Here is a 115,343-nt window from a genome sequence, read left to right as displayed (position 1 = left end):
GATTCGCGCTCCCAGCATTTCGTGCCCTTCGAGCGACGTTACTTTCGGAACGGGACCAGCCGGATCCACCGGTATTACTGCGGTTATGATTTTAGCCTCACGTGCAGGCCGGGTTGTTTCGAACGAGAAATACGTCACCTTCGTATCCGGATCGTGGTCGGCCAAGCCGATCTTCTCTTTCCGTTCCAGCTCGCGCGGAAATAACGTTCGAACGATCGCCTGCGCCCCGCCGTTCCGAATATGAAGCGTATCCCGCGCTTCTACAGCCGCCTCGCCCTCACAGTGAAGCAGCCATTGGAACGTGCCTTCCCGATGCGCGCGAACGTCGTCGATGATCAAAATGACGCCTTCCACCCATAAGAAATGGCGGAAATTGCGGGAAAAATGGTGCGCCATCGGACCGGCGGCATCCGCGTATACATAACGCAGCCCGGCGTGGTCCACCAGGTGGTACACCTGCCCGGGTTCTTTGACGCCGCGCGGCAAATCTTCCCCGGACTGCCCCTGACCGTTAAACAACACGACGTTATGGGCCTCGCTCTGCAAGTAATAATCATGGTATTCCGGGCGCCCGTACGAGCAGTTGCCCGAATCGATCAACAGGGGTTTTCCGCCATGGAACAATACGAACGATGCGGCATCGGCATGGGCGTGGTTCCAGGTAAACCCGGACTTCACCGCCAGAAGGGTCTGGTCCTTCTCCCAGCCGCTGCGCATAACGGCCCAGCCGATTTCCGAATAAAGCGCTGACTTCTCCTCGCGGGAAGGCGATTTCGCCTCCGCACCCCAAATCCGCTCATGATAAATAAAATCGTAAAACCCGTAGTCCGCGTTCCACTCCTGCAAATACCAGCGCAGCCGCGGATCGCCATAGCCCCCGGCCAGCAGCAGCTTGACGGCCTGAACGGCGCCGCTGAGAATATGTCCGTCGCCGAAATTGACCGTCAGCGGCCTTTCCGAAGCAGGGTATACGGTGTGCAAAAAGAAATCGCCGGCTTTGCCCAGCATCGGGATGTCCGAAAAATCAGTGAAACCGTACCTTTCCCGATACGCAAGGCGAAAAACCAAATATTCGTAAAGTCCGTAATTGGCATAATTGACGCTCTCATAAAACGCTCCGGCCTCATCGTAATTCGGGCTTTTGCTGCCGAGAACGCTTCCTTTATACAGAAAATACTCCGGGAAAATCCGCACAATCTCATCCAGCCACCCCTCTGCCTCCGGCTCCTCATCCATGACCGCAAGAACGCCGACACCGGCGAGCGCGATCATAACGGCCCACCAGTTGTGCCCCATGGAGTCCAGCGCATGAATGCGGGTTTCGGGCAGTACCCAGTCCCGCAGCGTAGGGCGGATGCCCAGCTCCACGAGCGCCCGCCGAATTTGACGGCGCTCCCCGGCGTCAAGCAGGTCGTAAATACAGTCGTAGCCGACGGCAAAGCCGTGACAAAACCGCGACGTGTTCAGCTCGGAATGCCATGGCGGGTCGTTTTTCAGCAGTCCGCTGCCGTACCACTTCCGGTAACCGCTGTAATGCAGCAGCGCGCTCTTCAGCTTGTCTCCGTACGCTTTCTCTCCCGTCACCTGATAGACTAGCCCCAGCACCGTCCCCATCCTGGCAACCTGCTCGCTGGGCGGTCCATATCGTCCGTGCTGCGAATCCTCCGCGTCGGCCCAGGCTTCGTCCGTAAACGACTGCTCCAGAAGCTGATCGGCAAGCTTCAGATAGCCGCTCCATTCCCGGCGAATCCGTTCGTTTTTTTCAAGCTCCGCCCTAAATTGCGCTGCCCAAGCACGGTTAAAATATAAATACGGGTGCGCGAAGCCCTCTTGCCCATTGTTTTGCTCCATTCGTCAAAACCTCCGTCCGTCGGAACTGAATGCGCATCGTGATGTATGAAGATTGCTCAGTTCATTTGCCGCCCTTGTCAAGGTAGGCCTGAACCTGCTTCCGGATCTCCTCGCGGATCTTATCGAGGCCCAGCGCCTTCAACTCCCCGTTCATCTTGGCCGCCTCGAGGGGCCAATCCTTATATTGGCCGAGCTTCAGCAATTGCAGGAACGGCTCGTATTTCGAGTTCATGTTGGCGAACTCCGCCTTCACATTCGTATTGTCGAACGTAAAACCGGCCAGCGGCGGCGAATAATACGTATCCGCTTTGGCCGAGTATTCGATGTACTTTTTGGCGGTTTCGTCGAGATCGTTATTGACGCGAATCATATTCGGATTCCAGGTCAGCTCATAGCCGGGAAAACTGTAGTTTTTCGACTCGTCGAGCAGCTTGAATTTGTTGTCGCCGACCGGCTCCCAATGCTTGCCTTGTATGCCGAATTCGAACAGATCGTGATTTTCCCGGCTGCTGAACAGCCAATCGAAAAATTTCATCGTCCGGTCCGCGTTTTTGGAGGTGGCCGGGATCGCCAGGCTGTTGTTCGTTTTATAGTTCGTGCTGATCGCCTTCGGCTTCATGTCTCTGACATTCGCATTGTATACGAACATTTCCAGATCCGCGGAAGCGTTCGTTTCCTTCAGCTTTTTGCGGTCGGCCGCGAAGGAGGACAAGTTCCCTTCATAGGAAGCGGCTTTGCCGGACATGAAGAACGCTTTGCCGTCCTTTTGGCTCAGGACGTCCTTCTCCAGGTACTTCGTCCATTCCACGTACTTGTCATACTCCGGGTATGCGCTTCTCAGTGTGTTGTACGGCACCGGCAGTTTCGCATGCTCGGATGCCGGATCGCCGAATGCGACCACATCCGTCACTTTCTTCAAATCGTCCGACAGATGCACGAAAAAGTTAACGCCGGCCACACCGACGGAACGGACCGTGTTATTTTCCGGATTGAGCCCGCCGAATATTTTGTAGAAGCCGCGTCTTCCTGCGAGGGCAAGCGGCGTCATGCCTTTTTCTTTTTCCAGGATCACGTCGTAAAATTTTTGCAAATCTTCGTAGCTGCCTATCGGCGGAAGCCCGTATTTTTCCCTGAGGTCCTTGCGAATGTAAATCACGTCGATATCGTAAAAGTACTGGGTGAACGGAATCGTGTACAAATGGCCGTCATAACGTTTGTTCGCTTCGACGTATTCCGGCGGGAACGCTTTTTTCAATCCCGGGTAAGCGTCGTTGTTGAAATATTTGTCGAGCTGCATGTACGCTCCCTGCGGCACGAGCTCCTTCAGGTTCATGAAATCGGCGTCGAACACGAAATCCGCTTCCTCGCCGGCGGCCATCATCAGCTTCACCTTCTGCTTATGGTCGCTGGCCGGGTTCCATTGGATATTGAGCTTCGTGTTCAGCGTGCCTTGCGTACGCTTCTCGAATTCGTCCAGCACAAGCTGCATGTCCTTCGGCTGCTCTCCGAACAACATGCCTTTCAGCGTGACCGGAGCCGGAGCGGCCGAGCCCGCAGAACCGCCCGTTCCGGCTTGATCCTTCGGTTCGCTGCAAGCCGCCGCCGTTCCCAGCATCGCTACGCTCAAGGCCGCCGCCGTCATACGTTTTACATTCATTTGGTTTTCCTCCCCTGGATTGCTGCACTTGAATATATACTAAACCGCACTTTGGCGGATTTAGCCTTTGACGGCCCCTACCATCAAACCTTTCATAAAATACTTCTGCAAAAACGGATACAGGAAAACGATCGGTCCTATCGTCACAATCGTCGTCGCCAGCCGTACCGTGATGGCCGGCGGTATGTAGTTCGGAATGCTCACGTCGGCCGACAGCTGATTGACATAGTCCAGATTGTTCATGATCCGTTGGATCAAATACTGCAGCGGAAACTTATGCGGATCGTTGATGTAAAGCAGCGCGTTAAACCAGTTGTTCCAGTATCCCAGCGCATAAAACAAGCCGATCGTTGCCAGTGCGGGCAGCGATACCGGCAGGATGATGCGAAGCAAAATATAGGCGTCGTTGGCGCCGTCGATTTTGGCCGACTCCGCCAATGATTCGTCGATTGTGGCAAAAAAATTGCGCAGCAGGAACATGTTCCACGCGCTGATCATGCTCGGGATAATGAGCACCCAGATGGAATCTTTCATGCCCAAATATTTGGAAATGAGCAAATAAGAAGCGACGAGCCCGCCGTGAAACAGCATCGTGAAATACACATAAAAAGCGATCGCGTTCCGGTATTTGACCGTTTTGGCGGAAATCGCGTAAGCCAGAGCGCATGTGAAAATCATCGACAGCGCCGTACCGACGAACGTCACGAACATCGTCACTCCGTACGCCCGGTAAATCGTCTGATCCGCGAAGATCAGCTTGTAAGCCTCAAGGCTGAACTGTTTGGGAAAAAACGTGTACCCGCCCTTCAATATTTCCGCTTCCGGCGCGAAAGAGCTGGCGACGACCGCGGCGAAAGGAAGCAGGCAATACAGCGAAAACAAAGCGATGATGAGGTAAAACAGCGATTTGAGCACTTTATCCGTCAAGCTTTCCCGAATCATACGAGGCTCCTTTCTCTAGAAAATGGCCGAATCCGGCGCGGTTTTCTTGGCGATATAATTGACGGTAACGACAAGCGCGAATCCGACAATCGATTGCAAAAAAGATACGGCGGCGGACATCCCCATGTCTCCGAGATCCATCAGAGAGCGGTACACGTAAGTATCGATCACGTCCGTCGTCGGATACAAAGCCGGATTTCGGCCGACGATCGCGTAGATCAATCCGAAATCGCCGTTAAAAATGCCCCCGACGGCCAAAATCGTCAGCAATATGACCGTCGGCTTAAGCAGCGGCAGCGTGATGTGGAAAATTTTTTGCCAGCGGCTGGCTCCGTCCATTGAAGCGGATTCATATACTTCCGGATTGATCCCTGCGATAGCCGCCATATATACGATGGAGCCGAAGCCGGCGCCGTGCCATATTTTGAGCAGCACGAGAATGGCCGGCCAATATTCGGGCGACGACAGGAACGGAATCGGCTCGATGCGCAGCTTGCCGAGCAGCTGGTTCAAAAACCCTCCCTCCGTCGCCACAAACGCCGTGACGAACATCGCGACAACGGTCCAGGAGAGAAAATGCGGGAAGATCATGATCGATTGCGATATTTTTTTGAACCATTTGCTCCCGAGCTCCGTAACCATAATCGCAATGCCCACGGCGGCGACCGTTCCGAAAGCGATAAACAATACATTAAGGAAAACCGTATTGGTCACGATCTTGATCCAGTCGTCCGAACGAAAGAAAAACTCGAAGTTTTTCAGCCCTACGAACTTGCTGCCGGTAATCCCTTTGACCGCTTTAAAATCCTGAAAGGCGATCACGATCCCACCCATCGGAAGATAAGCGAAAACGAAAAACCACAAAATGCCGGGGAGAGCAAGCATGTACATGAATGGATTCGCTTTCAGCTCATGGAAAAAAGCCGCGAAGGCTCCGCGTTTTTTCCTCAGAGCCCCGTTCGCGCGTCCGGAGTGCGCGCCAATCAAGGTATCGTTCATTTTTGTCTTCCTCCATCTCTAAGCGATGCCTTAACAATAAGGCCGTCCGGCTTTCCGAAAAAGTTTAAAATCGGTGAAAAACGTTTGTTTCCCACCGATTTCCGTGTTTAAAATATGACCACTTTCATTAATTTTCGCTTGCCCGCCCCTCAAACGGGCTGAATGTCAGGCTGCTTCCGGTAATGGTCCGGCGTTTTGCCGAAATGCTTTTTAAACGACACGTAGAAATAATTCGTATTGTCAAAGCCGACCATCTCCCCGATCTTGTTCGCCGGAAGGTCGGTTGTGACGAGCAGCTCCCTTGCCCGCTCGAACCGGTACTCGTTCAAATAAACCGAAATCGATTGCCCGGCAATTTCCTTAAACACCTTGCGCGTATAATTCGTTGATAGACCGCCGATCAGAACCAGCGCTTCCATCGTCAAATTCGGGTCGGAATAATGATCGTGAATATGCCGGATGATTTTATCGACGACCCATTTGTTTTTATGCTGCGCCTCCCGGTCCCTCAGCTCCGCGATTTCCCCGCATAATCCCAAATACCAGCGTTCGATCTCCTCAATCGTTTCCCAGCGGCTCAGCTGCTCGGTGAGCGGGCCGATATCGATTCGCGAATCGGCCTGATCCGCCGCTGTCATCGCCTTGGCCGTTCGCGCGGTCGCCATCAGCAGCTGGGTAAAGCTTGCCATGATCTCGCCTATGGGCGCTTTACGAACGTAAGCGATAAACTCGGAGACCGCTTCCTTTATTTTCCCGGCGTCTCCCTGCTTCAGCCGGTCCATGACCGTCTTTTCCAGGGTGGAAACGCGGCTGATCTGCAGGGAAGCCCTTGCCGTTTCCTCATCCGGACCGATTAAAGCACCCGTTCCCAGCACCAGCCGGTATTTGGAAGCGCCGCAAGCCGCCTCCCATGACGAAGGGATGGCCGGCATATGCCGCACGGGCGGACCGACCGCCGCGGTTACGGATAATCTCAGAAACCGGCGCACATGGCTTTGCATTTCCTCCAGCAGACCGAACACCGCGCCGGTCTCCGTCATGCCGCCGGGAACATTGACAATGAGGCCGATACCGTCGTCCCCGCAGTCGAAGCAAACGGCGGGAAACTTTCCGGAGACCACTTCGACCGCAATGTTCGATACCGCATATTTGAACAAGGCGATGTCGGCCGGCCTGTAGGCCGCCAGCAGCTCCCGATACGAATCGAGACGGAGCACGCCTGTAACGAACCCTTCATGCTCAAAACGGATACCGACGGCGGCGAGCGTTCGGGACATCTCCGCCTCGTTCGACCAGCCTCCCGCCGTGAGCAGCCGGAGCACCTCCTGCCTCTTGGCCGACTGGAAATCGGCGACGCTCGTCTGCAAATCCTGAATTTTCGTTTCCAAATAAGAGAACGTCCCGTCTAGCAGATCCAGCTCGGAGGCGGCATCCCTCCCCTTCGCTCCCCAGGACGAGCTGCGTACGTTTTGGATCAGACGGTGAATCGGACCGTAAATCCAACGGGTCATAAAGCCCCCCAGGATGAGAATGACCAGCAGCATAACCCCGGTAACGGATAAAATAAAACGCTTCATTCCCTGTACTTTTCCGAGAAGGTGCTCATAATCGATGATCCCGATGAAGGTCCATCCGAGGCTGTCCGACTTGATGTAGGAAATCCGGTAATCTCTGCCGTCCATCGTCAGCTCCAGGCTTCCTCTGGGCGCACGGGAGGCGTTGATCTGCTTGACAAAGGAACGGTCCGCCAAGCTCGCATTGATCATCGCGCTGTCGGTATGGGAAACGACGATTCCCTGCTTATTCAGGATCATGGATTGAAAGCTGCCCTTCTCCGCTCCGTTCATCACCATGCTCTGCAGCATTTGCTGGTTCAAATTCAGCACCATCGCCCCGTTCGTATTCTGTCCGATCGAGCTGACGTAGACCAGGGAAATCAGGTTGCCCGCATACCGCTTTCCATAAATGTCATAGTCGATATGCCGCGGATAAAAAATGCCGGAAACATAAGGCTGAACCTGCCCGAGCAGCCGGAGCGCCCCCGGATCGTAAAAATCGTCAAAGCTTCTTACCGTGGTCAGGGAAGAAAACGCCAGCTTCTTCTGAACGTTCAGCAAATAGATCGAATGAATGAGCGGATTCGTGGAGGTAAGCTCATACAGCTTGCTGCCGATTCGTCCGAGCTGGCTAGTATTAAAGTCCTCATTATAAAATCCGGCCTGAATGTCGGCGCTGTTGAAAACGGTTCCAAAGTTTTCAAACGTAAAGGTCAGCAAAATGTTGGCGGTATTGTAGGACTGTTCGATCGCCCGGTCCGTCGACAGACTGATCTCCCGGGTCAAATCCGCGGAAACTTTGGCGGTAATGACGAAGGTCAGCACGGCGATCGTCAGCAGTCCTATAAACACGTAAGATAAAATGAACCGCAGCAGCAGCTTTTTATTTTTAACAAAAGTCCGAATGCGTCTCACGGCGCCATCCCCTCTCTAAAAAAAATCCCCTGCAATAGAAAGAGACGTCTGCGGCAGCATGCAGGTCGTCTCTTTTTAATGTAGCAGAGGACAAGCTCCTCTCGGATGCGGTTTTTTAACAGTTTACTGCGTATTTTTAAGAAAATGGGAAACTTTTCCCGTTTACGGCTTCGGACCGGTCTTCGATTTGTATTCCTGAGGCAGCTTGCCGTAATGTTTTTTGAACATGTCGCTGAATTGGCGGGCGTTGTTGTAGCCTACCCGATCGGCGATCTGGTAAATCATCAGATCCGTGCCGAGCAGCAGCTTCACGGCTTGCTTCATGCGGACCTCGGTCAAATATTGCTTGAAGTTCATCCGGGTATGCTTTTTGAAAAAGCTGCTGAAATAATAAGGATTCATGTAAACTTTGGAAGCGACCCCTTCCAGGGTGAGATTCTCCATGTAATGGTTTTCGATAAACTCCTTGGCAATGAGCAGCTGCTGCGCCTCCTTGCCGCCTCCGTTCATGAGCCGCTCGAGCAGCCCGAACATCATCTCCCGAACGTAGCCGGACATTGCTTCAAAGCGGTCAAACGCCTGCATCACGGTGAGATGCTCCTGCAGATCGGCCCCCGTTTCTCCCGGATGGATTCCGATCTCCTCCAAGCCTTCCCGGCATTCGGCCACCGCCGCGTAACAAGCCATCACCGCTTTCTCCCTGCTGCCTCCCGAGTACCCGGCAATCCGTGCGAACAGCATTTCCAGCTCTTCGCTTAATCGGGTGCGGTCCTTGGTCAACAGCGCCTGGAGCACGCCGTGTCTGGCTTCGCCCAGCTCTTTTTCATGAACGCGGCTCTCTCTCATTTCCTCCGTCCACATGATCGCCTGCCCGGTGCCGGCGAAATAAGCTTGCCCGAGAGCGTCGGCCGCCGTGCGGTAGGAGACCTTGATTTCGTCCAGCCCGGATGCTGGTCTGCCGATGCCGACGGACAAATGGATTTTCAGATAAGCCTCTGCGCCTGCGACCATCTCCTGCGCCAGCTTCCGCATCGATACATCTTCCCCGTGGTTGACCACGGCGCAGAGCAGATCCCCTTTGCGGAGCAGGATGCCCGCCGAGCTTCGGCGCATGAGCTCTTCCGCCATATTCCCTATCGCGAACAGCAGCAGCCGCTTCTCGTGCTCTCCCCACCGGTCGTCTTCCTCCGGGCGCACCGGCTCCAGCAGCATGACGGTGTAGCGGCTGTAATCGCAGCCCGCATCCAATCTCCGCAGCCTATCCGCCGCCTCCTCCTGGCGGATGTCGCCGTCGAGAAGGCGGTCAAACACTTCCTCCAGCTGGGTCTTTTTGTCCTTGTGCTCGTATTGGGCCAGCTTGCTCTTGAACTGCCGCTCTTCGGATTCTTCCTTCAGCTCGGAGATGGCGCGCTGCACGGCCGCAAGCAAGTTCCCCTTTTCAATGGGCTTGACCAGGTAATCTACAGCTCCAAGAGCCAAAGCGTCCTTGGCGTAGGAAAACTCCTGGTAAGCGCTGATAAAAATCACCTTCGTCTTCAGCCCGCGGCGTTCGATCTCTTTCATCACGTCGATGCCGGTGCCGTCCGGCATGCTGATATCGGTAATCACGAGGGCGGGACGCTCCCGCTCGATCAGCTCCATCAGCCCCCGCCCGGTCCATGCTTCCCCGGCGATGCGGACGCCCAGCTCCTCCCAGGAAATCAGCTTTTTCAGACCTTTGATAATAATCGGTTCATCGTCAGCCAGGATCGCATTGATCATGTTTCTTTCACCTCTTTCAGATAAGGCAAAATCATGCGGACGGAAGTGCCGATATGCTGCGTACTGTTAAGTTCGATCCCATATGCGGATCCGTATAATCCCGTGATGCGGTCGTGTACGTTTTTGATTCCGATACCTCCGGTTCCATGTTCAGGCATGCTGTGCCCCGCCAATTTCTCTCTCAAGGCCCCGAGCTTCGTCTCGTCCATGCCGACTCCGTCGTCGTCAACAGTAATGATAAGCCGGTTGTCCGCCTTCTCCGCGGTGATCCGGATGGTTCCCTTGCCCGATTTGGGGAAAATCCCGTGGTAAATCGCATTTTCGACCAAGGGCTGGATGGACAGCTTCGGCAGCATGCAGCCGAGCAGGCCGCCGTCGATGCGCAGATCCATCGCGAGCCGGTGCTCCCCGTACCGGAGTTCCATCAAACGGTAGTACTGCTCGATGTTCGTTTTTTCCTCCAGAAGGGAGACGCTCTCATTCCCGTAATCGAGCACGTATTTCAATTGATGGGACAACGAAAGAATCATATCGGCCACTTCCTCATCGTCGTTGGTGACCGCGCTCATCCGGATAACCTCGAGCGTATTGTATAAATAATGGGGGCGAATCTGGCTTTTGAGCGCCGTCAGCTCGGCTTGCTTCTGCTTGATTTGGGCTACGTACACCTCATCGATATAACTTTTCAGCCGATAGGTCATCTTGTTAAAGCCGTTTGCCAGCATGCCGATTTCATCCGTCGAACGGACGGCAACCTGCATATCGAAGTTGCCGGATTCCACGCGGGACATATGTTTAATGATGCTTCGGATCGGATTCGAAAGGTTTTTCGAAAACCAGACGGCCACCACGATAAGAGAGACGATGCAAAGCCCGATCACAACGGCAATCGTGCTCTTGATCCGGTTGATTTTGCCGAACAGCTCGTTTTTATTGACCTCTAGGGCCACGCTCCACCCCGAGCCCGGCATCGTCTGCTTGACATAGTGATATTCCTCCGACTCCGAGAGCTTCAGAAGCTTTCCGATTTCATCCCTTTTGTTGCTGTATAATATAATGCCATCCGCATTCGTCACATACATGCCGTCCTTCGGGCTAATGGTCAGCTGCCGGAAAATTTCGTCGAAAGCGCTGAGCGAAATATCCATGTACAAGCAGCCGACGATCTTGCCGTCGAGTCCCGGACCGCCCACGATATCGATCAAATTGCGGGCGAACGTCAGCACAAGCTCATCGGATGACGCGTAATAGATCTGCTTGTGGGTCGGAAACAAAATGAGCTGCTTCGGGTTTTCGGAAACCGCCTTTCTCCACTCCGGAGGCGGATAGACCGAACGGAAATCGATCCGGCTGCCGTCCCGGCTCAGATCCTGATAGCGTCCCGAGGAAAAAACAAAAGCTGCGCTGCGGATATGGACGTCGGTGGCCACGACGGTTTGGAGGAAATCGTCCACCGCTGCGGAAAGCCGTATATTTTCCTCAGCCGGAGCGTTCGATATAACTTCCCCGAGCTGACCGTACCGGCCCTGCTGCCCGTAGGAGTACATCAGCTTGGAAATGTTGTTGTACTTCGTATACAGATCATCGACGTTTTTGCCCGCATACATGACCATTTGCTCGAAGTTGTTAATGGTATACCGTTCCATGTAATTGCCGAATGTATTTAAGGAGAAATAACTCAAAATCAGGAGAGGAATCAGACCGACAATGATAAATGAAAAAGCGAACTTGGCGAAAATGCTTTGGCGCAGCCGGAATAGCCGAATCATGACGAACCGCATGCCCCTTTCCTCTGTATGAAGTCAGGCCCTGCTTGTATCATATCAGGTTTTCAGCCCCAGCCCCAGAGCAAAGCGTTCGGGAAAATAAGGGATCCCGCTTCGATTTACCAATACAATCTCCAGCTCGTCAGGACACGAACCAAACCTTCAAAGTAGTAATAATCTCCCCATATATTGCACTCATCGATCCCCATGCCCCGCGGCTTGTTGTAAACCGCGTGTTTCAGGACGCCATTCGATTCGGGAATATCCTTCGTCGTGTAGTTTTGCGCAAGCCCGCTCAGGATGGAAAGTGCCTGATCTTCAAACAGCCGCTTGTCCGGATCCGTAAGCGGCAGCTGTTTGGCCAGCTCCAGCATGCCGCAGGCGGCGATCGCCGACGCGGACGAATCCTTTTCCTGCTCTTTTCCCGAGGTAAAAACCAAGTCCCAATACACAACGCCGTCTTCCGGAGTCCGGCTCAGGAAGTAATGGCTGAGCCTCTTCGCCAGCCGGATCAACTCCGCATCGCCGGTATACTTGTAGCTGAGCAGGAAACCGTAAATACCCCACGCCTGCCCGCGGGCCCAGCACGAATCGTCGGCATAACCTTGATGGGTGTTGCCGTATTTCGGCTCGCCGGTCTCCACATCCATGTAATACGTATGGTAGGTCGTATCATCCGGCCGGACGAGGTATTTCGCCGCCTGCCGCACATGCGTCCGTGCATATTCGGCATAACGCGGCTCACCCGACGCCTCGCTCGCCCAATACAGCAGCGGCAGGTTGAGCAGGCAGTCGATAATCATCCGGCCGCACTGCTCGGGGTCGTTCAGATCGCCCCACGCCTGGATGATGCCGGCTTTGGGGAAATAACGTTTGGCCAGCAGATCCGCCGCCTTGAGCGCCGTATCTTTGGCCGCCGGATTTCCCGTAATCTTGTATTCCGCAATTGCGGATAACGAATAAAGAAAACCGAGATCGTGCGTATCGGTGGCGATCTCTTCCTCCGCTCGCCGCCTATAGCTCGCGAGCTGGTATTCCGCCGCTTTCCGGTATTTGCCGGCGCCGGTCAGCTCGTAGGCGAGCCAGAGCATGCCGGTCCAGAAGCTGGACGTCCACTCGACATTCGCAATCCCCGGATAAATGTGGTTTTGGCTTGCCGGCGCCGGGAACGTATCCTTGAACACGTCCAGACTCCGGTCGATTTGCCTCAGCACATACCGGGCCGCTTCTTCAAAGAATGCTCGTTGCATAGGAAATCTCTCCTTCCGATTTTCTCGATGCTGCACTCAGCCCCTCAGCGCGGAGCCCGATCAGCCGCTGAACGAAATATCGCGAGCAAACCCGCCCACCTCGATTTTCCCCTGCTCCGGGTTTAAAATCAGTTCCCCGTTAATCCTCAGCTGCCGGAAGCAAACCCCGGATACGGGGCGGTCCGCGTCGAATCCGCCAATGCGGCTTGGCACCGCGTTCGCGCCGTTGTACGTAATGTTCTCGAACCGAACGTCTTCGATCCGGCTTCCGGGAACCGGGTTGTATTTCTTATTCCATACGACGCGGATATCGATCAACCGGCCGAGCTCGAAGTCCTCCACCCGGATATTCCGGTAGGTCACCTTCCTGACGGCGTTTTGATCGCCTGCATTGATGGCCATCGCTCCCATGTAGTCCGGCTGCGGCTCGTGATGCTCCAAAATATCGATATTTTCGAATAAAATATCCTCGATCGTATCGCCGTCCCCGTGATGGTTGCCATGGGTTCCGATCATCAGCGGATGCGCCACGTCCGCCCATAACACCGCATCGCGAACCGCAATATGGCGGGAATCGCCGAAGAAATCCCAACGCGAGCCGTACACCGCGATGCAGTCGTCGGAAGTGCGCAGAAATACGTCCTCGATGTCGATATGCGAGCAGGCCATCATATCGATCCCGTCCGACCATCCCCGCGTGCTGAACGTTTTAAAATTACGGATGCTCACATGCCGGGATCTACCTAGATAGATGCTGTAATGCGGGGGATCCACCGTGATGATCCCCTCGACCGCAATGTTTTCCGAGAAGACGATCCGGATTCCGCGGAAAGCCGAAAACCGGTGAAAATCGGATAAGACCAGCATCCCCCTTCCCCGAATGGAAACATCCTTGACACCCTCGCAGACCAGGGAGCCGATCACAATCGCTCCTCCCGCGACGTACACTGTCGTTCCGGACGGAATGCGCAGCAGCGTTTCCTCCAAATAGTGCATCCCCGGGGCAAAATAAATCGTATCCGGCGCTTTGCCGCCCGCCGCCTTCGGCGTTTGCGCCAAGCGGTAAATGTCCTCCGTACGGTGAATCGCCGGCTCCAAATAAAGCACATTGTCCGCCCCCGGCACCGGAGCGCCCTGCTCCATCGGGTTCGCGAACAAATGCAGATTGGAGAACCGTTCCCCGTTAACCTCGACGGACAGCTTCCTCGGCCGGTCCAATGTAAACAAGACGGCCTCCCCGTCATGGCGGTAAGGAACCATGGCGGAAAGCGGCCGGATCGCAACGCTCCGAATCGGCTGCCTTCGGCTTTCCACGCGCACCTCTACGGTACCTTCCATATCAAAATAGGCCATCGATGCGTGCCGTACCCGGTGCATATCCACCTTCACTTCATAAACGGGCAGCTTCTGCCACTCGCCGCCGGCCGCCCGTACGCTGACCGTAAAATCATCGCGCAAGGCGGCTCCCTGCGGGGCGTCGTAAACCGTCACCCGGTTCATACTCAGCACCTGCTTTCCTTCAATTGAAATACGGGAACAAATGCGGGAGCAAATCTCCCGACAAACAGCCATCCTGGCGGTCCAAAAAAGCCGCCCCTGTCATAACCAGAAGCGGCCTTAAGGGGATCACCCTTTGGTTGCACCGGCAGCGATGCCTTTCACAAAATACTTTTGCAGTGCGATAAAGGCAATAAGAACCGGGACGATGGACATCGTCGTACCGGCAAACACCATATCCCACTGGGAAGCCAGCTCTCCCACAAATTTAAAAATTTCCACGATCATCGTTCGCTTGGACGATTGAAGCGCCAAACTCGGCATCAAAAAGTCGTTCCATATGCCGAGGCCCTGCAGCACGATCATACTGGCGGTGCACGGTCCGAGCAGCGGGAAAACGATCTGCCAGAAAATCCGGACTTTGGAGCAGCCGTCGATGGCCGCCGCCTCTTCGATTTCAGCCGGAATCCCGCGGATGAAGCTGGTGAACAGCAGAACGCCCATCCCTACCGAACCGGAAATATAGATCAGTATCGGCGCGGTGAGCGTGCCGTACAGTCCGAAGGCTTTCATCTCCTTGAACAAAGGAATCATATACACCTGAAAAGGAATCATCATTCCCGCCAAATAATAAATGTATACGGCATGGGTCCATTTTTTCCCGGTTCGCTCAATCGCGTATGCCGCCATCGGAATGAGCAAAATCATGAACGCCACCGAAGTTACCGTCAAGATCAGGCTGTTCAGCATGGCGGCCGGGAAGTGGGTCTTGGTGAGCAAATATTTGAAGCTGTCCAGATACAAGCTGCTCGGCAGCGCAACGGCATCCCGCAATATTTCCCCATTGGATTTGAATGCCGAAATGAGGCTGAAATAAACCGGGAAAAAGAACAGGATGGCGAGCACGGCCGTAACGGCAAACAAGACGATTTCCACGGACTTCCTGGACTTATGCATTACATTTGCACCTCCCGTTTCCGCAGCAGCTTGATTTGAATCAGGGATACGATGAGAATCAGCACGAACAGGACGAGCGAAAGCGCCGTTCCGTACCCTTGGCGAAGCTCGCCGAAGCCGACTTTATAAACGATGTAGGTTAGCGTCTCCGTTGCGAAGCCCGGACCGCCGTCGGTCATCACCGCAATTTGGTCGAAAATTTTCAGCGCGCCGATCATGGACAGCATCACGCTGACCGTCATCGCGCCCGCGAGCAGCGGGAACGTAATGTGACGGAACTGCTGCCATCGGCCCGCACCGTCGATAGCCGCCGCTTCGTGCAGCTCCGCCGGAATGCCCTGCAGCCCCGCCAGGTAAATGATCATGTAATATCCCGACCCTTTCCAGACGGTCGTGATGACAATCGCAATCAGCGCAAAGTCGGGGTTGCCGAGCCAGTCGATTTTCAGCGCCCCCAGCCCGATCTTGTCCAGCAACTGGGAGATCACGCCGAAGTTGTAGTTGAAAATAATCGCCCAGACGAAACCCATGACGATCCCGCTCAGCAAAACGGGAAAATAAAAAATGCTGCGAAAAAAGTTTTTGAACCAGCGCACCTGATCCACCAGCATGGCCAAAATAAGAGCAACTGCATTTTCAAGAACGACGAGGGACACCGACAAGATCAACGTATTTTTGAGCGCATTGTAGAAACGGTCGCTGCGGAACATTTCCTTGAAGTTGTCGAAACCGATGTAATGAATTTCGCTGCTGACGCCGTCCCAGTTCGTAAAGCTCAGGTTAAAGCTGTTCAAGGTAGGATATATGACAAACAACGTGTACAGTATAAAAGAAGGCAGGATAAACAGAACGGAATAGGATAACCATTTTTTCTTTTTGGGTACCGTCTCGGCACCGGCCGTCGCCCGTATCGTCTCCGAATTCGCCATACTCTCTCACTCCCCCCAAAAATGCCCCCGGAAAATATCTTCCATAAATAATACGAACCTCAGCCGCGGCAGAGGTTCGTCTTTCGTCTCATAAGCAGCCGTTATTTGCCGGCCGCATTCGCTTTTACGTTAGCGTCCCACTCGGCATCGGCTTTTTTCATGTATTCTGCGCTGAAATCGCCTTTGGTCAGCCATTCCTGAGCCAGCTTGTAAAACCAGTTGCGCCATTGCGGCGGCATTTGGTTTTCACCCCAGAAGCTGTTGATCTGCAGCGACTTGATCGTCTTCGGATCGTTCATCACTTCGAGCACCCGCTTCATTTGCGGCCCGGCGTCATACGTAACGTTTTCTTTGGTCGTCGGCAGGCCGTTAACCGCTTTGAGGAATTTCGTATACTGGTCCTTCGAGAAGAAAAACTTGATAAACTCGGTGATCGCCGCTTTTTTATCCGCATCCTGGTTGGCTTTGGTCGAAATGGACCAGCCCTGCAGCGTATTGAGGCCGTTGACGACAATTCGGCCTTTCCGGTCCGGTACCGGGTACCAACCGAATTCGAATTTCGGATCGGCTTGCGAAATTTGCGCGAACATCCACGGTCCGGAGAACAGCTGCGCCGCTTTACCCGTTACGAGCATCGATGCGGTTTGATTGTCGGCCGTGCTCAAGAAGCCTTTATCCACATACCCTTTGGTGAACAGCTCGTTGAAATCCTTCATCGCCTGCATCGGACCGGCATCGGTAAAGCTGGCCTGCCCTTTGGTCCGCTTGGAGTTCCAGTTCGGGTCGTCCGCGAACACGTCGTCCATCAGAAACTTGTTCACCCAGAAGCCCCAGTGGAAAATATCTTTGCCGCCGAACGTCAGCGGTGTAATGCCTTTGGCTTTAAGTTTCTCCTGAATCGCCAGAAACTCGTCGTATGTTTTTGGCTCGCCGGTGATCCCTGCATCCGCATAAGCTTTTTTGCTGTAAATGATGCCTTGCGGATACGTTCCGACAATCGGCGCCGTCCAAATTTTGCCGTTCAGCTTCGGCGCGTCCGCAAACAATCCGACCCATTCCGCAGGCAGCTCGGCGATCTTGCCGGCTTCGGAGAACAGCTGGGTGTCTCTCATCTCGACGAGATCCGGAAATTCGCCGACGGCATCTTTCGTCTTGAGCCAGTCCAGGTAAGAGGCCATGCCCCCTTCGGACAGATCGTTGATCTTGATGTTCGGGTTGGCTTTGGTGAAAGCCGCGATGGAATCGGCCATCGCTTGTTTGGTTGCCGGGTCGCCGGTCGCATATCCGATCGTAAACGTGACGGTTTTCTTGGGCGCCGCGTTGGTACCTGCGCCGGTACCTGCGGATGCGCCCGTATTCGCCGCGGACTCGGAGCCGCCGCCGCAGGCGGACAAAGCGAGCGATAAGACGATTGCGCTTGTTAATGAAACTGCGGTCGTTTTTTTGGTCATTGCCATTTCTGATTTAACCTCCCCTTGATGAAAAAGCGGATTCGTGGAATCGGCGCGGCTTGCCGCACCGTTTTTTTTCCGTGACCTAAGACTATCACACGCCCGAAACGGTTAGTATGCTGTTTTTTAAGTTCGATATGAGGAATTTTAAGTTGTTTGGCGGTGTACTCTGGAATAGCGGTATTTTAACGGCGTCGTTCCGACGACTCTCTTGAAAAGCTGAATAAAATATGAATAATTGGCAAAACCTGCTTCGAGGCCGACCTGTTCAACCGGGTTGTCCGTCGTTTCCAGCAGCCGGCAGGCTTGTTTGATGCGCCTTGCGGTCAAATAATCCGTCACCCCGCTGCCCGTCTCCTGCCGAAACACTCTGGAAATATAGTTCGGCGACAGATGAAGCTCCTCGGCCAAACGCTCCAAACTGACCTCTTCGTGAAAATGCTCCTCGATCCAGCGCATGATCGCCTCCGAATAACGGCCTGTCCCCCTTTTCCCAAGCTCCGGCTTCCGCCTGTCGCCCGTAACCTCGGACAACGGAAGCGTATTCAGCATCTGCAGAAACAAAAGTGCGATTTCCTCCGGATCCTCTCCCCGGCCTTTTTTAAGAGCTTGGTCGTATTGCTCAAAAATCCATTCCATCCCTTGAACTTTATCTCCCAAATCGAAACCGAGCGACAGAGTCGGGTTTTGCCGCAAATCCTCAAACCGCGAATACCGGCTTGGGAAAAGCTTGAGCTGATTTTCAATCAATAAAGGATCCGCATAAAAGATCGAGCGCTCATACGGACGATCCGGCGAGACATCCGCGTACACCTGATGGAGCCGAAACGGCGGGAAAAAGAAAAACATCCCCCGCCGGATATGAAACGTCATCTGGTTGACCACAACCGTCCCTTGCCCTTCATGGACGAGCATAAATTCGCAGGCCTGGTGCCAATGATAATATCCTTTGAAGCCATGATCGATGCGGATGCGGTAATCCCAATGAATAGAAGCCTGATCAAAATAAACGGGTTCGAACAGCCGGTTCATGCTTCCTCCCCAAAAGGATAATATTTTAACATTTTTCCGTAGTTTATCATAACTTTTCACGAAATCGAAGCGGTATAATCGGGTAAATATCGTTTCTTTTACATCATTCGAAAAAGGGGAAGTTTTTATGGAAAAAATTGCAAACGGCGTTTGGCGGCTTTGTTTCGGGCAGCCGGAAAATCATACGCCCGTGCGGCTCCGCAAGACGGAAATCCGGACGGAGCAGCTCGGCAAGCTGGAATGCCCGGGAACGCCCCCTTTCGCAAGTCAGGAGATCGTTGTCAGACAGACGGCCCGAGGCGTGCATATCGAGCTGCCGCTCGCGGCGGAAGAGCATATTTACGGCTTCGGACTGCAGCTGCACCGGCTTGATCATACCGGCCGCAAAAAAATGATCCGCGTGAACAGCGATCCTGTGGCGGATACCGGAGACAGCCACGCGCCGGTGCCTTTCTACGTCTCCACCGCAGGTTACGGCGTCTACGTGGATACTGCGCGTTACGCGACGTTTTACTGCGGAACGAATCTGCGCAAGGGAGCCTCCGAGCATAAGAAATTTGCGGCGAAGGCGGTCGGCACCTCGGAGATCGAATTGTACGGCTACCAGGTGTCGGAAGGGAATCGCGCGGTCGTCGTCGACGTTCCGTCCGCCGAAGGGATCGACGTGTATTTGTTCGAAGGGCCGGACATCGCTGCTGCGGTGCAGCGTTACAATTTATTTTCCGGAGGCGGCTGCCTGCCGCCGGCATGGGGGCTTGGCATGTGGTACCGCGCTTACAGTGCGGCGAAGAAGGAGGATGTGATGCGGCTCGCCCATACGTTCCGGGAAGACCGGATGCCGGTGGACGTATTCGGCTTCGAGCCCGGCTGGCAGACGAAGGCGTATTCCTGCTCGTTCGTTTGGGACGAGGGGCGTTTTCCCGGGCATGAAGAAATGCTTGAGGAGCTTCATGAGATGAACTACCGGGTCAATTTGTGGGAGCATCTTTTCGTGCATCCCACATCGCCTATATATTCCGTGCTTAAGCCGTATTCCGGCGATTATGAGGTTTGGGAAGGGCTGGTGCCGGATTTATCGCTCCCCGAGGCCCGGAAAATTTTTTCGGAGCATCATGAGAAGGAGTTTGTAGACAAAGGCATTGCCGGCTTCAAGCTGGACGAATGCGACAGCTCCGACTTCGTGCATTCCAACTGGTCGTTCCCGGACATCGCCGAGTTCCCTTCCGGTATGGACGGCGAGCAGATGCACAATATGCTGGGAGCGTTTTATCAAGAAACGATTCAAGCCCCTTTCGAAAAAGCGGGCAAGCGGACGTTATCCCAGGTGCGCGCCTCCGGCGCTCTCGCCTCGCCGTATCCGTTCGTGTTGTACAGCGATTTGTACAACCATAAAGTGTTTATCCGCGGGGTCGCCGGCTGCGGCTTCTCCGGTCTGCTTTGGTCGCCGGAGGTGCGCCAGGCGGAGTCGCCCGAGGATCTGATCCGCCGAATCCAGACGACCGTGTTTTCGCCGATGGCGCTGCTCAACTGCTGGAGAATCCCGAACCCGCCCTGGATGCAGGTGGACCGGGACAAAAACATTCGCGGCGAGTTTTTGGACAATTATGAGCAAATCCGCGATATTTGCCGTACACTGTTCGAAATCCGCATGGCACTGATCCCTTATTTGTACACCGCATATGCGAGGTACAGCATGGAAGGACGACCGCCGTTTCGCGCCCTCGTCATGGATTACCCGGACGATCCGAATACGTACGGCATCGACGATGCCTATATGATGGGGGAAGCGGTGCTGGTGGCGCCGCTCGTCGCCGGAGCGGCGGAGCGCACCGTCTACCTGCCGCATGGAACATGGCGCTGCTTTTGGACCAACAAATCATACGAGGGTGGACAAACCTATACCTTCGCACCGGGGCTCGAACGGATTCCCGTGCTCGTGAAGGAGGGCACGCTTCTGCCCCTCGCCAAACCTATGCCGTTTGTGGCTGACGAGGCGGTTTTCGACGTCACCTTGCACGCCTACGGGGATAACGCACGGGAATGCCGCCTCTATGAGGACGACGGCAGGTCCTTCGCTTACCGGAACGGCGAGTACAATTGGGTTACGGTCTCGGTAAACCCTGACGGTACCATCCGGACCGAAAGAACGGGCGCCTACGAAGGCCGGCGCTACCGCTTTTCAGGCATCGCTACTTTCCTAAACATCTAAAAAGGACGCTCGCGCAGAGCGTCCTTCCCTTTATAATGATTACCCCAAAGTACCGTTGATGTTGGCCGGTACAGGGCTGCGGTTTTCAAATATAACAAAGTACGTACCGGGCTCGAGATAAACCGGAACGGTCCGCGAGGTTTGACCGGTAAGAGTAAACGCAGGCCCGTTCCAGGTGTTGTTGTTTTCTTTAATTACAGTATAGAAAATAGTCGGGCTCCCGGCTCCATCGACCGCCGTTTGATTTACCGTAAAATTCACATAAAGGCCGCTATAGGCAGTATATTTTGCATAGTTAATTGTGGTCTGCGCCCCTGATTGGCTCGTCAGATTGTTGTAATAGAACCACATTTGACCTTGTGCGGCTTGCGAAGATATTTGACCTTCTGACTGAATCTGGGCAGATGCTGCCGGCACCGCCGGTTTGGTTTCTGCAAATGCGGATTGAGCCATTGCCGTCATACTTGCACCGATCAGTAGAGCAGACAGAACTTTTTTAATTTTCATATATGATTCCTCCGAAAGTGGTTTGAGGCCGGCCGACGCTCATCCATAATATACCATATATTATTTTAACTGGGAATAGCTTACTTCTCATTTTATGGGAAAATTACTATTTTTGTAACATTTATAAATATATAACACACCTTCTTCAACAGTCGAGTCAAATTATAGGCTTCTTCTACGTTTACAGTGCGGCCGGCGAACATAGGACAAATTTTCCGGGAATATCATTTAAGATAACATGAATGCGAGGTGAGTGAGCATGAGCAAAGATACGATGACGATCGGTCAGTTTTTGGATAGGCCGGTAAACAGGAAACATCCGCGCCGGTTCGTTCTGCTGATGAGAATCCCGGGGAAAGCGACGGCGCGCATCATTCACTATATATTTTCTTAAGCTTTTTTGCTTTTAACCACCCCCCGGGTCTTACAACACGAGACGAGGCTGCCGAATCGGCAGCCCCAAGTTGTTTTTTATGAATATGTTACCTTCAACCTCATATCCTTTGGCGCGACAGGCGATCGACTGATGTAACGTACTCGTTCTCCAATCCAAAACGGGTTTGCTCCGTACAAACCAAATCTGCGATTTTCCCTAACAATCGAGAACGTTTCGCAGAGCCGGCATCGGCATAGAACTGGATGATCTTCGTTTCGGGCGCATTCTCCTGCAAGTAATTTCGGAGCCAGATCATGCCGCGATAGAATAAACGTGTGCATCGATATTCCGAAAGGATATGCACCATCTCCAATCTAACCGCTTCCTTGTCCGCAAACCCATTCTCCGGAGTCCCGTTGACAAACCCTAATACTCCTATGATTCGTCCGAATTCATCTTTGGCCAGTACGGCGCAGCCAAAGAAGATCTGCTCTTTTATAAAGTGGATCACCCGTTTTGCCAAAAAGGAGCTATGGATTTCCAACTTATGCTCTAAAATATACAAGGTGTATTCTTCCCAGTCCTCGTCCGTTTTGCAAATCATAAACCGATAAGACATTGGTTCCCTCTCTCCAACTATTTTTTCCGTCGAAATGGCCGAAAGAATGCATCAACAGCCTCAAAAGTAGTGGAGTAAACATCAAGTACCCCCAAATGTCCTTCCTTCTTGGCTGCGGTTTTCGCAAATTTCGAGTACAGTCTGCGCAAATACGCGGACTCCGTATCCGCATAGAAGTGAATATGGGTTACATCGTGGCCGGATCTCTTTACTTCATTGATTAAATATTGAAACCCTTGCAAAAAAGCAAAGGACTTTCGATATTCCGGCTTAATAATCAAAATCTCCACATGAAGACCGGTACGATCCGCGAAGTGATCCTCCGGATTTCCGTAATAATAGGTAAGGATTCCGACCGGATCCCCCTGTTCGTCCAACCCCATAATAATGTGTCCTTGGGATATTTGCGTCGATATGAGATGAAGCGTATAGTCGAGCGGGTATGGCGGCGTCAATTCATGCCTGTATTTGATAAAAAAGCGGATAAATTGTTCGTAGTCGCGATCCTCTTTACAAGAAATAACGGTTATAGCCACTTCGTATGCCCCTGTCTCATTTATTAAGCAATACACCGTGGGATATCGGTGCAAAATTCTCATATTTTGTTATAAAATTCACAACGCAGCGAAATTTAATTATGGTAAGATGGGGTTAAGTTACTTTATTTTTGATAGGAGGTTTTCCCGCATGTCTTCCGGAATGAAAATCAATGGGAACAGTAAAAGTTTTGATCCGAGAACTTCCGCGTCCGCCAAGAATCCCTCGGAGACCTCTCGCAAGGCTTAATTTCATGCAAAAAAACACAATATCGCGATTCGGCAGTGAAACTCATGTTCATTCTGACATTGAGTTTCATTTTTTTTGACCATGTTCCCCGCCAATCTATAACATAGCTTTGTACGGCCTCGCGACAAGTCCGGAGAACGCATTGGTTCCCCGCACCTTAATGCAAATCCTGTTCTTATCCGTGAGTCTTGCAATATGGATCTTTTACCTCCGTCATCGATCTGTGCGGAGTCGTGGCGGAGATTTTAATCGCGAAATTTAACCTCGGTCCTCTTCAACACGACTGCTAAAGTTTTGGATTAGATCCCGAGCCTGCTGTACGGTCATCTTCACTATTTCCGCAGCTGCACGGTCTGTCGCCAATCTGAGACCTTGGCCCGCCCAAAGCGACATGAACTCCGGGTTACTCGCTTTGGCCGCCGCCTGGCGAATGTCTCTCGTCATTGCATTTTGAATCGGGTAATCCGGAATGGTTCCCGGATAAGAACGCATGTCGCACATAAAATCGGTGCGAATGCCGCGCGCGGCTTTGCCCGAATATGCGTACGTGATTTCGGTGCAATCCTCATTTGATGCCGCGATCTTCCGTTTGTGCTCTGCGTGGGCTCCGCTCTCGGCACTTGCCAGGAAGGCGGTGCCCATCTGAACGGCGGAAGCTCCCAATGCCAGGCTGGCCACAAGCCCGCGTCCATCCATGATGCCGCCCGAAGCGATAACCGGCACCGATACATGATCGACAAGTTGTGGGACAAGTGCCATGGTGCCGATAAGCGCATCAAGAGCGTTTGTCAAGAATGTGCCGCGATGTCCTCCGGCTTCGCTGCCCTGAGCCACGATCACGTCTACCCCGGCCGCTTCCAGCCGGATGCCTTCCTCCACCGTCGTTGCCGTGCCGATGACGACGGTTCCGCGCCGTTTCATAGCTTCGATAACGTCCGTAGACGGTATGCCGAAGGTGAAGCTGAACACCGGCACATTCTCTTCCAGCAATACTTGCACCTGCTCCTCGAACGACTCTGCAAACTTCGGAATCGGCGAGCCGGGAGCGATACCCAGCTCTGCGCGATATTTATTAAGGTGCTCATTCATTTCCGCGATGATGTGTTCCGGCGTATTCGGCTGCTCCGGCACGAATAAATTGACGCCGAAGGGCCGGGATGTTTTTTGTTTGATTTCCTTGATCGCGCTGCGGATTTGTTCGGGCGTTAAGTAACCTGCACCCAGGCTGCCCAGCCCCCCGGCGTTTGAAACGGCAGCCACTAAATCGGGAGTCGTTGGCCCGCCGGCCATGGGCGCTTGAATAATCGGATATGGAATGCCGAGTTTACGCGTTAATTCGGTATTCAGCATCTTTGAACCTCCTGTAATGCGGTCTCCTCCTCATTTTATCATATTACTAACCTCGTGCGGCACCGCTTTGTAGAAGATCGTGAAACTAATGCAGTCATCCGACTAACCATTCGTTATTTTGTATGATTTTTCAGATACAATAGTTGGGACTGATGCAAAAATCCTTACCCAGAACCGTCGTTAAATCAAATCCGGCAAACCCACCCTCGATCATCGGCTTCTCATGAGGAAGCTGCGGACAGCACTTCATCGTGCCTTTCCCTCGCGAAGGAACGTACGGCCGTAAGAATAGCGAGCAATACGGCGATCCCTCCGATCCAACCCAAGTGAGCGGCGCCGGTACGCTCGATGACGATTCCTCCCGCAGCCGCGCCAAGCGCAATGCCAAACTGGAATACGGAAGTGTTGATGCTGACGGCAACATTCGCGGCGCCCGGTGCAAGGGAAATCAAATAACATTGAATGGCGGGTACAGTCGCCCATGCGGAAAGTCCCCAAACGACGATCATCAAAATCGCTCCGGCCGGCGAGGACGACAGCAGCGGAGAGAGCAGCAGAATCAAGGCGTGCACGGTCATTACGGCAATCAAAGTTTTGCCTATCCCCCATTTATCCGTTGCGTACCCGCCGAAACGAGTTCCGGCCGTGCCGCAAACGCCCATCAGCAGCATCATCCAACTGATCGATGCCAAACCCATGTGAGCGCGCTCCTGCAAATACGGGGCGAGATACGTGTAGCAAATCGAATAACCGAACACACAGAGGAAAGAGATGGCCAATGCTCCGATAATTTTGGATTGCTTGACGATCCCCGCTTGACTGCGTAAGGTCGCGTCCGCCCTGCCGGGCATCCGCGGAAGAAGCTTTGCCATCAAGACGAAAATAAGCGCGTTGAAAATCGCCAGCATGCCGAAGATCGATTCCCATCCCCAATGCCGCGCCATGAAGATGCCGAGGGGAACGCCAAGGACCAGCGATCCGCTGAACCCGACATGTACGTTGCCGATGGCGCTGCCCTGTCTTTCCGGTGCGGACAGTCCGGCCGCCGTTGTAAAGGCGGTTACGGCGAATACGCCCGTCGTTATCCCAAGCACGATGCGGGAGACCATCAATAATGCGCTGCTGTGACCGACCAGTGCGATGACGTTGCCCAAGACGGAAAAGGCCAAGGTTGCCAGCAGAAGTTTCTTGCGATCCGTTCTCGCCGTTAAAGCGATGACTACCGGCGATCCTACAGCGAAGGCGATGGAGAACACAGTCACAAGCTGGCCCGCCAATCCAACCGAAATTTGAAAATCGGACGCGATCAGATCGACGATTCCGACGATAACCAGTTCCGCCGTGCCCGCGAAAAATGCTCCCAACGCCAACAAGATGACGATGAACCGGGTATTCATATGTGCTCGCTTCCTTCCTTCATCCGGCTCGAAATGATGCCGAGGTGGATGGCTTCGTGCATCAAAGCGAAGTTGAACAACTCGCCGGAGGTCGTGAATTGGAACGGGCCCATAATAAACGGCGATTGCAGATTCATGTCCAGCATTTCCGGCGTCAGCTCGGATAGACGGGAGAGCTGTGCCATTAACATTTCGGTCAGCTCATCCTTCGAAGGCGGGGCAACCGTCCAATCCGCAGGTTTCGTTCCGGAGCCAAACAGCGCTTCATATTGAGGCGGAACTGCGGACGAAAATCCGAAACATAAACTGAAGTATTTATCCATCCAATAGACCATGTGACCGACGTTCCAACGAATCGTGTTATTGAAGCCTTTCGGTTGAATGTCGAATCGGTCCTCCGAAACGCCTTGAAGCTGCCCGATCACGATTTGACGCAGAACTTTCCCAGTACTAATAATCGATTTTGCCATGGTAAAACGCCTCCCGTTTAAGTTGTAATAAGTGTTTCGCTTTCATATCCAAAGTGTACCTTTCTCTCCGCGTAGCAACAATCACGAGATTCCGATACAATTGATCGGTTTTAGTAATGATTGATTGGTGGGCTTGGGATAAAACGGATCATCCTTTATAATGATGAACGGGGTTCGCTTATTGAGAGGGGTAGTGGGGAATGGAACTTAGACAACTCGAGTATTTTGCCGCCGTTTGTAAGGAAATGCATTTCTCGAGGGCGGCTGAGAATCTATGCACGACGCAGTCGAATCTGAGTCAGCAGATCAAGTTTTTGGAGAACGAACTCGGGATGCCGCTGTTCGATCGCATCGGCAAACGGATCGCGTTAACGGAGGCGGGTCACATTTTGCTGGAGCAATGTCAGATCATCTTCGAACGCATCGACTATATTAAGGGAGCGATTACGGATCTGAAGCAAATGGAAGGCGGCAGGCTGGACATCGGGATTCTTCCCGGAGACGGGGATTTGCTGTTTGATACGCTGTTGATCGATTTCCACCGGGCATATCCCAAGCTTTCCATTCGCGTTACGGAAACCGTGGATGTGTATGAGCAGGTTGTCGACGGCACAAGGGATCTTGGGGTTACCACTGTGCCTGCAAATCCGGACGATCGCATCTCCATCATCCCTTTGTTCCATGAGGAGTTTGCTTTGGCCATCCGCTCGGATCACCCCTTTGCGAAGTCAAAGGCGATCCCCTTCGAACAATTACAGCAGCTTAAGATGGTCATGTTCGGTCCCGAGCATCAGATTACGAAGGTCATCCATTGCTGCTGCCAGGAAAAAGGGATTTCATTGGACAACTCCATTGTAACCTCCACGTTATCGACGCTTCTGTCCTTAGTCGAACAAGGGATTGGAGCGGCAATTCTTCCGCGACTGCTGCTGGATTACTTGAAACGCGATAACATTTCGGCGGTAACGCTGCTGAGTCCTACCCCAAGTCAGGATATTTGCGTCATATATCGAACGGACAAATTTATGGGGCAAGCAGCCAAGTTGTTTATAGGCGAATTGCAGTCTTTCGTTCAAAGTATCATGGAGCAAACCAATCGGTCGTTGGGGTAATAAATGTTTAGACCGCCAAGCCGACTTGGCGGTCTAAGAAAAACCTCCGGACGGGAAATCTCCCGCCCCTTAACGAATTTGAATGCTGCCGCTGAATTTTTGCCCCCATACTTCTGCGACCGGGGTTCCTTCAGCAGCGCCTCCTTTCCAAATGACGACGGAAAGAACGGACGATTTCCCTGCTTTCCCCTTCGCGGTATCCATCGCCAAACGCACCGTATATTCAATGCCCTGCTCATTCCAAGCGCTGCCCTGCACAAAAGCGCTTGTACCTGCCGTTACGATCCAGTCGGGCTGCTTCATGAACAGGCGAAGCCCTTGCGGCTCGGCATGAATAGCTGCCAGCCCCAGCGGTTTTCCATTCAGCATATACCACTGGCCTTCGATATGGATCTTCTTCGCCTTGGCGCCGAAAATACCGGGCGGCACAGGAGCGTCGATGTTCCCGGCCACCTGAAGCGAACCGGTTTTGTCCGCATTAACGGCAAGCGTCGACTTCACCGCAGTCTCCTTATAATAAGGATTGGCGTCCAGGCCGGCGCTAACTTCGTACAATCCCGCAGGCAGGCTCGCAACGAGGCTCGCCCCGCCGTAAACGTCCGTCGTGACCGACTCGGAGCGGTAAGGTACCGCTGCTCCGTCCGTCTGCAGCTTCTTCACGTCGAACGTTATCGGCAATCCGCCGAGCTTACCCGGCCCGCCGGAAGTTTGCTCGCGGATGACCGCGGTGAGAGTCGTTTTCGCGCCGACCGAAGACGATGGCCCCGTATAGACGATGCTTGCGTCCGCTTTAGGAGATTCGGTAACCGTCACATTCGCGAGCGCTTTATACGTTGTGCCGGTTACGGTACCCTGCACCGAGAAGCTTCCGGGGGAAGCGTACTTGGCCGGATCTATCGCATCCCAAAGCACAGGCACCTGATTTGTCGTATTGTCGCTGTAAACCGCCGTTACGACCGAAGGCAGCACCGGCGCCGTTCCGGCCTTGGTCGTTACGCTGACCGGCGTTAGGCTTACGATGGCCGGGATCGGTGCAACCGCGGGCAAAGCTGGAGCCGAGAGCATGAATTTGCGGGAATACGGGTCCGTTCCTTTCGTTCTGACGGCAATTTGCGACACATCGGTTATATCGGCAGGAAGAACGCAGCTTGTTGCCGTCTCCGGCAGTTCCGCGAGCACTGCTGTGCCGTTATTTACGATGTAGCCCTCGCCGGAACCGCCCGCATCCCATTTCAGGACAGCGGCGGAACCTGCGGTTTCCACCCGAAGATGCTGCGGCGGGCTCGGCGCATTAAACACCTGAACCTGCGTCAGGCGCGGAGGGCCGGTAAGATCGGTTCCCGCATTGCCGCCCGATGCGTTTTCCACCGTTACTTTGATATATCTCGAATGATACGTTTTGCCAAGGTCGATCGGGTACGAACTATCCTCCGAATCCGTTCCTCCGTCGTTATTGCCTGTCGCAAACGTATATCCTTCGGACGTTCGTTTATCCACCTGCTTGAATGCCATCGCGTCAAATTCGGCAGCCGAAGAATGGTTCCCGAAATCTTCGGATACATAAACGGTTACGCCCTTTAACCGGGTCGATTTGGCGAAAAGCCGGATTTGGCTGAAATCCATATCCCGGCCCAGATCGACGACGAAGCTGCCTTTTCTCGCCCCATCCGTGCCGAGCCATGAATAATGACCGATTTGCTCCAGGCCGGTGACGTTCGTTACGTTCCATTTCGTCGGATCCTGCAGCACGCCGGTCGTCAGTTTGTCGGCGTTGCCGTATACGTTCGCGGTGGCGGACTGCAGCTGGATCGGGTTCGCGCCTTCCGTCGGCCCTACGTTATACGCCTTTTTGTTCAGGGCAAGATTGACGGCGGGTATACCGGATGCCAGCTTGCTTATCGTGATGTCCGCGAGCTTCAGCCGAACGTCGTAAGCCGAGTTGGTGCTGCCGTTGGAGCTGCGGTATATGCCCCATTTCGGACGCAAATATTGATCGAATGCGGCCGGATACTCCGTCTCGAAGCCGCCGCTTCGTTCCGGTCTTCTCCACAAGTCCTTCACTCCGTCGCCGGCCCCTTGATTAGGAAACACTTTATATACATCGGGACTGTCGAAGGTGTACACCTTGCCGGTTACCGTATCCGTGATCTTCACGGTAAGCCAGCCGGTATCGGAAATGAGCGCTTTCAGCTCGACCTTAATCCAGTGGCCGTCGATGTCTTTCAGCGGAATGGTCATCAGGTTCTTGTCGCCGTCATACCGGTTATGATTCACAACCAGATTGCGGGCGGTCGTTCCGGAAATCGACATGGCGAGAATGTACGCGCCGTTCTCTCCGCCGCTGTTGCCGCCGGGCAGCGTATCGGCAGCCTGGGCGTTCACCGCCTTGAGCTGGAATATATGCCGGAAATTAGGCTGGTTCCACTGGCTGCCGTCCGGAATGTTCCAAAGCCATTCATACGAGACCAGATCGCCTTCATGAGCGACAAAATCGCCGGTCGAATCCTCGCTTGGCCGGATTTCAATGCGCTGCCGGTCGTTGTATGCCGCACCGCCCGTTATATATCCTACGCTCGGGTCAAAATTGCCTTTATGCCCGTATTCGCCGTCGCGCACTTTGTCCAGGTATTCGTTATTCACGCCTCGGCCGTACTCCATGACCTCGAACACATATTTTTGCAGCGCGCTGTCCCAAACGCCTTTGATATGGTCGTCGGCAGCGGTTGCCCGGGGTTGGTCGCCGTAAAATTCGTGATAAGCGTTCCGTATCCGCTTGGTCACGCCTTCCACAGGTTCATCGGTGCCCATCGCCCCCCCTAAAATGTTGTAAGGAGATACGCCTTCTATGGCGTTCATCTTGATGGTTTTGCCGTTTTCTCCATAGCCGCGGGCCGTTACGTCCAACGCAAAAACGGACGGAGCGCCGTTGTTGAAATAAAACGTGAATTCATTCGTACCAAGCGGCAGCTTTGCCAGATATGCGGGCGAAAACGTAACGGTGTTGCCGGCCAGCGAGTAATCCGCATCCGGGCGAAGCGCCGTATCGCCCTTGGATATGCCCGTCAGCAACTGCCCTGCGGCAAGGTTTATGCTCGCCGTAACCGGCGCGGTTTGATCCCACGTGCTGTAGGTGCTTTTAGCCGGAGTGAGCGCAGTTTCGTTCGATACGGGATCTTTGCCGTAAATGGCCAAACCCGATAGGCCCATCACCGCATTCGCATCGTCGGCGCGCCTGTCGCGGGGACCGACCAGCACCGTATTGATCATGATATACCGGGCGGTAAACGGGAACAGGAACGTTTTCGTATCATACCCCCAGCTTTGCCCGTTGTACGTGACATAAGACCATAAGCCTTCCGTCTCCGTGCCGCCGGCCAGCGTCCAGCCGTTCGCCCTCCAGTCGTAATCGGTTGCCGTATCGGAAGCCGTAGGCGCACTCGCCCACGAATCGGGACTGTTCGAGTAATAGACCTCAAATCTGGTTGCGTTTTCTTGAATGTTGGAAATCGTGTTCGGTATTTCCAGATACAGCTTATCGATCGTTTTGGACGCGCCGAGATCAAGACTAAACGCCAGAGAGGATGGAGAATAGTCCGTTTTATAAACGTTCGAGCTTGAATTCCGCCAATACCCGCTTCCCTTCGTTTTCAGCGCGTCCGCTCCCGGATGATCGCCGGTTTCCGAGCTTACCTTCAGATTCACGCCCGCTTGCGGCGTAAAACGGGACGGATCCAGCAAATTGACCGATGGCGGACGAACATCCTGCAGGGTTACTTCGATGTAAGGCCGGATGTTTTTCGTATTTGTGATGCCGGAGCCGGCAAAATCGCCGTAAATCTTAAAAGTGCCCGTTTGATTGGAATCATAATCGGCCGAACTCCACATTACGTTCACCTTCTCCGTATTGCCCGTGCTCAAGGTGACGTCGAGCTGCGCCGGCAGGGGCAAGCTGCCAAACGGCGCGCCTTTGTACGCCGTAATCGCAGCCGGTCTTGCCCACGCCGCAACATTTTTCGGTTGAGCCTTCGGGTCCCAGCCGTCCGGAAAAACATAGCTGTTTTTATCCCTCTTGATCAGATAAACGTCGGACAAATACATCGTCGCGTTCTGGAATTCGTCGGCATATTCGGCATCTCCCGGGCCATTGTACATCCCCCGGTACAGCCCCCACTTGGAACGGTTTTGCTGGCCGTTCGCCGCGGGCAGGTCCGATCTTTCGAGCCGGCCCGTATCCGGGTTCGCCGCTTCGGGGCGCCGGTACGTCTCGGCCGTCATTCCGCCTTCGAACAGCACCTCCCCGCTTTCCAGGTCAACCAGCTTGCCGTAAATATAACCGCTGTCGGCCGTCAAAATCGTCACGTCAAAATCAAGCCAGCGGTCGACGATTTTTTCAAACGGAATCGTAAACAGCGGCTTTATCCGATCGGCATAGCTGCCGTCCGGATTGTTCCTGAATTCGAGCTGGCCCTTGCCTTCGCTTGAAACGAGCGACAGCGTCGCCACCGGCTGGCCGGCAGCGTTTCCGGCAATCTCTTTCATCTGGAAAATATGCCAGAACCGGTGCGGGACGATAAAATCGCCGGCATGCTTGTCGCCGACATCCTTTTGATACCGCAGCGTTTCGGACGGGAGCATAAGCCTCCAATGATTCGTCATAATGTCGCCGCCTACGCTGTTGGCATCGATATTGGATGTGCCGGTGTTGCTCTTGATCTCCAGCCTCTGGCGGTCGCTGCCTACCGCTCCGCGGTCGCCGTCGTCCCGGCTCACGCCGTCCGGTGTAACAAACGGATCAAACTCGTGAAACCGCAAAATGTCCGAGTTCAGCTTATCCGTGCCCGGCACGCCTGCAACGCCGTATTTCGCCAGCGCCGGCAAATCGTTTTTGCCGATCGTCTGCAGGTACATGTTGTCTCCGAGCCACGATGCATTCACCGTCGAAGCGAGCGGGTAATCGCCGTTCCGGTCATAGACGGATTCGTACCAGGCTTTGCCGCTGTAAGACGAAGGAACACCCGGGCCTTCCACAGACCCCGTCGTGCTGCCGCGCCCGATTTTCGACGCCCCCATCACGTCCCAGGCGTGTTCGCCCGCGTGAATATTCAGCGGCGAATACTTGTCATTCGCTCCGACTGTACCGGCCGGAGGGGAAGGTACGGGATCCACGCTTACTTTGATCGTATAGGTTTTGCTGTTCGTGCCGTTACTTTTATCGGTCACCTTCAAATAATATAACGTGGTGCCGTCCGGCGAAAACTGATCGAGCTTGGCGTCGCCTTTGTTAATGCCGCTTGCGGCAAAAGATATTGCCGTCGTTCCGTTGCTCCGGTAAAGTGCCGCAGCTGCGCCGGGGTTCGTCGTGACATTCAGCATTTGATACAAGGTGCCGTAAGGCAATGCGATATCGATAGTGGCAAGATCCGGATTCACGACGGCATGGGCGGGCTTATTTACGACGATACCGAGTAAATCGGAATGGTCCCCCTCGGCCGCATGAGCCGTCGATGCCGGAATTGCCGGCAGATTAAACAATGTAGATACGATGACCAAAGTAAGAAAGGAGTTGATCATTTTTTTTAACGGTCGCTTAAATAACATGAAGAATCTTCCTTTGCTGATAACGCTTACAGTAACGCGAATTGCTTTTTCCGGCCGCTCCTTCCGCCTCCCCCCGTTTGTTCGCATTCCGTCGTTCGCCTTCATCGCCTTCGCCTCGGCCCGTCCGAATCTTATCATACCGATTAATCCAAGATCTGGATATAAGGGAAGTTAACGCATTTTTGTCTGATTCTCATATTAAGCCGCAGAAGAACAAATCCCCCAAAAGTGGGGGACCCCCCGGTTATCCACAAAAATTAGCCATGCATAATTTCCTAAGCAAAAACAAAACGACTTCCCGGCCGCGCCTGGCGCATAGCCGAAAAGCCGTTTCCTTCTCATTCATTCAAAAGCTTGCTTGCGATTGTTGTCGCGTACTTCAACCCGTCCGGATTGGTCTTGGCGTTGCTCATGTCGGACAATATTTGGGCCCGGGCGTTCGAGTCCAACGCCTTCATAATGCCGATCGCCTTGGATTGGTTCGTGTTCATCAAATCCATGATCAGCAGAGCGGCGCTGTGTGTGGGCATCTGGCCGTATGTCTTGACAAGATCGTCAACCGATTTTTGCGAGGCGGGCAGCTTGTTCAGCCGCTCTTGAACATCCGTCGCGCTCGCCGTACTGTCCGGCGGAAAATCTTTCAGCGCCTGTGCCAGAGCCGCCGCCTGCTTCGGATCCATTTTGGCCAAAATATTGGAGCGCTGCTGCGTTTTCATCCCGATCATCGTAAATACCGCGTCTTTGGTGGACATCTCCGCGACGATGGCCGCGGCCTGCGACGGCTGCATTTTGGAAAATTCGCCGGCGATTTCATCCGTCTTTTGCTTGAATTGAGCCGCGCCGTCCGCCGCGTTCCCCGCTCCCTGGGCAGCGGTCGCGCCGGAGGCGGTCACGGAAGGCGCCGCAGAGCCGCCACCGCCCGGTGCGGAGGATGCGGTCCCCGCCGCAGTTGCCGCAGGCTGCGCCGCTCCATTGCCGGCCGCGGCTGTACCCGCAGCCGCTTTGCCTGCGGCGCCCTCTCCCGGCTGTCCCGCCGTATTCGCCGGAGGATCCGGCTTTTTGACCGCCCAATCGTAGCCGCTTTTGATCAATTCCCCCGCCGACTTGACCGCGCCTACGGCCGCGGTGGAGAAATCCTTGCTTTCGCCCTGCTTGACCAACAAAGCCCCGAAGCTTACTAATGCCAAGGTGAACACGAGAGGAATCAGTCCGAAATACACCATGCGTTCTCTGGTCGTCAGCTGTTGATGTTCGTTGTTTTCGTTCTCCATCACTATTCTCCTAAACATGTTGATTGTTCATGTTATTAATAGAATAAGTGATTTTCGCAGGCAAATCTACTTTTTTCCACATTATTTTACATCAATCGACACGTACCCGCTTGGACAACGGAAACCTCGATGGCATGTGTGACATGGATGCGGACCGGTAACGGTTGCTGCCGAGCTTAGTTGACTCAAAAACGGCAATTTTAAATCGTAACGGTTGTGGCAGAGCTTATTTCTCATCTTTTACACTCAAAACGATGAAAATTCACAAATAACCGCTCCGGCAACCGTTACCGTTATGAAATCACCATTTTTGGCCGCGATAAGCTCACCTGCAACCGTTACGCTTTGACCGCATGTACCGCTTGCACCGCATCAGCCGCAACCGTTACGCCTCGACCGAAAGTATCGCTTGTACCGCATGAGCCGCAACCGACCGCTGCACCGCCGCACCATGTAACGCCTGGTTCAACTTATATGGCCGGATGCCTTGTACTTCTCGCGGGCAATTCGCGCCGCTTCGACCATATTGCGCAAAGAAGCCGCCGTCTCTTCAATGCCGCGCGTTTTAAGTCCACAGTCCGGATTGATCCAGAACAGCTTCGGATCCAGCACGCGCAGGGCGCGATCGATCATGCCGTTCATTTCTTCAACCGGCGGGATGCGCGGACTGTGGATGTCGTATACCCCCAAGCCGATCCCCTGCCGATAGGTGTTCAATTCGAAGCTGTGAATCAGCTCGCCGTGACTGCGGGATGTCTCCAGCGATATCACATCCGCATCCATTTCCTTGATCGAGTCGATCATGTCATGGAAATCGCAATAACACATGTGGGTATGGATTTGCGTTGTTTCCTTCACCGTACAGGTAGCGATGCGGAACGCTTTGACGGCCCACTCCAAATACTTCGCCCGATCGCTCCTCTTGAGCGGCAATCCTTCACGCACGGCGGGCTCGTCAACCTGGATCATGCCGATACCCGCCCGCTCCAGAGCTTCGACTTCCTGCCTAAGCGCATAAGCCAATTGATACGCGATTTGCTCCCGCGTAATGTCTTCACGAACGAACGACCAATTCATCATCGTAACCGGTCCGGTCAGCATCCCTTTCACCGGGCGGTCGGTTCGGGACTGGGCATACGCGGTCTCTTCGACGGTCATCGCCCCTGTGTATGCTACGTCGCCATAAATGATCGGCGGTTTGACACATCGGGATCCGTACGATTGGACCCATCCGTTCTGCGTAAACGCAAAACCCGCAAGCTTCTCGCCGAAAAACTCCACCATGTCGGTTCGCTCGAATTCGCCGTGTACGAGCACATCCAGTCCGAGCTCCTCCTGAAGCCTGATCCAGATATCGATTTGCTCCCGGATAAATTCCCCGTACCGGCCGTCGCTCAGCTCGCCTTTGCGCCACATCTGACGGGCTTTGCGCACCTCTGCGGATTGCGGAAAACTGCCGATCGTCGTTGTCGGCAAAAGCGGCAGTTGCCATTTTTGCCGCTGAATGAGCTGCCGCTCTTCGAAAGGACGGCTGCGCTGGGCTTTTTGAGCGGCAATGGCCGATACGCGTTGATGAATGTCCGTGCGGTTTCGCCCGCCGGAACGCTCAAGCGTCCGATAGACGCGGTCGTTCTCGGCAAGTTTATCCGCTATGGCCGCTTCGCCTTGGGAAAGTGCTGTTGTCAGGACGACAAGCTCATCCAGCTTTTCGTCGGCGAAGGCAAGAGCATCCTTCAGCTCGGCCGGAAGCTTCGTCTCACGTTTTGCCGTGACCGGCACATGAAGCAGGCTGCATGAAGTTTGCAGAACGATCCGCTCCACCGCCACAACTTGAGACAGCTCCTGCAGCAGTTCCCATTTTTTGCGAAGCGGCGCTTTCCATACCCCTCGCCCGTCGATGATGCCCGCACCTAATAGCTTATCCTCCGGAAAACCCCATTGTTTAATCGACGACAGGTTGCCGCCGAGGCCGTGCACCAAATCGAGCCCGATACCTTTAACGGGCAGCCCCACGATATCGCGGTAGTACTCAACCGACTCAAAATACGTTTGCAGCATGATGTTCAAGTTCGGCGCACTCGCGGCAAACGTTTCATAAACGGTATAGAGCCGCCTGACGTCGGCCTCGGTCGGATTCGTTGCAAGAATGGGCTCGTCGATTTGAATCCACTGCACCCCTTCCTCCTCCAGCTCCCGAAGAACCTGCACATAGAGCGGAAGAATCCTGCTGAGCCAGCTGTCTATTTCCGATGCTTCATACCCTTTGCACAGCTTCAAAAAGGTGAGCGGGCCGACGAGAACAGGCCTGCCTTCCAGCCCCAGGTTCGCCTTCGCTTCCCGATATGCGATAAGGGGTTTGTTTTCGGTTAGCACCGGACGGACCCCTTCCAGTTCGGGAACGATGTAATGATAGTTCGTATTAAACCACTTCGTCATTTCGCTTGCTGCGGCATGCTCCGTTCCCCGGGCGATACCGTAATATACCGATAACGGCACTTTTTCCCCTTCAAAGGAAAAACGCTTCGGAATCACCCCGAACATGACCGCCGTATCCAGCATGTGATCGTAATAGCTAAAATCGTTGACCGGGATAAAATCGATGCCCTTCTCCCGCTGCTTTTGCAGGTGGCTCAGCCGAATTTCCCGAAGCTGTAAATGAAGCTCCGGTTCGCCCAGCTTGCCTGACCAAAACGCCTCCAGCGCCTTTTTCCATTCACGGTCCGCGCCGATTCGCGGATACCCCAATACGCCGCTTTTCGCCATCTTTTGTAAACCCCTTTGCTTTAATTGGATTACAATTAAGATAACACGGCGAAAAGGACACCCTGTAACTCCTATAAACTATACGCAGATATATTCAAAAGCTATAACCGGGTTACCGCCTGCCGAAGCGCCTCCACGTAAGCCTCGCCGAGCTTCGACAGCGCGGCATTCCGGTGAGCTATCCATCCCACATGGATCGTTTCCTCACAGTCCAAGGGCACGGGAATAATTTCGTTTCCGTTCAGATCGGCGCTCAGCACCCCCGTCGATATCGTGTAGCCGTTCAGACCGATCAGCAAATTAAACAGCGTCGCCCGGTCGTTGACACGAATGCTTTTTTTATGCGACAACGTGCTGAGAATCTCTTCGGAAAAATGAAAGGAGTTGTACTCTTCTCCCTGCTCAAAATACAGGTACGGATATTGCTGCAGCTCCTCCAGAGTCACGATCGATTGCTTGGCCAGAGGATTTTTGATGCTTATAAAAATATGCGGTTTGGCGGCGAATAAGCTGTGGAACTGCAGATTGGCGGCTTTGAGCAGCTTGTTGATGACTTTCTCGTTAAACTCGTTAAGGTAGAGGATGCCGATCTCGCTGCGCAGGCTTCTCACATCCTCGATAATCTCGTACGTTTTCGTCTCGCGTAAAGCCAGATCGTATTCCTCTTGACCATACTCCCGCACCAGATTCACAAACGCATTGACCGCGAAGGCATAGTGCTGCGTGGACACGGAAAAATGCTGCGGAGACGGCTTGGCGCTAAGGTAACGCATCTCCAGCAATTCCGCCTGCTCGACGACCTGCCTGGCGTATCTTAGAAATTCAACACCCTCTTTAGAGAGCGAGATCCCTTTATTGGATCTTTCAAAAATCGTAATCTGCAGTTCATCTTCCAAATCCCTGATCGCATTGGAAAGACTGGGCTGGGATATGAACAATCTTTTGGCGGCTTCGTTAATCGAGCCCCGGTTCACGACCTCGATCACGTACTTTAACTGCTGCAATGTCAAAAAAACTCACCTCTACGATAGCGGAAAGGTTGGGCTCACTTCCAAACTCAATTGTATCCCATAAAGCATTGAATGGATATAGATGCTGCAATTTCAGGTGAAGAGCAGCGGTGAGTTCCGTTAGTAGCAAGATACTTGAACAGAACATTACAGGTGCGGCGGACGGTTTCGGCTATTGCGTAAACGAGGCACAGTGGTGTAACGGTTGCAGGTGAGCTTAAAGGGGCCGAATGGGTGATTTCGGAGCGGTAACGGTTGCCACAGTCGTTATTTGTGAACTTTCATCGAATGGAGAGATACAAGATGAGAAATAAGCTCTGCCACAACCGTTACAATGTAAAAATGACGTTTTTGAGCTAAATAAGCTCAGCGGCAACCGTTAGCCTGCTTGTATACATAGAGCGGAAATGTCAGGAAACGGTTCCCGTTGAAAAGGATGTTATAGATTCGACAAAAAAGCGATCGCCAGCTCGGCGATCCGCCGATGACCCGCTTCGTTCGGGTGAAGCCGGTCGGAGGTAAAATAATCCAGCGTCAGCTTGGAGAAGCCGCTGGTCGCGTATAAATCCAGCACGGGAAGCGCGTATACCCGAGCGATCTGGTGCACCGCCTCCACATAATCCGCAAGCCGGTGACCGGCCCCGTTGGCGGAGTAAATGTCGTACCCGTCCTTGTCGCGCTGCAGCGGAGTCCACAGGTTAAGGCGGCATGCCGGATTCAGCGTCAGCAAATGCTCGATCAAAGCCTGATAAGCCCCGATAAAGGTGAACACGTCGAACGGGCCTCCGACCGGTCTTAGCTGACCGATCGGCTTGTTCAGCCGATAGTCGTTCGTGCCGGCAAAAACGGTCGCACAGTCAGCCGCTTCCGTAATGGACATGCCGACGCGCACGGTGGAACCTTCGTCCCGTTCGCCGCCGGCGGTCATGGAGCAGCCGCCCCGGGCCAGATTTCGCAAGCTCGCGAAGCCGAGCGTTTCCAAAACCAGCGGCTGATATCCGTTCGCAGCCGTGATGCTGTCTCCCAGCGTACACCAACTTCTTCCCTTCCATTTATCCGTCAATGTACCGTCCCCTCCTTTTCCGGCATGCGGGTTCGCTAAAAGCGGGTGCCGCATGCGCCGAATCAGGATCAGAATACATTCCGCGCCGGGACATGTTCAAGTTTAACTTTGCCTTCACTCAAACTGCAGCCGCAGCTACTCTTCCTCGAACAATTTTTCGCCGCGGGACAAACGCCATGCAATCTTGGCCGTATGCGGCAGCTCCCGTGCGCTTGGAGCGTGAGCCGCCAAATACCGGGCGCAGGCAATCAGGCAAGTCTCCTTGGCCTGATCTGCAAATGCATCGGAACGATCCGCCCAATGGTCATACTCGGAAACTACAGCCTCGTAGAGCTGAAACGTGTGAAACTCGGCGTCCTCGCGAAGCAGAGCAAGGCCCAATGTGCCGAGCAGAGCCTGAGGGTCCTGCCGCCGGCCGAGGTAACCCGCTACCCAGCTCGCGGCCTCGTCAATCTGCTGCCTGCGGTCCATAAGCTCCAGCAGTTCCTCCGGGGCGAAGCTGAAGCCGCTTGCGGGTTTCGGCTTCGGCGCCCGCGGCACATTAAGAAAACGGTCATGGTATATGGCCATCGCCCCGTAATAGAGCGCCCGATTCAGAAGCGGCTCCTTGGAGCGGCGCAGCCGTTCGTGCACCGCGTGAGCGTAGGTGAAGGTATGAAGGACGGCCACCCAGTCGCCGAACTCGTTTTGCGTATGGAATCGAACGATCCGCTCGGCCGCCGCCAGGCAGATCAGCTGCGCCAAACGTTCCGGCGCCGCTCCGCCCAGCAAAAGCCGGGTTAACCGATCGACCGTCTCGATCGGCCTGTCGCTGAGCAGCTGGTCTACAAAAGCCTGCTCGTCAAGCTGAACGGAATGCTCCGGGTCTGCAGGCTCCCGCAGCCTCTCAAAAGCTTGCCGCAGCGGAGTTACCAAATCGACCGGCGCCTGCCAGTGATGAAGCTCCTCGCTGCGGGTCGGCGAACCGACGAGCGGGACAAGCGACGCGAGAATCGGCTCGGTGAGCGCAGCACCCAAGCTTTCCAGCGCCTCGAAAGCTTTATTATGAAAATCGAACGTATGGCCGCCGTCCAAATAAAAATGATCCGTCACCGAAATCAGCATCATGTCCGCCAGTTGTTCGGGAGAAGCGCCGTTTGCAATTGCCGTCAGGAGCACCTTCTCCGCGCCTTGGGTATCGCGCACCTCGACACAGCTGCGGTACCACTCCATCAGTCTTTCCATAGGAGCCGGCGAAGGAGGCAATGCGCCGAGCAGGTGACGTGGAGCCCGGCCGGAGCTGGCTCTGGCCACGTGAACCAAACCGTGATACAAGGCAAGAATTCGTCCCGACGTATCGAGTTTGGGCAGCACGTTTCTCATCGCCGTCAAGATCGTCAGGCCGGCTCCCCAGCCGCTTCCTTGCGACGTACCGAACGCAACGCCGATACGGACGATTTCATCCGCAGGTACTCCGGATTCGACCAAACCGACGACCGCCTTGGCGATCACGATGCCGATGTTCTGCTCGAGACCTTCCTGCAAACGGCGTTTAAGCTTTTCGGCGTTGCCGGCGTTCCGCGGTTTCGAGCTGACCCAGACTTCCTCATCCTCAACTTTGACGTCGTAAGCCGGCACGTCGTCCGCCCATGGATCAAGCGTCCCGCCGCTGCAAATGTCAAAGCGCGCATGATGCCAGTGGCATGTCAAAATGCCGTCGCAAACGCTTCCCAAATGAAGCGGAAAGCCGAGATGGGGACATCGATTGTCTACCGCCCTGACCTCATCCTCGTGGTAAAAAACGGCGATGCCTCCTTTGATGACTTTGGAGCGCACCTGCTTCAGCTCCTCCAAAGCACCCGCGTTAATCCATTCCTGCGTGCTCATTTGTATCGCCTCCTCCTCCATGTTTTTCCATCCCCTTCATTATACAATATTTAGGCGAACTTAAGACAAAAAAACCAATGCGCGCCTGCACAAGCAAGCTGCATTGGTTTGATTGGGGGATGTCAGCCGACAATCAGCGCATACACGATGCCGGGGCCGTGCACCCCGATCGTCAGGTCGTTTTCGATATCCGCCGAGCGGCTCGGGCCGGAGATGAAGTGAATTCCCGCCGGGAGATTTTCCCGGCCCATCCGGTCGAACTCCGGCAAAATTTCGCCGAGCCGCGTTTTAAGCCGCTCCACCGGGATAATCGCAAACAGTACGGTGGGTAGCAGGCTGACGGAACGCCCTTTCGTCTTGGCCGACAGAACCGTGATGGAGCCGGTATACGCCGCGGCGTAATCGGCCAGCACGACGCCGAAGTCGGATTCCGCGGCGCGCGCTTTCCAATCCTCGCCCGGGTCCTCGTTCCATACCGAGATGCGGGCCGACGGAATGGCCGCTTCCAGCCCCAGATCGGCCAGCTCCTGCTGGTCCTGGCGAAGCACGTACTTCGCCCCCATCTCCTCCGCTTTGCCTGCGATGAAATCCTTCACTTCTTCCATCGAAGCGAGCCGGTGTGCGTGTCCGCCGACGGCTTTGAAATTTTCGATAAACTTCGAGATCCGTTCCTCTACAGGCCATTCAAACGAGTTCCAAAAATCCGGCGCACCCCGAAACGGGCGTTTAGGCGGCTCCGTTACGCGCGGACGGTTCAGCTTGCCTGCGATAAAGTTCATGAACTCCTGCTGCTTCGCGCGGGATTCGCGCTCCAGCCGTTCCAGCAGTTCCTTATGCGTCTCAGCCATGATGTCCGCCGCCTCCTTTGCCGCGCTGCTTCAAAATTTCTTCCATGCGCGCCTTGATCTCGGGAGCCATCTGTTGGCCGGCTCCCGCGGTCTCGCTTTTCAGCTCGTCCCACTTCTCGCGGAACGACTTGCTCGCAAGCGTCGGCGCCACGCGATAGCTGTTCCAGCCCTTCAGCGGGCCGAGCTTCAGCCGGATGCCGCCGTTTTGCGCCACCAGCTTCTGGCCGATTTGCCCGAGCTTGACCGCCGCTTTCATTACGCCGGCTTTGCCGGCCGCCGCCGAGAAGCCCTTCATGCCGATCGTCTCCAGCGTGTTGCCGTAACCGGCCTCCACCTTGCGGCGCCGCAAATAAACGAGCATTTCATGCAGCGGGATTTTGACCGGGCAAGCCTCGTAGCAGGCGCCGCACAAACTCGAGGCGTTGGCGATATCGTCCCATTCCGCCACGTTTTTCTGCAGGGCCGGCGTCAGTACCGCCCCGATCGGTCCGCTGTACGTGCCGCCGTAGGCGTGTCCGCCGATATGCCGGTACACCGGGCAAGCATTGAGGCAAGCGCCGCAGCGGATGCAGTTGAGCAGCTCCTGGAACTCCGGATCGCCGAGCTGGTTGGAGCGCCCGTTGTCGACGATGATGATGTGCATTTCCTCCGGACCGTCCGCATCTTCCTCACGCCCCGGTCCGGTGATGCCGGACATGTACACGGTCAGCTTCTGCCCGGTCGCCGAGCGCGGCAGAAGTGTGGCCATGACCTCAAGATCGGTCCAGGAAGGAATGATCCGCTCCATGCCCATCAGCGTAATTTGCGTCTTCGGTACGGTCGTGACCATACGCGCGTTGCCTTCGTTTTCGAACAGCACCATCGAGCCGGTCTCGGCAATCGCAAAGTTGCAGCCGGTCATGCCGATGTCGGCCTCGAGGAACTTTTCGCGCAGCTTTTTGCGGACGAAACCGGCGAGGATGGTCGTATCGGCTTCCAGCTTCTCGCCCGCTTCCTTCGACAGCAGCTCCGCGATCTGGTAGCGGTTCTTGTGGATCGCCGGGATGATGATATGCGACGGCGTTTCCCCGGCGAGCTGGATAATATATTCGCCCAGATCGGTCTCGATCGCTTCGACGCCGATCCCCTCCAGCGCATGGTTCAGGTGAAGCTCCTCGGACACCATCGATTTGGACTTGACGACGGACTTCGCCGCCTTGCTTTGCGCGATGGACAGCGCGATTTTGACCGCATCCGCCCCGGTGGCCGCAAAATGCACATGAACCCCGTTCGCCCGCGCGTTGTCCACGAACAGATTCAAATAATAATCGAGATGCGCGATCGTATGCAGGCGGATTTGCCGGCCGCGCTCGCGCCACTCGTCCCAATTGCCGTGCTGCTCCGCCGCGGCGATTTTGCCGGTGCGCAGCCGCTCGGTCGTAAATTTCACCGCTTTGCGCAGAAAATCGTCGTTGAGCGCCAGATTCGCCCTTTCCTTGACGCTGCCTTTCGCTTTTGCCGCACTCATGCCTGCTTCACTCCTTCGTATAAAAGCTCAGCCAAATGCATGACGCGGACCGGTTCGTTCCGGTACCGCAGGTTGCCGGCGATATTCATCAGGCAGGCCATGTCCAGGCCGACGAGCACTTCCGCTTCCGTTTCCTTGATATGATCGACCTTCTCGGTCACCATCGCGCCGGAAATATCGGCCATCTTCACCGCAAACGTGCCGCCGAAGCCGCAGCAGTCCTGGGCGTAAGGCAGCGGAATGAATTCCAGCCCTTCCACGTGCTGAAGCAGCTCCATCGGCTCGTCTTTGACGCCGAGCAGCCGGCTGCCGTGGCAGGAAGGATGGTAGGTCACCTTATGCGGAAATTTCGCGCCAAGGTCCTTCACGCCGAGAACGTGGATGAGAAACTGCGTGAACTCATACGTTTTCTCCTGCAGGCGGACCGCCTTGTCCAAATAAGCCGGCTCGTCCTTAAACAGCTCGGGATAGTGATGAATCATATAAGTGCACGAGCCGGAAGGAGAGACGACAAAGTCGCTGTCCTCGAACGCGTCCAGGATCGTACGCGCCGTCGTGCGCGCCTCGTCCCAATACCCGCTGTTGTAGGCGGGCTGCCCGCAGCACGTTTGCACGCGCGGAAATTCGAGCTCCACCCCGTAGCGAGCCAGAAGCCGAACCATCGCTTCGCCTACGCGAGGATAGACGGCATCGCTTAAGCAAGTGATAAACAAGGAGACTTTCATGTTGCTGTACCTCGCTTTCTATACAAGCGTTAATGACAAACGACGCCCTTCCAGCCGGCCGCGCATGTCCGAAGACAGATTGCGGTCGGTGACGACGGCGTCGATTTGATCCCACTCGGCGACGTGCGTAAACGCCTGAACGCCGAACTTGCTGGAGTCGGCCAAGAGGATCGTCCTGTCGGCCCGCTCTATCATTTTCTGCTTAACCCGGGCCTGCAGTTCGCTCGATTCGCTGACGCCCCTCTCCGGATGCACGCCCTTGCAGGAAAAAAACAATTTGTCTACGTAATAGTCGTCCAAAACCCGTTCCGCGAGCGGTCCGACAAACGAGAGCGATCGCTGCGCGAGCAGGCCGCCGATGGAGATAACGTCGATCTTCTCCTTGGCGGCCAGCTCCATCGCGACCTTGATCGAGTTGGTGAGCACGGTCAGCGGAATATCCGGCAAGCTTCTCGCCATGTACCAGGCGGTTGTGCTCGCATCCAGCAGGATGCGATCGTTCGGCTCGATGCGAACAATCGCTTCCTCGGCGATTCTCCGCTTCTCTTCCGAATTTTGGATTTCCCGCTTCGCATAAGGAACCTCGGCTTGCACCGGCGGCTGTTCCTTGATGGAAACCGCCCCGCCGTGGGAACGGCGCAGCCGTCCGGCCGCTTCCAGCCGGTCCAGATCGCGCCGTATCGTTTCCTCCGCCACGCGGCACAGCTCGCTGAGTTCGGTGACCCGGATGCTGCCGCGCTCGTTCACCAGCTGCACAATTTTTTCGTAACGTTCCGCTGCCAGCATACGGGATCCCCTTTCCGCAAAAATGTCAAGTTTACTTGAGTCCGGCGATCTCCAGAAAACGGCCGTAAGCGGCATTCCATTCGTCCGATGGCGCCGGTTCATACACCGTCACGGGGAACGATTCGCGGATCGCGCGGCGCGCTTCCCAAATATCTTTGAACTCGCCGCGAGCGATCCATTGGACGGCCAAGTTGCCGATCGCGCTGCCCTCCGCCGGGCCGGCCCATACCGGCTTGCCGATCGCATTCGCCGTCCACTGGCACAGGAGCGTGTTGTGAATGCCGCCGCCGACCATGTGCAGACCGCCGAACGTCTTGCCGGACAGCTTCTCCGTCAGCTCAAGCACATAGCGGTATTTGAACGCCAGGCTTTCCATGATGCTGCGGACGAAGCCCCCTGCATCCTCCGGAGCCTTCTGCCCCGTCCGCTGCGCATACTCGCGGATTCTTGCCGGCATGTCTCCGGGGTGCAGGAAAATCGGATCGTCCGGGTCAAACAGCAGGCTGAACGGCTTCGCGCCTTCCGCGAGCTTTACGAGCTCGGGGAACGAATACGATACGCCGGCCCGCTCCCACTCGCGGCGGCTTTCCTGCAAAATCCACAGGCCCATGATGTTTTTCAGCAGCCGGTACGTTCCGGCGACTCCACCTTCATTGGTGAAGTTGAACTTCAGGGCATCTTCACCCATGACCGGATTGTCGACCTCGGTGCCGAGCAGCGACCAGGTGCCGCAGCTTAAATACGCGAACGAGCGGTCCAGCGCCGGCACGGCGGCGACGGCCGAGCCGGTATCGTGCTCCGCTACGGCGTAAACCGGAATCGCGCCGATGCCGAGCTCCTCGCTCACCGATGCCCGAATGTGCCCCGCGGCCGAACCGGGCTGCAGCACTTGGCCGAACCAGGACGGTGACAGTCCGAGTTTTCCGATCAGCTCGGCGTCCCATCCGCCGGTAAGCGGATTGAACAGCTGGGTCGTCGTCGCGTTGGAAAATTCGTTGAACACTTCTCCGGTCAGGAAATACCGAAGCAGATCCGGTATCATCAGAAACTTTGCGTCCGGCCGAAGCAGCGGCGAATCGGCGCGCTTCAGCGCATACAGCTGATAAATCGTATTAAAAGGAAGGAACTGAATGCCCGTGCGGGCGAACACCTCGGACTCCGGCACTTCCGCAAACAGCTTTTCCATCATCCCGTCCGTATGCCGGTCGCGGTAATGATACGGGTTCGCGAGCAGCTCGCCGTTCGCCCCGATCATGCCGAAATCGACCGCCCACGAGTCGATCCCGATGCTGTCCGGCTCAAAGCCGGCGTGCTTCGCCTTCAGCAGTCCCTGCTTGATTTCATGATATAGCCGCAAAATATCCCAGTGCAGGCGGTCCCCCACCTGCACCGGATCGTTCGGAAACCGATGGAGCTCTTCCGTCTCCATGCGGCTTCCGTTTAATTTGCCTAAAATCGCTCGGCCGCTGCTCGCGCCGAGATCAAATGCGATGATTCCGGGCAAAATAACCCCTCCTCCTTCGGAAGCTGCGCATTAGCCGCGCTTCGTCAGTACTTCCCGCTCATACTGCTTGACTTCGGCGATCCATTCCTCGCGAACCGGCACGCCGTGCTTTTCGCAGTAGTAATCCCATACCGCTCCGAACGGATACGTCTTGAACTCCTCCGTCAAAGCGAGGCGCGTCGTGTAGTCGCCCTCCAGCTCCGCTTGCTTCAAAGCTTCGACCGGCTCGAGCATCGCCCGAAGCAGCGCTTTGATCGTGTTCCGGGTGCCGATGACCCAAGCGGCTACACGGTTGATGCTGGCGTCGAAGAAGTCCAACCCGATGTGCGTTTTGCCGAGCAGGTTATGACGGACGAGCTCGCGGCCGATGTCGATCAGCTCGTCGTCCAGCACGACGACGTGGTCGCTGTCCCATCTCATCGGACGGCTGACGTGAAGCAAAATGCCGCTGGTGAACAGCGCCAGTGACGACAGCTTGTTCGAGATGACCTCGGTCGGATGAAAGTGGCCTGCGTCGAGGCAGATCAGCTTGTCGTTTTGGATGCCGTAGCCCATATAAAACTCGTGAGAGCCGACGACATAAGCCTCTGAGCCGAGACCGAACAGCTTGCTTTCCACCGCGTCGAGGTTAAACTGCGGATTCAAAGGCTCCGCAAACACTTCGTCGAGCGCGTCCTTCAGCCGCTGACGCGGCGCCATGCGGTCGACCGGCGTATCCTTGAAGCCGTCAGGGATCCAGACGTTCGTGACGCAAGTTTGGCCGAGCTGCTCGCCGAAATAAGCGCCGATTTTACGGGACGCCTTGCAGTGGTCGATCCAGAAACGGCGGATCTCCGGGTCCGGATGGCTCAGCGTGAAGCCGTCCTTGGATTTCTCATGCGAGAAGCAGGTCGGGTTGAAGTCCAGCCCGAGGCCTTGCTCCTTCGCCCAGTCGACCCAGTTCTGAAAATGCTTCGGCTCAAGCTCATCGAGCTCCACTCTTTCGTCCGTGTCGGCATAGATCGCGTGCAGGTTCACTTTATGCTTGCCCGGAATGAGCGAGAACGCCTTCTCCAAATCGGAGCGAAGTTCCTGCGGCGTGCGGGCCGCCCCGGGGTAGTTCCCCGTGACGGAAATGCCGCCGGTCAGCTCCTGCCCGCGGTTCAGGAAGCCGCGCACATCGTCTCCCTGCCAGCAGTGCATGGAAATTTTGATCTGCGCCAGCTTCTCGAGCGCTTTGTCCACGTCGATGCCGTGCTTCGCGTACAGCTTTTTCGCTTCCTCGTAATTGCGTTCGATATCAGGCTTGGTCATAGCTGATGCCCTTCTTTCGCTTATATGATTTATGATCCGAATGAGACCGATTTAGCGGGTGAACGCCGCCGGTACGCCGCCGTCGATCGTCAGCATGCAGCCTGTCGTTTTATCCGATTTCGAGGAGGCGAAGAAAGCGACGCCTTCCGCGATATCCTGCGGGTAAATGTTAACGAGCAGCGTCGTGCGCTTGCGGTAGTACTCTTCCAATTGGTCCGGTTCGATGCCGTAAGCGGCGGCACGTTCGTTGCGCCAGTTGGAGTTCCAGATGGCCGAGCCCTGCAGGATGGCGTCCGGAAGAATCGTATTCACGCGGATGCCGAACTCTCCGCCTTCCGCCGCGATGCAGCGCGCCAGATGAGCTTCCAGCGCTTTCGCCGCGCTGTATGCGGTGGCGTTTTTGCCGGCGTATACCGAGTTTTTCGAGCCGATGAACACCATGTTGCCGCCGATGCCCTGCTGCTTCATCAGCTTGAACGCTTCGCGCGCAACGAGGAAGTAGCCGGTGCCGAGCACATTCATGTTCAGATTCCATTCCTTGAGGGACGTTTCATCGAACGGGCTGGAAGTTGCGAGACCCGCGTTGTTGACGATGATGTCCACACCGCCGTAAGTCAGAGCCGTTTCGGCGTAAGCCGCTTGGATAGCCGTTTCGTCGGTTACGTCCATTTTCACGGCAAGCGCGCGGTTTTCGCCGTATTTCTCGTTGATTTCGGCGGCAACTTTTTGCGCGCCTTCCAGGTTCAGGTCGGCGAGCACGACGTGCGCGCCTTCCGATACGAGACGGCGGGCGGTTGCGCTGCCGATGCCGCCGGCTCCGCCCGTGATGAGCGCAACCTTGCGGGAGAACTCGGCTTCGGCCGGTGCGAGCGACAGCTTGTACAGCTCCAGCGGCCAGTACTCGACGTTGTAGGACTCGTTTTCGCTGAGCGATACGAATTTGCCGAGCGACGTTGCGCCGCGCATAACGGCGATTGCCCGGTGGTACAGCGCGCCGCTGACCTGCGAAAGCGCCCAGCTCTTGCCGGTATTGATCATGCCGACGCCCGGAATAAGGATGACGCGCGGCGCAGCTTCGAACATGACGTCGCCTTCGTTTTTGTTGCGCTCAAAGTAAGCTTTGTACTGCTCCTTGTAAGCGGCGACACCTTCCTTCAGCTTCGCCTTAAGGCCTTCCACATCGTCCGCATTCGGCGTCCAGTCGATGAACAGCGGAACGACCTTCGTATGCACGAGATGGTCCGGGCACGCTGCGCCGACCTGCGACAGCTGCGGGGAATCCTGACCGCCGACAAATGCGAGCACGTCGTCCTGATCGTCGAAGGAAAGAATCATCTTCTTCGCATCGGATACGGCGCCGCGGATCGTCGGCATCACCTGCGCAGCGATGCTGCGGCGAACGTCCGCCGGCAGCGGAGCGTGCTTTTGCCCGCCGAACAGCTTCGCTTCGTTCACGCGAGCTTCGATGAACGCTTCCGCTTCGTTGATGATTTTGATCGTTTGCGCGTAGCAAGCTTCGCTCGTTTCGCCCCAAGTGACGAGACCGTGCTTCTCCATCAGCACGAGCTCCGCTTTCGGGTTAGCAAGCACACCTTCGGCGATCATCTTGGACAGCGTGAAGCCGGGACGCACGTAAGGAACCCATACGAAGCGGTCGCCGTAAATTTCCTTCGCCAGCTCTTTTCCGTTATCCGCGCAGCAAAGGCTGATGATGGCGTCCGGATGGGTATGGTCCACATGCTTGAACGGCAGGAATGCGTGCAGCAGCGTTTCGATGGAAGCGCGCGGATGCTTCGCGTCGATCATCGTATGGGCGAGGTAAGCGACCATCTCCTCGTCCGTCATGGCGTCGCGCTCGAACAGCGGACGAATGTCGTCCATGCGCAGGCCGGTGAAGTTGCCGGCTTTCATCGAAGCGAGGTCGGAGCCGCTGCCTTTGACATACATCACTTCGACATCGCGGCCGCGAAAATCTTTAACGATCGTTTTAGCCGACGTGTTGCCGCCGAAAATGTTGCAGACGCGGCGATCCGCGCCGATGATGTTGGAACGATAGACAAGCTCGTCCAGCCCGCCTTGCAGCTGAGCCGCCTTTGAAGAATCCCACAAGCTTTGTACCATGATTTTGTTTACCTCCGATTTGTTTTGTTTTTGTCTGTTTTATAATGTTATCACATTCATTTCAATTTGGATACAGGTAAAAACAAAATAATTCAAACGGGATCAGGCAATCTTATTTTCTTTGAACGGGCACCGCCGCTTTGGAGAAATTGTTGCCTTCGAGCCGGCACTCGGAATCCTCCACATCCTCCAGCGACAAGCAGACGCCGGTCCCCGGCAGAGCTCTCGTTCTCTCGACGATCAGTCCGTGTACGGATTTCAGCTCCATCACGCTCAGGCTGCTGTCCGCCGCCGCTCCCTTAAATCCGTCAATCCGCAAATCCTGCACACGCTCGCCGTACAACGCGTTCGTCCAATTGCGGTTTTTCTCGTCTCCCCAGCTTACCTCCACGTCGCTGAAGGACACATCTTTCGCGTGATGCACGAAAATAGCCGGGATGTGATGCGGAAACACGCCGCGAGGCGACGGCTGCGTATCGAATACGCCCCCCGGATAGCCGCTTTTGACCCGCATATGATGCTTTACGCCGCGCAGCGAAATGCCTTCAAGCACGCTTTCCTCCGAGCCTTCCAAATAGATGCAGCCTTCCGCTTCGATGAGAATTTGATCGAACCGGATATTGCGGATTTTGCCCGGCGCGGGAGCGTTCGGGTTGTTTCTGCGCTCCGCCGTCATGAAGATCGGCTCCGATTTGCCCCACCAGCGGAGAGTCCGCTTGATTTCTTCCTCGTTGCTGAACAGCCTGGTCTCTATAAAAAGGTTGGAGAACAGCATATTTTCCATCGTCGCCCCGTCGCGCACCCAAATGCCGACGCCGCGGTTGGAGTTACGGATGACGCAGTTCGTCACGACGATGTTGCGGATATCCGCGTGCGTTTCCGTGCCGATTTTAATCGCCGAATCGTGCGACTGCAGCGTGCAGTTCGTCACGGTGATGTTCTCGCAGGCGCCGTACCGCTCCGCGCCGTATTTGGTCGTTTTGATAACGATGCAGTCGTCGCCCGTCTCGATGTGGCAGTTGGAGATGTGCACGTCCTTGCAGCAGTCCGGATCGATCCCATCGTTATTCGGCCCGCGGACTTGTCCGAGAATTTTCACTCCGTCCACGGTAACCTGGTTGCAGCCGGTCATATGCAGTCCCCACGACGAAGCCCGGTACAGGGTGACGTCGCGGAACACGACGTTCGTGCAGCCTTCAAAATCGATCAGCTTCGGCCGGAAGGCGCCGAGCGGCTCCAGCACGTAGTCGCTCACGCCGTCCTCCGGCTCGAGAAAATGCTCGCCTCGGCCGTCGATCGTGCCGAGCCCCGTTACGGCGATATTCTTCGCATGTCTTGCGCAGACGAGCGCGCGGCTCCCTTGGCCTTCGCTGAGCTGAAGCGCCTCCGCTTCGCCCGGAGCCGTGAAGTCCGCCTCCTCCATGCTGCTGACGATGCGGGCCGCCGGCTGAAGGTGCAGCTCGACGTAAGAGCGAAGCAAAATCGTGCCGGATAGAAAGTCTCCCTTCGGCACGACGACCGTGCCTCCGCCTGCTTCCGCACAATGGTCGATCGCCTTCTGGATGAAGGCCGTATTTTTCGTGACGCCGTCGCCGACTGCGCCGAAATCAACAATATTAACGATCATATGGATCCGCTCTCCTTTTGGCTGTCCGTTTTCCCAGGCATCTCCTGCACGTCGCCGATATAATAAGCGAAAATTTGGTCGATCTGTTTAAAATACAAATACCCGTCGTCGTCCCACGGCTGAAAATGGAGATCCATCCGCGAATCGGCCCAGTTTTCCGGCGTTCCCTTCGTCTGCAAGCGTCCCGGCACGACCGGTTCCTCGATCACCTTCGGAAACTCCTGATAGCCGAACAGCAAATTTTCGTGCATGGCGATGATCTCGTATTTGTCCCCGTGAAAAGCCCGCTCTTCCTGAAGCTGATAATGATAATAAATGTAGCTGGCCATCATGTCCGGCTTCAGATGGGCGACCCTTCCCGCCCGCCTCTCGACCGGCGCCTTGCGCAGCCAATGCTCGGCGCTCGCCGGCTCGTTGAAATGGAACACGTCGATCATCAATATCCACTTCCTCGGCTCGGCTTGTCCGGGCCAATCGGCCAAATACGGAACCGCCGCACCGGCGACCTCATCCGGAGCGACCTCGCGATCCATGCACTCGTAATAGAGAAACAGATTGCCGCGCCATGTAAAAGCCGCCGCCGTCATCAGCTCTCCACGCTCGACCAGCCGCACCGCCTGCCCGCTCTCCCGCAGCGCGCGGATGCCGGCTTCTTCCCGCCCCTTCTCCCACGCTGCGCGGTAAATCATTCGTTTGATCATGTCCTTACACCTCGTCCCAATGGCCCACGATTCATTCGGCACTCTTTTCCTTCAAATACTCACTTACATATTTTACCTCCACGCCCGCCAGCATGACAATGCCGATTCCGTGCGTATCGTTGAGCAGCCAAGGCAGCTCTTCCTTGTAATATCTGCCGGAGAACGAATAACCGGAGCCGCGGCAAACGCCGAATATATTGCCGTACTTGTCGATGCTGATGCGAGTCAGCCCTTCCCAGCCTTTGAACACGGCCTGCACATATGGCGCCGGCTCGGTCAGCCAGCCATTCCGGATCCCCTTGGCAAACGCATAGATAAACATCGAAGTGCACGACGTCTCCTCATACGATTCCGGGTCGGTAAGCACCTGATGCCACAGCCCGCTTGCGCCCTGCAGGCGCAAGTAGCCTTCGCACAGCTCGCGGTAGAAGGCAAGCAGCGCTTCGCGGTGCTCATGCTCCTCCGGCAGTGCGCCCAGCAGCTCTGCCAGCGAGAACAGCACCCAGCCGTTTCCGCGGCCCCAAGGCATTTCGGTCGGACGGTCCGTTTTGAAATCGTACACGTGGGACATGATCTGTTTGTCCGGCATATATAAATACTGCTTATACAAAACAATTTGGCGCGCCGCATCGTTGATATAAGCTGGGTCGCCCGTCAAAGCCGAATACCGGCACAGGAACGGCACGCTCATATACAAATCGTCGCACCACAGCGTGTCCTTCATGAAATCGACGCTGCCCCGCACACGGTACAGCGCCCCGCTCTCCAGCCTGTCCTGGACGCGGGTAATGTAATCGGCGATGCGTGCCGCCACCTTCTCCGCTCCTTCGATGCTGCCGTACGCCATCGCAGCGAGCATCGTGGCGCCGAAGGAGCCGCAATCATCCAAGCTGTCGATCAGCGCGAGCTGGTTGTTCACCCCGGCGGCGCCGTGCATCTTCCCGTCCCACAGCGAATACTCGTCGAAGGAGGCGCTTTGCCGGGCGTGACGAAGCACGTAATCGATGTAATCGCGGCGTCCGATGGCCGCGCCGGTCTGCATAAGCCCGTACAACGTAACGCCGAGCGGGTAGTTCCACTTGGCGAACAGCGTATTTTCCAAATAAGGGCGAACCCATGCGTTCGGCAGATCGGCCCGCCAGTAGGTGCCCTCCCGGCCGTCGTCATAAACCCGGTTCAAGCGGGACAGCTCCTCCAGCCCGGGTACGTTCCCTTCCTCAAACGATCCCAGATAAAGCCAGTGGTCCGGCAGCCCTTCAACCGGGATCGGCGCCGCAAACGAAACGGCGTCGTCCGGCATATCCTCCGCCTTCTCCAGGACAAATCCCCATTTGCCGCCCGTGCACGCGGAGCGAACGACGATGTCGTTGTCTCCGAATACAAGCGGGAGCTCCGCTTGAAATTCGCCGCTCTCCTGCGACGAATATACTTCCCGGCCGTTCACGTACAGCGTAAAGGTACCGTCATGACGGCCCGACCAGCGTAAAGCCTGTCCGCCAAGCGCCATGCTTCGCACCTTCGTCCGGGCGATCGCCGCCCGGCCCGCTTCCGCACCGAAGAGCCTTGCGAATACGCCGCCCGCAAGCGCTTCTTCGCTCCAGCGCAAATCCGGCAGCCATTTGACAAGGCTGTTCTTTTCCTGGAGTCCTTCGGCCAGCAGCCGTTCTGCGGAAATCGTCGTCGGCTCGGAATATACCCAGCCCTCCTGACCGTCCCGCTCGGGCGTCGGGCAGATGAAATGCAGCGGGAAATTTTTATACGATCCGGTACCGAAAATGCCGCCGCAGCCGTTCGCCGTATTTTCGAACTGAAGCACAAATTCGTTCCAGCCTTTGTTCATCTGCGCGCGGAAAATGTTTTTGCGCTCCGGCGCCATTTCGTCGGAAATGTTCGAGGCGAACACCTTCGTGCCATTGACGTAAACATGCACCGGACTGAGGCAGCCGATGCCGAAATTAAGCTCCGCCGGCTGGTCGCTCCACAGCTTGGCCCATGCATAAACGAAGCTGCCGTTCGGCATTTGGGCTAATTTTTCGCGAAAATCCATCACGTACCGGTAGTCGTGCTGCCTCCTGAAGCCGCCTTGGTTAAACAGCCGGTAAGCGAAAGGATGCGGCGGATTTGCTCCGATATAACGCTGCGCGATCGTTTCCAGCGTCGCCTCTACATTGTCGCGGCATTTTTTAAATACGGATTCGTTCGGATCAAAATATCCCATAACCCCTCGTTCCTCTCCTTCGGAAGATAAAGACTCCCGCACCTTAAGCGCGGGAGTCTGCCTCTAAGCTCTCATTATTTTGCGGCGGCAATACGCTTTTTGTAGGCGTCCGTCATTTCCTGCGTCATTTTCACAACGTTCGGGTCTGCTTTCATCTTGGCGACGAACTCGTCCCATTGGGCGAGCGTTTCTTTGCCGAGAATGACTTTAACCTTCTCGTCCAGCACTTTCTTCTGCATTTCCGGCAAGTACTGCAGCGCCGTCGGGGAATAGAGGCCGATGCTCATATCCGCCACGCTTGTCTTGGCGCGCTCGTCCTGAATTTTCTTGAACAGCTCCTGCGTATCCTTCTGGAAGTAATTTTTCACCGTGCTCGCATATGGATCGGCAACGTACACGATTTGGTTGAAGTCCGGACCGCCGTCGTCGGACAACTTCTTCGAGTCGACCACTTTGACGCCGTCTTTCACCGTATGGTCCACACCTTCGATGCCGTACGTCTGGATGGCGAAAACATCGTCATTCATCCAGGTGTCGATCATCTTCAGGATGCGCTTCATCTTGTCTTCCTTGACGGTTTTCGGAATCGCCAGAACGCCTGCGAAGCCGGGGCCTTTCGGGTTGTAGCCGTTGATGCTGGTCGCCGGGTAGAAGTCGGTTTCCTTGACGTTAGGAGCAATTTTCTTGAGATCGTTCAAATACTCGGAAACGGTACCCGTTTTATCGACCAAAACGCCAGCCTTGTTCGTTTTCACCAAATCTTTCACCTGGCTTGTTTTCAAGGCGGCGAAGTCTTCCGGAATCAGCTTTTCGTTATACAGCTTGATCATAAATTCGAGCGCCTTGCGCTCCTCCGGGAGGAACGACTTGTACACCATCTGGTCGCCCGTCCATTTCCAGTCGCCGTTGGCACCGACAAACGTGTTTTCCAGTTGGCCGAACGGATCGGACGCCTTTTCTCCGTTCGTCGCATTCACGGCAAAACCGATGGTGTCCTTCTGTCCGTTTTTGTCCGGATCGTTTTCGGCCATCGCTTTGATCACCTGGTACAATTCATCGGTGGTCGTCGGCACTTTCAGACCCAGGTTGTCCATCCAATCTTTGCGGAAAATAAAATACGTGTCGCCTTCCGTCGGACGCGGACGCGGGATCGAGTAATTTTTGCCGTCGTCCATCTTGGTCAAATCCCATGCGGTTTTCGCAATTTTGCTGTTCAGGTTCGGGTAGTCTTTAATGTAGTCGGTCAAATCCCAAAATGCGCCCTGCTGCACCATGCTGCGGAACACGGACGTAAACGGATCCGGAATGTAGATCAGATCGGGAATATCGCCGGAAGCCAGCGTCACGTTCAATTTGTCCGGATAGCTGTTCGCGGATACCCATTGAATGTTCATCTTCGCATTGACCGCTTGTTCAATTTTCTGCTTGATCGCATTGTCGTTCGCCGGCGGATTGGCGCTCAGCAAAATCGTCATAATGCTTACATCCAGAGGCGCATTGCTGCCGGCCGCCTGCGACGATCCGCCGTCCGTTTTACCGGAGCCGCACGCCGTCAGCGCGGAGGTCGCAATCAGCGTCGCCGCCAAACCGAGCAGCGCTTTCTTTTTGACGTTGGAAGTCATCTCATGTACATCCCCTTATACTGTTTTGATGGTCGGTTGCTACCGTGATTCACATCGTACGGGATAGCGTTCTTCCCGGCAACCAAACTTTTTTGCAGCCCCGATAAATCGGCGTCTTATCCTTTGTTGCACAGTAATCAATCCTTGCAGAGGATGAAAAAAAGCCGCTGCGGCGGCTTAAATTCGCATCTATAGCAAAATTAATCCTTCTGGTACCTCTCCCTGTATTGACTTGGAGAAACCCCTTCGGCTTTCTTGAAAATCCGGTTGAAATACGTTTGCTGGTAACCTACCTGATCGGCGATTTCGTTGATTTTCATCGTCGTCGTACGAAGCAATTCCTTTGCCTGTCCGAGGCGCAAGTTTGTCAAATAATCGATAAAATTAATGCCCGTTACCTGTTTGATCGCCCGGCTGAGCGTATAAGGACTCAATCCGAATTGATCGGCACACGATTCCAGAGACAAGTTGGTCCGGTAATTTTCCTGAATGTACAGCAGGACGTTCTCGACATGCTGTTTGATGGAGAAATCCTGCTTGCTTGCCATCTCCTGCAAGTAGGAAGCGACAACGCGCGTCTCCAGCCAGCGCAGCATCTCGTCCGGTTCATGCAGCTGGCTCAGCTCTTGAAACAAATTCGCTCCTTCAAACAGGTTGATCGGGTTGACGCCCGACTGCAGCATCGCGTGCTGGATACTGCCGAGAAGCTGGTTTATTCCCTGTTGGATAACTAACTTCTTCAGCCCTACGGCGGTAAGCTCCTCCATAAACTGGCGAACCAGCCGAACGGACTCCTCCTCCGATCCGATGCGGATCGCATGAATAATTTCTTTCTCCAGCAGGAAATTATAAGGAAACTCGAGCTGCGTCGCCGTCCGATTAAGCTGGGAAACGTCGATCAGCGTATTTTCGTTTTTCAGATCGCTGTAACTCAGAAGCTGACGGGTTTCTTCGAACAAATAAGGCACCCGGCTGAGCTGCGATGTCGTATTGCCCATGACGACCACGGCATGCAGCTTCAAGATATTTTCGACGATCATTATCATTTCGTCCCCGAACGCCCGCATCATTTCCTTGCACTGGTTCGGACTCCATTCCTCGGGCAAAGTCAGGAACAAGCCGAGCGACAAGTCGTGAAAATTCAGCGTTTCGCAGCGCACGCTCATATTCTCGCTGAGCTCCTTGGCGATGTTGCCCGCCGCAAATGCGACCAGCTCCTCGTCCCCTTGAGTAAAGCGCGCATCCTCTCCGCTGAGCCCGCGAACCTGCACGAACATCGCGCCTATTTGCTTGCCTTCGATATCCAGGCCGAATTGCTTCAGCCGGGCTTTCACCTCCAGCTCGCTCAAGGAGAATAAATACCCCTGCACGAGCTGCATGAGAAAGCCTTCCCGAACCAAGGGCAGCTGCAGGTCCAATTGGCTCTTGAGATTTTCGCTTTCCTTGGACAACGTATCCCATTTCATCTCGATCCATTCAAACTCGTCCCGGTGTTGTTCCCTGACCGAATCGCCGCTCAGCTTGCGGTATAAACGCTCCAGAGGCGAATATATGCGCCTCGAGCCGAACCAGGAGAGCACAAAAGCCAGCACCAGGCCGCCCAGGCTGACGAAAAGAATGACTTTGGAAATGAGCAGCACGGGCGATGTTATGCTGGAAAGCGGGGCGGCGGAAAGAAATACCCAGGACATGCCCAGCCGGGTAAACTCGCTGACCGATACGGCATAAACCGCATTCTTGTACGTAAACAAAAAGGAATCGCTTTGCGTGCCGCGTTGGCGGAATTCCGATTCCAGCGCCAGATCGAGCTCCGTCTTGGCCCCGCTCGCCGATATTTCCCATTGTCCGTCCGTGCTGAACAGCAAATTGGAGCCCTCGTCCAGCGGGTTGAGGCTTTTTAACTGCTGCTGAAGCTTATCCTTATTCAGCGTGGCGACGAGCAGTCCGTAAGGCTGATCCGTCGGGCCTCCCGGCAGCTTGTTGACGAGCGACAGCGTCGTACCTTGAGCCCCGCCTTTGTAGCTGGGCACCTTCGAAGCGTCCGTCCAGAATATCGACTTGCTTCGCTTCATCATATCTCCAAATTGCCGAACGCTGTCCGGATCGTCCTGGTACTTGTATCCTTCCTTATTGATGACGACCGGCCGGGGAGACGATAAATAAACCTCCGCTTTCTCGATCAGCGAGCTGGATCCTTCAATGACCATCAAGGTTTTGTACAGCTCGGAGATTTCGTCGTAATCCTTGGCGAAATTCAAATTTTTGATTTTTACGCCCAGCGCGGGATCAAACGCCCAATGCGAGAACGTCATCTCCAAATTGGCAAATTGATCCTCCAGATTTTTTTCCTGCTGAACCACTTTGTTGTGCTGCACGCGCTGCAGCTCCGCTTCGATTTTTCCGGTCACGGTCCAATAAGTAACAAGTCCCATAATGATCCCGGGAATGGATGCGATCAGCATCATAATAACCAGACTGTTCCGATAAAAACTCCCTCTCCGTATGCGCATCCCGGCTCACCTTCCATGCCAAACGATCTATAGTCCCGTCTATTATATACCAACAGCAAAACGATTTCGATGGAATTATCCGCCGAAATCGTTTGCAAGGGGTATCTATGAGGCAAAACGTCAGCCTTTTACGGAGCCGACCATAGAACCTTTGGCAAAATGCTTTTGCAGGAACGGGTATACGAACAAAATCGGAAGCGTCGCTACGACAACCGCAGCCATCTTGAGCGTTTCCGCCGGCGGCGCCGCCACGAACGCATCCTGCCCGAGGTCGCTGTTCTGCGCGTTTTGCAGCATGTTGTTGAGCAGCACCTGGATCGGCCATTTCTGCGGATCGTTCAAGTAAATCAAGGCGGAGAAGTACGAGTTCCAATAGCCTACCGCGTAGAACAGGCCGAATGCGGCCAAGGACGGCAGCGAAAGCGGCAGGATGATGCGGATAAACGTCGTGATGTCGTTGCAGCCGTCGATGGATGCCGCCTCTTCCAGTTCCGTCGGGATGCTGGAGAAGAAACTCCGCATGAGGATGACGTTCCAGCCGCTGGCCAGTGCCGGCAAAATCAGCGACCACATGTTGTTGATCAGATTCATGTCGCGGATAAGCAGGTAGTTCGGGATAATGCCCGGGCTGAACAAAATCGTCAGCAAAATCAGCAGCGAAAACATGTTTCTGCCGGGCAGTCGTCTGCGCGAAACCGCGTAAGCCAATGCGGCGGTGACGATAAGGCTGAGCGCCGTACCGACAATGGCCAAATACGCGCTGTTACCGATGGAGCGCAAAAACGTTTTCGTTCCGAGCAGGTAGTCGTAAGATGCAAGGGACCAATGCTGCGGGAACAGGATGAATTTCTTCTGCATATATTCTATCGGATCGGTGAACGAAACGACGAATACGTAATAAATCGGGAAAAACGTCAGCAGGGCCACGAGCCCGAGTATCGTTATATTGACGGCGTCAAAGACGCGGTCGCTGGCACTCTTTTTCATACCGGATCCTCCTTTAATAGACGCCTTCTTCGCCCATTTTTTTCGCCAATTTGTTCGACACGACGACCAGGATCAGACCGACCACCGATTTGAACAGCCCGGCTGCCGTACTGTAGCTGAACTGCCCTTGCTTGATGCCGACCGTATACACGTACGTATCGAACACCTCCGCCACTTGCGATACCGCACCGTTGTACATCAGGAAAATTTGCTCGAAGCCGACGTCCATCATATGGCCGAGACGGAGAATCAGCATAACGACGATGACGCTGCGGATCGCCGGAAGCGTAACGTGCCATATTTGCCGCAGTCTGCCCGCCCCGTCCATGCGCGCCGCTTCGTACAACCCGGGGTCGACGCTCGCGATGGCTGCGAGGAAGATGATCGTGCCCCAGCCGGCTTCTTTCCAGATCGATTGAACGACAATCATCATCCAGAACGAGTTCGGATCCGTCAGGACGTCGATTTTTTCGCCGCCGAACGATTCGATCACTTTATTGACGAGCCCGTCTCCTTTGGAGAACAGCAGGAAGGTCAAGCCCGCAATGATAACCCACGACAAGAAGTGGGGCATATAGATGACCGTTTGAATGAACTTCTTGTACAGCTCGCTTCTCAGCTCGTTCAGAAAAACCGCAATAAAAATCGGGAGCGGAAAAAACAAAATCAGATTCAGCACGTTGATCCCCATCGTATTGCGGAACAGCATCAGGAAGTCGGGATTCGAGAAAAACCGCTCGAAATGATCGAGGCCGACCCATGGACTGTGAAGAACGCCTTTAAACGGCGAATAGTTTTGAAATGCGATAATAATGCCCGCCATCGGAATATATTTAAAAATCAGGAAGAATAATAATCCTGGCAATGCGAGAAGATACAGGTAACGGTTCTTGACGATTTCCTTCCGCAACCGGCCCTGCTTTCGTTTCTCCGATCTGGAAGCGGGTCTTTCCGGAATGAGCGCAACCGGGGACTTTTCTGCTTGCTCCATAGCGATTCTCCTTTCTTGTTCACACTTGTTCGACGCGGTGCTGCGCATAGTCGAAATATTTACCTTCCAGCAGCCCGATGAGCGTTCCGGTCACGCGCACTTCAAGCTCGTTCGCGCCTTCCTTCAGCCAGGCCGCATCGCCTTCCCATACGTAGGGGGACCATGGCCGTATTCCCAAGGACCGACCGTTCACGAGCACTTCAACCAGGTCGTGAACGTCCCAATCTCCGATGATCAGCTCAAACCGGCCCGCCGCCGGCAGCTCCGCCCGATCGATCGTGCGGGTAAAAGACCATGTACCCGCGAAGTACGGGTAGCCGGGGTAATAGCTGCCTGTGGCGAGAGACTCCGCCGATGCCGGCGGCTCGGTCAGCATCGGGCTTGCATCCTGGCCGAACCGGACGCCGAAGCTGCCGTACAAATATATCGCGTCGACAACGCCTTCCCAATCTTCGCGGACGAGAACGTCGATCACTAGCTCGTTCCAGCCCGGAATCAGGCTTTCCTTCACGTTGCACACCACGTTCGAATTATCGTAAACGATCCGTTTCGTCAAATCGGATTTCATGTAAATCTTGCCGTTGATCGCCAGCTTCCAGTCGCCGGAGATCGCCGATTGATCCATCAGCAGCTCACATTGAGCCGGAACCGTCTCTACGTAAAAGCGCGCCTTATACTTGCAAGGAATCGGATACGCGAGCTTCATTTTCTTCGGCGTACCGAAGATTTGCGTGAACGACACCGGCAGCTTCCGGCTTTCCGCGAGGTCCGCGCACTGATCGATGAACGTTTTGGCCTGCACCCATTCGCCTTCGCCGTCCGTTTCTCCCATGGACAAACGGAAATTTTCGAAGCGCAGCGCGTTCGGGTTCAGCGCCTTCATCCGCCACGGCCCTTCCGCGCTTACACTCACACGCGGTTCAGCCGGTGCTGCCGCCTTTATCGTCTCGGCCGAAGCTTGTCCCGGCGCCTTCCTGCGCAGCAGCAGCATTCGCGAAGCGTAAGGGGCGAATTCCAGGGAGACGGACACGCTGCCGTCTTCGCGTCCAAGCAGCAGCGGAGAGGTTTCCCCGCTTTCCAGATCGAGCAGCTCCGCCTCCAGCTCTTCGCCCGGCTCAGCCTCCGGCCAAATCGCCGCAGGACTCAGCGTGATGCCGGCATTCCACGTTTCCCCCTCCTGGTTGCTGGCGAAAACCATGTACTCGCTGTCCGACATATAGCGGCTTTGCAGCAGGAACGAGCGGCATTCCTTGCCGAAATCCAGCACAACCGCCTGGACCAGCGTATCGTCCAGAACAGCGTTCACGCTCTCAAGCGCTTGTGCTGCATCCGATCCGCCCTTGCGCGGGATAAAGTAAGCGGACTGCGTGCCTTTGAACAACCGCCGCCCTTCGAAGGCTTGCGGCTGCTCGCCTCTCCAGTAATAGGCGTCCGGCGCCTGCTCCAGCCCGAACACGGCCGGCGCTTCATCCGGCGCCGTGCTGCCGATCTCGATGCGCTCGCTCGGCAGGAGACCGAAGCTGATCACCGTGCCGCCTGCGTCAAGAAACCGTTTGACCGATTCCCAAGCTTTTTGCTCCAAATTTGTCATCGGAGGAAGCACGATCACCGAATACGCTGCGCTGCCGATGACCAGCTTGCCGTCTTTCAGGGCGGCTTCGGCCAGAAGCTCCGGATCCAGGTGATCGTAATCCCTGCGCGATTTCAGGAAATGGACGCCGAGGGAGCGCCAGTCGTCCTTGAGCTGCTCCAGCTTCGCTTTTTCCGCCGGATCCGAGCCGCCATAGTCGAAATGGTGCAGCGGATTGCTCATATGCGTCCAGAACGTCGTTGTCGGGTCGATCATCGCGATGCGTATATCCGCCGTGCCTTGGGTCATCATATAGCTGATCCGGCCGGTATAATCGCCGAGCCGGCGGAAATGCGGCCAGTACGGGTTTTGATAAAACTGCGACGGCGGCGCATCGTGCTGGGTGAGCCCGTCCACCGTATAAAAGAAAGCGTGGAACGTGTAGAAGTTCGTACCCAGCGCCGCCATCCGGTCGATCATCCATTTGGCGTCCTGCATATTCATCGACCAGCCCACGCTGTGAAAGCATTCGTCCACATTGCGTTTGCGCCCGAGCTGGCGGGCGATGGAGCTGGTCATCTTCGGGTTGTCGCGGAAGCTGCAGGCATACCTGCGCAAAATCCAGTCCAGCGAGCGTCCCAGCTTTTCGTGCGCGCTGTCTCCTCCCGGGATGTGGCTGAACCGCTGGGTCGTCATGCGGATCGACGGCACTTCCGCCAAATACTTCAGGCCGTGCTTCTCGCACCAGTCGTACACCTGCTTATGATAGGACTGCGTCAGCAGCTCGTGCAGCGCCTGGTAGTAGTCATAGCGGATGCGCGCCGCATCCTTGTAGTCGGGATTCGACAGCGCGGGCAGGTTGTCGATCATGGAGTAGCCGTAGCGCTCCTGAAAATACGGCTCCAGCCTCGGCGTCCATGGCATCGAGCCGAGCAGCCCGATTTCGTCGGTAAACATGCCCTTGACCGTTTTCCCGAACTCGCTGCCGATATGCCGCGCATAACGTTCATGCGTCAGCTCGATGAACGTTTTCATCGCTTCCTTATGGCAAGGATCGACGAACGTTCCGTAATATTTGAAATCGTCCACTTCTTTTTCCTGATAAACGACTATATCCCACTCCGGCGCGTCGCCGGGCGCTTCCCAGTCCAGTTGGAATACCGTGCGGTACGTAAAAAACCGCTTCTGGTTATATGTCGTGAGGCCCGTCTTCTGAAAAACGGGATCGGCCTGCAGATTGCCGATAGCGTCCTTCAGGTCGACAGCCTCGTCCCACTTCCGCTCCCCGGTCTCCGTTAGCGGCACCGCCTTGGCATAAAGCACCTTTGCCCAAGCAAATTCCTGCCATACTTTCTCTCCGCCTTTGACCCGGGATTCGGTCTTGACGAGCGTCTGATGTTTGGCGTCGGGATGCAGCAAGGTCACCTCTCCGCCGGCGATGCCGCTCGGATACGGATATTCGTCGTAGAGCCAAACCTCCATGCCTCTTCGTTTCGCCGCCTCTATCGCGACCTTTACCCGATCGAACCAGGATTCGGACAAATAAGGAACCTGCAGTCCCTGCCGGGGGCAGATGAAAAAACCTCCGACCCCCTTCTGATGTATTTCCTCGATTTGCCGTTCGATCTCCCCCGGGTTCATATCTCCGTTCCAAAACCAGAACGGCTGAATTCTATATTCCGCATCCGGATGATGAAATTGCTTCGTTTCCAAGACGGTCCCTCCCCGCTCTCTTATGTCTATTCACACTTTATGAGCGCGCGGGTTTCCCGGCAAGAATCATTTCTTGCACATCGCTTCGGATGGCGAATAATACTTTCTTGCGGGCTTGCATATCATTGCAAACCCCTTGTGTATCAAGGGTTTGAGAGATGCCTAGGAAAACAAGAAACCCTCACCTTGACAACAAGATGAGGGCTGTTTGACGCTTAGATGAACTTTCGTGAATTGTATTTTATCGATGTCCGATTAATCCAAATAAAAGCAGCCGGTTTAGTTCTGCTATTTTATCTTTATATTTCCCGCTTCTTGCCCAGGACAATTGTATCTTCCCAATCGCATTTAATAATTCCAATATGGTTTCCAGTGAAACCGAGGGATCGATTGCCCCCTCCCTTTTCCCCAACTCAATAAACTCTCGTATGATTTTCACTCTGATCTGATTGGTACTTTCGCTATATAGGTTTTGCAGCACATGATCCTCTACTGCACCTACGGAAGAAAGCAATTGATAATCTTGATCGGCGCAAATTTCAAGAGCCTGAAGAAGCTTGTCTTTAAAATCAATATGTTGGGTCAAAAGCTCCTTGGCCATACGAACGGTCTCCAGCATCAGAAAGTTCGCGCATTCTTTGACTACCCCCTCTTTGCTGCCGAAATAGTTATAAAGTGAAACGGACGATACGCCGGATTTGGCGGCAATGTCTTTTATGCTAACCTGAATAAAACCTTTTTCTTTAAAAAGCTCCAGGGCAGCATGAACGATTGCATCCTTCTTTTTCTGCGTTCTAATTTCAAATTTGTTCATAACGTTCTTTCACATCCCATGTCCCATAAACTAAATTCACTATATCACGATTTGAAAAATATTTAAATTAAACGACTCAAATTTAAAAACTTATTGACAAACGTAGGGAATTGAGCATAAAATCATGCTAATCTAATTTTTAAATTTGAACATTATTATTTAAAAATTTTTTGGCAAAATCTAAGTCGGGAGGGCTATCGTATGAGAATTTTAGTTTACGGTGCCGGAGTGTTGGGAAGTTATTTAGCCCATGTGCTGGTGCGCGGCGGTAACGATGTTACGATGTTGGCCAGAGGACAACGGTTACATGAGCTCCAGAATGACGGGAATGTTATTCGTCATTATTTACAATTACATACTACGGTCGACCAAGTTAATGTGATCGGAGAACTTCAGCCGGACGATGTTTATGATCTTATTTTTGTAGTAATGAAATACCCGGATTTTCAGGCGGTTCTGCCTGTACTGGCAGCAAATCTCAGCAGCCATGTGATTATCGTAGGCAATAATGCCAGTCCCCATGAAATGCGTGATTATATAATGACCGAAAGTCCTGTTAAGAAAGAGGTTGCCTTCGCTTTTCAAGCGAGTGGCGGCTGGAGGGAGAAAGGCCGAATGGTCTGCGTTCGCGGACCAAAGGGACATATGACCATTGGTGGATTGGGTGAGGATCTTTCCTGGCGCTCGGTGATCGACCAAGCTTTTAGCAATACCAACTATAAATTAACATATTCCATGGACATGTATGAATGGTTTATAAGTCACATGGTCTTGATCTTACCTTTGAATTCCATAGCTCCTTCTTACAACGGCAACTTTACCAAAGCCTCAAGAGATAAAAAGCTGCTTTATCATGTCATCAGCGCAATCGATGAGGGTCATCAAGTTTTGGAGCGACTAGGGTATACGGTTATACCTGCAAGTCAAAAACAGGTAGCCCGGGAAAAAAAGAGAATGCTTTACTTGGGTCTGAAGATTTTTCTGGCAACCCCCGTCGGCAGAATCCTTTTGAGTGATAAAGCTGTTTCCGCTAACGAGATGCTTGCACTAAACCAAGCCTTTAATAACTTGAAGCTAAGCGCGAATATTCCTACTCCAAATTGGGATATTATTAAAAATTACTCTGTATCGCTGCAAATAAATAACAGATGAACGTTATTGATTGGCTGCCGGCAGCCATTTGTCCGCAATTCAGGCAACCGGGCACTGGCAGCATCACGGAGGAAAGCTTTAAAAGCCTGCTCTGCATCGCATGTCTCGGAATGACGTTAAAAAAGCTCTGTGCACAGTCTTATCCATGCACGGGGCTCCCTTTCCATAGATGAGAGCTCTCCCGGCCTCCGATTTTGAATATGAAGCATCGTTCCTTTATTGCAGCAGGGCAAGTATCGTCGCTGCCGAATTTTCTGCAAATGCCCGATCGGGGCGGGATTTCATCAACACGGTAAGTCCGATCATGGAAACGACAAGCGTCTGGGCTAACTTTTTGGCATTCCCATCGTTCCGAAGTTCGCCGGATCGCATCCCCCGTTCGATAGTCTCCTGAAAAATCGCCGCCAAATACATCTGGTGCTCCCTGGTCAGCACTTCAAATTTGGCATCATGCGGCGCCAATTCGACCATCACATTAAGGCAGAAGCACCCTCGGTTCGGTCCTTCCTCGTATCCTTCCGCCACAATGCCTTCAAACAAAGAACGAAACGCCTCTTTGACGGATGTGCCGCTTTGAAGCTTGGCGCGTATATAGGAAGAATGGAACTGATTGTATTTGCGAAGCGCAGCTTCAAAAAGCTCCTTCTTGTCTCCGTAGGCGGAGTAAAGACTGGGCCGCTGAATGCCCATTTTCGACGTTAAATCGCTCAATGAAGTCGCTTCGTAACCTTTCTCCCAGAACAGTTCCATCGCTGCTTGAAGCGCTTTTTCTTCATCGAATGCCCGAGGCCGCACCATAAATAACCCTCTTTTCATATCGGTCAGTATAATTCAATCTTATATGATGCCGCGGAAACAGTCAAATTTATTTTCAACTTTTCGCTTGACATAAACCAAAATCTTGCTATATATTTATCTCGTCATTTACTTACCGAACGGTATATTATACTCAACAGTACATAAATGAACGATGCCGCACATGCAACAAGAAGAACATTCAAACTTGGAAAGGTGTGTGATAAAGGAGATTCTCGAAGGAAAACCGGAGTCAAGAATCGTATTAACAACGTTCGCGTAAATAAAATCGGATTTGAATAAAACCATCTTTCAGGAGGACTTCCCATGGCTTATCCTCATAAACCCGACCATGATCGTCTCGGGAATTTTGGCGGCACATTCCCGTTCGCACCGCACTTTACAGACGCCGCCGGCTTCGCCATGCACTACGTCGACGAAGGGCCACGCGCTGATGAGACCGTTCTTTGCCTTCATGGCGAGCCGACCTGGGGTTATTTGTTTCGCCATCTGATTCCGGTATTGAGCGAAGATTTCCGGGTTGTCGTCCCCGATCATATGGGCTTCGGCAAAAGTGCGACGCCGCAGGACCGCAGCTACTGGCTGCAGGACCATATCGACAATCTCGAACGGTTCGTGCTTGCACTCGACCTGAAACAGATCACTCTTATCATGCACGATTTTGGCGGACCTGTGGGAATGGGGCTTGCCGCTCGCCATCCGAACCGGATTCGCAGAATAATTTCCACCAACGGACCGACACCGTTCGGCCAATCTGACCTCGTCGACCGGTTGAACGCCAATGGCGGCGTCTCCCCCTGGTTCCAATGGATCTTGAAGGCGGAGAAGGAAGGTAGCCTTGAAGCCGTTCTGGGACAACTCGGTTACAATATCCTCAGCACACTCAAGCTGAACGGCTTCGAGAACCATGAATTGATTACCGATACCTGGCTCGCGGCTTACGGATCGCCGTTTGCCAGTCCGGCCGACTGTCTCGGCGCGATCGGCTGGGCGAAAGGGTGCGCAGCAGGCGCGCATCGCTTCGAGACGCCCGATGCCGAAGCCGTGAGCGCCATCCGTATCAAGCCCGCGCTTGCGATTTGGGGAGAAGCCGACCGCACACTGCATGCCGAGCATTTTCTCCCGCTTTTCACGGAGCTGTTTCCGGACGCTCCCGTTCACCGGCTTGCAGGTGTAGGCCATTACTGCCTGGAGGATGCGCCGGGCGAAATCGGACGTCTTATCGTGGATTTCATCAGGCAAAATTGAGGCATTTGGGTTGTAGGTAACTCGCCCAAGGGCACGATAAATAACAGGCCGATCAAATAAAAAATCGGTACACATTCAAGACAAATGTGTACCGTTATATTTTATCCATGCGACCGGAGCCGGATTAATCAAACGTAAGTGAAGTTTACGAAATCCCTCGGTACATAAATTGTTTGAACAACGCTTTTCCGTGCTGTTCGTAGAGCACCCCGCGGGCAAAGAGGCCGATGCGCGGAGCCGTGAAGCAGTTGAATCGGGCGTAATTTTCCGGGTACAGAAAATCCGCCGGCACGTTCAAGCCCAATTCCGCAAACTGTGCACCGTCCGACGATACGGCGAATGTAAACTCCCTGCTTTCGGCATCAAGCCGGACTCTCAGCCATACATCTTCTCCCGGCTCCACGTTAAGCTTCTTCTGATAAAGCGATTGTCGAAGACATTTCTCCGAGCGGTCGATCTCCACAAAAAGTCCGTCATCCTCCTGCTTCTCGTGCAGCCGGCCGGCGTCGAACTTTTGTCCGGAAGTTTGGCCGATCCCATTACGAATACTGAACAGGAGCATTGCATCCATATCCCGGTATAACACAAGTCCTGCTTCGTCTCCCAATGCATGCGGCATAAATGAAAGACGGGTGAGCGCCTCGAAGCCGAAATGCTCCCATCGACGGGTAAGGATCAGAGTCGAACCGGGGGTATACAGCGGGTAAGAGGCGCACTCGAGCTCAAGTCCGTTTGCCGTAAGCGCATAACTTCCTTCCAGCGGATGGCGCACCCATTCCCAGACCGGACTCAACTCCGGCTTATCGAATCGATCCGTTTCGTACTCGGCCTGAGCGGGTTCATATTCTTTTTCCAACTGCACCTCCACCCGCTCCTGCGGGCTCCCGCCTTCTCCGACCTCAAACCACCCGTCCTCGGTCCAATGCACCGCCTCCAGGAAAGTCTCTCTGCCCAATGGCGTGCTGCCGTTCGGAGTTAACGGGCGTCCTCCCAGATGCACCATCCACCAGCCGCCTTTCGTGTCCTCCACGAGTTTCCCGTGCCCTGCCTTTTGAAAAGGCTTGTAAGGATCCGTCTGGGCAAGGACCGGATTGTGCGGACACGGTTCGTAAGGGCCCCATATTGATCGGCTGCGTGCCAATGTTTCCCTGTGTCCGAAACGCGTCCCCCCTTCGGCCAGCATCAGGTAGTAGTAGCCGGAACGTTTGACGATATGCGGACCTTCCGGAGTTTGGCCGCCGGTCCCGGGCCATACCTGCCTCGCTTCGCCTATCAAACCGGACCCGTCCGGCCGCAGCTCCTGCAGCCAGCCGCCGCCAAACGCCAGATAACACCGTCCGTCGTCATCATGGAAAATGGACGGATCTATAAAATGATGGTTTAATACGATCCCGTCGGAATACGGACCTTCGGGACGCTCGGCGGTAAACAGCAGATTCGTGCATCGCGGCTGGCTGTGAAAGAAAGGCACGACCACCCAAAACTTTCCGGCCGCATACGAAATATCCGGAGCAAATACCCCGTGGGAATCCGGCACTCCGGTCAAATCCAATTGGCTCCGCCGGGTAATGACGTGACCTATAGGCCGCCAATGGACCAGATCGCGGGAATGATGCACCAGAACGCCGGGGAAATATTGGAAGGTGGAGGTGACCAAATAATAATCTTCCCCTACCCTCACCACGGAGGGATCGGGGTGGTCTCCCGGAAGCACCGGATTGGGAAAGGAATGAACGAAGCGTTCTGCCATCTTTTATTTGACACCGCCTTCTGTGATTTTGCAATTCGCGTTTTACGTCTCTTTATTTTCTGGACGAAGCCCATTCGTCGAGCTGCTTCTGCTTCTCGGCAATGATCTTATCGATGCCGGCGGCTTTCAGCCTGGAAATAAAATCGGGCAGAGCGGTTTTGGGATCGATAGCTCCAAACTCAATCGCCGTTTTGTAAGAGCTTAACACATTGGATACGGCAGCCAATTCGGTTTTTACCGGTTCACCGTCAAAAGAAAACCCTAATGCCTTGGACTTGAGCGCAGTTTTATTGAATTCGTCAATATTTTTCCAGGTGTTGGGGTCCTGCACTTTAAAGGTGTACGAATTAAAGCTGTTTCCGATCTTCCAGTTTTCAAGATAATACCCTACGTTGGAAGCATTCACATCCTGAGGATAATCGATGATATTATCGCCGGCTTTTACATAATGCTTGCCTTCAATCCCATAATCCAATAAATTGATCAACGTTTTATCCGAATAAAGCATGTTCAGAAACATCATCGCTCTTTCCGGATTTTGCGAGTTTTTCGGAATCACCATCAAGGCGTTGGTAATTTTGCTGGTCGTTGCCAGGGCGCCGGTCAGCGGAACGCTTACCATTTTCACGCCGCCCGTTCTGGGGAGCACGTCCTCATCGAAGCCCGGCTTCAACGAACCGTAAAACGAAAATGCTTTATTGGCTTTTACCAGATTATATCCCGTCTCCGTGTTGGTAGCGGCATCCTTGGAAATGTAGCCTTCCAGGTACCATTTCCTCATCCGTTCGGCCAAATCGGCATATGGCTTGCTTTCATACAAATTGGATACCTTCAAATTGGTTACGTCCATCAAAACACCCAAATAATTATCCAATCTGTCAATGTCGCCGTTGTAAATCAGTTCCATTAAGGTGCCGGTCGTTCCGGTCACCGGAATCATGCCGGGTTCGTTATCCTTAATGGTTTTGAAAATCGGCTCCAGATCGTCCAGCGTTTTAATTTTGGTCGTGTCGATTTTATATTTATCCACCATATCTTTCCGCATCACAATTCCCGCCGACGCCGCCCAGTCTTTAATGCTCGGTACGGAATAAATTTTACCTTTGATCTTCAAGCTATCCATAATGCCCTTATCCAAGCTCGCCTTAATATCCGGCCCATGTTTGTCCAACAATTCATCGATCGGAATAAGCTGGCCCTTGGCGACCTGATTGATGTAACCGAGGGAGCTGGCTGTCCAGAGTAGATCCATCTTCTCGTTTGCCGTCAGCATAAGATTGATTTGCTGCTGCCAGGTTCCGTTGCTGATGGGCAGCAGCTTTACCGTTGCGTTGATTTTTTCCTTTGTGATTTTGCTGATCGCCGCTTCCACCTCTTTTAAATCTTTGGGCTCCGCAGCTTGATAGACCATCGTAATCTCATACGGAGGCAGCGAATCTTTGGAATTGCCGCCTGCTCCCGCCGTATTGTTAGCCGCCGGTGCGGGCGATGACGAACAACCGGCAAATAAAGCTCCTGCAAGCAGGATCGATGTTAAAGTGCCAAAACTTTTCTTCCTCATACGATAACCCCCTCGAATTTATATCCAACCGGTTAAAATAATGCATTGTCTTTGTTGAATTTCTTGACGATGTAATTCGAAAAAAATACGAGCACAAAGCCGACCAACGATTGATATAATCCGGCCGCCGACGACATCCCGATATCCCCTAATGTAATTAAAGCGCGGTATACATAAGTATCGATGACATTGGTTGTCGATTGGATCGCTCCGGAGTTTAGCGGCACCTGGTAAAACAGCCCGAAATCGGAATAAAACACCCGGCCGATCTGCAGCAAGGTCATGACGGTGATAACGGGGACGATCAAAGGAATCGTAATCGAGCGAATTTGCTGCCATTTGCTTGCCCCGTCAATGGTGGCCGCCTCGTAGTATTCATGATCGATCCCAACGATCGCCGCCAGATAAATAACGCATAGATAACCGGCCTTCGCCCAAGTGTTGACAAACGTCAGTATGAACGGCCAATACTTGGATTCGTTGTACCAGGAAATGGAGTCCAGCCCGAGCAGCGGCAAAATGGTCTTATTCATAAACCCGTTCTCGATGCTCAAACAAGCATAAACCAGATAACCGATGATGACCATGGAGATCAGGTGCGGCAGCAGCACGATGCTTTGGTAAAATCTCGATACGATGATATTTTTCACTTCGTTCAAAAGAATAGCCAGTCCGACGGCGAAAATGAGATTAATGACAATGAAAATAATTCCATACAATAAGGTGTTTCGGGTGATGATAAAAGCATCCGTCGTTTTAAACAAATATTCGAAATTTTTAAACCCTACCCAGTCGCTTCCCCAGATTCCTTTAATAAAATCGATATCCTTAAAAACAATAACGACCCCGAACATCGGGATATAATTATTCATGAGCAGGTACAGGAATCCGGGCAACGTCATCAAGTAAAGAGCACGGTATTTCGATGCTTCCTTGAGCCAATTTTTTACCGTTAAACCGTTCATCTGTGTCTCCCCCCGTTAACCTTTCACCGCTCCGATAGTTAATCCTTTGACAAAAAACTTTTGAAAAAACGGGTACGTCAGGATAATCGGGATAATCCCCAGCACCGCCATGGCCATCCGGGCCGTTTCCGTAGGAATCGACGTTGTATCCTGAGCTCCGTAGGAGCTGTCCGCCCTTTTCAAAAACTCGATGTCCATCAATATCCGGTTGAGCAAATTTTGCAGACTGTACAGCTTGCTGTCGGTTAAATAAATTAATCCGTTATACCAGTCGTTCCAATAATGAATCGTTTGAAACAAACCGACGGTAGCGAGAACCGGAAGCGAGAGAGGCAGAACCATCTGACAGAAAATGCGAAATTCGCTTGCGCCGTCTATTTTGGCCGATTCGATGATCGCGCCCGGAATCGAATTGGAGAAAAAGGTGCGCATCAGCATCACGTAAAAAGCGTTGAGCAGAAGCCCCGGGACGATCAAAGCCCAAATCGTATTTTTCATATGCAGAAATTGAGTGTACACCAGGTAGGTGGGGACAAGACCGCCGTTAAACAGCATCGTAATAAACACGAGAAACGATAACGGATTGGACAGCGGCATGTCTTTGCGGGATAGCGGGTAGGCCAGCAGCGCCGTAATTAACAGGCTCACGGCCGTTCCAACCACGGTGACGACCACCGTGATTCCCAATGCTCTCAGCATCTTGGCGGAATCCTTTACCAAATACTGATAAGCGGAAAAACTGATTTCTCTGGGAAAAAACGAATATCCGTAGTGAATAATCGATTTCTCATCGGTAATCGAAGAAATAATGAGCAGCAAAAATGGAAAAATACACATACAGGATAAAATAATCATTATCGCATGAATGATCCATTGGGTTACACGGTCTTGCGTCCGCACAGCCATTTCATAACCTCCTATTCGCGCTTCCCTCCATGATCTCTCTGTTATCGGCTAGTCGTCCATCCGTCGATCAACTCTTTTCGTCATTGAATGATTTAATCATACTTCGCACGTAATAGATCAACTACTCATAAACGGATATTTCATTTTTAATTTTCCGACATCGTTTGAGGCAGGCCTAAGGAAACAAAAAAAGGCTGCTAGATGCAAATCTAACGGCCAGTACTCCATTTGCGAAATTCCTGCGGATTCATTTGGGTTGTTTTCTTAAAAACGGTGGAAAAATAGGAGAAATTGGAATATCCCACATGCAGGGCTATGTTGCTTATGGACATATCCGTTTTCACCAAGAGGTCCTTGGCGATCTCGATACGGGCTTGAATCACATATTCGGAGATCGAGAGACCCGTTTCTTTCTTGAATAATTTGGCGATATAATCGGGATGCAGTCCGATATAACCGGCAAGATCGTCGCGGGAAATATCTTGATCCAGATTTGTGGAAATATAACGTTTTACTTTTTCAACCGCATTTTCAGTACTCTCGATTTCCCGGATATGGTCCATCGCTTTGCCAATCATTTCTTGAGCCCACTCCGCCAAATCCATGACCGAACGAACGGCAACGGCGGATCTTTCAGCCGACACGCTTTCGGAAAAAACCTGATGGGCCTGGAAAGCCTCGAATTGCAGCGCTTTATAAACCATTTGCAAAAAGTAATGATGAAATTCTTGTAAAACTTTAACATCCAGCCCTTCCATTTGCTTTAAGGATTCCAAAAATTCCAATACTTCTCCCACGAGTTTTTCCTGAGCTCCCCGCTTTAACCATTCGCACCATACCGACATGTTGGGAAGATCAATCCGCTTCGCGCTCGCGCCATTCACATGATCCTCCAGCAGAAATACCTTATTCACCCCTGTAATATTGTTGTCTCTTACGGCGACAAGAGCTTCATAAGCGGCTACGACTTCATGAATAAATACTGCAGTTCCCACAAAACAGGATAGGTGGCAATAAAAATATTTGTTGCAGGCAGCCGTGTATTTTTCACAATCGTATTTCAGCGCTTTCGCATTGACATTGGATAATACGGCCGTTGGGACAGGAAGCAAACATAGCAAATCTCCTCTGTTCACCGGGACGACTTGGGCGTGCGCTTCGTTATTCAGAATCATTTCCTTGGCGGAATTCAGCAATGCATATTCCATGATTTGCTCTTCGCGCTTGGACAATTCTTTATCCCAACGTCTCACGCTTATAAGAATGGGCAAGAAACGCGACTCGCCGGAATAAGGCAAAGTCAAGTTTTGGATGGCTTGCTGAATCGCATCGGGATGCGAGGAGATTTTACGATTCAGCAAATCCAGCCAAAATTTCTCCGCAAGCAGAGGTTGATGGGAAGACCATAACTCGTAGTAGTGCCTATAGGTTTCCAAATAACCCAAATCTTCTCTTTCTTTGCGTATTTTATGAATCGCCTTGACCACGATGGACTTCAGCTCTTCATCTTCCACCGGCTTGAGCAAATATTCCAGACACCCTAATTGGATAGCTTTTTTCGCGTAGGAGAAATCGGCATGGCAGGTGACAAAAATACATTCGGTGGCCGGGAACTGTTCCTTCACCCAAGCCAGCAGCTCGAGGCCGTTTCCGCCCGGCATTTCGATATCGCAGATCAATACATCGATCGGACAGGTTGCAAAAACCTCTTTCGCCTGCCGGATGTTATACGCCATATGAACCTGCGAGATCCCCAGTTCTTCCCAAGCCAGGCTCATCTTAATTCCGCTCGCAATATGAATTTCATCGTCCACAATAAGCAGCTGATACACCGGTTATTCCCCCTTCTCTTTCTCTTCCCTGCTGACCGGAATCCATACGCTCACTACGGCGCCTCCCTCCGCGTCGTTGGAAAACGCGATGGCAGCCCTGTCTTGATACAGCAGCCGCAGCCTTCTCTTCACATTCCATATGCCGATATGCTCCCCTTCATCGTTAAGCAGCTCCCGATCTGCATTAAGCGTTTCCAATATGTCCGGAGAAAAACCTTTGCCGGTATCCCGGACCGTAATCTTCAGCTGGCCGAAAGGATCCTCCGTAAGCGAAATGGAGATATGAATATGAATAGATTCATCCAAAGACATCGCATGTTTAATCACATTTTCGGCAAAAATCTGGACGACGAGTGGAGGAATCGGAAACGGCCCAGCCGCATCCTCGATATCCAGCGTATAAGTAAAGTTATGAGGAAACCTCATCTGCTGAATTTTCAAATAGTTGCGGGTATGCTTAATTTCATCTTCAACCGTAACAAAATCCATGTTGTTGCTTCGAAACATGAAGCGGAAATATTGGATTAAGCTGAGGGAAAGCTCGCCGATGAGACCGAAATCTTTGGCCCGCGACAAATAATAAATAATGTTTAACGAATTTAAGAAAAAATGAGGATTAATCTGCAGCTTTAAATGCTGCAGCTCCGCTTTTTGCAGATTCAGCCGTTCCTCATATACATGAATCCGCAATTCCTGAATTTGGTCGACCATGTGGTTAAACGTTTCGTTGACCAAAGCAAACTCGTGTGAAGTTCGGTGGTCAAGGATTCGTGTCTCGATTTCCCCGTTTTTAATTTTTCTCATGGCCGCCACCACCCGATGGAGCGGAAGCAAAATAATTTGGCGAAGCAAAAAGTAAACGATGATCAGGATGAGCACGGAGCCGAACGAAACAAGCGACGCGATGCGCTGCATGAACGGAAGCCGCTCCAATACCTTCCTCTCGGGAATCAGGGCAATCAAATGAAAGTCGCCGACCCCGGACTTGTCCCCCGCCGCCAGAAACAAATCGGAGCCTTGTCCGGTAATCGTGCTCCCACTTCTATTATAGTTTAACTCTATATGCCGATCGGCAATAAACTGGGCGTCATTTAGCGGGACGTAATCCTCCGTCGCAAGGACTGCTCTTCCCGTATCTCCGAAATCCAATAATTTCATGGGGGCCAGAATCCGGCTTGCCTTCACCCAAGCCCCGATATACACATTCCCATTTCTTATAATGCTTAGCAAATAATAATTGTTATTCACCGATCGATATGGATACCATCGATTAGACTGGTACTCACTCAGCCGCTGCTGATCTTTCAAAAATTCGCCGACCTCCATCCGGACCGATTCCCGCTCTTCGAAAGTGGACGAATTGATGTGCGCGTCAATGAATTCCTTGTTCACGGCGGAATAAACAAAAAACAGGTCCATCGTCGGATAAGTCGCAATGCTGCCCGCCAATTTGTTGGCAAGGCGGATTTTGGCCGCGTTATAAGCGGAGTTTTCCCTGCTGCCGGGAAGCTCAAGGATGCTCAAATCCGCATCCTCCACCGCCATATTGATCAAATATTTGCTCATTTCGGTCAAATCCCGATCGATAAGCTGCATGTATAAGCTGACTAAGTTTTTATTGGACTCGCTCACCTGGTTCACCACAAGCTTACTGGCGTAAAAATTGTTATAAACCAGCAGGGTGACCAGCGGAACCGTAGACAGTAAAAAGATGATCATGACTTTGATTCGTACCGATCCCAATAACGTCTTCAGCCTCGACCCCATCCCATTATCCCCTTAGAAAAAATAAAGAGCCTGACCCTTGTTTCAGATTCGGGCAGACCTCATATGAATGATTTCTTTTCTATTTTATACTAGAATCGGCTTCTTCAGCTACCGCTAAACCGATTTCTCACTTGTAAAAATCCGATGTATCGATCCTCCGCTTCCCGCGCTAGACCACCGTGACTCCCTCCGGAGTGCCTAAATGAAGCTCTCCGTTCTTATAGACTATCTCAAATGTGCCGCTGACCGTGCGGAATTGAAGGTTGAAATCGTGCATCCCCTGCGGAATCCGGGGATTAAATGAGACTTCCGACCATCCGGGCTTCGCCGGCTTCAGTCCGATGATCTCCTCGATCAAAATCGGTATCGGCGCGCTGGCCCAACCATGGCACAAGCTGGTGTTCCACTTTTGGTCCTTGCCCCAAGCTTCAAAGCACGACGTCGCCCCTTCCTTCACCATGTTGGCCCACGAACGGTCGTCCCGGCATGTCATCAGTTCGTAAATCAGCTCCGTCTCGCCGTGGGCGGCCAAAGCTTTAAGCAGAAAATAAGACATGAACACGCCGCAGCTCAGCCGTTTTGTCCGGATCAACGAAACGATAGAGGGAATCGAATCCGCAGGCGCCATATGAAACAATAAAGGCAACATATTGGCATGAAGCGAATGATGCTCGGACACGGTAGAGTCGGCGAACAAACGTGCTTCCGGGCGATAAAAGGCGGCGATAAACGATCGCTTTAATGCCGGCAGCTCGTCTTCGTAAGGGATATTCAGGATATCCCGGATGGTCTGCACCGTTTGAATGCAGCCGTAGTAGTAGGCGTTGATGACGTTATGGCAGCCGTCGCTGACCGGGCGGGTTAAAGGGAAGTCGTAGCCGTCCCGCAAATTGTCCGGCCAATCGACCAAGTTCCACTTCTCCTTGACGTCCTCCAGCAGCCCGTCCATCCGCGCAAATTTTCGGAAATATGCCAGCAGCCCCTCGGCCACCGGATACATTTCCCGGAGAAAATCGATGTCCCCGCTGTGCTGATAATATAACAGCAGCTGCATCGGCCACTGCAGCGAAAAGTCGGCGATTTCCTGCATGAAGTTGCCCGGGGCCACCGCCAGAAGTCCGGGACAAACCGCTGCGGAAAGGGCAACGTCGCGAATCGCCTTCTTGAACAGGCGCAAATCTCCGCTGATGTACATATGCGTGTGGCCCAATACGGTGTTGTCCCCCAAATATTGGCCTTTTTCCCGGGATGGGCAGTCCACGAAGTTTTCCTGCGCACAAAGCTGTACGCCGCGCACGCAAATATCCCAAATTTGCCCCAGCAGCGTGTCGGCCGATTCGAAACGGCAGGCGTCCGGGTCCAGTGGGTAATGTCTGACGACGGCAGCGAAGCTGTCGGGCCGAATCGCTTCCTCCGGTCCGATCACTTCCGCATATCGAAACGCTTTATACTCGTACTGCTCCAACGTATCCTCCCGGCCGGAAAGCGTCCACGTTTCCAAATACGTGCAGTTGCAGCGCATATCGTATTTGACGGAAAGGCCGTCCGGTTCAAGCTCTTCGCCAAACCGCAGCTCGATCCGATCCCCGCCGTTCCCCTTCGCCTTCATCTCGAATTGCCCGGTGAGCTCTTTCCCGAAGTCAATGAGATAATGGCCTTCTCCAAGCTTACGCACTTGTTCGGGCACGGCTCGATATACGCTTACCGCCGGGGTCGCTTGGGGAACGAGCACATAATCGGCATCCTCCTTGATAACGGCGTTCTCCCAATCTTCATCATTGAAGCCGATCGTATGCCAATCGGGGATGCACAAGCGTTGATCGATATTTTCCAGGAACTGCGTATCGTAGCCGACGGTTCCGCTCGTATCGAATTGATTTGCTCTTTTCCATTTCCACGAATGGTCCGAGGCGGCAATCAGGCCAGCCTCGGTATGCAGCTCCGCAATCATGCCTTGCCGCAGATCGCCGCTGTTGTAAGCCCGGTTGATGTGGCCTTGATAATAAACGTGAACCGCGATGACGTTATCGCCGGGGATGAGATACGGGGTCAAGTCCCATTCGTTGTAGTTATAATGAAAGGGGTACCCCTGCGCAGGGCCTTGCCCCACAAAACGGCCGTTCACGTAAAGCTTGTAATAATCGTCGGCCGTCAAACGCAAAACGGCCTGCAGCGGCTTCTGATCGAAAGCCACCGTTTTTCTGACCAGCATATGCCGGTTGCGCAGCGCTTCCGGATGCGCCGCCGTTTCCAGCGGCTCGTTTTCCTTGTGGAATACAGGAATCGGAGAAAGTCCGAGAAAGTCCGGATCCGCGATCCAGCTTGCCTGCCATGATTTCATCATAGGTCCCCCCGCCCAAGATAGAAAGGAGAGGCCGTCCGGCTGCAAGCGCGGTTCCGATGGGCCTCCCCTTGTACTATCGATTATTTTAAGTCATTTCTTCATTATTTGGCAAATACTTTACCCGGGTTGTCAGGCGTGAAATCGGGATACTGGATTCTTTTGGTTTTTCCTTCCTGAATCGCTTTTTCATACCCCGCATTATATCTGGCGTTCAAATCCGCAATGCCTTTGTCCACATCCATGCTGCCGAGGATAATGGCGTTAAACACAAAGTACATATCGTTGCCTTCCGGCTTAACGCCTGTAGGCAGCGGCGGCCAAATTTTATCCTTGTCCGTCAAAGCCAGGTTCGGCCATTTCTTGATCGTCTCCGGCTTGTCGGCTTTCTCCAGCACGGATGGAACCATGACAAGACCTAAGCCGTTTTTGTGGTAACCGGACAGCAGCTCGTCGCTGTACAGGAATTCCATGACCTTCCAGGCTTTATCCTGATTTTTCGACTTGGCGTTCATCATGAACCAGCGTCCGGCCAGGTTGATGTGTTGCGAGCCCTTCACGTTTCCGTCGATGGTAGGCAGCGGCGCTACGTCCCAATTTTCCTTGGTCGGGAATTGGTTCATGTACACGCCGGGCTCCGAATGGTTCCAGGAAATATACATGCCGATTTTTCCTGCCGCGAACTGGGTGCGCAGCGGGTCGATGTCGAGGGACTCCGAACCCGGGAAGCCGGCGCCGGAGGTGAAAATTTCGCGGTATGCGTTCAAAATCGGCTTATAGCCGGTGAAATCGTATTTGCCGTTCACAAAGTCATACCCTGCCTCAACGCCGCCGCTCCTCATCAGGATGTAATCGATGGAACGGGAATACGCCTGGGCCGGATTTTTTAAATTGGCGGCGAAGCCGTAGATGCCTTGGCTTTTCAATTTGCTCGTAATTTGCTTGGCATCCTGCACCATCTCGTCGATCGTTTTCGGAGGTTCGGCGATGCCGGCCTTCTCGAAGATCCCTTTGTTATAGAACAATCGCGGTGTCGTGCTGATGGCGGGCAGCGAGTAAATGTTGCCGTCGATCATATTGAGGCCTTCGATAAAGGCGCCGTCCCCAAACCGTTTTTTGAATTCGGGGGTCAAATATTTGTTTAACGGCGCCAGATCTCCCTTGGGCAAATGATCGGCAAAGGCGGTCGCCCCGTCGAAGAAAACGTCCGGCCCCTCGTTGGTAGCCAGCGCAATGTCCAGCGATTGCGTGTAGTTTTCCGCATAGATTTGATATTCAATTTCGATGTTATCCTTATTTTCCTTGTTGAATTTGTCGATCTGCGCTTTCATATAATCCTGGTCGGCGCGGTTCATCGTCCACACCTTAATTTTCGTTTTTGCCGCGGAGGAGACAGCGCTTCCATTTTGCCCGGCCGGCTGCTCCTTCGCCCCGCTTCCGCAAGCGGCAAGGGAGGTCACCGAGGCCGCCACCGCCAGTAATGCAATCCACTTTTTCATGTTGCTTTCCCCTTTCTTATTTGCGTTTGCAGCAGCTTCACTTCTTCCACCTCACACATTCTAGCAAAATAACCGGCGCCGCTAAATCCAAAATCCGCATATCCCGTGTACAGAATATGCAGGATTTAGAGCAGTCCGTATTGAAGAGCCTCCCGGTACTCGGTCGGAGTCATCTGGTGAAACTTTTTGAAGCACGAGGAAAAGTACCGCTGCTCCTCAAAGCCCACCTTTTCGGCGACATCGGCAATTTTCAAGGTCGGGTCCTTCAAATATTCGAGCGCCTTCTCCATGCGCACCCTCGTTACGTACTCCACAAACGATTCGCCGGTTTCCTGGCGAAACAGCTGCCGCAAATAATTCGGGCTTAAAAATAAAGTGACCGCCAAGCTGCTTAACGATAATTCGCTGTCGGCAATCCGCGTTTCGATGTACTGCTTTACTTTCTCGACATGGGAAGTGCTCTTGCTGACTTTGCCGTTCTCCATCTCGGAGATGCACATTTCCACGAACCTCTCGAGCCACGTCTGCAGCTCCCGAAACGTTTCCAGCCGGTAAACGTTCACGTACGGATCAAGCTCTTTGTTTTGCAGGAACAACTGCAGCTTGATCTCGGCCTCCTCCATCGCTCTCAGCAAAGACATGGTCAGCTCGAGAATGCTCAGCTTCACCCAATGCGGGTGAGCCCCTTGGGCCGCGGCCAGCTCGTCCATATACTCGCGAACATGCCGCAGTGCGTTATGGCGCTCCAGCAATTTCACGTATAAAATGAGCTGCTCCGCCGTACTGGCCGTTTTCGTTTCCGGAATGGCCGCGTTCCCCAGTTCTTCGAAATTGAGCACCGTCCGGTTTTTCACCGAAAGCCGGAATAACATGGCCTCCTGAGCCTGCTGGTAGGAAAGCGGAAGATCGTGCAAGGTGTCGGTGACCGTCCCCATCGAGATATGCAGCTCGCTCAGCTCGATATTTTTTTGCAGCGCCCTCCCGGTCCGGTTCAAATAGGCGTTCATCGCGGCAAAGCACATCTCCCTCGTGGCAACGCTGCTGCCGATCAGCAAAGCCAGCTCCCCGTCTTTCAGGAAAAAGGCGTGCACATCCAGCTCCTGCACGAAGCGTTCCGCCGTTCCCCGCACGATATCCGCCAGCAGAGCGTCGGCAAATAGATCGCTTTCGGCATGCGGCGCTTCAGCCCTGCCGAATCGAAGCAGGGCCACGGCATAAAAACGGTGGGCCAGGGAAATCCCGAGCTGCCCGGCCCTCTCGCGCAGTGCCTGCATATCCTTTACGCCTTCGATCAGATGGCGGTACAGCCTCTCCCGGTACAGCGGAAGACTTTCCGCGACCATCTGCCGCAGCGCGGCCTGATCCTTGCGAAATACGTGCCTCCTGTCGAACTCCTCCGCCGCAAGACGCAGCCGGGCGGTCAGATGTCCGGATTCCACCGGCTTGAGCAAATAATCGCTCACTCCGAGCTTCAAGCCTTTTTGCGCGTATTCGAAGTCGTCGTGCCCGCTGATAATGATTACAGCCACATCCGGATTTTCCGCCTTCAGCTGCTCGATAAATTCGATACCGTTCATGTTCGGCATTTGAATATCGGTAATGACAAGATCCGGCGACGACTCCAGCGCCAAATTCAAGGCTTCCTCACCGTCCCGCGCCTCCAGAATCGTCTGAAACTTCGGGCAATCTTTGCGTATCGATTCGGCGATGCCTTCCCGGATGATGCTTTCATCGTCCACGATAAGCACTTTATACATGTCTCGCATCTTCCTCCCGGTTCATGATCGGTATCAGGGCGGTTACCTTGGTGCCCCGCCCCTGCAGGCTGTCGATTTGCAAACCGTACGGTTCCCCGAAATAAAGGCGAATCCGGTCGTTGACGTTGTAGAGGCCGTATCCGTCGGAATGCTCCTGCTGCAGTGTCTCAAACCTTCGGCGGATGAGCTGAAGCTTGACCGGATGAATGCCGGGCCCGTTATCCTCGACCGACAGCTTGATCGCGGCTTCCTCCGCCTCGACGCTGATTTTAATCACCCCTTGACCCGGAAGGAGCTTGATGCCGTGGTAGATGGCATTTTCCACCAAGGGCTGCAGGATGAATTTCACGGTCATCTGCTTGTCTATGCTCTCGTCGATATGGAATTCGTAGACGAACCGGTCTTCATAGCGGATTTGTTGGATTCGTAAGTAGCTGGCGACATGGCCGATCTCTTCCTTGATCGGGATGATTTCCTTCCCCCGGCTCAGCGACGTGCGGAAAAAGGACGCGAGCGCGGTGATCATTCGGACGATGTCCCACTCGCCGGACTTCTCGGCCATCCATTTGATCGAGTCGAGCGTATTGTACAAAAAATGCGGCGTCATCTGCGACTGCAGCGCTTTGAGCTCGGCGATGCGCTTTAGCTTCTGCTCCGTCTCGGCGCGCTCTTTCTCATTCTGCAGCTGGACTATATAGCTTTCCTGCTGGCCGACCAAATGATGAATCTCCTCCGTCATGAAATTAAAGGTGCGTCCCAATTTGCCCACCTCATCCTCATAGGGATACTCGAACCGGGCGTCGAAACGCCTCAGCCGCACCTGCTGCATCGTTCTTTCCAGCGCCACCAGCGGCCTGCTGATGGTCGCCGATACCAGATAGGCCAGCCCGAAGCTTAATGTAATGCTGATGAGCAGAATGGCCGCGGAGTAGATTTTCATGCTTCGGAGCTTCTCAAGCAGCGCCTTCCGGGACTGTATGTTGATGATGGTCCACGGAGCCACGTTCGTCCTGATGTAGTTGATGCCGTAGGAATCGGTTCCGAAATCCATTTTCGCGAAACCGCGTTCATTTGACAGCACTTGATTCCAGACGGCCGCGTCTTCGTGAAGGGCCCGGGTGACCGGGGAATCGCTGGACGCTATCGTGTTCCCGCCGGAATCGACAATGATGGTAGAGCTGCCCTCCCCGAGCTGGGCATTGCGCAAATAATCCAGAATGAGCTGTTCCTTCAAATGAATGACCATATACAGTTCATCGTTATACCCGCTCACGGAGAATCGCAGCACCAGAGACACCACGCTTTCGTCCTGGCGGTACAGCTCGCTTTTGGAACGGGGCAGCCAATAGACGGAATTGTCCGGCTGTGCGGAAATCGCTTTAAACATGGCGGTTTCCGTAAACTTCTGATCCGTCCGATAGGACAGCGACAAATCGTAAAAGCTGCCTTTCGGCGTGTACAAGAAGACCGACGAGATGAACGGCTCGGAATACCGCATCTCCAGGAACACGTTGGAAAAATAACTCAATGCCGAAGCGTAGTAACGCGGATCGTCGCTCGCCAGAAAGCGGACGGCCGTTTCGTTGAACATCCGGTCCGACCTGAGAGACAAGCCCCTCGTAATGATGCCTTTCAGCTTCTCGTTCAAGTAATTGCTGACCTGGACCATCACTTCCGAGGAGTGCACGTTGGACGTTTCGGTAGTCACTTGCGACGCGTAACGGTACAGCAGCATACCGGAGAAGCCGGTTGACACGATAACAAGCATGGCGCAGCATAACACGATTTTATGTTTTAAACGCAAATTGTAAATGGGTTGAAGCAACCGGTCGATCATTCTTCTCACCGCTATCCCCTGGAATAGGAAAAATGCCGCAGCTTCCCTTCCCCAAGGAAACATGCGACATGACTCATTATATCAACAAATCCGGCTCCGCCGATACGGCAAATATTGCCAGGAGTCTGGCGGACGGATTGGATGCAGACTCCTAGCCTTTCACCGCGCCTGCGGTGAGGCCGCCGATAAACTGGCGGTTGGCGAACATATACACGATCAGGATCGGGATGATCGCGATCGACGCTCCGGCCGTCATAATATGCAGCTCGGCCGCCGCATTCGCGGAATATCGAAGCCCGACGACGGCGACCGTCAGCGGCTTCATGTCCTGATTCGGAATGCTGAACACGAGAGAGGTAATGTAATCGTTCCAGGCGAGCCGGAAGGAAAACAGTGCAATGACGCCGAGAATGGGGCGAATGAGCGGCAAAATGACCGTCGCGTAAATCCGGAAATAACTGGCCCCCTCCATAACGGCCGATTCGTCCAGCTCTTTCGGCACGCTCTTGATAAACCCCATCACGAGAAAAATGTTGCTCGCTTGTCCGCCGGTCAGCACCAGAGCCAGCCCAAGCAAATTCCCGGTCAACCCGAGCGCTTCCATCAGCATGTACTGCGGGTACAGCGTAATCGGCCCCAGCGCAATGAACATCACCGACAAATACGCGGCCAGCAGCAGCTTCTTGCCCGTAAAGTCATGCCGGGCGACGACGTATCCGGCCATCGATGAGGTGATGAGGGAAAATATCATCGTCAGTGCGCTTAAGATCACGCTGTTCCATGTATATTTCATAAACTGCGCTTTTTCGAATGCTTCCGCGTAATTGCCGAATTTCCATTCGCCGGGAAAGAAGGATCCCCCCGTTTGCAGCTCCAAATTGGATTTTACCGAGCCGAGCAGCGTATACACGACCGGATATAAAGTAAAAGCAACCATTACCGCAAGAAAAATAACGATGACCAGCTTGCCGGCTAACTTTTTCAAGCAGATCCTCCCCCTCTTAATAAATATTATCCAATTTCTTGGAAATCCACAGGTAGATTACCGTAATTCCGCCCAATATCAAGCCGGTGACGACACTGGCGGCGGCCCCGTACCCGATTTCCGGTTTTATGGGGGAGGACGTGCTTACCGGGAAAAACAATTGGTACAAGTACAGAAACACGACTTGCGTTTTGCCCAGCGGACCGCCTTCCGTCATGACCATGATGCTTTGAATATCCTGAAATGCGGCCAAAATCGCCAGCATCAGGATGACGCGAAGCACCGGGCCGAGCATCGGAATCGTAATTTTGAACAGGCGCTGCCAATAGGTGACCCCGTCGATTTCCGCGCTTTCGTATATATCCTTTGGAATCGTTTGCAGCCCGGCGAGAAAATAGACCATATAGTTCCCTATTCCGCCCCACACCGCTACGATAACAACCGACACCATAGCTAGCGAAGAGCCGAGCCAATTGATGGGCTCCTGTATGATCCCCGCGGCCAGCAAATACCGGTTGATATCGCCGTTATACACGTTGAAGAGCAAATAAAACATGAGCGCCATAACCGCCGAGCTCATGATCGTCGGGCTGAAAATGATCGCCTGAAGCACCGCGCTTCCTTTAAACCGGATATTCAGCACCATTGCAATCAGGAAGGAGAGCGGAATGATCAGGGACAGCTTGCCGCACGCATACTTCAACGTATTGATCAAGGAGTCCCAATATATCGGATCCCGGGTGAACAGGCGGATAAAATTATCGAGGCCGATAAATCCCGCCGGATGAATGCCGTCATAATCATACAGCATATACCGAAGCGACCATATGATCGGATATACGGTGAGTCCTATAAAAAGCAGCAAATTAGGCGCCAGCATCGCATACAGCTGACGCTTCGGAAACAGCTTCCCTACGCTTGGTTTCATGACGTACACCTCGAGTTCATTGTATAAGGGCGGCCGGAAGATACGGAGCTTCCCGGCTCTTTACCCCTTCGAAATATACCATGCGCGGCATAGGGTTGATAATCGATAAATCGCAGGTTCGATGTATAAAAAAAGACGGTTTTTGTTTTGCGGCGTACTCTTCGCCAAGTATGCGCCAGAAACACAAATCGCCGAGGATGCACCCTCGGCGATTGGTTTCTCTATTTTTTCTCGCCCCATAAATCCGCGTCTTGGAAAGGTGCCCGTGCCGGCTTATTCTCCGCTTGCGGGGCTATGCTCCGGACATTCTTTCAACGTCGCCTCATGGGTTAAAAACTTTTGAATCATCGCGCAAAAATGCGGCGCCTCCGGTGTCCCCGTATCCGGTCTAAAATGAACGCAACCCCTGCAGGGTTCCGCGACGACCAAATAACCTTCCTTCTTGAGAGAGTCGACGACCCCGCCCAATCCAATTTCAAGGTTAGCGAGCACATTTGCCGAAAGACTTTCCAAAGCGTTCTCCAGTCTGCCGGCCCATCGATCCAAATTGCGAACGACCTGCTTGCCCTTATCGGTAAGCAGCAGTGAAGTTATTCGCCGGTCCTCCTGGTTTTTGTTTTTTACCACAAGCCCTTTATCGATAAGACTGTTGATTAATTTCACGGCGGTTACATGAGTTGTGCTAATGGAATCGGCAAGGTTGCCCATCGTAGCCATGTCGCTTCTTGTATGGTATATGAACAGCAGCGCCTGGGCTTGCACGGGAGAGAGACCGACGGCATCTCCTTCCATTTGGGTCATTTTTTTGATCCCTTGCGTAATGCGAAACAGCGCCATTGCCACTCTTGCGGCACGATTGTTTTGTCTGCTTTGAGGGTCAAACACTTCGGAACATTCCTTCCCGAGATTCTTCCCTCCATTATACACCAACCGGCTATTCCGCAAAATAAGAAGCAAATAAACTATTTCAAATCATCCAGGCTCGCACCGAAGTTAATGTGATACACCGCGCCGTTTACTACTAAAGCCGGAACAGACTTTACGCCAAAACCTTCCGCCTCAGCCAAACGGGATGTCTGTTGGCCGATATGAACAATCTCCACCTGCAGCTTTGTCTTGTCAAACAGCCCGAGAAGCGCCTGCTCCGCATCGACGCAAACAGGGCACCCCGCGTGATAAAACGTTGCTTTTTCCATTCCAATCTCTCCCTTCCATTTATGTAGCATTGCTACATATTTAATATAGGCATTTATGGCAAAAAAGTCAACCGTATATTTGTCGCCAAAGTGCCGTATCTATCATGATCATCAAAAAAGACATCGTTAAAAAATAGAGGGAAAATCGGAAGTTACTTGCAGCCCATTTCGTTTCGTCTTTCGTCATCAGACCGTTTACGCACTTCGAAAACCAAATGATCAGGAGTATCGAGGAAACGATCAAATAACTGCGCCCGACGTAATTATGGTCAAATAGCAAGTAATTAACGGGAAATAAGGCCGCGACGTACGGCAGCATTTGAATTTTTGTCCGGCGGACGCCTTTTGCTACGGGAAGTAAAGGATAGCCTGCGGCCCTGTATTCTTCTTTCTTCAAGATCCCAAGCGCCCAGAAATGCGGCGGCTGCCATAGAAAAAGAATGAAAAATAACAGCCATGCGCCAAGCTCCAGCTCGTTCGAGAAGCTGCAGTACCCGATCAAAGGCGGCATGGATCCGGAAATGCCTCCAACGGATGTACTCCATGTTGAAGTCGGCTTAAGCCACGCGGTATAGATGACTGCGTAAACCAACAATCCGATCAATCCCAAAACCATGCAGAGTGGATTAACGAATACGAGCAGAACGACTAGCCCAACAAATCCCGCCACGATACCGGCCACGAGTACATTTCCGGGCTTCAAGCGCCCGCTTGGCAAAGGTCGGTTTCTTGTCCTTGCCATGTTCAAATCCCGGAATCGATCCAGATAATTATTCATCATGGAAGCGGAGGCTATGAGCAGTGTTGTCCCCACCATCATGAAGATCAGGGACGAATATTCGACATTCCACCCGGAGGCAAGGCAGTAACCGGCAAACGCACAAAAAAGATTTTCAGCCAAAATCCTCGGCTTTATTACCGAAATCCAGTCTTCCCAGGCTGGGTGGGAAACCCGTCGGTTCGTCATAAGATCAGCTCCTTGCCTCTGGGCAGACTGCCTTGCGATACGCGTCGCTGCCGACCAGGGCCGATCCCAATCGCAGTCAAACGATCCTGTATATCCATGCCCGGTTCACCTCATTCACTGCCGCTCAATCTTTCCCGCGGATTTGCCTCGATCCCTTCCAAACGTTTTAGAAATGTCGCTCTCCAGTTAACCGACAATTCTTCAACTTCGAGGATTTTATGAATGCCGGCAATATGATCTTTCTCATGATGCATGATACGGTTTGCGTAGGAAACCGTTATTGCTTTAGGATGAGAGAATATCCTTGTCAAGCCGCCGGACCCGGATACAACCCCTTCCTTCAAAACACGAAAATAAAAGCCCGTGCGGCCGGTTTCCTGCACTTTTAAAGGCATGTCAGGCGCGCCGTATTTGACGGACAATTTGTAGCATGGCTGGCGCGGCTGGCTGACCTGCACAACCGCTTCTCCAAGCTGAAATACATCGCCGATGCATACGTCCGTTTCCAACAATCCCCGAATCGTTAAATTTTCTCCGAATGCCCCGTATTCCAACGTTCTCTGCAATTCTTTTTCCCAATACGGATAGTGTTCATAAGGGTAGACGCATACGGCCTTCTCCTTGCCGCCGTGATGAACAAGGTCTGCCTGGCCATCCCCCTCAAAGTTGAACCGGGATAAAAATAAAGATTCGCTTGCAGGAAATTTGAATATGCCGGTGGAAACCTCTTTGTCTTTAAACGGTACTTTCCTCGGTTTACCTATATTAATCGAAAGGATTTCGACATGTTTCATAAGCCATCTCCCAAGTGTAGGAATCATTCCCCGAATGTTTGTTGAGCGTCTTTGCAGCCTTGCGGTGCAAAACTTCGGTTCCCGCAGCCGCCTCTTTATGCTACCACCCGCGCTCTTGCATGCGATCGTTCGCTTGGAGCTTGGATATCTCCATCCCCTTCATCGGGGCTCCCAAACCTTTGGATACGTCCGCGATCAGCTCAAAATCCATAAAATGCGTTGTCGCTTCAACGATGGCACGGGCGAATTTCTCCGGTTGTTCCGACTTGAATATGCCTGATCCTACAAACACACCGTCCGCCCCCAAGTGCATCATTAGCGCCGCGTCTGCAGGAGTCGCCACCCCGCCGGCGGCAAAGTTGACAACAGGCAACTTACCCGTTTCTTTCACACTTAGCAGCAATTCATAGGGGGCGCCGAGCAGTTTGGCCTCAGCCATAAGTTCGTCTTTACTCATTCCCCGCACCTTGCGTATTTGCCCCTGCATCATGCGCATATGGCGCACCGCTTCTACAATGTTGCCTGTACCGGGCTCCCCTTTGGTACGAATCATCGACGCCCCCTCGCCGATTCGGCGCAATGCTTCCCCCAAATCTCTGGCCCCGCAAACGAAAGGGACGGTAAACTCATGCTTGTCGATATGAAAATGGTCATCGGCAGGCGTCAATACTTCACTTTCGTCGATATAATCCACACCCAGAGCTTCAAGTACCCGGGCTTCAACGTAGTGGCCGATGCGCGCTTTCGCCATTACCGGTATCGATACAGCCTTCATTACCTGATCCACAAGCACCGGGTCCGCCATTCGGGCAACTCCGCCTGCTGCGCGGATGTCCGCCGGTACTCTCTCCAGAGCCATTACCGCAGTAGCGCCGGACGCTTCAGCGATTTTGGCCTGCTCTGCACTCATCACATCCATGATGACGCCGCCTTTTTGCATTTCCGCCATACCTCTCTTAACAACAATCGTCCCCGATTCCATATCGCATTCCTCCATGTTTTCGTTATTTTCCTATTATCCTACTCATCTTCAGCGCTCCGTTTACCCGAAACTTTGTTGGAAATGCCGCATAAAATCCGCTAACGCTTTACATTGTTCATAAGTAACCGCATTGTATAACGAAGCCCGAAGATGGCCCGCATCCCGGTGTCCCTTCAAACCCACAAATCCATTCAACTCCGCTTGCCGCAAAAAAAGCTTCTCCTGTTCATCGTTATAAACGCGGAACGTAACATTCATCATCGACCGGCTGTTCCGGTCGGCCAGCCCGCCGAAAAAACCACCGCTGTCATCGATAGCTCCATATACCAAATCGGCTTTTAGCCGGTTCCGCCGCTCCATGCCTTCCACTCCCCCGTTGTTTCGAATCCATTTCAGCACAAGGTTAACCATGTAGACGGAAAATACTGGCGGTGTATGGAAAAGGGAGCGGTTCTTTGCATGAATCCGGTAATTCAGAATATCGGGAATGTTATCGGGGATGCCGTCCAGCAAATCTCTGCGAATGATGATGACCGTCACGCCGGAAGGTCCCATGTTTTTTTGGGCGCCCGCATAAATAAGTGCAAAATTCGAAACCTCAAAGGTCCGTGACAGGATGTCGCTGGACATATCGGCAATCAGCGGTATGTCGCCCGTATCGGGAAAATCGCGGTACTGAATGCCCGCTATCGTTTCGTTCGAGGTGAGATGCACGTAGGCCATCCCCGAACGAAAGCTTACTCCTTGCACTTCGGGAACCTTTTTATACCGGTCGGCTTCCGAGCTTGCCGCAATGACGATCTTGCCCACTTTGCCCGCTTCCGCTATCGCTTTGCCCGACCAGGTACCGCTGTGTATATAACCGGCAACTCGTCCATCGGTCAAAAAATTGATGGGCACCATGGCAAATTGCGTGCTCGCACCTCCCTGCAGAAACAGCACCTCATAACCGGAAGGAACGTCGAGCAGTTCCTGCAGCAGCTGCTGGGTTTCGAAGTTGATCTCTTCATATTGCTTGCTTCTGTGCGATATTTCCGTTACGGATAAACCGGTGCCCCGAAAGTCAAGAAGCTCATCGCGCGCTTGAAGCAGCACTTCCAAGGGAAGTCCGGCAGGTCCTGCGTTGAAGTTGTACGGTTTATTCATTTACGCTTACCTCCTCTTGTCTATTAGAGATTTTTTATCATTCATATTATAATAATCGTAATTTCCTATTATTGAAGCCGGTTAAGGAGGCTGACTTTATGGAATTGAAACAATTGGAGTATTTTATGGCGGTATGCCAGGAGCTGCACTTTACCCGTGCCGCTGAGAAGCTGGGTATTGCCCAGCCCTCGCTCAGCCAGCAAATTCGTTTGCTCGAGCACGAAATCGGCACACCGTTGTTTGACCGCATCGGCAAACGAACCGTTATTACCGAAGCCGGCAAAATGCTGCTGCATCACAGCTATAATGTTTTTCACGAATTATCCCAGGCTCGTGCCGCGATAAGCGAGCTGCAGGGCTTGAAAAGAGGGGCGCTAAAGATCGGCGCACTTTTAACGGTAGTCAATTACTTGCTTCCGCCTACCGTAATCCGGTTTCACCAAAATTATCCCAACATCGAGCTGTCCGTTCTCGGATTGCGAACCGGGGATATTTTCGACGGGCTTCTGCAAAATGAGCTCGATTTGGGCATCGTCTATTTACCGATGGAGCATGACGACCTGGAAACGATCCCGTTATTTAAAGAAAATCTTGCTCTTGCAGCACCTGTCGACCATCCCGTCTCCAAGGAACCGTTTGTTACGCTTGAAATATTAAAAGAAACGCCGAGCGTTTTGCTGCCGAGCTCGTATTTTTTGCGGCAGCTGATCAACGAGCAGTGCCGCCGGCTCGATTTTAAACCGCAGCGAATCATGGAAATGACGACCATGGAATCCATCGTCAATATGGTCGCGCAAGGCGTCGGCGTCACCATCTTGCCGAAAGGTTACCTCGATTATATCGGCAACAAGCATATTCGGACGATCCCGATTCAAAATCCGGTGCTCACGACCCAAATCGGCCTCGTTTATCGAAAAAACAAATATTTATGCGCGGCAAGCCGGGTGTTTATGGAACAGCTGCTTGCGACGGTAAAAGGCGAACACTTCAGCCAATAAAGCCGCTGGCAGGCGCCGGCCTCCGGCCGGCGGATTCAAACGAAGAAACCGGAGCTTATCAATACGGTGCAAATAATGTCCACTGCCCGATCAATTTCTTCTTTGCTCACATACAGGCTCGGCATAAACCGAATGACATGAGAACCTCCAGGCAGCACCAGCAGCCCGTGCCGTTGCAGCTCGCAAATGATCGGGGCGACCGGCTCGCGGCATTCGATGCCGATCAGCAGTCCGAGCCCCCTTACGGCCTGAATGACGGAATATCGCCGCAGTTGATCCGTCAGTCTTTGGATGGCGTACGCCCCCATCCGTTCCGCGCGTTCGAAAAGCCGCTCCTCCAGCATCGTTTCCAACGTGGCCAGACCGGCTGCGGAGGCAAGCGGCGCTCCTCCGAACGTTGAGGCGTGGCTTCCCGCCGAAAATGCGTCCCGGAGCTTTTGCTTGCCCATCATGGCGCCTATTGGAAATCCGCTGGCCAGCCCTTTGGCTAGCGTAACAATATCCGGCTCGATGCCGTAATGCTCATAGGCAAACAGCTTCCCTGTGCGCCCCAATCCCGTCTGCACCTCATCGACGATAAGAAGCAGACCGTTCTCCTTGCACAGCTCGGAAAGCCCGGTCACAAATTCACATTCCGCCGGATGAACGCCGCTCTCCCCCTGGACGAGCTCCAGCATGACGGCCGCCGTCTTATCGGTAATCAAGTCTCTTACGGCCCGTATATCGTTATAGGGCGCATACGCAAACCCTTCCGGCAAAGGAAAAAATCCATCCTTGACTTTATCCTGCCCCGTCGCGGTCAATGTCGCTAACGTACGGCCATGAAAAGACTTCTCGAACGTGATGATCTCGAATCTGCCGTTTTTGAGCACCCGCTGATGATACCTTCTGGCGCATTTGATCGCCGCTTCGTTCGCTTCCGCACCACTGTTGCAAAAGAAAACGAGATCCGCGCAGCTATGGGCCGCGAGCATTTGCGCCAGCTTCTCCTGATCCGGGATTTGAAACAGGTTGGATACGTGCCATACCCGTTCGAGCTGCTCCTGAAGCCGCTTCTTTACTTTCCCGGGGACGTGTCCCAGATTGCATGCCGCCAGTCCGGACATAAAATCCAAATACTCCCGGCCTTTATCGTCCCATAGCCGGGTACCTTCCCCTTTAACCAAATTAATCGGGTATTTCGAATACGTCGGAAACAGAGCACTATTGGCGGTCGTATCCATGAAAGTCACTCCTTGAAAAACTGCTTCGTTTGATATAAAGCCGACAGGAATCGATCTACATCCTCTTCCGTGTTATACATATAAAAGCTGGCGCGCGCCGTAGCCCCGGCACCCAAATGATGCATAAGCGGCTCGCAGCAATGATGTCCGGCGCGAATGGCCACCCCGTACGTATCAAGCACGGTGGCGACATCATGAGGATGAATCGCCCCCAAATTAAACGTAACGAGCCCGAGCCGGCCATCCTCCGGGCCATAGATCGACAAATGCTCCATTCGCTTCAACCGCTCCACCGCATAGCGCGTCAATTGCTTGTCGTGCTCCGCTATGCTGTCCAATCCGATTTGCCCCAGGAAATCGATCGCCGCCCCCAAGCCAATTGCGCCCGCAATCGGCGGCGTGCCCCCTTCGAACCTCCACGGCGTCTCCTTCCACGACGAATCGTGCAAGCCGACCCGCTCGATCATTTCTCCTCCGAATTCGATCGGCTCCATTTGCTCCAGAAGCGGCTTTTTCCCGTATAAAACTCCTATACCGGTCGGCCCGCACATTTTGTGTCCCGAAAATGCATAAAAATCGCAGTCCAATTCTTGAACGTTCACCCTCATATGGGGAACGCTTTGCGCTCCGTCTACGACAAGCACAGCCCCGTGCCTATGAGCAATGGCCGCCATTTGTTTCACCGGATTGGCCACGCCCAGCACATTGGATACGTGCGAAACCGCCACAACCTTCGTCCGGTTCGTCATCGTTTTTTCCGCATCTTCGATGGAAAACGTCCCGTCCGATTGAAGAGGAATATATTTTAATACGGCTCCCGCCGTCTTTGCCGCTTGCTGCCACGGAAGCAAATTGCTGTGATGCTCCATCGCGGACACGACGATCTCGTCCCCGCTCCCGCACACCGCTCTTGCATAGCTGCCCGCCACAAGATTGATGGCCGACGTCGTCCCGCGGGTGAAGACGATTTCCCGCTCCGATTTCGCATGGAGAAAACGTGCCGCTTTGACACGCGCGGTTTCGTAGGCGTCCGTCGCTCGCGAACCGAGCGTATGAACCCCCCGATGGACATTCGCATTATCCCGTTCATAAAATCGCCGGACTGCTTCGATCACCTGAATCGGCTTTTGAGCGGAGGCGGCGCTGTCCAAATAAACGAGAGGATGTCCGTTCATGTATTGACCCAATATCGGGAAAAATTCGCGTATATCATAAGGCAGCATATTCAGCCCACCCTTCCTTATCCGTTTAAACGGCGTCGTATAAAGGAAACCGGCCGGTGATTTCCTTCACCTTTCCGCCTAGCTGCTCCAGAAGGAACGAGCGATGCGGATTTTTTAAAGCGACCGCCATGATCCTCGCGATCTCCTTCATTTCTTCATGTCCCATGCCTCTTGTTGTCACCGCAGGGGTCCCGATGCGAATCCCGCTCGTTACGATCGGACTTGCCGTATCGAAAGGAATCGCATTTTTGTTCACTGTAATCCCGATGCCGTCCAGCAAATGCTGAGCTTCCTTGCCCGTCAGACCGATGCTCCGCAGGTCGACGAGAACGATATGATTGTCGGTTCCCCCTGTGACCACATGCAGCCCTTCCGCCATTAGCGCCTCCGCCAAATGTTTGGCGTTGTGGATTACTTTTTCCATATAAGACTTGAATTCGGGAGCGGCCGCTTCTTTAAAGGAAACGGCTTTAGCCGCAATCACGTGCATGAGGGGACCGCCCTGAGTGGCCGGAAAGACCGCTTTATCAATACCCTGCGCCCATGCTTTTCGGCACAAAATCACCCCGCCCCTCGGACCTCGCAGCGTTTTATGGGTTGTCGTCGTCACAAAATGGGCGTGCGGAACGGGATTCGGATGCAGGCCGGCAGCGACAATGCCCGCGATATGTGCCATATCTACGAGGAACAAGGCACCCGAGTCTTCGGCAATCCGGGCAAACGGCTCAAAATCAATCGTGCGCGGATAAGCGCTCGCCCCCACCACAATCATGCGGGGCTTGTGTTTAAGAGCCATTTTTCGCACTTCGTCAAAATCGATACGGTAGGTTTCAGGGTTAACCCCATAAGGTATAAAATTATATATCCTTCCGGACGAATTGACGGGGCTTCCGTGAGTCAAATGACCTCCGTGCGACAAGTTCATCCCCAAGATCGTGTCTCCGGGTTCGGCAGCGGCAAAATATACGGCCATATTGGCCTGTGCCCCCGAATGGGGCTGTACATTGGCATGTTCGGCGCCGAACAACTCCATGACCCTCCGCCTGGCTATTTCCTCCACAATATCCACATACTCGCAGCCTCCGTAATATCTCTTGCCGGGGTAGCCTTCGGCATACTTATTGGTCAAAACGGTGCCCATCGCTTCCAACACAGCCCTGCTCACGAAATTTTCGGATGCGATAAGTTCGATTTTGTCGCGCTGCCGTTCAAGCTCCTGACGAATGGCTGCGGCTACAGCCGGATCTTGCTTGAATAACTGTTCCATTTGTTATCCTCCTCTGAACAAAGTCCCCAATTATCCTTAAAAATTTGCTTCAATATTTCCTGGCACTAAAAAATCGCTTTCGCTTCAACAACAACCTTGACGTTTTGCAGGGATGGATCCTCGGGTCCTTTTACGGGAAGACCGACTTCCAAATGATCGAGGATATAACGAATGTGCTGTTCCGCGATCAGCTCGCCGGGTAGCAAAATGGGAATTCCCGGCGGGTACACATAAACGGATTCAGCCATAATGCGTCCGGCCGATTGCTTTAAGGGAACGAGCTCGGTGTCCCCATAAAAAGCATCCCTCGGCGTAAGCGTCAGCTGCGGGATATCCGGAACGTTCACCTCCACCTCCCGGAAATCGCGTTTAACGGGATGGACCTCCGCAAGCTCCGACAAAGCTTTGAGCAGGCAATCTACGGTTTCTTCCGAATCGCCCGGAGTCACGATGCAAAGGATGTTGTACATATCGCTCAGTTCCACCTCGATATTGTGGTGCTGCCGCAGCCAATTTTCCGCCTCGTATCCGGTAATGCCGAGCTCCCGTACATGCACCGTAAGCTTTGTCGGATCGAAATCGAACGCCGCATCGGTCCACAATATTTCTCTGCCGAAAGAAGCGAGGCCGGGTATTTCATTGATTCGTTCCCTGGCATATTCGGCGAGGCTGATCGCCTTTTCCAATAAATTGCGGCCTTGCAAGGCGAGATGCTTGCGCGCCGCGTCCAAGGAGGAAAGCAAAATGTAGGACGTGGATGTCGTTGTCAGCATGCTGAAAATCGTCTGCACCTTTTTGGGCTGTACGATCCCTTTTTTAATATGAAGCAGCGAGCTTTGCGTGAGCGACCCGCCAAGCTTGTGCATGCTGGTCGCAGCCATATCCGCCCCGGCCTGCATAGCCGACAGCGGCAGCGTTTCGTGAAAGTGCAGCAGCGCTCCATGCGCTTCGTCGACAAGGACGGGAATGCCGTATTGATGGGCAAGTTCGACGATCGCCTTTAAATTCGTGCATACGCCGAAATAAGTCGGATTGATGACGAGCACAGCCTTGGCATCCGGATGCCTTTCAAGCGCCTTCCTCACCGAACGGACGGAAATGCCGTGATCGATTCCCCATTTTGCATCCCGTTCGGGCGTTACGAAGACGGGCTTCGAGCCGGCAAGGACGATCGCAGATAAAATCGACTTATGGAGGTTACGCGGCACGATAATCTTATCGCCCGGCCCGCAGACCGACATGATCATGGTCATATTGGCTCCGCTTGTCCCTTGTACGGAGAACAAAGTATAGTCTGCGCCAAATGCATGAGCGGCCAAGCGCTGCGCTTCGTCAATCACACCGGCGGGCTGATGCAAATCATCGAGAGGTGCGATATTGATTAAATCGATGGACAGGACGTTCTCGCCCAAAAATGCTCTAAACTCGCTTTCCATTCCTACTCCTTTTTTATGACCCGGTATGTGGAATGGAATCGGGTTCCGCTTGGCATGCTCAAGCAATGCCGTAAATAATGGTGTACGATGTTGCTCCATAGTGGATAACCAATTCCTTCCGGATGAGCTTCGTTTTCCGGTTCAGTATAAATCGCGAGAAACGTATCGTTCAATACTATTGTTTATATAATTACGATAGGCGTTACCTATCAATCACATTCGCCAAACGCGGCTCCAGCCTATCATAATGATAGTTAATTTGTAATTGAAGCCGGAATGCACGGCCGATATAATGCAATTTATCTTGACAACTTACCGAAGGTTGGCGATCCCGATGAAAAGTCAGCACTTTTTGCGTTTATTGACCGAGCTAACGTCCTATAAGTGGTCTTCCCGTTTGATCGGTTCGTTTACCAAAACAAAGACGAGCCGTCTGCTGATTCCGTGGTATTCGAAAACTTACGCCATTTGTAATGAAGAAGCTGAAAAACCGGTTAGCGCTTATCGATCGTTAAACGATTTTTTTACCCGCCGTTTGAAAAGCGGGCTGCGGCCCGTCGACCCATATACCGCTTCGCTTGTTAGCCCGGTGGATGCCACTGTCACCGAAATCGGACGGATTCATGACAACTTGTCAATCCGCGTTAAGGGGCAGGAGTACAAAGTCGGGGAATTGTTGGGGCGTTCAATTATACCCGGCAACTTCAATGGAGGTTTTTTTATTATTTTATATTTGAGTCCAGCCGACTATCATCGCATCCATTCGCCCGTCAGCGGGTTTATTCGCGAGACAGCCCATATTCCGGGAAAAGCATATCCGGTCAATGAATTCGGTTTGAAACATATGCGCAAAGTTTTAAAACGCAACGAAAGGCTCATTACCTATATGCAGCACCGGTACGGGATCCTATCGATCGTTAAAGTCGGCGCTATGAACGTTTGCAGCATAAAATACACGGAACCTCTTTCGCTCCGTCTCAACAAAGGAGATGAATTTGCTTATTTTGAGTTCGGCTCAACCATCATCCTGCTTATGGAAAATGAACCATTCGAGTTCCGTAGCGGGCTTGGATTGGGCAGCCGGGTGCGTGTAGGTGAACCTTTAGGTTATTGGGTGGCTCAGATGAACTAGAGAGAAGATCTTTTGGGAGGTACCATGCATAATATGTTAATTTTTACCAAATACTTGCGAGACATAATACGATCGTCGTTCTTATCGTTTTCTTATTCATCATTCCCGTATACGCATCATGGGGAGAGTACATCAGCTCGGGCATCTCGGAGCGCTTATCGCTTTGGTCATATTCCGCCGCTCGGCGCTCCGGCTGAAAACAGCCCAAAAATGGAAGCCGCTGTGGACGTGCTTCCGATACCATCCATTCACCCCGAAACTTTAAGAAAGGCATGAATAACCTCTGCCAGCTGCTTAGGCGTCTCCATCATGCTCATATGTCCGGCTTTTGGAATGACATGTTGGGTCGCATAGTTACTAGTAGCCGAAAAAGCACGCTCTCGCGATATGAGCTGATCGTGTTCGCCTGCAACGAGCAGTACAGGTACCTTCGCATCCAGAATAACTTGACTCCGATCGGGTCTGGTCCGCATCCCTTCTAACGTGCGGATCGCCCCGTCTGGATGGGTCCCATAACCAATCTTTTTCGCTGCTTCCACCCGATCGGTCATTTGTTCCACATGAGCAGGTGCGAATAATTTCGGAATCAGACCGTTAACGAATACGTTTAATCCCTGTTCTCGGATGGTCTTCATGCTATTCAAACGGCCTTCCTTACCCTTTTCATCGTCGGGCAAAGCGGTAGAATGTATGAATCCGAAACGTGTTAATTTCTCCATATGACGCTCAGCAAATGCCAAGGAAACATACCCTCCCAACGAGTGACCCAATAATGTCGCTTTCTCCACTCCCAGCTGTTGAAGAAGCCGGTCCATATCGTCCGCCATGACATCCATCGAATAGGACCCGTCGGGGGCATCCGAGTCTCCGTGTCCTCTTAGATCAGGAAAAATAAACCGGTAATCCGATGGAAGGTAAGTTTGTATGGCGTCCCAATACGATGAGCTGCCGCAAAAACCATGGAGCAGTACGACCGCCTCCCCTCGCCCTGTTTCTTTATAAGCTATTTTGTTGGAATCTACCGTTACAAACTTTTTTTCCATGATTAAAATCATCCTTTCTTTAATCCTAATAATCCTTATTTACGGCTGTCTGTTCCACTCCATGCTCTTTCATCAGCCTATTGATCCCGGGAGATTGTTCATGCAGAAACTTTTCAAATAATTGAGTTGCTTTCGTTTGAAAATTCGATTTCCTTACCACGATGGAGAATTTTCTTTCTACAGGGGTATCCATGAATCGAATTTCGCAAAGCGTATTCCACATAAGCTCTTTGCGTACAACCCACTTTGATAATACAGTAAGACCGAGCCCCGCTTCCACCGATTCCTTGATCATTTGCGAGCTGCTGTATTCCACTACCGATTTGGGCTGAATGCCGTAAGTTCTAAAAACATGATCCGTAATCTCCCTCGTACCTGAACCGCGTTCCCGAATAATCCAGTTTTCGTTCTCCATCTGATTGGCCGTAATGTGTTTCCGGGATGCTAACGGATGATTGTATGCGCCGACGATCACAACCGTATCCTCTGCAAAAGGGCGCACGTCGACGTTGTTATCATGCACGGATTTTCCTTCAATGATCCCGATATCCAGCGTTCCTTCGGCAACCTGCTTCACTACGGTAATGGTGTTGTCGATGGATATTACGGGAATGATCTTGCCGTATGAGCTGCGAAACCCGGCAATGATGTGAGGCAAAACGTATTCCCCGAATGTAAAGCTGGCACCGATATACAGCGATCCGCTGGCTTCCTCTTTCAGATCTTTAATAAGCCGATCCATTTGGTCATATCTGCTTAAAATTTCCTTTGCATGATGGTAAACCACCTCACCGGCTTTTGTCAAACGCACGTATTTATTGGTTCTGTCGAATAATTTCACATCAAACCTGTGTTCAAGCGTCTGAATGTGCTGACTGATCGCAGGCTGGCTGATAAAAAGTTTTTCCGCGGCGCGCGTAAAGTTTTGTTCATCGGCCACCGTCACAAAAGCAAGCAGTTGTTGATCCATAACCCTTTCACCCGTCCCGTAAGATACATAACCATAAACTTATTATCATCATAATTATAATGTATTTTTATTATCAATGAAACTCCACTATACTTTGGCTATGTTAGAAGGTGGAGGTGGAAAATATGGACATCCAAAAATCGGCTGCAGCAATAACCGATTCATTCCATATCGTGGGAAAGGAGGCCCATCTGCGCGCAAACCGGAACACATCCCGGGACCGGCTGCGGCTCGGGGGAATTGCTTTTACTTTTGCGATCGCTTTATTGGGGTTGGGCTTGTCGAAATTGCCGCTGTTTGATCGCATGGGACAGCTTGCATGCGCCATTCTTATCGCGGTCATGTATCGGCAAGTCGCGGGTTATCCGGAAGCGATTCGCCCGGGCATTCAGTTCTCGGCCAAAAAATTGCTGCGCTGCGCGATCATTCTATACGGATTAAAGCTGAATATCGATGTCGTTTTGCACCAAGGACTTTGGCTGTTGGTTCGGGACACGGGTACGATTGTATTTGCCATCGGTGCCACCGTGCTCCTGGCAAAATGGCTCCAAGCGGATCGTGCCCTCTCCCTGTTGTTGGGGATCGGAACCGGCGTATGCGGAGCTGCAGCGATTGCGGCAGTGTCGCCGATTTTGAAAGCCAAAGAAGAGGATACGGCAATGGGGGCCGGAATTATCGCACTCATGGGAACCATCTTTGCCATAGGTTATACCTTTATTCGTCCGTTTGTCCCTTTTTCGGCGGTCAGCTACGGAATTTGGGCGGGCGTAAGCCTTCATGAGATTGCACATGTGGCATTAGCCGCCGCCCCGGCCGGTCAAGACGTTTTGGCGGATGCCCTGCTGGCTAAATTGGGCCGCGTGTTTCTGCTGGTTCCGCTCAGCTTTATTCTGATGGTTTGGATGAAGCGGAAGGGAAAGACGAAATCGAGCGAGGCCAAAATCGAATTCCCTTGGTTTCTTGTCGGATTCATTTTGATGAGTTTGGTCGGAAGCTACATGATCGGGAAATCGGTCATTATTCAGGCCCAAGTGATGAACCGTGTGGCAGATGTTACAACTTTTCTCTTAACGATGGCCATGGTGGGTCTGGGACTCAATGTGAGCTTCAAGGATTTGCGCACGAAAGCCTTGCGCCCCTTGTTAGCTATGACCGTTGTATCATTGCTTTTAACCATAATCACTTTCTTTACGGTCTGAAACCTGGCAAACCCGATTTTGACGAACGTCGTTGCAGGCGCCAAGAGCTCAAGAACGCAGCAAAAAGACTCCGGATTTTTTTTCGGAGTCTTTCAAGTCCCCAATCAGGACGGATATGCCGATCCCCTGCACTTCCCGGTCCGGTCTCCCTGACCGGCCATGCTCTTTACCCTTTCACCGAGCCTACCATAATGCCGGAGACGAAGTGCTTCTGCAGCCACGGATATACGATCAGAATCGGTACGGTGGCGAACATGATGTTGGCGGCCTTCAGGCTCTCGGGCACAATTTCGACGATCCGGCTTCCTTCCATCTGCAATAAATCGGCGGCCATGCTGTTCATGATCAGCTGATACAGCTTAAGCTGCAGCGGATATAATTTCGGGTCCGTGATGTAAAATAACGTGTCCATGAACCCGTTCCAGCGGTTTACGGCATAGAAGAGGCTTAACGTGGCGAGAACCGGCATGGAGAGAGGAAGGACAATCCGGGTTAGCATCCGAAAGTAGCTGCAGCCGTCGAGCTCGGCGGATTCCTCCAGACTTTTTGGAATCGATTGAAAAAAAGTGATCAAAATGATCATGTAAAACGGATTGATCATAAGCGGCAGGATCATCGACCAGACCGTATTCAACAAGTTCAGCTGTTTAACCAAAATGTATTCGGGAATGATGCCGCCGCTGAAAAACATCGTGATGACGATCATATACATGACGAACTTCCGGCCCTTCAGCTCCGTCTTGGTCAAAGGATATGCGGCGGCAATCGTCATCGCCATACAAATCGCCGTATATAATGCGGTTAAGATGATGGTAAAACCGAGCGATCTCAGCATCGTCGCATCGCCGATTACCCGCTCGTACGCCTGCACGCTCCATTCGATCGGAAACAGAGTGACTTCCCCGGACAGGATCGGACGATTGGAGCTGAGCGAAATCGCTGCGATATGAAGAAAAGGAGCCAAACACAGCACCAAACATAAGCTGAGGAGCGTGATGTTCACCGCATCGAAGGCCCGGTTTGCCGTTTTTGCACCCATGCTAACACTCCCTTCGGGCTGAGCCCTAAATAATGCCCTGATCGGTCGTTTTTTTGGAGATGTAGTTGGAGGTCAAAATGAAGACAAGCCCCACGACCGCTTGAAAAAAGCCGACGCCGGTCGCCAGCGAATAATTGCCGTTTTGCATGCCCATTTTGTAGACGAACGTGCTGAGCACTTCGGAAAATTCGCTGACCTGCACATTGCCCAGCACGTACGGGCGGTCAAAGCCGATTTGCACCATCTCCCCCAGCCTCAGCAGCAGAAGGACGATGATCGTCGGTTTGATGCCGGGCAGCGTAATATGCCATATTCTCGCCAGTCTTCCGGCTCCATCGGACTCCGCCGCTTCGTAAAGCTCTTGATTGATGCCGGTCATCGCGGCGAGGTAAATGATCGTTCCCCAGCCCGCGCTTTGCCAGATTCCGGTCCCGAGGTAAGTGATCAGCCAATCGTACTTATCGGAAAGGAACGGAACGGGTTCGATTCCCATTTTGCCGAGCAGGATATTGACGATCCCCGTTTTCGTCGCGAAAACCTGGTATACGATCCCGCCGATAATGATCCACGAAATAAAATGCGGAAGATACAAAATGGTTTGCGATAGCTTCTTGAACCATCGGATTCGGAGTTCGTTCAGCATAACGGCAAGGATGATCGGGGCCGGAAACGAAACGAGCAGATCGAGAAAGTTCAGCATAAACGTATTTCTCAGCGCAGTATAAAACGTCGGCATTTGAAAGATATCGCGGAAAGTAGCGAGCCCGTTCCATGGACTTTTGTTAATGCCTTGAAAGAAGTTGAAATCTTTAAACGCTATGGTCACTCCGTACATGGGGCCGTATTTGAAAACGGCAAAATATAAGACGGGAAGCGCCAGCAGCGCATATAGCTGCCAGTACCGCGAAATATAAATTCGTAAGCCTCCCATACTCTTCATCTCCTTACACCCGTATGAAAAGGCTCATGCATGAGAGAGGCGTCTCCCCCATGCATGAAGCGATAGCTTATTTTTTCATTTGCGGATACAATTCTTTTCTCTCCTTGGCAATTTCCGCCCCGCCGTTGGCCATGTAGTCCTGCAGCGCCGCGTCATACACCTTGTCAAAGTCCGCCGGCTTGGCGATGATCGCTTTGACGAGAAGCTCCTGGTATTTGTCCTTCAGCACCTTCGTGTATTTCACCTCGGATTGCATCGGCCGCGGCAGACGAATCTGCGGAATGCCGTCCGTGAGGCCGTTCTTTTTGGCAATAGCCGCATCTTTGCGCTGCTCCTCCGGCAGACCCGTTACTTGGGCGGCTACGTTTTTCTCCGGATCGCCGAAATCGATGCCGTTGGTCACAATGAGCATGTCGCCGAAGTTGTACAGCAGGTTTTTCGTATCGTCGGACACGATGGTCGTGGGGATGCCGTTTTCCAGCTTGTAGTTTTTACCCTCCACCCCGAAGGCCATCATGTACATGTTTTCCTTCTGGGCCATCCAGTTCAAATATTTCACGGCTTCGGCCGCATGCTTGCTCGATTTCGGAACCATGATGAACATGCCGGCAGGAATATAAGAAGGCTTCGCATGCTTGCCCTGATCGTTCGTATACGGATCGATCGGCGTGAGCTTCGCTCCCGGCACGTTCTTTTGCAGCACTTCGAGGTTGGCTCCGATGCCGTAGCTGGTGCCTGCATCCTCGGCATACATGCCCGTCTTGCCGGCCATGACATCCTGGTTCAGCTTCTTCTTATCCTTATCCAAAGCGAAGTCGGGACTCATGAGGCCCTCGTTGTACAGCTTGTTCAGGAAGCGGACCCCGTCCTTATGTCCGGGCAGCGTGACCGGCTGGTCGGAGGATCCGAAGCGCTGCGTCAACGTGAATCGCTCTTCGTCCGATATATTGGTTTTCAGGAAGGAATAAATGATCGGTTCATAAGAAGCCTCGAACAACCCGAAGCCGAGAGGAATCGTTTGATCGCCGCCGGGCTTCTTCTCTTTAAACGCTTTCAGCGTGTTGTAAACTTCCTCCGTCGACTTCGGCACCGGCAGGTTCAGTTTATCCAGCCAGTCCTGGCGAATCATGGAGGAGTATTTGCCCAAATAAACCCGCTTGGCCGGAATGGCGTACTGGACATTGTCGAACTTGCCGTTCGCGAGCGTATCCGCCCCCAGGTAGCTTTTCAGGTTCGCGCCATGTTCGTCGATCAGCTTGCCGAGGTCGGTTAGGCCTCCCTGCTGCGCATATTTGTAGACGAGGTTCGAGTCGTACGTAAAAACGATATCCGGGGCATCCCCGCTGGCCATCAGCACGTTCAGCTTATCCACTTCCTGTGCCCGCGGTACCGGCACGTATTCGAGCTTGATGTTGTTTTTGTCCCCGAAATTTTGCTGGACCCATTTGGTCATCAGATTGTCCGTTACGGTCATTCCCGTCGGGGAATTGCCGCGGTCGAACACCTCGACTTTTAATGTAACCTGCTGCGCCGGTGCCGGAGCAGCCGTTTTCCCTTGGTCCTTGGCGTTTGTTTGTTCATTGCCGGACCCTTCCTTACTCGTACATGCGGTCAGCATGCTGAATGCCATCGTCGCCGATACCGAGCAGGCGAGCATCCGTTTCGCTAACGATTTTCTCAAGAGAGCCATCTCCTTTTTAAAAATTCGTTCGATATGCGATCCCGCCGGCGTCATCCGCCGGATCTGATTCCGTTATACCGGGAAAGCAAAACGGCGGCAATCAACATGATTCCGCCGCTTTACCAAATCGCCGTAAGGAGCCCTGCACATGGAGGCAACCATTTTCCGGCAACAAACATATTTCCGGTTTCTTATAATGGGAGCACCCCCTAAACAAGATGACCGAGCATCACAATGGGGAATGAAAATGGGCGCCATCGTCTATTTTCCCATCAAATCCCCCTGCAGGCTTCCGTAGCCGGCTGCCCTTAAGGCGCCCCCCAGCGCAATGTTGTAAGGTTAAGCGGGAACATAGCGGAACTATGATTCGCTAAGTGGGGCGATTTCGGATATTTTTGGAAATTAGCGGAACTCAGGTGCGGTATTTGTCTGTTTCTCCACTCCTCAAGCCATTTTTCACCGATTTAGCGCATCTCAGTTCCTCTATTTTTTCAAATCACCCATTTTTCCGAGAATAGCGAACGTGTGTTCCGCTATTTTTATAAACTACTTATTTTCGAGGAATAACGTTCCTAGTGTCGTTCGCTCTTATATGGTTCAACCCTTGATTTCGCCCATGCCTGTAACCTGACAACATTGGGCGCTTACGCCCTGGACCCGCCCGCCGGGAGGGAATGCTCGCTGCCAGTTCGCGTTTACCGGTCTTGTTTGCTCCCGCAAACCTATGACCGACACGCTTTACCCCGATCGATAGGCCGTTGATACTCAAAAAACACGATCTTGCGATTCAATGTTCTTCCTCCGGCGCCAGCTGCCTGTATTTGCGGTAATCGCCGGGTGTGACGCCAACGACCTTCTTGAACGTTCTGCCGAAGGAGATCGAATGGAGATAACCGACTTTGAGGGCAATATCCTGTATCGGCTCCTCGGTTTCGTGCAGCAGCTTCTTGGCATGATCCATCCGCAGGTTGACGAGGAAATCGACGAACTTCATGCCGAAATGCTCCTTGAACAATTGACTGGAATACTTGCCGTTTATGGAAAATTTGTCGCTGATATGATTTAACGATAAGTCCGGGTTGGCGTAGTTTTCTTCAATGTAGGCGCGGATTTCGCGGATGAGATGATGATAGCTTTTGGACTCTTGCAGCGAGACTTGCTTGGCGTGCAATTTTTCGAAGGCGGAAACAAACGCCGGCAGCAGATCTTCGAGCGTTTCCGCCCGTTCTGCGGCGGCCGTCAGCTCGGGGTGAACGGCAGTGCGCCAATATTCTCCGAGCGCAGGCTCGGCCTCGAGCATCGAGCGCTCCACAATGTTGATCCAATATTGCAGCAAATGATCGACGACCTCCTGCGGAAGAACGTCCTGCTCCAGGTACTGGGCGAAGGAGCTCAGCCGGCCCGGAAAAGACGCGCTGCCCATGCGAAGGTCCTGCAGCATGGCATCGAACAGCTGAAAGTAAACCCGCGTATCCCTCGGTCGTTCTTCTTCCAGCTCCTTGAACGAGATCAGCTGATTGCTGCCGAGGGACATTTTAAACTGCAGCGCCTCCACGGCTTCTTCAAAGCTGGCGGAAACCTCGCGCACCCCGGCGGCCGGACGGCCGACACCGATCGTGACGGAAAATTTCAAATTCAGCGCCACCCAGACCCGCAAATGCTCGAGCATATCGGCGGCGCGAGTCTCCAGATCAGAGGACGAAGCGGCATTGTCCAGATACAAAATCGCCAGACGGCTGCCGGATATCCATTCCTCCCATATTCGGCCGCCGGAAAATTCCTTCGATACGTTCGCCAGAGCATATTTGAGCAGGTGCTGGTCCTGTAACGAATACGACTCTTTAAACCGCTCGTAATGATCGATTTCCACCACGGTGGCGGTCAGGCAGCTGAAATCGTCCGGCAGGTGAAATTCCGCCATACGCGCTTTCCAGACGCTGTCGTCGGCGTGGCCTTGCCCGTGGATCAGTTCCAGGAACGCCTGCTTTCGCTTTGCGGGCAAGTCCTCCATGCGGCGCTTCTCGTATACGTTTTTCTCCTGAAACAGGTTGTCCAGCACTTTCCGGATATAGGAAAATTCGTCGCTGCCTCCTCCCTTGAGTTGGTTTTTCCCGTAGGCGTTGATCTGCTGCACGATGTCCTCCACCGGCTTATAGTTGCGCCTTGTCAGAACGAAGGTGAAGATCAGGCTGATAAGCACCGTCAATACCCCGATACCGATCCAAATTCTTGAAATGACGGTCACCCAGCTAAAAAGAACGCCGCCGTATACCCCGCTGATAAAATCCCACCCGATATAATCCGAATGGAGGCGGGTTACGACTTTGCCTTGGTGCTTGTTGTCCGCGGGCCGGGCTGCCGCGGCTTCGGGAAGCGGGTACACCGTCTCGCGATCGGCGGTCTGAATTTCAAGAAACGTGATATCGGGATTAATCGATTCATGAACGAACTGCAAGAGCGCGTCCACTTTAACGTTGACGACGATGATCCCTTGATTGCCGAAGGGCAGCAGCGCCTTCTTGGTCATGGAGATGACGCCCACCTTCGGCTCGGAGCTGAACTCCGCGTACTTCCGGACCGGCGACCACATTGCGCTGGCCGGCTTGCTGAGCGCCTCCTGCAGAAACGCATTGTCTTCAAATTCGGTCAACCGGGAGTAGAGACTTTTGGACAGGACGATTTTATCCGCCGACCTGTATAAGTAGATGGAGTGAATCAGCGGGTTCTCCTCGATCAGTTTGCCGATCTCCCGGGATACCAAATAATTGACCAGCAGCTGATTTTCTCCGCCGGCCATTTCGAAAAAATCAGCGTAAGCCGGATTGCTGTTAACTCCCTCGAGAACCAGATGCTCAATGTTTCGAAGCGAATTTTGCATCGAGTCGCTGACATATTCGGTAAAAATCCGGTTCGCTTTTTCCGTCTCGTGCACAGAGATTTCGCTGATGATAGACACGGAGATGAAGACCAGCATCGAGATCGTGATGAACAGCACCGGAAGATAGGAAAGGAGCAGACGGTTGCGCCACGTTTTCTTCAAATCGATTCCCCCCGAGTGCAGGTTTTGTTGAACGATCAGATCATGAATTCGCTTTCAATGGAAACAATGCTCATTTCCTACAAAAACCAGTGTACCAAAATTTGCAGAAAGATTTAAGGAGGAAATAGCGAGGCTGAGGAAATAAAAGTTAAATTGAGGCGCCCTCTTAAACATGGTAACATCGTGTTTATAAAACTTTATCGAGGGGATACGTCATGCCGAAAACGATCTTGATCGTGGAAGATCAACAAATACTGCGGGAAATCATGAAGGAGTATTTGTTGGACGAAGGCTTCCGCGTGGTGGAGGCGAGCGATGGGAGCCGGGCTTTGGAGTTGTTTCATGAGCATGAGATCGATCTGATCATTCTGGACATTATGCTGCCGGAATTGGACGGGTGGTCCGTCTGCCGGCGGATTCGCAAGACGTCGAACGTTCCGATTCTGATGTTGACGGCCCGGTCGGACGAGAACGACACGCTGCTGGGATTTGAGCTCGGTGCGGACGATTACGTTGTCAAACCTTGCAGCCCTCCCATCCTGCTGGCGCGAACGAAACGGCTGCTGGAAAACCGGCAAATCCGCGAGCCGGGGGATACGTTGTCCGGCGGGGGGATTGCGGTCCATCTCCCGTCCCGCACCGTTACGCTGGACGGGAAGCTCTGCAGCCTGACGCATACGGAATTCGAAATATTGGCCTGCCTGATGAAGAACAAAGGCAACATTATCACACGGGATCAACTCATCTCGAAAATTTGGGGCTACGACTTCGCCGGCGACGATCGTACTTTAAGCAGCCATATCCGCAATCTGCGTTCCAAGCTGGGCGAGCATGCATGCCGGATCGTCACCGTCGTTCGTTCAGGCTACAAATTCGAGGATCGGCCATGAGGAAGAGCATCGTCTTCAAGCTGTTTCTGCTTACAACAGGCTTATGCACATTTGTGATCGCCAGTATCTTTGCCGGACAAACCTTGTTTTTCAAGATGTTCTACGTGTATAAGAAGGTGGATAACGTTCGGACCGCCCTTCAAGCCGCTTCTCAAGAAGATTGGAGAAATGCCGGGGATGCCCGGACCGCGTTCCGGAACGAGCAGCAATTTTATCAAAAATACAACACCTGGATTACCGTGCTGAACTCCGAAGGCAGCTTGAAGTATGCGGACGACTTCGAAATGGAGGTGCGATTGGAGAATTCGGCGGACGCTTCCGCTCTATCTGGCCGAACAATTGCCATTCCGCTCTACACGGTCATGAATGTGGAAGATTTGAGCGCCGACAATCCGCTTCGATCCGACATCCTCGTTAAACCGGGGGGACGCATCGCCATCGAAGGCGTCCTGATCGACAAGCAGCTGTTCCCGCAGCGGATCGGGAGGAACGCCTCCAATCTGCGGGAGGAAAACCGTCTGGAAAACGGACAGCTCAACCGCAAGGAATACGAAGTCGTCCCGAGGTTCAAGAGCCCGACCGAATATCACGAACGTTACCCTAACGCTTTGGTATACGGTACGCTAACGCAAGTCCGGACGCCGGAGGGAGCGAACGAATCGCGGTATACGAACCATTTGTTTTTGGAACGGGTGAAAGCTTTTCAAGCCGAACTGCTCTACGGAGATTTCAGCGGAAAAGCCGATACCGTCAGCGATTACGAGGAAAACAACGTTCCTTACAAAATATTCGTCAAACGCTTGACGGATCGGACAGGAAACGCCGAGTACTTGTTTGCCATGACGTCGCTCCAGCCCGTGAACGAAGCCGCGGGAGTGATGATCCAGTATTACGGCTATATCGTGTTAGGCACCTTGCTGCTTGTCCTGCTGGCCTCTTTTTATTATACCCGCCGCATTGCCCGTCCGCTGCTTCGCATGAACGACGCGACGCAAAGAATGGCCAACCTGGACTTTTCCGCCCGAATTCCGGTTTCAACCGATGACGAGATCGGCAACTTGTCCCGCAACATCAACGAGCTTTCAAGCTTACTGCATGACCATATCGTCCGGCTGGAGCAGGATATCGAGCGGGAAAAGCGGCTGGAGCAAACGCGAAAAGAGTTCATCGCCGGCGTATCTCACGAATTGAAAACCCCGCTCAGCGTCATCGAGAGCTGCCTTTACATTATTAAAGACAAGCCGGACAGCCAGAAGCGAGAGCATTACTTCTCGGCCATGGAAGACGAAGTGAAGAAGATGAACCTGCTGATCGCGGACATGCTGGAGCTCGCGAAATACGAATCCGGGACCTATAAGATGGAAATGTCTTCTTTCCGCATCGACGCCATCCTGGAGCGGGTTTGCGCGAAGCTGGCTCCGGATATTGCCGGCAAGCGGCTGCGGCTGCATACCCGCTTCGTCCCCGCCTATGTGGTCGCCAATCCGCTGCGCATCGAGCAGGTCGTCGTGAACTTCCTGACGAACGCGATCCGCTACACGCCGGAAGGCGAAAGCGTCTTCGTTAAGGCCGTCGAGGAACGGGAGACCGTCAAGGTATACATCGAAAACAAAGGCGCTCACATTCCGGACGACCAGATGGAGAAAATATGGGATCGCTTCTACCGCGGCGAACGCTCCCGCCATCGTTCGACCGGCGGCACCGGGCTCGGCCTTGCCATCTGCAAGCAAATTTTGGAGCTGCACGGGGCGCCTTACGGGGCTATGAATACCGAGGACGGCGTGCTGTTTTTCTTTGAATTGAACAGGAAGAAGGAAGCGTAGAACTTCGGTTCTGCGCTTTCTTTTTAGAATCAGAATTTATAAGCCGCAGGCGTTAAACATCTGATTCGCAAGAAAAGCTTCCGCTTAAACACGAAAGTATCTTCATAGAACAGGCTTCGATCAGAAGCTTTTTTTATTCGATCTGCAATTCATCTGCATATGATCTTTATTTTCATAGCGTAATCTTCTCCTTGACCCATACGAAAGGAGAAATGAATGATGCTAAAAAAAATGTCGGTTGTGCTGGCGATCGGAATCGTCGCCTTATCGGTTGCGGCGTGCGGGAATCAAGTCAACCATGGACAGGCCCCGGCTTCCGCGGCTTCGGGAACGATAACGAACGCGGCGGCGACTTCGCAGCCGTCTTCATACGAGCTGCTGTATCGGACAACCATTTTTCTCGGAGATTCGATTACGGAGGGACTGTCTTATCACGATGTGCTGAAAAAGGAAAACGTGCTGGCCGGTGCGGGAAAGACAGCCGAATTCGCGATGAAAGACGTTGACGACCTGGCCGGACGAAAACCCGAACGCGTGTTCATCCAATTGGGATCGGACGATATTCTGTGGCCGACGGCCGATCCGAAGCAATACTCGCTGAAGCACTACGCCGAGTTGATCGACAGCATCAAAGCGAAGCTTCCGAAGGCGAAGATTACGCTGCTGACGGTAACCCCGGTTACGGCCGACGCGGAGAAAGCGGAGCCGCGTTACCGAAATATCGGAGATTACAACAAAGGGCTCAAAGCGCTCGCCGCCAAAAAGCAAGTGGGATACGTCGACCTGACTCCGCTCGTTGCCGAGCATTCAAATCTGTATGACAAGGACGGTATTCATTTCCAAGCGGCGTTTTATCCGTTCCTGCTCGATTACTTGAAAGATCGTGCGAATTGACTGATAAACGTCCACAATGCTCCTGGAGGTAACGAGAATTGGTATTCAGCAGTCTGATCTTTCTGTTTCAATTTTTGCCCGCCGCACTGCTCTTTTATTACGTCTCGCCCAAGAAGCTGCGGAACGCCGTTCTGCTCGCCGCAAGTCTCGTCTTTTATGCATGGGGCGAGCCGCTGTATATTTTTCTGATGATCTTCTCCACCGTTTTCGATTATACGAACGGGCTCCTGATCGACAAGTTCAGGCACCGGAAGACGGTTGCGAAGGCGATCTTCATCGGCTCCCTCTTCGGCAATTTGGCGATTCTTTGCTTCTTCAAATATGCCGGGTTCATCGCCTGGAATCTGAATCAACTGTTTCACCTCCAGCTGCAGGCTGCCGATCTTCCGCTGCCGGTCGGCATTTCCTTCTACACGTTCCAAACGATGTCCTATGTGGTGGACGTCTACCTCGGCAAGGCAGCGGCACAGCGAAATATCGTCGCATTCGGCACCTATGTGACGATGTTTCCGCAGCTCGTTGCCGGTCCGATCGTCAAATACGGAGACGTCGCCCGGCAGCTCGTCTCGCGCAAAGTGACGTTGGAGCGGTTCGGAGAAGGCGCAGAATGGTTCATTAGAGGTTTGGTCAAAAAGGTGCTGCTCGCCAACAATATCGGAATGCTGTGGACGAGCGTGAAAACGGCGCCTGCGGAGGACGTGACCGTGCTATCCGCCTGGCTTGGCATCGTGGCGTTCACGCTGCAAATTTACTTCGACTTCAGCGGCTATTCGGACATGGCGCGGGGGCTCGGCAAGATGTTCGGGTTCGAATTGACGGCAAACTTCGATTACCCGTACATTTCCCGAAGCGTGACGGAGTTTTGGCGGCGGTGGCATATTTCGCTCGGCTCCTGGTTCCGGGAATATGTGTATATTCCGCTCGGCGGCAACCGGCAGGGCCTCGGCAAGCAGCTCCGGAATCTGCTCGTCGTCTGGCTTCTGACCGGATTGTGGCACGGGGCCAGTTGGAACTTTGTCGTCTGGGGTTTATATTTCGGGCTGCTCGTGACGATGGAGAAGCTGTTTCTCCTGAAATGGCTGCCGCGTTGGCCGCTCGCGGTTCGCCATCTCTACACGCTTCTCGCCGTCATCGTCGGCTGGGTGTGGTTTGAATTGGGCACCTTATCTTCCGCGTGGACGTTTATCGGAACCATGTTCGGCTTCGCCGCGCACGGATGGGCGGATCGTCAGGCGCTTTACGATCTAACGGCGAACGGAATCCTGCTCGCGCTGTGTGCGCTGTGCGTTACGCCGCTTCCGCACCGGATGGCCTCGCGCCTTAAGATCAGATGGCGCCTCGCAGGCTCGATAGCATTTCCGGCTTTTTACCTCGCCGCATTGGTTCTGTCGACGGCTTACCTTGTTGGCGGGACGTACAATCCGTTCTTATATTTCCGTTTTTGAAGGGAGGGGGCTGCCGTGAAGGGGTACGACACGAAACGCAGGTCCCTTACGGGTCTGCTGCTGATGTTCTATGTCGGCGCGATGGCCGCGGCGAACTTTCTCACGCCCGACAAGATCTTCTCGGAATCGGAAAATCGGGTGTTGGAAAAGCGGCCCTACTTCTCGCTGCATTCGCTCCTGTCGGGGCATTTCACTTCCGATTACGAACGTTATACGTCGGACCAGTTCGCCTTCCGGGACGCCTGGGTCGGCGTGAAGACCGATACAGACCGTGCCTTGGGCAAAAAGGACAGCAACGGCGTCTTCCTGGGCAAGGACAGTTACCTCATGGAGCGGTACAATTCGCCTTCGGATGCAGACCTTAAGATCAGAGTCCGGGCGATCCAGGGTTTCGACCATGCCACACCCGGTCTTCGCAAGTATGTCATGCTGGCGCCGACCGCCGCCGCGCTGCTGGCGGACAAATTGCCGGCGAATGCTCCCGTCGGCGACGAACGGGCCGATATGGACCGGTTTCGTCGGCTGTTGCCGCAGCATATTCGCTTCGTCGATGTGTATTCCGCGCTGGATGCCGAACGGGAACAACCGATTTTCTATAAAACCGACCATCATTGGACAACCAAAGGCGCTTATTACGCCTATCGGGAGCTTTGCAGGCGGATGGGGATCGTTCCGCAAGACGAAGACTCGTTCGACATCCATCAAGTGGCGGACGAGTTCTACGGCTCGCTTTATTCGAAAAGCGGGTTTCGCCACCTGCAGCCCGACCGGATCGACCTTTATTTGCCGAAGAAAGACAGCAAGATCAAGGTGTCGTACGTGGGCGAAGGCCGCATCTCGGACTCCCTGTACGAACTGGACAACCTTCGCAAGAAGGACAAATACGCAGTCTTCCTGAACGGCAATCATGCCCTGGTCCGGATCGCGACGGACGGTCCGGCGGACAAGAAGCTGCTGGTGGTCAAGGATTCGTATGCCAACAGTTTGATTCCCTTCCTGGCGAAGCACTTCGGCGAGATCGACGTCGTCGATCTTCGGTATGCCGACAAATCGCTCATAACACTCGTGCAAGAACGTCAAATCCAAGACATGCTGATCTTGTACAATGTCAAAACCTTTTTCGAAGACCCGTCCATTCTGAACTTAACGGAGGGATTGCAATGAAACAACGAGGCATCGTAGTGCTTGCGCTTGCTATTGCGATCGGGATCTTGAGCGGATGTTCCGATCGTGGCGGGACTTACGAAACACTAACGGCCGCCGAAGTGGGCGAACGTATTCTGCAAGCGGCAAACTTAAGCGAGATGCAGCGGGGGGATGCCGAGAAGCTGCAAAAGATATACCAAATCGAGGCAAGTGATGTGGCGGATTTCGTTCTGTATACGGCTTTATCAAACGTACAAGCGGATGAACTCGCCGTCATCAAAGTCAAGACTGCGGGCGAAACCGAAAGCGTTATGAATCAAATCAGGCAAAGGATCGAGGCGCAAACGGTCAAATTCAAAGACTACCGCCCCGAGGAATATTATTTGATCGAGAAGCATGTGCTGAAAGCGAAAGGCCCGTTCGTCTTCTTCGCGGTTTCGAAGGACGTGGGCCGCATGGAACGCGCGTTTGACGATGCCTTGAAGTAAGCTGCATGACGACTGAAACGAATATTTCTTCCTCACTTCCGATTTTGATTTTTTCAACTATGATCCATACTTTCCACAAACTCAACAAACGTTCGCAATACATTCAGCTTCAGGAAATCGTCGTGGTAAAACATCCAGGTTTCACGCTTCAGCGGTACTCCGTCTTGATCGGTAAGATCGATCGTTTGCAGTCCAACCGAATCGTCCAGAACCGATCTCGCGAGAATTGCATAACCCAGGCCATTCAAAACCATTTCTTTGCAGGTGTCCGATTTGTCAACCTCCATACCGATGTATGGAGGAACGGAATAATTTCGGTACCACCACTGGTTCACCCATTGTGTAAATTTGTTATCCGCTTTGTATACAATTCTAGGAAGTCGAGGAAGATCGTTCAGGTCAAATGGAGTGCTGCTCGCGACACAGAGGGTCTCCTCGGAGATCAAACGTTTCCTGTCACTCCATTCGTAATTACCTCGAATGAAAGCGACGTGGATTTCTTGGTTGTACATTAGTTTATAAATGTCGGATCCCCATCCG

The 115,343-nt window shown here is 53.2% G+C and carries 85 protein-coding genes (2 of these 85 running past the window's edge); 14 read left to right on the top strand and 71 right to left on the bottom strand.

The window, feature by feature from the left end; genetic code table 11:
- The 13 genes from MYS68_RS02330 to MYS68_RS02270 form a co-directional block, all read right to left on the bottom strand.
- A protein-coding gene (locus tag MYS68_RS02330; RefSeq protein ID WP_248924278.1) for a heparinase II/III domain-containing protein crosses the window boundary here: on the bottom strand, positions 1–1,851 show its 5' portion. It extends 432 nt beyond the left edge of the window; only the first 1,851 of its 2,283 coding nucleotides appear in the window; it begins with the start codon at positions 1,849–1,851; the stop codon falls past the left edge of the window.
- 61 nt (positions 1,852–1,912) lie between these two features.
- A complete protein-coding gene (locus MYS68_RS02325; RefSeq protein WP_248924277.1) occupies positions 1,913–3,508 on the bottom strand; it encodes an extracellular solute-binding protein in 1,596 nt (531 codons plus the stop codon).
- A gap of 60 nt (positions 3,509–3,568) precedes the next feature.
- On the bottom strand, positions 3,569–4,450 hold the full coding sequence (locus MYS68_RS02320; protein WP_248924276.1) for a carbohydrate ABC transporter permease: 882 nt from the start codon (positions 4,448–4,450) through the stop codon (positions 3,569–3,571).
- Positions 4,451–4,465: 15 nt separating this feature from the next.
- Positions 4,466–5,449, bottom strand: coding sequence for an ABC transporter permease (locus MYS68_RS02315; protein ID WP_248924275.1), 984 nt, complete (start codon positions 5,447–5,449; stop codon positions 4,466–4,468).
- Between the two features lie 149 nt (positions 5,450–5,598).
- Positions 5,599–7,920: an AraC family transcriptional regulator gene (locus tag MYS68_RS02310; RefSeq protein ID WP_248924274.1), complete on the bottom strand. Its 2,322-nt coding sequence runs from the start codon at positions 7,918–7,920 to the stop codon at positions 5,599–5,601.
- 162 nt (positions 7,921–8,082) lie between these two features.
- Positions 8,083–9,681, bottom strand: coding sequence for a response regulator (locus MYS68_RS02305; RefSeq protein ID WP_248924273.1), 1,599 nt, complete (start codon positions 9,679–9,681; stop codon positions 8,083–8,085).
- Positions 9,678–11,450 carry a cache domain-containing sensor histidine kinase gene (locus MYS68_RS02300; protein WP_248924272.1) on the bottom strand — a complete coding sequence of 591 codons (1,773 nt, stop codon included), beginning with the start codon at positions 11,448–11,450 and terminating at the stop codon, positions 9,678–9,680. The genes MYS68_RS02305 and MYS68_RS02300 overlap by 4 nt, the downstream gene beginning before the upstream one ends.
- A 116-nt stretch (positions 11,451–11,566) precedes the next feature.
- Positions 11,567–12,697, bottom strand: coding sequence for a glycoside hydrolase family 88 protein (locus MYS68_RS02295; protein WP_248924271.1), 1,131 nt, complete (start codon positions 12,695–12,697; stop codon positions 11,567–11,569).
- Positions 12,698–12,757: 60 nt separating this feature from the next.
- On the bottom strand, positions 12,758–14,197 hold the full coding sequence (locus MYS68_RS02290; protein ID WP_248924270.1) for a glycosyl hydrolase family 28 protein: 1,440 nt from the start codon (positions 14,195–14,197) through the stop codon (positions 12,758–12,760).
- Between the two features lie 126 nt (positions 14,198–14,323).
- Positions 14,324–15,151, bottom strand: a complete 828-nt coding sequence (locus MYS68_RS02285; protein WP_248924269.1) for a carbohydrate ABC transporter permease — start codon at positions 15,149–15,151, stop codon at positions 14,324–14,326.
- Positions 15,151–16,080 carry a carbohydrate ABC transporter permease gene (locus tag MYS68_RS02280; protein WP_248924268.1) on the bottom strand — a complete coding sequence of 310 codons (930 nt, stop codon included), beginning with the start codon at positions 16,078–16,080 and terminating at the stop codon, positions 15,151–15,153. Before MYS68_RS02280 ends, MYS68_RS02285 begins: the two co-directional genes overlap by 1 nt.
- Positions 16,081–16,181: 101 nt before the next feature.
- Positions 16,182–17,537 (bottom strand): ABC transporter substrate-binding protein, encoded by a 1,356-nt coding sequence (locus MYS68_RS02275; protein WP_420852084.1) that lies wholly within the window; start codon positions 17,535–17,537, stop codon positions 16,182–16,184.
- 141 nt (positions 17,538–17,678) lie between these two features.
- The gene (locus MYS68_RS02270; protein WP_248924267.1) at positions 17,679–18,563 is read right to left on the bottom strand and encodes an AraC family transcriptional regulator; all 885 of its coding nucleotides are present in this window, start codon (positions 18,561–18,563) and stop codon (positions 17,679–17,681) included.
- A 127-nt stretch (positions 18,564–18,690) separates the two neighbouring features.
- Between MYS68_RS02270 and MYS68_RS02265 the strand changes: the two genes are divergently transcribed.
- Complete coding sequence (locus MYS68_RS02265; protein ID WP_248924266.1) at positions 18,691–20,772, top strand: glycoside hydrolase family 31 protein; 2,082 nt, start codon at positions 18,691–18,693, stop codon at positions 20,770–20,772.
- A 39-nt stretch (positions 20,773–20,811) separates the two neighbouring features.
- Here the strand turns inward: MYS68_RS02265 and MYS68_RS02260 are convergent, their stop codons facing one another.
- A complete protein-coding gene (locus tag MYS68_RS02260) occupies positions 20,812–21,279 on the bottom strand; it encodes a hypothetical protein (protein WP_248924265.1) in 468 nt (155 codons plus the stop codon).
- Positions 21,280–21,538: 259 nt separating this feature from the next.
- Here MYS68_RS02260 and MYS68_RS38450 point away from each other — a divergent pair, with 259 nt between their 5' ends.
- Positions 21,539–21,673, top strand: coding sequence for a hypothetical protein (locus MYS68_RS38450; protein WP_275983415.1), 135 nt, complete (start codon positions 21,539–21,541; stop codon positions 21,671–21,673).
- Between the two features lie 100 nt (positions 21,674–21,773).
- Here MYS68_RS38450 and MYS68_RS02255 read toward each other — a convergent pair whose 3' ends face one another.
- From MYS68_RS02255 to MYS68_RS02235, 5 genes are all read right to left on the bottom strand, one after another.
- Entirely contained in the window at positions 21,774–22,274 is a 501-nt protein-coding gene (locus tag MYS68_RS02255; RefSeq protein WP_248924264.1) for a hypothetical protein, read from the bottom strand.
- A 17-nt stretch (positions 22,275–22,291) separates the two neighbouring features.
- Positions 22,292–22,810: a hypothetical protein gene (locus MYS68_RS02250; RefSeq protein WP_248924263.1), complete on the bottom strand. Its 519-nt coding sequence runs from the start codon at positions 22,808–22,810 to the stop codon at positions 22,292–22,294.
- A gap of 508 nt (positions 22,811–23,318) precedes the next feature.
- Positions 23,319–24,410, bottom strand: coding sequence for an NAD(P)H-dependent flavin oxidoreductase (locus MYS68_RS02245; RefSeq protein ID WP_248924262.1), 1,092 nt, complete (start codon positions 24,408–24,410; stop codon positions 23,319–23,321).
- Positions 24,411–24,631: 221 nt separating this feature from the next.
- Positions 24,632–25,807 carry an MFS transporter gene (locus MYS68_RS02240; protein ID WP_248924261.1) on the bottom strand — a complete coding sequence of 392 codons (1,176 nt, stop codon included), beginning with the start codon at positions 25,805–25,807 and terminating at the stop codon, positions 24,632–24,634.
- Complete coding sequence (locus MYS68_RS02235) at positions 25,804–26,277, bottom strand: DinB family protein (RefSeq protein WP_248924260.1); 474 nt, start codon at positions 26,275–26,277, stop codon at positions 25,804–25,806. Before MYS68_RS02235 ends, MYS68_RS02240 begins: the two co-directional genes overlap by 4 nt.
- A gap of 200 nt (positions 26,278–26,477) precedes the next feature.
- Between MYS68_RS02235 and MYS68_RS02230 the strand changes: the two genes are divergently transcribed.
- Positions 26,478–27,389, top strand: a complete 912-nt coding sequence (locus MYS68_RS02230; RefSeq protein WP_248924259.1) for a LysR family transcriptional regulator — start codon at positions 26,478–26,480, stop codon at positions 27,387–27,389.
- A gap of 69 nt (positions 27,390–27,458) precedes the next feature.
- Here MYS68_RS02230 and MYS68_RS02225 read toward each other — a convergent pair whose 3' ends face one another.
- The 22 genes from MYS68_RS02225 to MYS68_RS02120 all read right to left on the bottom strand — a co-directional run bounded on the left by MYS68_RS02225 (position 27,459) and on the right by MYS68_RS02120 (position 64,497).
- The gene (locus MYS68_RS02225; RefSeq protein ID WP_248924258.1) at positions 27,459–32,987 is read right to left on the bottom strand and encodes an Ig-like domain-containing protein; all 5,529 of its coding nucleotides are present in this window, start codon (positions 32,985–32,987) and stop codon (positions 27,459–27,461) included.
- Between the two features lie 338 nt (positions 32,988–33,325).
- Positions 33,326–34,258: a magnesium transporter MgtE N-terminal domain-containing protein gene (locus tag MYS68_RS02220; protein WP_248924257.1), complete on the bottom strand. Its 933-nt coding sequence runs from the start codon at positions 34,256–34,258 to the stop codon at positions 33,326–33,328.
- A gap of 465 nt (positions 34,259–34,723) precedes the next feature.
- A complete protein-coding gene (gene metE / locus MYS68_RS02215) occupies positions 34,724–37,021 on the bottom strand; it encodes a 5-methyltetrahydropteroyltriglutamate--homocysteine S-methyltransferase (RefSeq protein ID WP_248924256.1) in 2,298 nt (765 codons plus the stop codon).
- Positions 37,022–37,122: 101 nt separating this feature from the next.
- Entirely contained in the window at positions 37,123–38,031 is a 909-nt protein-coding gene (locus MYS68_RS02210; RefSeq protein WP_248924255.1) for a LysR family transcriptional regulator, read from the bottom strand.
- A gap of 439 nt (positions 38,032–38,470) precedes the next feature.
- Complete coding sequence (locus MYS68_RS02205; RefSeq protein ID WP_248924254.1) at positions 38,471–39,094, bottom strand: SGNH/GDSL hydrolase family protein; 624 nt, start codon at positions 39,092–39,094, stop codon at positions 38,471–38,473.
- Positions 39,095–39,229: 135 nt separating this feature from the next.
- Positions 39,230–40,960 (bottom strand): Rieske (2Fe-2S) protein, encoded by a 1,731-nt coding sequence (locus tag MYS68_RS02200; RefSeq protein WP_248924253.1) that lies wholly within the window; start codon positions 40,958–40,960, stop codon positions 39,230–39,232.
- A gap of 122 nt (positions 40,961–41,082) precedes the next feature.
- On the bottom strand, positions 41,083–41,808 hold the full coding sequence (locus MYS68_RS02195) for a LutC/YkgG family protein (RefSeq protein WP_248924252.1): 726 nt from the start codon (positions 41,806–41,808) through the stop codon (positions 41,083–41,085).
- On the bottom strand, positions 41,801–43,315 hold the full coding sequence (locus MYS68_RS02190; protein WP_248924251.1) for a LutB/LldF family L-lactate oxidation iron-sulfur protein: 1,515 nt from the start codon (positions 43,313–43,315) through the stop codon (positions 41,801–41,803). Before MYS68_RS02190 ends, MYS68_RS02195 begins: the two co-directional genes overlap by 8 nt.
- Positions 43,312–44,040, bottom strand: coding sequence for a (Fe-S)-binding protein (locus MYS68_RS02185; RefSeq protein WP_248924250.1), 729 nt, complete (start codon positions 44,038–44,040; stop codon positions 43,312–43,314). Before MYS68_RS02185 ends, MYS68_RS02190 begins: the two co-directional genes overlap by 4 nt.
- A gap of 18 nt (positions 44,041–44,058) precedes the next feature.
- Positions 44,059–44,826, bottom strand: a complete 768-nt coding sequence (locus tag MYS68_RS02180) for a DeoR/GlpR family DNA-binding transcription regulator (RefSeq protein ID WP_248924249.1) — start codon at positions 44,824–44,826, stop codon at positions 44,059–44,061.
- A 31-nt stretch (positions 44,827–44,857) separates the two neighbouring features.
- Positions 44,858–46,330, bottom strand: coding sequence for a rhamnulokinase (locus MYS68_RS02175; protein ID WP_248924248.1), 1,473 nt, complete (start codon positions 46,328–46,330; stop codon positions 44,858–44,860).
- 30 nt (positions 46,331–46,360) lie between these two features.
- Positions 46,361–47,623 (bottom strand): L-rhamnose isomerase, encoded by a 1,263-nt coding sequence (rhaA, locus tag MYS68_RS02170; RefSeq protein WP_248924247.1) that lies wholly within the window; start codon positions 47,621–47,623, stop codon positions 46,361–46,363.
- 51 nt (positions 47,624–47,674) lie between these two features.
- Positions 47,675–49,744 (bottom strand): bifunctional aldolase/short-chain dehydrogenase, encoded by a 2,070-nt coding sequence (locus MYS68_RS02165; RefSeq protein WP_248924246.1) that lies wholly within the window; start codon positions 49,742–49,744, stop codon positions 47,675–47,677.
- A 112-nt stretch (positions 49,745–49,856) separates the two neighbouring features.
- Positions 49,857–51,371, bottom strand: a complete 1,515-nt coding sequence (locus MYS68_RS02160) for a glycoside hydrolase family 28 protein (RefSeq protein ID WP_248924245.1) — start codon at positions 51,369–51,371, stop codon at positions 49,857–49,859.
- Complete coding sequence (locus tag MYS68_RS02155; protein WP_248924244.1) at positions 51,368–52,072, bottom strand: hypothetical protein; 705 nt, start codon at positions 52,070–52,072, stop codon at positions 51,368–51,370. Before MYS68_RS02155 ends, MYS68_RS02160 begins: the two co-directional genes overlap by 4 nt.
- A gap of 31 nt (positions 52,073–52,103) precedes the next feature.
- Positions 52,104–54,290, bottom strand: coding sequence for a glycoside hydrolase family 88/105 protein (locus MYS68_RS02150; protein ID WP_248924243.1), 2,187 nt, complete (start codon positions 54,288–54,290; stop codon positions 52,104–52,106).
- Positions 54,291–54,364: 74 nt separating this feature from the next.
- Positions 54,365–55,912: a type 2 periplasmic-binding domain-containing protein gene (locus MYS68_RS02145; RefSeq protein WP_248924242.1), complete on the bottom strand. Its 1,548-nt coding sequence runs from the start codon at positions 55,910–55,912 to the stop codon at positions 54,365–54,367.
- A 200-nt stretch (positions 55,913–56,112) separates the two neighbouring features.
- Positions 56,113–58,422 carry a helix-turn-helix domain-containing protein gene (locus tag MYS68_RS02140; protein ID WP_248924241.1) on the bottom strand — a complete coding sequence of 770 codons (2,310 nt, stop codon included), beginning with the start codon at positions 58,420–58,422 and terminating at the stop codon, positions 56,113–56,115.
- 120 nt (positions 58,423–58,542) lie between these two features.
- Positions 58,543–59,409, bottom strand: a complete 867-nt coding sequence (locus MYS68_RS02135; RefSeq protein WP_248924240.1) for a carbohydrate ABC transporter permease — start codon at positions 59,407–59,409, stop codon at positions 58,543–58,545.
- A 13-nt stretch (positions 59,410–59,422) separates the two neighbouring features.
- Complete coding sequence (locus tag MYS68_RS02130; protein WP_248924239.1) at positions 59,423–60,400, bottom strand: ABC transporter permease; 978 nt, start codon at positions 60,398–60,400, stop codon at positions 59,423–59,425.
- A gap of 19 nt (positions 60,401–60,419) precedes the next feature.
- The gene (locus tag MYS68_RS02125; protein ID WP_248924238.1) at positions 60,420–63,683 is read right to left on the bottom strand and encodes a glycosyl hydrolase; all 3,264 of its coding nucleotides are present in this window, start codon (positions 63,681–63,683) and stop codon (positions 60,420–60,422) included.
- Between the two features lie 241 nt (positions 63,684–63,924).
- Positions 63,925–64,497 (bottom strand): TetR/AcrR family transcriptional regulator, encoded by a 573-nt coding sequence (locus MYS68_RS02120; RefSeq protein ID WP_248924237.1) that lies wholly within the window; start codon positions 64,495–64,497, stop codon positions 63,925–63,927.
- Between the two features lie 201 nt (positions 64,498–64,698).
- Here MYS68_RS02120 and MYS68_RS02115 point away from each other — a divergent pair, with 201 nt between their 5' ends.
- Positions 64,699–65,649 carry a ketopantoate reductase family protein gene (locus MYS68_RS02115; protein WP_248924236.1) on the top strand — a complete coding sequence of 317 codons (951 nt, stop codon included), beginning with the start codon at positions 64,699–64,701 and terminating at the stop codon, positions 65,647–65,649.
- Positions 65,650–65,865: 216 nt separating this feature from the next.
- Here MYS68_RS02115 and MYS68_RS02110 read toward each other — a convergent pair whose 3' ends face one another.
- Positions 65,866–66,447: a TetR/AcrR family transcriptional regulator gene (locus tag MYS68_RS02110; RefSeq protein WP_248924235.1), complete on the bottom strand. Its 582-nt coding sequence runs from the start codon at positions 66,445–66,447 to the stop codon at positions 65,866–65,868.
- Positions 66,448–66,771: 324 nt separating this feature from the next.
- On the opposite strand from MYS68_RS02110, the gene MYS68_RS02105 reads away from it, so the two are divergent.
- A complete protein-coding gene (locus MYS68_RS02105; protein WP_248924234.1) occupies positions 66,772–67,713 on the top strand; it encodes an alpha/beta fold hydrolase in 942 nt (313 codons plus the stop codon).
- A gap of 145 nt (positions 67,714–67,858) precedes the next feature.
- Here MYS68_RS02105 and MYS68_RS02100 read toward each other — a convergent pair whose 3' ends face one another.
- The 18 genes from MYS68_RS02100 to serC all read right to left on the bottom strand — a co-directional run bounded on the left by MYS68_RS02100 (position 67,859) and on the right by serC (position 90,926).
- Positions 67,859–69,463, bottom strand: coding sequence for a glycoside hydrolase family 43 protein (locus MYS68_RS02100; RefSeq protein WP_248924233.1), 1,605 nt, complete (start codon positions 69,461–69,463; stop codon positions 67,859–67,861).
- Between the two features lie 52 nt (positions 69,464–69,515).
- Positions 69,516–71,024 carry an ABC transporter substrate-binding protein gene (locus MYS68_RS02095; protein WP_248924232.1) on the bottom strand — a complete coding sequence of 503 codons (1,509 nt, stop codon included), beginning with the start codon at positions 71,022–71,024 and terminating at the stop codon, positions 69,516–69,518.
- A 32-nt stretch (positions 71,025–71,056) separates the two neighbouring features.
- Positions 71,057–71,989, bottom strand: a complete 933-nt coding sequence (locus MYS68_RS02090) for an ABC transporter permease (RefSeq protein ID WP_248924231.1) — start codon at positions 71,987–71,989, stop codon at positions 71,057–71,059.
- Positions 71,990–72,004: 15 nt separating this feature from the next.
- Entirely contained in the window at positions 72,005–72,889 is an 885-nt protein-coding gene (locus tag MYS68_RS02085) for a carbohydrate ABC transporter permease (protein ID WP_248930786.1), read from the bottom strand.
- 215 nt (positions 72,890–73,104) lie between these two features.
- Entirely contained in the window at positions 73,105–74,727 is a 1,623-nt protein-coding gene (locus tag MYS68_RS02080; protein WP_248924230.1) for a response regulator, read from the bottom strand.
- A gap of 3 nt (positions 74,728–74,730) precedes the next feature.
- The gene (locus MYS68_RS02075) at positions 74,731–76,494 is read right to left on the bottom strand and encodes a sensor histidine kinase (RefSeq protein WP_248924229.1); all 1,764 of its coding nucleotides are present in this window, start codon (positions 76,492–76,494) and stop codon (positions 74,731–74,733) included.
- Positions 76,495–76,663: 169 nt separating this feature from the next.
- Positions 76,664–78,838, bottom strand: coding sequence for a family 78 glycoside hydrolase catalytic domain (locus tag MYS68_RS02070; RefSeq protein ID WP_248924228.1), 2,175 nt, complete (start codon positions 78,836–78,838; stop codon positions 76,664–76,666).
- A 101-nt stretch (positions 78,839–78,939) separates the two neighbouring features.
- Positions 78,940–80,334, bottom strand: coding sequence for an ABC transporter substrate-binding protein (locus tag MYS68_RS02065; RefSeq protein WP_248924227.1), 1,395 nt, complete (start codon positions 80,332–80,334; stop codon positions 78,940–78,942).
- A 125-nt stretch (positions 80,335–80,459) separates the two neighbouring features.
- Complete coding sequence (locus MYS68_RS02060) at positions 80,460–82,091, bottom strand: response regulator (RefSeq protein ID WP_248924226.1); 1,632 nt, start codon at positions 82,089–82,091, stop codon at positions 80,460–80,462.
- Positions 82,084–83,928, bottom strand: a complete 1,845-nt coding sequence (locus MYS68_RS02055) for a sensor histidine kinase (protein ID WP_248930785.1) — start codon at positions 83,926–83,928, stop codon at positions 82,084–82,086. The genes MYS68_RS02060 and MYS68_RS02055 overlap by 8 nt, the downstream gene beginning before the upstream one ends.
- 151 nt (positions 83,929–84,079) lie before the next feature.
- Positions 84,080–84,913, bottom strand: a complete 834-nt coding sequence (locus MYS68_RS02050; RefSeq protein WP_248924225.1) for a carbohydrate ABC transporter permease — start codon at positions 84,911–84,913, stop codon at positions 84,080–84,082.
- A 16-nt stretch (positions 84,914–84,929) separates the two neighbouring features.
- Positions 84,930–85,841, bottom strand: coding sequence for a carbohydrate ABC transporter permease (locus MYS68_RS02045; protein ID WP_248924224.1), 912 nt, complete (start codon positions 85,839–85,841; stop codon positions 84,930–84,932).
- A 273-nt stretch (positions 85,842–86,114) separates the two neighbouring features.
- Positions 86,115–86,726 (bottom strand): MarR family winged helix-turn-helix transcriptional regulator, encoded by a 612-nt coding sequence (locus MYS68_RS02040; protein ID WP_248924223.1) that lies wholly within the window; start codon positions 86,724–86,726, stop codon positions 86,115–86,117.
- A 77-nt stretch (positions 86,727–86,803) separates the two neighbouring features.
- The gene (locus tag MYS68_RS02035; protein ID WP_420852083.1) at positions 86,804–87,067 is read right to left on the bottom strand and encodes a thioredoxin family protein; all 264 of its coding nucleotides are present in this window, start codon (positions 87,065–87,067) and stop codon (positions 86,804–86,806) included.
- A gap of 37 nt (positions 87,068–87,104) precedes the next feature.
- Positions 87,105–88,004 (bottom strand): heme o synthase, encoded by a 900-nt coding sequence (cyoE, locus tag MYS68_RS02030; protein ID WP_248924221.1) that lies wholly within the window; start codon positions 88,002–88,004, stop codon positions 87,105–87,107.
- A gap of 110 nt (positions 88,005–88,114) precedes the next feature.
- Positions 88,115–88,798 (bottom strand): MOSC domain-containing protein, encoded by a 684-nt coding sequence (locus tag MYS68_RS02025; RefSeq protein ID WP_248924220.1) that lies wholly within the window; start codon positions 88,796–88,798, stop codon positions 88,115–88,117.
- Between the two features lie 100 nt (positions 88,799–88,898).
- Positions 88,899–89,780 (bottom strand): pyridoxal 5'-phosphate synthase lyase subunit PdxS, encoded by an 882-nt coding sequence (pdxS, locus tag MYS68_RS02020; protein ID WP_248924219.1) that lies wholly within the window; start codon positions 89,778–89,780, stop codon positions 88,899–88,901.
- 60 nt (positions 89,781–89,840) lie between these two features.
- Positions 89,841–90,926: a 3-phosphoserine/phosphohydroxythreonine transaminase gene (serC, locus tag MYS68_RS02015; RefSeq protein ID WP_248924218.1), complete on the bottom strand. Its 1,086-nt coding sequence runs from the start codon at positions 90,924–90,926 to the stop codon at positions 89,841–89,843.
- A 98-nt stretch (positions 90,927–91,024) separates the two neighbouring features.
- On the opposite strand from serC, the gene MYS68_RS02010 reads away from it, so the two are divergent.
- Positions 91,025–91,924, top strand: coding sequence for a LysR family transcriptional regulator (locus MYS68_RS02010; protein WP_248924217.1), 900 nt, complete (start codon positions 91,025–91,027; stop codon positions 91,922–91,924).
- Positions 91,925–91,959: 35 nt separating this feature from the next.
- On the opposite strand, the gene MYS68_RS02005 is transcribed toward MYS68_RS02010, so the two are convergent.
- From MYS68_RS02005 to MYS68_RS01990, 4 genes are all read right to left on the bottom strand, one after another.
- The gene (locus MYS68_RS02005; protein ID WP_248924216.1) at positions 91,960–93,147 is read right to left on the bottom strand and encodes an acetylornithine transaminase; all 1,188 of its coding nucleotides are present in this window, start codon (positions 93,145–93,147) and stop codon (positions 91,960–91,962) included.
- A 5-nt stretch (positions 93,148–93,152) separates the two neighbouring features.
- Entirely contained in the window at positions 93,153–94,370 is a 1,218-nt protein-coding gene (locus tag MYS68_RS02000) for a cysteine desulfurase (RefSeq protein ID WP_248924215.1), read from the bottom strand.
- Positions 94,371–94,395: 25 nt separating this feature from the next.
- Positions 94,396–95,637: a serine hydroxymethyltransferase gene (locus MYS68_RS01995; protein ID WP_248924214.1), complete on the bottom strand. Its 1,242-nt coding sequence runs from the start codon at positions 95,635–95,637 to the stop codon at positions 94,396–94,398.
- A gap of 65 nt (positions 95,638–95,702) precedes the next feature.
- On the bottom strand, positions 95,703–97,172 hold the full coding sequence (locus MYS68_RS01990; protein WP_248924213.1) for an aminotransferase class I/II-fold pyridoxal phosphate-dependent enzyme: 1,470 nt from the start codon (positions 97,170–97,172) through the stop codon (positions 95,703–95,705).
- Positions 97,173–97,365: 193 nt separating this feature from the next.
- Here MYS68_RS01990 and asd point away from each other — a divergent pair, with 193 nt between their 5' ends.
- Positions 97,366–98,205: an archaetidylserine decarboxylase gene (gene asd / locus MYS68_RS01985; protein WP_338043540.1), complete on the top strand. Its 840-nt coding sequence runs from the start codon at positions 97,366–97,368 to the stop codon at positions 98,203–98,205.
- Positions 98,206–98,453: 248 nt separating this feature from the next.
- Here the strand turns inward: asd and MYS68_RS01980 are convergent, their stop codons facing one another.
- A complete protein-coding gene (locus MYS68_RS01980; protein WP_248924211.1) occupies positions 98,454–99,248 on the bottom strand; it encodes an alpha/beta fold hydrolase in 795 nt (264 codons plus the stop codon).
- 25 nt (positions 99,249–99,273) lie between these two features.
- Positions 99,274–100,218, bottom strand: a complete 945-nt coding sequence (locus MYS68_RS01975; protein ID WP_248924210.1) for a LysR family transcriptional regulator — start codon at positions 100,216–100,218, stop codon at positions 99,274–99,276.
- A 125-nt stretch (positions 100,219–100,343) separates the two neighbouring features.
- Here MYS68_RS01975 and MYS68_RS01970 point away from each other — a divergent pair, with 125 nt between their 5' ends.
- The gene (locus MYS68_RS01970; protein ID WP_248924209.1) at positions 100,344–101,417 is read left to right on the top strand and encodes a YeiH family protein; all 1,074 of its coding nucleotides are present in this window, start codon (positions 100,344–100,346) and stop codon (positions 101,415–101,417) included.
- Positions 101,418–101,583: 166 nt separating this feature from the next.
- Here the strand turns inward: MYS68_RS01970 and MYS68_RS01965 are convergent, their stop codons facing one another.
- From MYS68_RS01965 to MYS68_RS01950, 4 genes are all read right to left on the bottom strand, one after another.
- The gene (locus tag MYS68_RS01965) at positions 101,584–102,456 is read right to left on the bottom strand and encodes a carbohydrate ABC transporter permease (RefSeq protein WP_248924208.1); all 873 of its coding nucleotides are present in this window, start codon (positions 102,454–102,456) and stop codon (positions 101,584–101,586) included.
- 25 nt (positions 102,457–102,481) lie between these two features.
- Positions 102,482–103,387: an ABC transporter permease gene (locus MYS68_RS01960; protein WP_248924207.1), complete on the bottom strand. Its 906-nt coding sequence runs from the start codon at positions 103,385–103,387 to the stop codon at positions 102,482–102,484.
- Between the two features lie 76 nt (positions 103,388–103,463).
- Positions 103,464–105,086 carry an extracellular solute-binding protein gene (locus MYS68_RS01955; protein WP_420852199.1) on the bottom strand — a complete coding sequence of 541 codons (1,623 nt, stop codon included), beginning with the start codon at positions 105,084–105,086 and terminating at the stop codon, positions 103,464–103,466.
- Positions 105,087–105,864: 778 nt separating this feature from the next.
- Positions 105,865–108,117, bottom strand: a complete 2,253-nt coding sequence (locus tag MYS68_RS01950; RefSeq protein ID WP_248924206.1) for a helix-turn-helix domain-containing protein — start codon at positions 108,115–108,117, stop codon at positions 105,865–105,867.
- Between the two features lie 215 nt (positions 108,118–108,332).
- On the opposite strand from MYS68_RS01950, the gene MYS68_RS01945 reads away from it, so the two are divergent.
- From MYS68_RS01945 to MYS68_RS01920, 6 genes are all read left to right on the top strand, one after another.
- Positions 108,333–109,007 (top strand): response regulator transcription factor, encoded by a 675-nt coding sequence (locus tag MYS68_RS01945; RefSeq protein WP_248924205.1) that lies wholly within the window; start codon positions 108,333–108,335, stop codon positions 109,005–109,007.
- Positions 109,004–110,830: a sensor histidine kinase gene (locus MYS68_RS01940; protein WP_248924204.1), complete on the top strand. Its 1,827-nt coding sequence runs from the start codon at positions 109,004–109,006 to the stop codon at positions 110,828–110,830. Before MYS68_RS01945 ends, MYS68_RS01940 begins: the two co-directional genes overlap by 4 nt.
- 219 nt (positions 110,831–111,049) lie before the next feature.
- Positions 111,050–111,724 carry a GDSL-type esterase/lipase family protein gene (locus MYS68_RS01935; RefSeq protein ID WP_248930783.1) on the top strand — a complete coding sequence of 225 codons (675 nt, stop codon included), beginning with the start codon at positions 111,050–111,052 and terminating at the stop codon, positions 111,722–111,724.
- Between the two features lie 38 nt (positions 111,725–111,762).
- A complete protein-coding gene (locus MYS68_RS01930; protein ID WP_248924203.1) occupies positions 111,763–113,169 on the top strand; it encodes an MBOAT family O-acyltransferase in 1,407 nt (468 codons plus the stop codon).
- A 15-nt stretch (positions 113,170–113,184) separates the two neighbouring features.
- Positions 113,185–114,333 (top strand): DHHW family protein, encoded by a 1,149-nt coding sequence (locus MYS68_RS01925; protein ID WP_248924202.1) that lies wholly within the window; start codon positions 113,185–113,187, stop codon positions 114,331–114,333.
- Positions 114,330–114,803: a DUF4358 domain-containing protein gene (locus MYS68_RS01920; RefSeq protein WP_248924201.1), complete on the top strand. Its 474-nt coding sequence runs from the start codon at positions 114,330–114,332 to the stop codon at positions 114,801–114,803. Before MYS68_RS01925 ends, MYS68_RS01920 begins: the two co-directional genes overlap by 4 nt.
- 53 nt (positions 114,804–114,856) lie before the next feature.
- Here the strand turns inward: MYS68_RS01920 and MYS68_RS01915 are convergent, their stop codons facing one another.
- Positions 114,857–115,343, bottom strand: partial view of a LysR family transcriptional regulator gene (locus tag MYS68_RS01915; protein WP_248924200.1) — the 3' portion only. 377 nt of this gene lie beyond the right edge of the window; 487 of the gene's 864 nt are visible here — the last part of the coding sequence; the start codon falls outside the window, past its right edge; it ends in the stop codon at positions 114,857–114,859.

Origin of the sequence: Paenibacillus hamazuiensis, from assembly GCF_023276405.1 — a bacterium.
Lineage (GTDB): Bacteria > Bacillota > Bacilli > Paenibacillales > NBRC-103111 > Paenibacillus_AF > Paenibacillus_AF hamazuiensis.
The sequence above is the reverse complement of the archived record's forward strand: the minus strand, read 5'-3'. Positions and strand labels throughout refer to the sequence as shown.

What these genes read in the sequence shown, in the direction of transcription:
- MYS68_RS02325 (WP_248924277.1), bottom strand. Translation starts at nt 3,508, where the DNA reads ATGAATGTAAAACGTATGACGGCGGCGGCCTTGAGCGTAGCGATGCTG.
- MYS68_RS02320 (WP_248924276.1), bottom strand. Translation starts at nt 4,450, where the DNA reads ATGATTCGGGAAAGCTTGACGGATAAAGTGCTCAAATCGCTGTTTTAC.
- MYS68_RS02315 (WP_248924275.1), bottom strand. Translation starts at nt 5,449, where the DNA reads ATGAACGATACCTTGATTGGCGCGCACTCCGGACGCGCGAACGGGGCT.
- MYS68_RS02305 (WP_248924273.1), bottom strand. Translation starts at nt 9,681, where the DNA reads ATGATCAATGCGATCCTGGCTGACGATGAACCGATTATTATCAAAGGT.
- MYS68_RS02300 (WP_248924272.1), bottom strand. Translation starts at nt 11,450, where the DNA reads ATGATTCGGCTATTCCGGCTGCGCCAAAGCATTTTCGCCAAGTTCGCT.
- MYS68_RS02295 (WP_248924271.1), bottom strand. Translation starts at nt 12,697, where the DNA reads ATGCAACGAGCATTCTTTGAAGAAGCGGCCCGGTATGTGCTGAGGCAA.
- MYS68_RS02290 (WP_248924270.1), bottom strand. Translation starts at nt 14,197, where the DNA reads ATGAACCGGGTGACGGTTTACGACGCCCCGCAGGGAGCCGCCTTGCGC.
- MYS68_RS02285 (WP_248924269.1), bottom strand. Translation starts at nt 15,151, where the DNA reads ATGCATAAGTCCAGGAAGTCCGTGGAAATCGTCTTGTTTGCCGTTACG.
- MYS68_RS02280 (WP_248924268.1), bottom strand. Translation starts at nt 16,080, where the DNA reads ATGGCGAATTCGGAGACGATACGGGCGACGGCCGGTGCCGAGACGGTA.
- MYS68_RS02275 (WP_420852084.1), bottom strand. Translation starts at nt 17,537, where the DNA reads ATGGCAATGACCAAAAAAACGACCGCAGTTTCATTAACAAGCGCAATC.
- MYS68_RS02270 (WP_248924267.1), bottom strand. Translation starts at nt 18,563, where the DNA reads ATGAACCGGCTGTTCGAACCCGTTTATTTTGATCAGGCTTCTATTCAT.
- MYS68_RS02265 (WP_248924266.1), top strand. Translation starts at nt 18,691, where the DNA reads ATGGAAAAAATTGCAAACGGCGTTTGGCGGCTTTGTTTCGGGCAGCCG.
- MYS68_RS02260 (WP_248924265.1), bottom strand. Translation starts at nt 21,279, where the DNA reads ATGAAAATTAAAAAAGTTCTGTCTGCTCTACTGATCGGTGCAAGTATG.
- MYS68_RS38450 (WP_275983415.1), top strand. Translation starts at nt 21,539, where the DNA reads ATGAGCAAAGATACGATGACGATCGGTCAGTTTTTGGATAGGCCGGTA.
- MYS68_RS02255 (WP_248924264.1), bottom strand. Translation starts at nt 22,274, where the DNA reads ATGTCTTATCGGTTTATGATTTGCAAAACGGACGAGGACTGGGAAGAA.
- MYS68_RS02245 (WP_248924262.1), bottom strand. Translation starts at nt 24,410, where the DNA reads ATGCTGAATACCGAATTAACGCGTAAACTCGGCATTCCATATCCGATT.
- MYS68_RS02240 (WP_248924261.1), bottom strand. Translation starts at nt 25,807, where the DNA reads ATGAATACCCGGTTCATCGTCATCTTGTTGGCGTTGGGAGCATTTTTC.
- MYS68_RS02235 (WP_248924260.1), bottom strand. Translation starts at nt 26,277, where the DNA reads ATGGCAAAATCGATTATTAGTACTGGGAAAGTTCTGCGTCAAATCGTG.
- MYS68_RS02230 (WP_248924259.1), top strand. Translation starts at nt 26,478, where the DNA reads ATGGAACTTAGACAACTCGAGTATTTTGCCGCCGTTTGTAAGGAAATG.
- MYS68_RS02225 (WP_248924258.1), bottom strand. Translation starts at nt 32,987, where the DNA reads ATGTTATTTAAGCGACCGTTAAAAAAAATGATCAACTCCTTTCTTACT.
- MYS68_RS02220 (WP_248924257.1), bottom strand. Translation starts at nt 34,258, where the DNA reads ATGGAGAACGAAAACAACGAACATCAACAGCTGACGACCAGAGAACGC.
- metE (WP_248924256.1), bottom strand. Translation starts at nt 37,021, where the DNA reads ATGGCGAAAAGCGGCGTATTGGGGTATCCGCGAATCGGCGCGGACCGT.
- MYS68_RS02200 (WP_248924253.1), bottom strand. Translation starts at nt 40,960, where the DNA reads ATGAGCACGCAGGAATGGATTAACGCGGGTGCTTTGGAGGAGCTGAAG.
- MYS68_RS02195 (WP_248924252.1), bottom strand. Translation starts at nt 41,808, where the DNA reads ATGGCTGAGACGCATAAGGAACTGCTGGAACGGCTGGAGCGCGAATCC.
- MYS68_RS02190 (WP_248924251.1), bottom strand. Translation starts at nt 43,315, where the DNA reads ATGAGTGCGGCAAAAGCGAAAGGCAGCGTCAAGGAAAGGGCGAATCTG.
- MYS68_RS02185 (WP_248924250.1), bottom strand. Translation starts at nt 44,040, where the DNA reads ATGAAAGTCTCCTTGTTTATCACTTGCTTAAGCGATGCCGTCTATCCT.
- MYS68_RS02180 (WP_248924249.1), bottom strand. Translation starts at nt 44,826, where the DNA reads ATGCTGGCAGCGGAACGTTACGAAAAAATTGTGCAGCTGGTGAACGAG.
- rhaA (WP_248924247.1), bottom strand. Translation starts at nt 47,623, where the DNA reads ATGACCAAGCCTGATATCGAACGCAATTACGAGGAAGCGAAAAAGCTG.
- MYS68_RS02165 (WP_248924246.1), bottom strand. Translation starts at nt 49,744, where the DNA reads ATGGTACAAAGCTTGTGGGATTCTTCAAAGGCGGCTCAGCTGCAAGGC.
- MYS68_RS02160 (WP_248924245.1), bottom strand. Translation starts at nt 51,371, where the DNA reads ATGATCGTTAATATTGTTGATTTCGGCGCAGTCGGCGACGGCGTCACG.
- MYS68_RS02155 (WP_248924244.1), bottom strand. Translation starts at nt 52,072, where the DNA reads ATGATCAAACGAATGATTTACCGCGCAGCGTGGGAGAAGGGGCGGGAA.
- MYS68_RS02150 (WP_248924243.1), bottom strand. Translation starts at nt 54,290, where the DNA reads ATGGGATATTTTGATCCGAACGAATCCGTATTTAAAAAATGCCGCGAC.
- MYS68_RS02145 (WP_248924242.1), bottom strand. Translation starts at nt 55,912, where the DNA reads ATGACTTCCAACGTCAAAAAGAAAGCGCTGCTCGGTTTGGCGGCGACG.
- MYS68_RS02140 (WP_248924241.1), bottom strand. Translation starts at nt 58,422, where the DNA reads ATGCGCATACGGAGAGGGAGTTTTTATCGGAACAGTCTGGTTATTATG.
- MYS68_RS02135 (WP_248924240.1), bottom strand. Translation starts at nt 59,409, where the DNA reads ATGAAAAAGAGTGCCAGCGACCGCGTCTTTGACGCCGTCAATATAACG.
- MYS68_RS02130 (WP_248924239.1), bottom strand. Translation starts at nt 60,400, where the DNA reads ATGGAGCAAGCAGAAAAGTCCCCGGTTGCGCTCATTCCGGAAAGACCC.
- MYS68_RS02120 (WP_248924237.1), bottom strand. Translation starts at nt 64,497, where the DNA reads ATGAACAAATTTGAAATTAGAACGCAGAAAAAGAAGGATGCAATCGTT.
- MYS68_RS02115 (WP_248924236.1), top strand. Translation starts at nt 64,699, where the DNA reads ATGAGAATTTTAGTTTACGGTGCCGGAGTGTTGGGAAGTTATTTAGCC.
- MYS68_RS02110 (WP_248924235.1), bottom strand. Translation starts at nt 66,447, where the DNA reads ATGGTGCGGCCTCGGGCATTCGATGAAGAAAAAGCGCTTCAAGCAGCG.
- MYS68_RS02105 (WP_248924234.1), top strand. Translation starts at nt 66,772, where the DNA reads ATGGCTTATCCTCATAAACCCGACCATGATCGTCTCGGGAATTTTGGC.
- MYS68_RS02100 (WP_248924233.1), bottom strand. Translation starts at nt 69,463, where the DNA reads ATGGCAGAACGCTTCGTTCATTCCTTTCCCAATCCGGTGCTTCCGGGA.
- MYS68_RS02095 (WP_248924232.1), bottom strand. Translation starts at nt 71,024, where the DNA reads ATGAGGAAGAAAAGTTTTGGCACTTTAACATCGATCCTGCTTGCAGGA.
- MYS68_RS02090 (WP_248924231.1), bottom strand. Translation starts at nt 71,989, where the DNA reads ATGAACGGTTTAACGGTAAAAAATTGGCTCAAGGAAGCATCGAAATAC.
- MYS68_RS02075 (WP_248924229.1), bottom strand. Translation starts at nt 76,494, where the DNA reads ATGGGGTCGAGGCTGAAGACGTTATTGGGATCGGTACGAATCAAAGTC.
- MYS68_RS02070 (WP_248924228.1), bottom strand. Translation starts at nt 78,838, where the DNA reads ATGATGAAATCATGGCAGGCAAGCTGGATCGCGGATCCGGACTTTCTC.
- MYS68_RS02065 (WP_248924227.1), bottom strand. Translation starts at nt 80,334, where the DNA reads ATGAAAAAGTGGATTGCATTACTGGCGGTGGCGGCCTCGGTGACCTCC.
- MYS68_RS02060 (WP_248924226.1), bottom strand. Translation starts at nt 82,091, where the DNA reads ATGTATAAAGTGCTTATCGTGGACGATGAAAGCATCATCCGGGAAGGC.
- MYS68_RS02055 (WP_248930785.1), bottom strand. Translation starts at nt 83,928, where the DNA reads ATGATCGACCGGTTGCTTCAACCCATTTACAATTTGCGTTTAAAACAT.
- MYS68_RS02045 (WP_248924224.1), bottom strand. Translation starts at nt 85,841, where the DNA reads ATGAAACCAAGCGTAGGGAAGCTGTTTCCGAAGCGTCAGCTGTATGCG.
- MYS68_RS02035 (WP_420852083.1), bottom strand. Translation starts at nt 87,067, where the DNA reads ATGCTACATAAATGGAAGGGAGAGATTGGAATGGAAAAAGCAACGTTT.
- cyoE (WP_248924221.1), bottom strand. Translation starts at nt 88,004, where the DNA reads ATGACGAACCGACGGGTTTCCCACCCAGCCTGGGAAGACTGGATTTCG.
- MYS68_RS02025 (WP_248924220.1), bottom strand. Translation starts at nt 88,798, where the DNA reads ATGAAACATGTCGAAATCCTTTCGATTAATATAGGTAAACCGAGGAAA.
- pdxS (WP_248924219.1), bottom strand. Translation starts at nt 89,780, where the DNA reads ATGGAATCGGGGACGATTGTTGTTAAGAGAGGTATGGCGGAAATGCAA.
- serC (WP_248924218.1), bottom strand. Translation starts at nt 90,926, where the DNA reads ATGAATAAACCGTACAACTTCAACGCAGGACCTGCCGGACTTCCCTTG.
- MYS68_RS02010 (WP_248924217.1), top strand. Translation starts at nt 91,025, where the DNA reads ATGGAATTGAAACAATTGGAGTATTTTATGGCGGTATGCCAGGAGCTG.
- MYS68_RS02005 (WP_248924216.1), bottom strand. Translation starts at nt 93,147, where the DNA reads ATGGATACGACCGCCAATAGTGCTCTGTTTCCGACGTATTCGAAATAC.
- MYS68_RS02000 (WP_248924215.1), bottom strand. Translation starts at nt 94,370, where the DNA reads ATGCTGCCTTATGATATACGCGAATTTTTCCCGATATTGGGTCAATAC.
- MYS68_RS01995 (WP_248924214.1), bottom strand. Translation starts at nt 95,637, where the DNA reads ATGGAACAGTTATTCAAGCAAGATCCGGCTGTAGCCGCAGCCATTCGT.
- MYS68_RS01990 (WP_248924213.1), bottom strand. Translation starts at nt 97,172, where the DNA reads ATGGAGCAACATCGTACACCATTATTTACGGCATTGCTTGAGCATGCC.
- asd (WP_338043540.1), top strand. Translation starts at nt 97,366, where the DNA reads ATGCAATTTATCTTGACAACTTACCGAAGGTTGGCGATCCCGATGAAA.
- MYS68_RS01980 (WP_248924211.1), bottom strand. Translation starts at nt 99,248, where the DNA reads ATGGAAAAAAAGTTTGTAACGGTAGATTCCAACAAAATAGCTTATAAA.
- MYS68_RS01975 (WP_248924210.1), bottom strand. Translation starts at nt 100,218, where the DNA reads ATGGATCAACAACTGCTTGCTTTTGTGACGGTGGCCGATGAACAAAAC.
- MYS68_RS01970 (WP_248924209.1), top strand. Translation starts at nt 100,344, where the DNA reads ATGGACATCCAAAAATCGGCTGCAGCAATAACCGATTCATTCCATATC.
- MYS68_RS01965 (WP_248924208.1), bottom strand. Translation starts at nt 102,456, where the DNA reads ATGGGTGCAAAAACGGCAAACCGGGCCTTCGATGCGGTGAACATCACG.
- MYS68_RS01960 (WP_248924207.1), bottom strand. Translation starts at nt 103,387, where the DNA reads ATGGGAGGCTTACGAATTTATATTTCGCGGTACTGGCAGCTATATGCG.
- MYS68_RS01955 (WP_420852199.1), bottom strand. Translation starts at nt 105,086, where the DNA reads ATGGCTCTCTTGAGAAAATCGTTAGCGAAACGGATGCTCGCCTGCTCG.
- MYS68_RS01945 (WP_248924205.1), top strand. Translation starts at nt 108,333, where the DNA reads ATGCCGAAAACGATCTTGATCGTGGAAGATCAACAAATACTGCGGGAA.
- MYS68_RS01940 (WP_248924204.1), top strand. Translation starts at nt 109,004, where the DNA reads ATGAGGAAGAGCATCGTCTTCAAGCTGTTTCTGCTTACAACAGGCTTA.
- MYS68_RS01935 (WP_248930783.1), top strand. Translation starts at nt 111,050, where the DNA reads ATGCTAAAAAAAATGTCGGTTGTGCTGGCGATCGGAATCGTCGCCTTA.
- MYS68_RS01920 (WP_248924201.1), top strand. Translation starts at nt 114,330, where the DNA reads ATGAAACAACGAGGCATCGTAGTGCTTGCGCTTGCTATTGCGATCGGG.